General features: G+C 71.2%; 86 protein-coding genes, 2 tRNA genes and 1 pseudogene (2 of these 89 only partly in view). 56 read left to right on the top strand and 33 right to left on the bottom strand.

What is annotated here, in order from left to right:
* Positions 1 to 1,444 carry the 5' portion of a GTPase gene (locus tag OG627_RS23440; RefSeq protein WP_329068156.1) on the bottom strand. The gene continues 713 nt to the left of window position 1, outside the view, so the window shows 1,444 of its 2,157 coding nt (coding positions 1–1,444); its start codon is at positions 1,442 to 1,444; its stop codon lies beyond the left edge, outside the window.
* 5 nt (positions 1,445 to 1,449) lie between these two features.
* Positions 1,450 to 3,048, bottom strand: a complete 1,599-nt coding sequence (locus tag OG627_RS23435) for a dynamin family protein (RefSeq protein ID WP_329072903.1) — start codon at positions 3,046 to 3,048, stop codon at positions 1,450 to 1,452.
* Positions 3,049 to 3,359: 311 nt separating this feature from the next.
* Between OG627_RS23435 and OG627_RS23430 the strand changes: the two genes are divergently transcribed.
* The 15 genes from OG627_RS23430 (at position 3,360) to OG627_RS23360 (ending at position 23,169) form a co-directional block, all read left to right on the top strand.
* Positions 3,360 to 3,432: transfer RNA gene (locus OG627_RS23430), tRNA-Arg, on the top strand.
* Positions 3,433 to 3,767: 335 nt separating this feature from the next.
* Positions 3,768 to 5,057: an ABC transporter substrate-binding protein gene (locus OG627_RS23425; RefSeq protein ID WP_329068154.1), complete on the top strand. Its 1,290-nt coding sequence runs from the start codon at positions 3,768 to 3,770 to the stop codon at positions 5,055 to 5,057.
* A gap of 32 nt (positions 5,058 to 5,089) precedes the next feature.
* Complete coding sequence (locus OG627_RS23420) at positions 5,090 to 6,034, top strand: carbohydrate ABC transporter permease (RefSeq protein WP_329068152.1); 945 nt, start codon at positions 5,090 to 5,092, stop codon at positions 6,032 to 6,034.
* Positions 6,035 to 6,127: 93 nt separating this feature from the next.
* Positions 6,128 to 6,955 (top strand): carbohydrate ABC transporter permease, encoded by an 828-nt coding sequence (locus tag OG627_RS23415; RefSeq protein ID WP_329068150.1) that lies wholly within the window; start codon positions 6,128 to 6,130, stop codon positions 6,953 to 6,955.
* A 71-nt stretch (positions 6,956 to 7,026) separates the two neighbouring features.
* Entirely contained in the window at positions 7,027 to 8,028 is a 1,002-nt protein-coding gene (locus OG627_RS23410) for a LacI family DNA-binding transcriptional regulator (RefSeq protein ID WP_329068148.1), read from the top strand.
* A 96-nt stretch (positions 8,029 to 8,124) separates the two neighbouring features.
* A complete protein-coding gene (locus tag OG627_RS23405) occupies positions 8,125 to 10,059 on the top strand; it encodes a cellulase family glycosylhydrolase (protein WP_329068146.1) in 1,935 nt (644 codons plus the stop codon).
* A 123-nt stretch (positions 10,060 to 10,182) separates the two neighbouring features.
* Positions 10,183 to 12,534 carry a glycoside hydrolase family 3 N-terminal domain-containing protein gene (locus OG627_RS23400; protein WP_329068144.1) on the top strand — a complete coding sequence of 784 codons (2,352 nt, stop codon included), beginning with the start codon at positions 10,183 to 10,185 and terminating at the stop codon, positions 12,532 to 12,534.
* A 363-nt stretch (positions 12,535 to 12,897) separates the two neighbouring features.
* Positions 12,898 to 13,860 carry a hypothetical protein gene (locus tag OG627_RS23395; RefSeq protein WP_329068142.1) on the top strand — a complete coding sequence of 321 codons (963 nt, stop codon included), beginning with the start codon at positions 12,898 to 12,900 and terminating at the stop codon, positions 13,858 to 13,860.
* Between the two features lie 129 nt (positions 13,861 to 13,989).
* Positions 13,990 to 14,961 (top strand): sugar phosphate isomerase/epimerase family protein, encoded by a 972-nt coding sequence (locus OG627_RS23390; RefSeq protein WP_329068140.1) that lies wholly within the window; start codon positions 13,990 to 13,992, stop codon positions 14,959 to 14,961.
* A complete protein-coding gene (locus OG627_RS23385) occupies positions 14,958 to 18,278 on the top strand; it encodes a PQQ-dependent sugar dehydrogenase (protein WP_329068139.1) in 3,321 nt (1,106 codons plus the stop codon). The genes OG627_RS23390 and OG627_RS23385 overlap by 4 nt, the downstream gene beginning before the upstream one ends.
* A gap of 159 nt (positions 18,279 to 18,437) precedes the next feature.
* Complete coding sequence (locus OG627_RS23380) at positions 18,438 to 19,631, top strand: ROK family transcriptional regulator (protein WP_329068137.1); 1,194 nt, start codon at positions 18,438 to 18,440, stop codon at positions 19,629 to 19,631.
* Between the two features lie 93 nt (positions 19,632 to 19,724).
* A complete protein-coding gene (locus OG627_RS23375; RefSeq protein ID WP_329068135.1) occupies positions 19,725 to 20,792 on the top strand; it encodes a lysylphosphatidylglycerol synthase transmembrane domain-containing protein in 1,068 nt (355 codons plus the stop codon).
* Between the two features lie 239 nt (positions 20,793 to 21,031).
* Complete coding sequence (locus tag OG627_RS23370; protein ID WP_329068133.1) at positions 21,032 to 21,685, top strand: fasciclin domain-containing protein; 654 nt, start codon at positions 21,032 to 21,034, stop codon at positions 21,683 to 21,685.
* Between the two features lie 172 nt (positions 21,686 to 21,857).
* Complete coding sequence (locus tag OG627_RS23365) at positions 21,858 to 22,028, top strand: hydrophobic protein (protein WP_329068131.1); 171 nt, start codon at positions 21,858 to 21,860, stop codon at positions 22,026 to 22,028.
* A gap of 358 nt (positions 22,029 to 22,386) precedes the next feature.
* On the top strand, positions 22,387 to 23,169 hold the full coding sequence (locus OG627_RS23360; protein WP_329068129.1) for a helix-turn-helix transcriptional regulator: 783 nt from the start codon (positions 22,387 to 22,389) through the stop codon (positions 23,167 to 23,169).
* 13 nt (positions 23,170 to 23,182) lie between these two features.
* Here the strand turns inward: OG627_RS23360 and OG627_RS23355 are convergent, their stop codons facing one another.
* The 3 genes from OG627_RS23355 to OG627_RS23345 form a co-directional block, all read right to left on the bottom strand.
* Positions 23,183 to 24,040: an ABC transporter permease gene (locus OG627_RS23355; RefSeq protein WP_329068128.1), complete on the bottom strand. Its 858-nt coding sequence runs from the start codon at positions 24,038 to 24,040 to the stop codon at positions 23,183 to 23,185.
* Positions 24,037 to 26,676 carry an alpha/beta fold hydrolase gene (locus OG627_RS23350; RefSeq protein WP_329068126.1) on the bottom strand — a complete coding sequence of 880 codons (2,640 nt, stop codon included), beginning with the start codon at positions 26,674 to 26,676 and terminating at the stop codon, positions 24,037 to 24,039. Before OG627_RS23350 ends, OG627_RS23355 begins: the two co-directional genes overlap by 4 nt.
* A 230-nt stretch (positions 26,677 to 26,906) precedes the next feature.
* Entirely contained in the window at positions 26,907 to 28,142 is a 1,236-nt protein-coding gene (locus tag OG627_RS23345; RefSeq protein WP_329068123.1) for an ROK family transcriptional regulator, read from the bottom strand.
* Positions 28,143 to 28,432: 290 nt separating this feature from the next.
* Here OG627_RS23345 and OG627_RS23340 point away from each other — a divergent pair, with 290 nt between their 5' ends.
* The 5 genes from OG627_RS23340 to OG627_RS23320 all read left to right on the top strand — a co-directional run bounded on the left by OG627_RS23340 (position 28,433) and on the right by OG627_RS23320 (position 35,626).
* Entirely contained in the window at positions 28,433 to 29,806 is a 1,374-nt protein-coding gene (locus tag OG627_RS23340; protein WP_329068121.1) for an extracellular solute-binding protein, read from the top strand.
* A gap of 20 nt (positions 29,807 to 29,826) precedes the next feature.
* Positions 29,827 to 30,795 (top strand): carbohydrate ABC transporter permease, encoded by a 969-nt coding sequence (locus OG627_RS23335; RefSeq protein WP_443073647.1) that lies wholly within the window; start codon positions 29,827 to 29,829, stop codon positions 30,793 to 30,795.
* The gene (locus OG627_RS23330) at positions 30,795 to 31,697 is read left to right on the top strand and encodes a carbohydrate ABC transporter permease (RefSeq protein WP_329068119.1); all 903 of its coding nucleotides are present in this window, start codon (positions 30,795 to 30,797) and stop codon (positions 31,695 to 31,697) included. The genes OG627_RS23335 and OG627_RS23330 overlap by 1 nt, the downstream gene beginning before the upstream one ends.
* Before the next feature lie 96 nt (positions 31,698 to 31,793).
* Positions 31,794 to 34,868: an alpha-mannosidase gene (locus OG627_RS23325; RefSeq protein WP_329068117.1), complete on the top strand. Its 3,075-nt coding sequence runs from the start codon at positions 31,794 to 31,796 to the stop codon at positions 34,866 to 34,868.
* A 224-nt stretch (positions 34,869 to 35,092) separates the two neighbouring features.
* Entirely contained in the window at positions 35,093 to 35,626 is a 534-nt protein-coding gene (locus OG627_RS23320) for a GNAT family N-acetyltransferase (RefSeq protein ID WP_329068116.1), read from the top strand.
* Positions 35,627 to 35,653: 27 nt separating this feature from the next.
* On the opposite strand, the gene OG627_RS23315 is transcribed toward OG627_RS23320, so the two are convergent.
* The gene (locus OG627_RS23315; RefSeq protein WP_329068114.1) at positions 35,654 to 36,253 is read right to left on the bottom strand and encodes a DUF4291 domain-containing protein; all 600 of its coding nucleotides are present in this window, start codon (positions 36,251 to 36,253) and stop codon (positions 35,654 to 35,656) included.
* Between the two features lie 135 nt (positions 36,254 to 36,388).
* The gene (locus OG627_RS23310) at positions 36,389 to 36,799 is read right to left on the bottom strand and encodes an organic hydroperoxide resistance protein (protein ID WP_329068112.1); all 411 of its coding nucleotides are present in this window, start codon (positions 36,797 to 36,799) and stop codon (positions 36,389 to 36,391) included.
* A gap of 113 nt (positions 36,800 to 36,912) precedes the next feature.
* Between OG627_RS23310 and OG627_RS23305 the strand changes: the two genes are divergently transcribed.
* The gene (locus OG627_RS23305) at positions 36,913 to 37,404 is read left to right on the top strand and encodes a MarR family winged helix-turn-helix transcriptional regulator (RefSeq protein WP_329068110.1); all 492 of its coding nucleotides are present in this window, start codon (positions 36,913 to 36,915) and stop codon (positions 37,402 to 37,404) included.
* 93 nt (positions 37,405 to 37,497) lie between these two features.
* Here OG627_RS23305 and OG627_RS23300 read toward each other — a convergent pair whose 3' ends face one another.
* The 7 genes from OG627_RS23300 to iolC all read right to left on the bottom strand — a co-directional run bounded on the left by OG627_RS23300 (position 37,498) and on the right by iolC (position 46,528).
* On the bottom strand, positions 37,498 to 37,686 hold the full coding sequence (locus tag OG627_RS23300; protein WP_329068108.1) for a YegP family protein: 189 nt from the start codon (positions 37,684 to 37,686) through the stop codon (positions 37,498 to 37,500).
* A 140-nt stretch (positions 37,687 to 37,826) separates the two neighbouring features.
* Positions 37,827 to 39,668 (bottom strand): asparagine synthase (glutamine-hydrolyzing), encoded by a 1,842-nt coding sequence (asnB, locus tag OG627_RS23295; RefSeq protein WP_329068106.1) that lies wholly within the window; start codon positions 39,666 to 39,668, stop codon positions 37,827 to 37,829.
* A gap of 390 nt (positions 39,669 to 40,058) precedes the next feature.
* Positions 40,059 to 41,558 carry a CoA-acylating methylmalonate-semialdehyde dehydrogenase gene (gene mmsA, locus OG627_RS23290; protein ID WP_329068105.1) on the bottom strand — a complete coding sequence of 500 codons (1,500 nt, stop codon included), beginning with the start codon at positions 41,556 to 41,558 and terminating at the stop codon, positions 40,059 to 40,061.
* 12 nt (positions 41,559 to 41,570) lie between these two features.
* Complete coding sequence (iolD, locus tag OG627_RS23285; RefSeq protein ID WP_329068103.1) at positions 41,571 to 43,631, bottom strand: 3D-(3,5/4)-trihydroxycyclohexane-1,2-dione acylhydrolase (decyclizing); 2,061 nt, start codon at positions 43,629 to 43,631, stop codon at positions 41,571 to 41,573.
* Positions 43,628 to 44,566: a 5-deoxy-glucuronate isomerase gene (gene iolB / locus OG627_RS23280; protein ID WP_329068101.1), complete on the bottom strand. Its 939-nt coding sequence runs from the start codon at positions 44,564 to 44,566 to the stop codon at positions 43,628 to 43,630. Before iolB ends, iolD begins: the two co-directional genes overlap by 4 nt.
* A 16-nt stretch (positions 44,567 to 44,582) precedes the next feature.
* Entirely contained in the window at positions 44,583 to 45,476 is an 894-nt protein-coding gene (locus OG627_RS23275; RefSeq protein WP_329068098.1) for a Cgl0159 family (beta/alpha)8-fold protein, read from the bottom strand.
* Complete coding sequence (iolC, locus tag OG627_RS23270; protein ID WP_329068096.1) at positions 45,473 to 46,528, bottom strand: 5-dehydro-2-deoxygluconokinase; 1,056 nt, start codon at positions 46,526 to 46,528, stop codon at positions 45,473 to 45,475. The genes OG627_RS23275 and iolC overlap by 4 nt, the downstream gene beginning before the upstream one ends.
* Before the next feature lie 219 nt (positions 46,529 to 46,747).
* Between iolC and OG627_RS23265 the strand changes: the two genes are divergently transcribed.
* Positions 46,748 to 47,659, top strand: a complete 912-nt coding sequence (locus tag OG627_RS23265) for a sugar phosphate isomerase/epimerase family protein (protein WP_329068094.1) — start codon at positions 46,748 to 46,750, stop codon at positions 47,657 to 47,659.
* 155 nt (positions 47,660 to 47,814) lie between these two features.
* Here the strand turns inward: OG627_RS23265 and OG627_RS23260 are convergent, their stop codons facing one another.
* On the bottom strand, positions 47,815 to 50,115 hold the full coding sequence (locus tag OG627_RS23260; RefSeq protein WP_329068093.1) for an MMPL family transporter: 2,301 nt from the start codon (positions 50,113 to 50,115) through the stop codon (positions 47,815 to 47,817).
* Between the two features lie 141 nt (positions 50,116 to 50,256).
* On the opposite strand from OG627_RS23260, the gene OG627_RS23255 reads away from it, so the two are divergent.
* Both OG627_RS23255 and OG627_RS23250 read left to right on the top strand, forming a co-directional pair.
* Positions 50,257 to 50,898, top strand: coding sequence for a TetR/AcrR family transcriptional regulator (locus OG627_RS23255; RefSeq protein ID WP_329068091.1), 642 nt, complete (start codon positions 50,257 to 50,259; stop codon positions 50,896 to 50,898).
* A gap of 208 nt (positions 50,899 to 51,106) precedes the next feature.
* Positions 51,107 to 51,421 (top strand): heavy-metal-associated domain-containing protein, encoded by a 315-nt coding sequence (locus OG627_RS23250; RefSeq protein WP_329068089.1) that lies wholly within the window; start codon positions 51,107 to 51,109, stop codon positions 51,419 to 51,421.
* Positions 51,422 to 51,932: 511 nt separating this feature from the next.
* Here OG627_RS23250 and OG627_RS23245 read toward each other — a convergent pair.
* The 3 genes from OG627_RS23245 to OG627_RS23235 form a co-directional block, all read right to left on the bottom strand.
* Positions 51,933 to 53,231 (bottom strand): citrate synthase, encoded by a 1,299-nt coding sequence (locus OG627_RS23245; RefSeq protein ID WP_329068087.1) that lies wholly within the window; start codon positions 53,229 to 53,231, stop codon positions 51,933 to 51,935.
* 166 nt (positions 53,232 to 53,397) lie between these two features.
* Positions 53,398 to 55,617, bottom strand: coding sequence for an SF1B family DNA helicase RecD2 (recD2, locus tag OG627_RS23240; RefSeq protein WP_329068085.1), 2,220 nt, complete (start codon positions 55,615 to 55,617; stop codon positions 53,398 to 53,400).
* A gap of 234 nt (positions 55,618 to 55,851) precedes the next feature.
* Positions 55,852 to 57,162: an MFS transporter gene (locus OG627_RS23235; protein ID WP_329068083.1), complete on the bottom strand. Its 1,311-nt coding sequence runs from the start codon at positions 57,160 to 57,162 to the stop codon at positions 55,852 to 55,854.
* Positions 57,163 to 57,232: 70 nt separating this feature from the next.
* Here OG627_RS23235 and OG627_RS23230 point away from each other — a divergent pair, with 70 nt between their 5' ends.
* Positions 57,233 to 58,258: a GlxA family transcriptional regulator gene (locus OG627_RS23230; protein WP_329068081.1), complete on the top strand. Its 1,026-nt coding sequence runs from the start codon at positions 57,233 to 57,235 to the stop codon at positions 58,256 to 58,258.
* On the opposite strand, the gene OG627_RS23225 is transcribed toward OG627_RS23230, so the two are convergent.
* The 3 genes from OG627_RS23225 to OG627_RS23215 are packed head-to-tail and all read right to left on the bottom strand — an operon-like array spanning position 58,227 to position 61,371.
* Positions 58,227 to 59,018, bottom strand: a complete 792-nt coding sequence (locus OG627_RS23225) for a sugar phosphate isomerase/epimerase family protein (protein WP_329072899.1) — start codon at positions 59,016 to 59,018, stop codon at positions 58,227 to 58,229. The genes OG627_RS23230 and OG627_RS23225 overlap by 32 nt on opposite strands.
* 41 nt (positions 59,019 to 59,059) lie before the next feature.
* Complete coding sequence (locus tag OG627_RS23220) at positions 59,060 to 60,223, bottom strand: dihydrodipicolinate synthase family protein (protein ID WP_329068079.1); 1,164 nt, start codon at positions 60,221 to 60,223, stop codon at positions 59,060 to 59,062.
* A complete protein-coding gene (locus OG627_RS23215; protein ID WP_329068077.1) occupies positions 60,220 to 61,371 on the bottom strand; it encodes a Gfo/Idh/MocA family protein in 1,152 nt (383 codons plus the stop codon). Before OG627_RS23215 ends, OG627_RS23220 begins: the two co-directional genes overlap by 4 nt.
* 141 nt (positions 61,372 to 61,512) lie before the next feature.
* On the opposite strand from OG627_RS23215, the gene OG627_RS23210 reads away from it, so the two are divergent.
* The 3 genes from OG627_RS23210 (at position 61,513) to OG627_RS23200 (ending at position 64,583) form a co-directional block, all read left to right on the top strand.
* On the top strand, positions 61,513 to 62,595 hold the full coding sequence (locus OG627_RS23210) for a LacI family DNA-binding transcriptional regulator (RefSeq protein ID WP_329068075.1): 1,083 nt from the start codon (positions 61,513 to 61,515) through the stop codon (positions 62,593 to 62,595).
* Between the two features lie 138 nt (positions 62,596 to 62,733).
* Positions 62,734 to 63,795, top strand: a complete 1,062-nt coding sequence (locus OG627_RS23205; RefSeq protein ID WP_329068073.1) for a bifunctional helix-turn-helix transcriptional regulator/GNAT family N-acetyltransferase — start codon at positions 62,734 to 62,736, stop codon at positions 63,793 to 63,795.
* Positions 63,792 to 64,583, top strand: coding sequence for a sugar phosphate isomerase/epimerase family protein (locus tag OG627_RS23200; RefSeq protein ID WP_329068071.1), 792 nt, complete (start codon positions 63,792 to 63,794; stop codon positions 64,581 to 64,583). The genes OG627_RS23205 and OG627_RS23200 overlap by 4 nt, the downstream gene beginning before the upstream one ends.
* A gap of 66 nt (positions 64,584 to 64,649) precedes the next feature.
* Here the strand turns inward: OG627_RS23200 and OG627_RS23195 are convergent, their stop codons facing one another.
* On the bottom strand, positions 64,650 to 65,642 hold the full coding sequence (locus OG627_RS23195) for an EamA family transporter (protein ID WP_329068069.1): 993 nt from the start codon (positions 65,640 to 65,642) through the stop codon (positions 64,650 to 64,652).
* Between the two features lie 143 nt (positions 65,643 to 65,785).
* Between OG627_RS23195 and OG627_RS23190 the strand changes: the two genes are divergently transcribed.
* Both OG627_RS23190 and OG627_RS23185 read left to right on the top strand, forming a co-directional pair.
* Entirely contained in the window at positions 65,786 to 66,700 is a 915-nt protein-coding gene (locus OG627_RS23190) for a LysR family transcriptional regulator (RefSeq protein ID WP_329068067.1), read from the top strand.
* A gap of 167 nt (positions 66,701 to 66,867) precedes the next feature.
* Positions 66,868 to 68,694, top strand: coding sequence for a glycoside hydrolase family 3 protein (locus tag OG627_RS23185; protein ID WP_329068065.1), 1,827 nt, complete (start codon positions 66,868 to 66,870; stop codon positions 68,692 to 68,694).
* Between the two features lie 147 nt (positions 68,695 to 68,841).
* On the opposite strand, the gene OG627_RS23180 is transcribed toward OG627_RS23185, so the two are convergent.
* The 7 genes from OG627_RS23180 to OG627_RS23150 all read right to left on the bottom strand — a co-directional run bounded on the left by OG627_RS23180 (position 68,842) and on the right by OG627_RS23150 (position 80,696).
* Positions 68,842 to 70,284, bottom strand: a complete 1,443-nt coding sequence (locus OG627_RS23180; RefSeq protein ID WP_329068063.1) for a S28 family serine protease — start codon at positions 70,282 to 70,284, stop codon at positions 68,842 to 68,844.
* 147 nt (positions 70,285 to 70,431) lie between these two features.
* The gene (locus OG627_RS23175) at positions 70,432 to 70,764 is read right to left on the bottom strand and encodes a hypothetical protein (RefSeq protein WP_329072897.1); all 333 of its coding nucleotides are present in this window, start codon (positions 70,762 to 70,764) and stop codon (positions 70,432 to 70,434) included.
* A gap of 194 nt (positions 70,765 to 70,958) precedes the next feature.
* A complete protein-coding gene (locus OG627_RS23170; protein ID WP_443073646.1) occupies positions 70,959 to 74,822 on the bottom strand; it encodes an ABC transporter ATP-binding protein in 3,864 nt (1,287 codons plus the stop codon).
* Positions 74,823 to 75,033: 211 nt separating this feature from the next.
* Positions 75,034 to 75,975, bottom strand: coding sequence for a serine hydrolase (locus OG627_RS23165; RefSeq protein ID WP_329068059.1), 942 nt, complete (start codon positions 75,973 to 75,975; stop codon positions 75,034 to 75,036).
* 270 nt (positions 75,976 to 76,245) lie between these two features.
* Positions 76,246 to 77,967: a thiamine pyrophosphate-binding protein gene (locus OG627_RS23160; protein WP_329068057.1), complete on the bottom strand. Its 1,722-nt coding sequence runs from the start codon at positions 77,965 to 77,967 to the stop codon at positions 76,246 to 76,248.
* Complete coding sequence (gene speB / locus OG627_RS23155; protein WP_329068055.1) at positions 77,968 to 78,993, bottom strand: agmatinase; 1,026 nt, start codon at positions 78,991 to 78,993, stop codon at positions 77,968 to 77,970.
* Between the two features lie 200 nt (positions 78,994 to 79,193).
* The gene (locus OG627_RS23150) at positions 79,194 to 80,696 is read right to left on the bottom strand and encodes a sodium:solute symporter (protein ID WP_329068054.1); all 1,503 of its coding nucleotides are present in this window, start codon (positions 80,694 to 80,696) and stop codon (positions 79,194 to 79,196) included.
* 143 nt (positions 80,697 to 80,839) lie between these two features.
* Here OG627_RS23150 and OG627_RS23145 point away from each other — a divergent pair, with 143 nt between their 5' ends.
* From OG627_RS23145 to OG627_RS23130, 4 genes and pseudogenes are all read left to right on the top strand, one after another.
* A complete protein-coding gene (locus tag OG627_RS23145) occupies positions 80,840 to 82,291 on the top strand; it encodes a PucR family transcriptional regulator (RefSeq protein ID WP_329068052.1) in 1,452 nt (483 codons plus the stop codon).
* Between the two features lie 122 nt (positions 82,292 to 82,413).
* Positions 82,414 to 82,710: pseudogene (locus OG627_RS23140) on the top strand (hypothetical protein); the annotation flags it as partial.
* Positions 82,711 to 83,139: 429 nt separating this feature from the next.
* Positions 83,140 to 84,297, top strand: a complete 1,158-nt coding sequence (locus tag OG627_RS23135; protein WP_329068050.1) for an acyl-CoA dehydrogenase family protein — start codon at positions 83,140 to 83,142, stop codon at positions 84,295 to 84,297.
* A gap of 9 nt (positions 84,298 to 84,306) precedes the next feature.
* The gene (locus OG627_RS23130) at positions 84,307 to 85,209 is read left to right on the top strand and encodes an acyl-CoA thioesterase (protein ID WP_329068048.1); all 903 of its coding nucleotides are present in this window, start codon (positions 84,307 to 84,309) and stop codon (positions 85,207 to 85,209) included.
* A 31-nt stretch (positions 85,210 to 85,240) separates the two neighbouring features.
* Here the strand turns inward: OG627_RS23130 and OG627_RS23125 are convergent, their stop codons facing one another.
* Positions 85,241 to 86,020 carry a phosphatase gene (locus OG627_RS23125; RefSeq protein WP_329068046.1) on the bottom strand — a complete coding sequence of 260 codons (780 nt, stop codon included), beginning with the start codon at positions 86,018 to 86,020 and terminating at the stop codon, positions 85,241 to 85,243.
* A 205-nt stretch (positions 86,021 to 86,225) separates the two neighbouring features.
* Here OG627_RS23125 and OG627_RS23120 point away from each other — a divergent pair, with 205 nt between their 5' ends.
* Positions 86,226 to 86,711 (top strand): peroxiredoxin, encoded by a 486-nt coding sequence (locus OG627_RS23120; RefSeq protein WP_329068044.1) that lies wholly within the window; start codon positions 86,226 to 86,228, stop codon positions 86,709 to 86,711.
* A gap of 51 nt (positions 86,712 to 86,762) precedes the next feature.
* Here the strand turns inward: OG627_RS23120 and OG627_RS23115 are convergent, their stop codons facing one another.
* Positions 86,763 to 87,449, bottom strand: a complete 687-nt coding sequence (locus tag OG627_RS23115) for an SACE_7040 family transcriptional regulator (protein ID WP_329068042.1) — start codon at positions 87,447 to 87,449, stop codon at positions 86,763 to 86,765.
* Positions 87,450 to 87,666: 217 nt separating this feature from the next.
* On the opposite strand from OG627_RS23115, the gene OG627_RS23110 reads away from it, so the two are divergent.
* From OG627_RS23110 to glmS, 13 genes are all read left to right on the top strand, one after another.
* Positions 87,667 to 89,283, top strand: coding sequence for a carboxyl transferase domain-containing protein (locus tag OG627_RS23110; RefSeq protein ID WP_329068040.1), 1,617 nt, complete (start codon positions 87,667 to 87,669; stop codon positions 89,281 to 89,283).
* Positions 89,284 to 89,318: 35 nt separating this feature from the next.
* Positions 89,319 to 91,391, top strand: a complete 2,073-nt coding sequence (locus OG627_RS23105) for an acetyl/propionyl/methylcrotonyl-CoA carboxylase subunit alpha (protein WP_329068038.1) — start codon at positions 89,319 to 89,321, stop codon at positions 91,389 to 91,391.
* Positions 91,388 to 92,344 carry a hydroxymethylglutaryl-CoA lyase gene (locus OG627_RS23100; protein ID WP_329068036.1) on the top strand — a complete coding sequence of 319 codons (957 nt, stop codon included), beginning with the start codon at positions 91,388 to 91,390 and terminating at the stop codon, positions 92,342 to 92,344. The genes OG627_RS23105 and OG627_RS23100 overlap by 4 nt, the downstream gene beginning before the upstream one ends.
* Positions 92,345 to 92,352: 8 nt before the next feature.
* Positions 92,353 to 93,528 carry an acyl-CoA dehydrogenase family protein gene (locus OG627_RS23095; RefSeq protein ID WP_329068034.1) on the top strand — a complete coding sequence of 392 codons (1,176 nt, stop codon included), beginning with the start codon at positions 92,353 to 92,355 and terminating at the stop codon, positions 93,526 to 93,528.
* Positions 93,529 to 93,672: 144 nt separating this feature from the next.
* On the top strand, positions 93,673 to 94,515 hold the full coding sequence (locus OG627_RS23090) for an ABC transporter substrate-binding protein (protein WP_329068032.1): 843 nt from the start codon (positions 93,673 to 93,675) through the stop codon (positions 94,513 to 94,515).
* A gap of 4 nt (positions 94,516 to 94,519) precedes the next feature.
* Positions 94,520 to 95,455: a siderophore-interacting protein gene (locus OG627_RS23085; protein ID WP_329068029.1), complete on the top strand. Its 936-nt coding sequence runs from the start codon at positions 94,520 to 94,522 to the stop codon at positions 95,453 to 95,455.
* A gap of 161 nt (positions 95,456 to 95,616) precedes the next feature.
* Positions 95,617 to 97,059 carry a pyridoxal phosphate-dependent decarboxylase family protein gene (locus tag OG627_RS23080; protein WP_329068027.1) on the top strand — a complete coding sequence of 481 codons (1,443 nt, stop codon included), beginning with the start codon at positions 95,617 to 95,619 and terminating at the stop codon, positions 97,057 to 97,059.
* Positions 97,043 to 98,353: a lysine N(6)-hydroxylase/L-ornithine N(5)-oxygenase family protein gene (locus OG627_RS23075; protein WP_329068025.1), complete on the top strand. Its 1,311-nt coding sequence runs from the start codon at positions 97,043 to 97,045 to the stop codon at positions 98,351 to 98,353. Before OG627_RS23080 ends, OG627_RS23075 begins: the two co-directional genes overlap by 17 nt.
* Positions 98,350 to 98,952: a GNAT family N-acetyltransferase gene (locus OG627_RS23070; RefSeq protein ID WP_329068023.1), complete on the top strand. Its 603-nt coding sequence runs from the start codon at positions 98,350 to 98,352 to the stop codon at positions 98,950 to 98,952. The genes OG627_RS23075 and OG627_RS23070 overlap by 4 nt, the downstream gene beginning before the upstream one ends.
* A complete protein-coding gene (locus OG627_RS23065; protein ID WP_329068021.1) occupies positions 98,949 to 100,757 on the top strand; it encodes an IucA/IucC family protein in 1,809 nt (602 codons plus the stop codon). Before OG627_RS23070 ends, OG627_RS23065 begins: the two co-directional genes overlap by 4 nt.
* Before the next feature lie 116 nt (positions 100,758 to 100,873).
* On the top strand, positions 100,874 to 101,764 hold the full coding sequence (locus OG627_RS23060) for a DUF4429 domain-containing protein (protein ID WP_329068019.1): 891 nt from the start codon (positions 100,874 to 100,876) through the stop codon (positions 101,762 to 101,764).
* A gap of 67 nt (positions 101,765 to 101,831) precedes the next feature.
* Positions 101,832 to 102,107: a hypothetical protein gene (locus OG627_RS23055; RefSeq protein WP_329068017.1), complete on the top strand. Its 276-nt coding sequence runs from the start codon at positions 101,832 to 101,834 to the stop codon at positions 102,105 to 102,107.
* A 92-nt stretch (positions 102,108 to 102,199) separates the two neighbouring features.
* On the top strand, positions 102,200 to 104,029 hold the full coding sequence (gene glmS, locus OG627_RS23050; protein WP_329068015.1) for a glutamine--fructose-6-phosphate transaminase (isomerizing): 1,830 nt from the start codon (positions 102,200 to 102,202) through the stop codon (positions 104,027 to 104,029).
* 436 nt (positions 104,030 to 104,465) lie between these two features.
* Here glmS and OG627_RS23045 read toward each other — a convergent pair whose 3' ends face one another.
* Positions 104,466 to 104,987, bottom strand: coding sequence for a universal stress protein (locus OG627_RS23045; RefSeq protein ID WP_329068013.1), 522 nt, complete (start codon positions 104,985 to 104,987; stop codon positions 104,466 to 104,468).
* 1,079 nt (positions 104,988 to 106,066) lie between these two features.
* On the opposite strand from OG627_RS23045, the gene OG627_RS23040 reads away from it, so the two are divergent.
* The 8 genes from OG627_RS23040 to OG627_RS23005 all read left to right on the top strand — a co-directional run bounded on the left by OG627_RS23040 (position 106,067) and on the right by OG627_RS23005 (position 113,868).
* Complete coding sequence (locus OG627_RS23040; protein ID WP_329068012.1) at positions 106,067 to 107,326, top strand: GlxA family transcriptional regulator; 1,260 nt, start codon at positions 106,067 to 106,069, stop codon at positions 107,324 to 107,326.
* Positions 107,327 to 107,336: 10 nt separating this feature from the next.
* Entirely contained in the window at positions 107,337 to 107,939 is a 603-nt protein-coding gene (gene orn, locus OG627_RS23035) for an oligoribonuclease (RefSeq protein ID WP_329068011.1), read from the top strand.
* 114 nt (positions 107,940 to 108,053) lie between these two features.
* Positions 108,054 to 108,126 (top strand) — tRNA-His (locus tag OG627_RS23030).
* 99 nt (positions 108,127 to 108,225) lie between these two features.
* Positions 108,226 to 108,795: a hypothetical protein gene (locus OG627_RS23025; protein ID WP_329068010.1), complete on the top strand. Its 570-nt coding sequence runs from the start codon at positions 108,226 to 108,228 to the stop codon at positions 108,793 to 108,795.
* Between the two features lie 281 nt (positions 108,796 to 109,076).
* Positions 109,077 to 110,414 carry an ABC transporter substrate-binding protein gene (locus OG627_RS23020; RefSeq protein ID WP_329068009.1) on the top strand — a complete coding sequence of 446 codons (1,338 nt, stop codon included), beginning with the start codon at positions 109,077 to 109,079 and terminating at the stop codon, positions 110,412 to 110,414.
* 2 nt (positions 110,415 to 110,416) lie between these two features.
* Positions 110,417 to 111,427 (top strand): carbohydrate ABC transporter permease, encoded by a 1,011-nt coding sequence (locus tag OG627_RS23015; protein ID WP_329068005.1) that lies wholly within the window; start codon positions 110,417 to 110,419, stop codon positions 111,425 to 111,427.
* Between the two features lie 9 nt (positions 111,428 to 111,436).
* Positions 111,437 to 112,381, top strand: a complete 945-nt coding sequence (locus OG627_RS23010; protein WP_329068003.1) for a carbohydrate ABC transporter permease — start codon at positions 111,437 to 111,439, stop codon at positions 112,379 to 112,381.
* Positions 112,382 to 112,458: 77 nt separating this feature from the next.
* Positions 112,459 to 113,868 carry a GH1 family beta-glucosidase gene (locus OG627_RS23005; protein ID WP_329068001.1) on the top strand — a complete coding sequence of 470 codons (1,410 nt, stop codon included), beginning with the start codon at positions 112,459 to 112,461 and terminating at the stop codon, positions 113,866 to 113,868.
* 216 nt (positions 113,869 to 114,084) lie between these two features.
* Here OG627_RS23005 and OG627_RS23000 read toward each other — a convergent pair whose 3' ends face one another.
* Positions 114,085 to 115,343 carry the 3' portion of a sensor histidine kinase gene (locus OG627_RS23000; protein ID WP_329067999.1) on the bottom strand. It continues 274 nt past the right edge of the window, so only the last 1,259 of its 1,533 coding nucleotides appear in the window; its start codon lies off the right edge, out of view; the stop codon is at positions 114,085 to 114,087.

Genomic DNA, 115,343 nt, shown 5'->3' with positions numbered 1-115,343 from the left:
GCTCGCGGGCGCGCTCCCCGAGCCCGGCGCGCCCCTCCGCGACGTAAGCGGACCGCAGCCGCAGGGCAGCGCCGTCCACATCGGCCGACAGCCGCCGCGCCGCCGCGCTCCGGTCCTGTACGAAGTGGCCGAGCAGCTCGCGCAGTTCGCCGACGCCCTGGCCGGTGAGCGCGGAGAGCGCGAGCACCGTGGCCCCGGGCTCGCCGTGTTCGCCGAGGGCCATCCCGTCCTCGTCCAGCAGCCGGCGCAGATCGTCGAGCACCTGGTCGGCGGCGTCGCCGGGGAGCCGGTCGACCTGGTTGAGCACCACGAAGGTGACCTCGGCGTGCCCGGCCAGCGGGCGCAGATAGCGCTCGTGCAGGGCGGCGTCCGCGTACTTCTCGGGGTCGACGACCCAGATGACGGCGTCCACGAGCGCGAGCACGCGGTCCACCTGTTCCCGGTGGCGGACCATCGCCGAGTCGTGGTCGGGCAGATCCACCAGGACCAGACCGTGCAGCTCCTCGTCGCCGTCGCCCCCCGCCAGCGGCCTGCGCCGCAGCCGCCCGGGGATGGCGAGCCGGTCGAGCAGGCCGGCGGCGCCGTCCGACCACATGCAGGCGATGGGGGCGGAGGTGGTGGGCCTGCGCAGCCCGGTCTCCGAGATCGGCACCCCGGCGAGCGCGTTGAACAGCGTCGACTTGCCGCTGCCGGTCGCGCCCGCGATCGCGACGACGGTGTGGCGCGAGGACAGCCGTTGCCGCGCGGACGCCTCGTCCAGCACCCGGCCCGCCTCGGCGAGCACGGCTCCCTCGACCCGGGTCCTGGACAGCCCGACCAGCTCGCCGAGGGCGTCCAGCCGCCTGCGCAGCGCCCCGCCGTAGGCGCTTCCGATGGGCGTGTGCGCCCCGCTCCCGTCGACGCCGTCGACGCCCTCGATCCCGTCGAGGGCGGAGCCGGACGGTGCGGCCGGGGAGCCGTCCCGCGCGCCGGTGAGGCCGTCCACGCCGTCGGGACGGCCTCCGACGGCCGCGGCCGCCCCCGTGGCGTCCGGCAGGGGGACGAGGCCGTCCAGGGCCTCCGGCGCGTCCAGGGCGCCGAGGGTGCTCCGCCCGGCGGCGCGCCGGGCGATGAGCCCGTCGTCCCAGCCGCCGCGGGGGGCCGGGGGCGGGACGGTCTCCCGCGCCTCATCCGTACCGGCTCCACCCTGGGCGGCAGCATCTTGGGCAGCGCCCTCGGAAGCATCGGCTCCGTGAGCCGCCTGGCCCTCCCGGCCCGCTTCAAGACCTTCAGGACTCACGGCACCCTCAGCAGCACCGCTCGCACCAGCCACACCAGACACACCAGACACACCAGCACCAGTCGCATCGCTCACACCGGTCGAATCAACGGTCTCGATCGTCCTGGTCGTCCCGGTCGTCTCGGTCGCCTCGGTCGCCTCGGTCGCCTCAGTCGTCTTGGACACGTCGGTCACCTCTCCTTCTGCAGTAGGGACAGGGCCGCGATCAACTCGGCCTGCGGCTCCGGACTCACCTCAAGGGCGTCGAGGGGCGCGATGCGCCGGTCGCGCTCCCCGTGCAGTACGCGTTCGACGTACGTGGTCACCAGCTCGCCGCCCCGGTCGCGCAGCCGCAGCGCGCTCTGCGCCCCGATCCGCTCCGCGAGCCGCTCCCCCGCGAGCCGGGCGCGCCGGCCGCCGAGCAGCGCGGCCGCGAGGAGCGCGGCCACGGCCTCCGGCTCGGGCGCCGCGCCGCGTTCGAGCTGCCGTACCTCCTCCTCGGCCAGCTCCTCCAGGACGCGGCGCCAGCGGCGTACCGCCATCCCGATCCGTTCCGTCGCCTCCCCGTCCGGCGCGGGCACGGGCAGCGCACCGGCGGCCGGTTCGCGCCGCCAGCTCTCCTCCACCCGCTCGTCGGCGGCGGCCACCGCGCACTGAAGGAGCGCGCCCAGGCTCTCCACCAGCGAGTCGAGCAGTTCCCTGGCCGAGCTGTCGCGCGGATAGCCACGCCACCGGGTGCGGGCGTCGCCGGCCAGCACCGCGCCCCGCTGGAGCTGGCGGCGCACCCGCTCGCCCTCGGCCGCGTACGCGTCCTCCACCGCGCCCGTCAGCCGTACGGCGGCGGCGTACTGCGCGGCCACCGCCCCCGCCAGCTCCGGCATCCGGGCGTTCAGCGAGTCGACCACCCCGGCGGCGGTACGCACCAGGGCCTGCTGCCGGGCGGCCGGATCCTGTACGCGGTGCGCGAGCCAGCCGAGCAGCGGGGCGACGGCCGTGGTGGGCAGCAGTCCGCGTCCGCCGCCGGCCGACTCGGGCAGCTCGGGGATGGTGAACCTCGGTACGTCGCCGAGTCCGGCCCGCGTCAGCAGCGCGCCGTACTGCCGGGAGACCTCGTCGATCACCTGGTGCGGCACCCGGTCGAGCACGGTCACCAGCGACGCGTCGTACTCCTTCGCGGTACGGAGCAGATGCCACGGCACGGCGTCCGCGTACCGCGAGGCGGTGGTCACCATCACCCACACATCGGCCGCGCAGATCAACTCGGCGGCCAGCAGCCGGTTCTCCACCACGAGCGAGTCGATGTCGGGCGCGTCGAGCAGCGCGAGCCCCCGGGGCAGCGATGGGGCGGTGTCGATGCGCAGCGCGTCGCGCTCCAGCGGCTCCGTACCGTCACCGCCGCCCGCCGGGTCGTCCTCCTGGTGCGGCAGCCAGACACGGGTGAGGTCCGGCAGCACCCGCATCCCGGCGAACCAGTGGTGATCATCGGGATGGCACACCAGTACGGGGGTACGTGTAGTGGGGCGCAGCACACCCGCCTCACTGACCCGCCGTCCCACAAGGGAGTTGACCAGCGTGGACTTCCCGGCCCCCGTGGATCCGCCCACCACCACGAGCAGTGGTGCTTCGGGATCCCTGAGCCTCGGCAGCAGATAGTCGTCCAGCTGCGCCAGCAGCTCGGCCCGCGACTGCCGGGCCCGCGGCGCTCCCGCGAGGGGCAGCGGAAGACGCACGGCGGCGACACGGTCGCGGAGTGCGGAAAGTGCGTCGATCAGCTGGGGCCGTACATCCAAGGTCACCACATGTGAAGAATGCCCAACTTTGGAGTCTTTTTGAAGCGTATAGACCCCTCTGCGCGCCGATTACGCTTCGGGACAGACGGGACGAGTGGGGCACAGGCATAACGAGTGCACAACACCCGGTGCGTCGGAGGCCAAAAGCGATGCGTGAATCCCACCTGCCTGCGATTATCGGTTCGCTTCACTGAACCTCCACAACGTGCCACGCACGTGAAGCAACCGGGGCAGGGTGATCGGAGCCCTATCCTTGTCCCGGCAAGGTCACGGAACCCCCTGCGGGCTCCGTGGCACCAAGGCAACCACCGGCCCCCGTAGCTCAGTGGATAGAGCAGGTGCCTTCTAAGCACTTGGCCGCAGGTTCGAGTCCTGCCGGGGGCGCTTTCTACGCGCGTGCACAGCCCTCCCCAGAGGAGGGCTTTCGCATGAGGTCAAGGAACGGTAGCGAAGCCGACGTAGCGACGACGTAAGGACGCACCGCCCGCCATTTCGCGCCGGGGCGCGCCCGCGCGCGGTCCACCGCACACCACTCACTTCGCGCCGGTCACCGCGCGATATTCGGCCACGCCGCCACTCATTCAACCCATTTGCCGGGATTTTCGGCATGCGCAACGGGGGGTTGACCATTCATCGAAGTGCCCCTACTTTTCTCGCAACCCGCTGGTACATCGATTAACCAACACTGGTTGACGTCCTCTGGTTGGAGACATCCCGCTGTGCGCTCATCCCTGAGTCGGCGTGGCTTCCTCGCCGCAGGTTCCGGCATCGCCGCCGCCACCGCCCTGCCCGCCCTGTCCGGCTGCTCCTCCATCGCCGCGGCCGATTCCGATCCCGACACCCTGCTCGTCCACACCCAGCTCGGCACCACCGCGCCCGGCTCGGCCACCTACACCGCCGTGGTGGACCTCTTCGAGAAGGAGAATCCGGGGCTCGGAGTCAAGAACCTCGTCAACGGGGACGACCTCGCCCAGGTGTACGAGACCTCCCGGCTGGCCCGCAAAGAACCCGACGTGGTCATGGTCAATCTGTACGACAAGACGCTGGCCTGGACCGATGTCGGAGCGACGGTCGACGTCAAGGGGTATCTCGACGACTGGGGGCTGCGGAAACGGGTGGTGCCCGCCGCGCTGGAGGCGTGGACCGACGGGAAGGGGCGACTGCGCGCCTTCCCGTACTTCGCCACCAACTGGCCCGTGGCCTTCAACACGACCCTGCTGGACCGGGCCGGGGTGGGCGCTGTGCCGACCACCGGGGACGAACTCATCGGGGCGGCGCGCAAGTTGCGCGCCAAGGGCATCGCCCCCGTCACCGTCGGCGGCAACGACTGGACGGGGCAGAAGCTGCTCGCCCAGATCATCCAGACCTTCCTCACCCAGGAGGAGGCCCAGCAGGTCTACGCGACCGGCGACTTCGGCGGCAGGGGCGCCCGCGAGGGCATCGAGTACTTCGTCTCCCTGCGCGACGCCGGGGTCTTCGCCGACAAGGCGCAGGGGCTCACCTCCGACTCGATGACCACGCAGTACAACACCCAGGCCGCCGCGATGGAGTCCGCGATGTCCTCGGCGCTCGCGAAGGTGCCGGCCGGGGTCGCGGCGCGTACCGAGGTCGGCGGCTGGCCGCTCGCGCCCGGCGCCGCCCACGACAAACCGACGATCATGCGCTCGTTCACGCTCATCGGCTTCTGGATCAGCCCGAACGGCACGAAGAAGCTGCCCGCCGTGGAGAAGTTCCTGCGCTTCATGTACCGGCCCGACGTGGTCTCCCGCTTCATCACCGAGAGCGGCCGGGACATGGCGCTGGTGACGGACACGGTCAGCAAGGACTTCCCGCTGGTGGCCGAGGCGCAGCGGCTCGGCGACAGCGTCGGTCAGGTGCTGCTGCCCGATCTGTACGTACCCCCGGCGGCCTCCCAGCCGCTGATCACGGCGACCAGCACCGCCTTCACCCGGGGAACGAGCGCGGCCTCCGTGCGCTCCGTCCTCGAATCCGCGTACCGCGGGGCCTGAATCCCTCGCCCGAGCCTTTCGAAAGTCATGCCATGACGATGCTCTCGTCCACCCCGGGCGGCACCAAGGCCCACCGGGCACCCACCCGCCCGTCCCCCGCACCCGCCGCCCGCGAACGCCGGAACCGGGGCGGGGTCATCCTCGCCGTCCCGGCGCTGGTCTGGTACCTGGTCTTCATGGTCGGCCCGCTGGTCGCCATCTTCGTCATCGCGGCCCTGCACTGGCCCGGCATGCTCCAGCCGGTCTCCTTCGCCGGCTTCGGCAATGTCCGTACGGTCCTCGCCGACCCGGTCTTCCGGGAGGCCGTGACCAACACGGCCGTCCAGCTGGCCGTCGCGGTGCCCGTGATGATCGTGGGCGCCTACATGCTGGGCTACTACGTCGCGCAGAACCCGCCGGGCCACCGCGCGCTGCGCTATCTCCTCTTCATCCCCGGACTGATCTCGACGCCCGCCAAGGCGATGGTGTTCTACGCGGTCCTCTCCCCGGACGGGCTGTTCAACGGGGCGCTGGAGAAGGTCGGTCTGGGCTCGCTCGCCGACGCCTGGCTGGCCTCGCCCTCCACCGCGCTGCTCTGTCTGATCGTGGTGGACGTGTGGAGCGGCATCGGCTTCACCGCGGTGCTGTTCGCGGCGCGCCTCGGCAGCGTGCCGGACGAGATCGGTGAGGCCGCGCAGCTCGACGGCGCGGGGCACTGGCGCACGATGTGGCGCATCCACTTCCCCGTCATCCGGGACTTCGTGGGCGTCGTGACGATGCTTCAGTTCCTGTGGACACTGTTCGGCTCCGCCCAGAACGTACTGCTGCTCACCCAGGGCGGTCCCGGAAGCTCGTCGACAACGTTGTCCTTCCTCGTCTACCAGAAGGCGTTCATCGCGGCGGACCTCGGCTACAGCCAGACCGTCGGCGTGATCCTCTTCCTGGTCGGGCTGGCCGGTCTGCTCACCATCCGCCGTGTCTTCCGCCAGAACTACTGACCAGCACCCCTGACCAGAACCACCGACCAGAGAAGCCGGCCAGAAATGCCGGCCAGAAATGCCGAACCGATCCGCAGATCCGGAGCCAGTGCCATGAAACTCGGAAAGTCCTGGCTGCCCGCGCACGTCTTCGCGTGGCTGTACGCGGTGCTGCTGGTGGTCCCCCTCTACTACCTGCTGGTCTCGGCGTTCAAGACGAACGACCAGATCTTCGGCAGCCCGTTCGCGCTGCCCACCTCCCCCTCCTTCGGCAACTTCGGCGAGGCGTTCTCCTCCGCCGACCTGGGCCTGGCCGTCGTCAACTCGGCCCTCGTCACGGTGCTCGCGCTGGCCCTGACGCTGGCGCTCGCCATTCCCGCGGCCTTCGCGATCGCCCGCGCGGAAGGTCCGCTGGGCGCGCTGGTGGAGCGGGTGTTCTCGCTCGGGTTCCTGGTGCCGACGTTCGCCGCGCTCTTCCCGACGTTCCTGCTCTCCGCCGCCACGGGGCTGTTCCACACCCGCGCCTTCATGGTGCTGTTCCTCCCCGCCACGGCGATGCCTCTCTCCGTCGTCATCCTCGTCCAGTTCATGCGGACCATCCCGCGCGAGATGGAGGAGGCCGCGCGGCTCGACGGCGCGTCCACGTTCGCGGTGCTGCGGCACATCTACACCCCGATGTGCATGCCGGGCATCGCGACCGTACTGCTGCTGAACTTCCTGACCTTCTGGAACGAGTACCTCTACTCGCTCGTGATCATCGGCCCCGACCCCGCGCAGCGCACGGTGCAGGTGGCGCTGCCCACCCTCAAGTCCCTGACGGGGACCGACTACGGGATCCTGACCGCCGGTACGGTATTGACACTGGTGCCGGTCTGGATCGTCTACACCGTGCTCCAGAAGCGGATGCAGCAGGCTCTCGTCAGTGGCGCGGTGAAAATGTGACCCAGAATCCCCAAAGGGCCCCCCGTCAGCGGGACGCCCCTCCCGCCAGGGAGCGCCCCACGATCAAGGCCGTGGCCGCAGCGGCCGGGGTGTCCACGGCCGCGGTCTCCCAGACGGTCAACGGCACCGGCCGGATCGCCGAGGCGACCCGGCGCCGCGTCCTCGACGCCGCCGCCGAGCTGGGCTGGTCCCCGAGCGCGTCCGCGACGGCGCTGCGCCGGGCCCGCACCCGTACGCTCGCGCTCGTCGTGCGCCGTCCGACCGATGTGCTCGGCGCTGACCCGCACTTCAGCGAACTCATCACCGGTCTGGAGGGCGAACTCGCGCCGCGCGGCTACGGTCTGCTGCTCCATCTCGTCGCGGACATGGCGCAGGAGAGCGCGCTGTACGAACGGCTGGTCGCCGAGGGCCGGATCGACGGGGCCGTGCTGACCGACGCGCGCGCCGACGATCCGCGCCCGCCGCTGCTGCGCGGGCTCGGGCTGCCGGCCGTGCTGCTGAGCGCGCCCGACGACACCTCACCGGTTCCGAACGTGGGGCTCGGGCAGCAGGGCGCCGGGGTCCGCGAAGCCGTCGCGCACCTGCTGGAGCTGGGCCACCGGCGGATCGCCTATGTCACGGGTCCCGCCGAGCTGACGCACACCCGGCTGCGCCGCGCGGCCTTCGAGGACGCGCTCACGGAGGCCGGGGTACGGCCCGTCGCCGTACGGGAGACCGACTTCACCGAGGCGGCCGCGGTCGCCGCCACCGAGGAGCTGCTGGCGCTGCGCGAGCGGCCGACGGCCGTCGTGTACTCCAACGACTCGATGGCCGTGTGCGGGATCGGCACCGCCCAGCGCGCCGGGCTGCGGGTGCCGCACGACCTGTCCGTCATCGGGTACGACAACCTGCCGCTCGGCCGCTGGCTGCACCCCCGGCTGACCACCGTCGACCAGCAGGTGCAGGCCGTCGGCGCCGCCGCCGCGCGCACCCTGCTGGCCGAGTGCGGGGAGGACGTACCGGCGCCGGTCCTGGACGGCCGGCCCCGGCTGGTCGTACGGGAGACCACGGGGCCAGCGCCGGCCGCGTCCTGACCGTCCCTCCCTCCTCCTCACCTCCCCCTCCGCCTCCGCCTCCCCCTCCCCCCACCATCTCGCCCCCGCACACCGACAGAGATTCAGGGACTCGCCATGCGACGCCACAGCGCCCAGCTCACCCACGACTCCGCCGTTCTGCCCTGGCTCGGCGCCAACTTCTGGTCCCGCGGCGGCGGTCCGCTGATGTGGCGGGACTACCAGCCGAAGACGGTCCGCGAGGAGCTGGCCGTCCTGCGCGAACACGGCCTGACGATGACCCGGTCCTTCTTCTACTGGCCGGACTTCCACCCCGAACCGCACCGGATCGACGAGGAGCTGTGCGACCGCTTCCGGGACTTCCTCGACGCCCACACCGAGGCCGGGATGGGCACGATCCCCACCTTCATCGTCGGCCACATGTCCGGGGAGAACTGGGACCCGGCGTGGCGCGGTGGCCGGGATCTGTACGAGGACGTCTGGCTCGTCGGCCGGCAGGCCTGGTTCGTCTCGCAGATGACCCGCCGCTTCAAGGACCATCCCGCCGTCACCGGCTGGCTGATCACCAACGAGATGCCGGGATACGGCCGTATCTACCAGGTCGACCCGCCCTCCTCCGATGTCGTCACCGCCTGGGCGCAGTTCATGTGCGACGCGGTGCGCGCGGCGGGCGGTACGCAGCCGGTGTCGCTGGGCGACGGCGCGTGGGGCATCGAGGTGACCGGCCGGGACAACGGCTTCTCGCTGCGCGACACCGCCGAGTACGTCGACTTCGTCGGACCGCACGTGTACCGCTCGGACACGGACCGGCCGCGCCAGCACTACCGCGCCGCCTTCGAGTGCGAACTCGCCGCCGTCACCGGGCAGCCGGTCGTGCTGGAGGAGTTCGGCCTCTCCACCGACACGGTCTCGGCCGCGAACGCGGGGATCTTCTACCGGCAGACGCTCCACAACTCGCTGCTCGGCGGCGCCACCGGCTGGATCGCCTGGAACAACACGGACTACGACGACCTGTGGGACCGCTCGCCCTACGACCACCATCCCTTCGAGATGCACTTCGGCATCACCGATCACGCCGGACGGCCGAAGGAGCCGCTGCGCGAGCTGGCCGCCTTCGCCGAGGTGCTGGAGCGGGTCGACTTCGCGCGCTGCCGCCGTACCGACGCCGACGCGGCGCTGGTGGTGCCCGCGTTCCTGGAGCGCGGCTACCCCTACAGCCGGCCCGCCGACCGCCCGCTGATCTTCACCTCGCTGCATCAGGGGTACGTGGCCGCGCGCGGCGCCGATCTGCCCGTCGCCCTCGCCCGCGAGGCGGACGGGCTGCCCGACGACGCGTCGCTGTATCTGCTGCCCTCGACCCGGCAGCTGACCACGCGCACCCGGCGCGAGCTGGAGCGGCGGGCGCGGGAGGGCGCGACGGTGTATCTGTCGTTCTGCTCCGGTGAGCACCCGACGACGCGCGGCCCGTGGTTCCACGATCTCGACGGGCTGTTCGGGGTGGAGCTCCAGCTCTCGTACGGGGTGGCCGAGCCCATCGAGGACGATGTGCTGGAGATGACGTTCGCCGAGGACTTCGGGTCCATCGCTGCGGGCGAGACGCTGCGCTTCCCCGTCGCGGGGAACGAGGACAGCCGCGCCTATCTGCCGGTCGTCCCGGACGGGGCGCGGGTCGTCGCCACCGACGCGCACGGCCGTCCGGCGCTGCTGGTGCACGAGACGGGCCGGGGCCGTACGGTCCTCGCCACGTATCCGCTGGAGCACATGGCGGCCCGCACGTCCCGCGTCAACCCGGAGGAGACCCACCGGCTGTACGCGGCGCTCGCGCGGATCGCGGGCGCGGCGCGGCCGGTGACCGTCGACACGCCGTACGTCTCGGCGGACACGCTGGTACGGGAGGACGGGAAGCGGTTCGTCTGGCTGGTGAGCCAGGCGGACGAGGAGCTGACCGTGCGCCCCGAGGCCGACGGCGAACTGCGCGAGCTGCGCGGCGGGGAGCCCGTGGGGGACGTGGTCATCGCCCCGTACGGGGTGCGCGTGCTCGAACTGGGCTGACCGCACGCGTGTCCCGACCCCTGCCGTGACCCGCCGTGACCCGCCGTGACCCCGCCGTGGCCTGCCCCGGTCCGTCCTCGGTGCCCTGCCCCGACCACCGTTCCGTCGAGGGGATCCCTTCCCATGTCCCAGCCCCAGCCCCAGCCCCAGCCCCGGTACCGGGACCCGGCCGCGCCCGTCGCCGACCGGGTGCGCGATCTGCTCTCCCGGATGACGCTCACTGAGAAGGTGGGCCAGGTCAACCAGCGCATGTACGGCTGGGAGGCGTACGAGCGCACGCCCTCCGGCCACCGCCTCACCGAGGCGTTCCGCGCCGAGGTCGCCGCGTACGACGGCATGGGCGCGCTCTACGGGCTCCAGCGGGCCGACCCGTGGTCGGGGGTGACGTGCGGGACGGGTATCGGCGCGGCCGACGGCGCCCGGGTGTCCGACGCGGTGCAGCGGCACGTCGTGGAGCACACCCGGCTCGGCATCCCGGTCCTGATGGTGGAGGAGATGCCGCACGGCCACCAGGCGCTGGACTCCACGGTGCTGCCGGTGAACCTGGCGGTGGGCGCGACCTGGGACCCGGGGCTGTACGAGGAGGCGGCGGCGCTCGCGGCGGCCCAGCTGCGGGCGCGCGGCGGCCATGTGGCGCTGGTGTCCGCGCTGGATCTCGTCCGGGACCCGCGCTGGGGGCGGGCGGAGGAGTGCTTCGGCGAGGATCCGTATCTGGCGGCCCGGTTCACCGAGGCGCTGGTGCGCGGTGCGCAGGGGCCCGGGGACGGGCGCGGGCGCGGGCCCGTGTCGTACGGCGCGGACCGGGCGGCGGTGGTCCTGAAGCACTTCGCGGGCCAGGGCGCCACGGTGGGCGGCCGCAACAGCGCGGCCACCGAACTCGGCCTCCGCGAGCTGCACGAGATCCACCTCCCGGCCGCGCTGGCGGGGGTGCGGGCCGGGGCGGCGGGCGTCATGGCGGCGTACAACGAGTTCGACGGCGTGCCGTGCGCGGCCAATCGTGAGCTGCTGACCGGACTCCTGCGTGAGCGCTGGGGTTTCACCGGTCTGGTGATGGCGGACGGTCAGGCGCTCGACCGGCTGACCCGGCTCGCCGGGGATCCGGTGGCGGCGGGGGCGCTCGCCCTGGAGGCGGGGACGGATCTGAGCCTGTGGGACGACAGCTTTCCCCGGCTGGCCGAGGCCGTGCGGCGCGGGCTGGTGCGCGAGAGCGTGCTGGACGCGGCGGTCGGCCGGGTGCTCGCGCTCAAGTTCCGGCTCGGCCTGTTCGAGCGGCCGTACACCGGCGAGCGGGAAAGTCCGTCCGGGCTGGTGGAGTTGAGTGTGCGGATCGCCCGGGAGTCGGTGGTGCTGCTGCGGCACGACGGGGCCACGCTGCCCCTGACGGAGCGCGCCCGCAAGGTCGCCGTCATCGGCCCGAACGCCGATTCCGTGCCGCAGCAGATCGGCGACTACACCGCGCCCCAGCCCCCGGGGAGCGGGGTCACCGTGCTGGACGGGATCAGGGCGGCGGCGCCGGAGGACGGCGAGGTCGCGTACGCGCGCGGCTGCGAACTCGTCGGCGGTGACCCGTCCGGCATCCCGGCGGCGGTCGCGCTGGCCGCCGCCTCCGATGTGGCGGTGCTGGTGCTGGGCGGGTCGAGCGCGCGGGAGTCCGGTACCCGCTTCGACTCCAACGGCGCTGCGGTCGTCAGCTCCGCCCGTCCGGCGGACATGACCTGCGGGGAGGGTGTCGACCTCGCCGAACTACGGCTCCCCGACGGCCAGTCGGCGCTGCTGAGCGCGGTGGCGGCGACCGGGACGCCGGTCGTCGTGGTGCTGGTGCAGGGCCGCCCGCACGCCGTCGCCGAGGACCTCGCCGCGCGGGCGGGGGCCGTGCTCAGCGCCTGGTATCCGGGGCCCTGGGGCGGGCGCGCGGTCGGCGAGGTGCTCTTCGGCGCCGCCGAACCCGTGGGGCGGCTGCCCGTCTCCGTACCGCGCTCGGCGGCGCAGCTGCCCGTGTTCTACAACGGGAAGGACCACGGCTACCGGGGGTACGCCGACCAGCCGGCCACCGCGCGGCACGCGTTCGGCCACGGGCTGTCCTACACGACGGTCGAGTACGGCGCGCCCCGGCTCTCCCGGTCGTCGGTCGCCGTCTCGGCGTCGGGCGGGATCCCGGAGCTGACCTGCGTGGTGGAGGTCGCCAACACCGGGGCGCGGCCGGTGCGCGAGATGGTGCAGCTGTACGTGCGCCGTGTCCTGGGCGGCTCGTCGTGGCCGCGCGTGCGCGAGCTGCGCGGGTTCGACCGGATCGACCTGGCGCCGGGTGAGCGCGCCGAGGTGTCCTTCACCGTCGGTACGCGGACCCTGGCGTCGGTCACGCGCTCCCTGGAACGGGCCGTGGAACCGGGGACGTTCGAGATCGGGACGGGCCCCTCGTCGGACCGGACGCTCGGGGTGCGGCTGACGGTGGATCCGGAGCCGGGACGGGCCTGACGGGCGGTCTGACGGGCGGCCGGTCCGGCGGTCTGACGGGCGGCCGGTCCGGGGGCCGGTCGGGCCCGTACGCCCGTCCCGCTCTTTTGAGTCGCACGACACATCTTTTGACGGTTCATAAGAAAGTTTACGAGATTCGCACCGAACCTATGGACAGTCCCCATGGGGCGCCCTAGTGTCTCGGCCCATCGGGCAAGTGTTTCGTCGCGGTAACACCACGACCGCCCGGCGGCATCCGTACACCCACCTCTTTGTACGTCTCCCCCCACGGCCGGGCCTCGCGCCCGTGCCAGGCGTTGCGCGTCTACCGGAGTCCCGCCCGCGTGATCCGCGCGGTCGCGGTCGCAGCTGAAGGGAAGCGATATGAAGATCCGTACGTTCATCGCCACCACGTCACTGGCGTCGCTGGTTGTCTCGGGCGGGCTGGTGGCCCTCGCCGGCTCCGCACAGGCCGCGCTCACCACCACCTGCGTGGGTGACGGCGGGGCCGTCACCGTCAACACCGACCTGGTGGTTCCGGCCGGTAAGTCGTGCACCCTGACCGGCACCAAGGTCAAGGGCACCGTGACGGTGGAGGCGGGGGCCGATCTCGTGGCCGCCGGTGCCACGTTCAGCGGGGCGGTCGAGGTGGGCGCCGACGCGTATCTGGACCTCACCGACACCACCGTCAAGGGCGCCCTCAACGCCCGGTCCGCCTTCGGTACGCACCTGGAGGAGACCACCGTCAAGGGCGGGATCAGCGCTCAGCGGGGCTTCGTGTACGCGGTCGACTCGACGCTCGCCGGGGCCGTCAAGGGCGAGTCGGGCGAGCTGTACGTCTCCGGCAGCACCCTCTCCGGCTCCCTCACCGGCGAGAATAACCAGTACACCGACGTGTACGACTCCACCGTCAAGGGCGCCCTCACCGTCAGCGGGAACACCCTCGGCGGCATCCTGTGCGCCAGCGAGGTGTACGGCGACACCGTGTACAAGGCCAACAAGGACACGCTCCAGCTCGGCGGCGAGGGGCTGCTCGGCTCCTGCCGCGGCGCCAGCTATCTGGGCGGCGATCTCGCGGTCACCGGCAACACCGCGAACGCCGTGCTGGACAACACGATCGTCCGGGGCGGGCTCACCGCCACCGGCAACACCCCGGTCCTCAAGGTCGGCGACCTGGCGCGGGTGCGTGGCACCACGACCGGGGAGACGGCGGCGGCCGGGGCCTCGTCCGCCCGCAGCGCCAGGGCCGCCGTCCAGGACCGCGGGAGCGAGCTGGCCGCGAAGGCCGAGGAGCGCGCGGCCGAGGCACGGGCGGACGCCAGCGCCGCCGGCAAGTCCCGCCTGTAGGGCGGCCGTTCCGCAGTCCGGCCCGCACGCCCCCAGCGCCCTGAAGTCATGGAGTCCCGCACTCCCCCGGGCCCTTCGACGGGCCCTCTCCCCCGCACCTCTTCACACCTCATTCCTCAAGGAGTGACCGTGGGTCCTTCGCACAAGTCCTTCGACCGCAGGGACTTCCTGCGGGCCACCGCAGGCACCACCGTGGCGCTCGCCGCCGCCTCGGTCACCGGTGTCGCGGCGGCCACCTCCGCCGCCGCCGCGACCGGCGCGCTGTCCATCCCCAAGGACCGCATCGGCATCCAGCTCTACAGCATCCGCGACAAGGTCAGCGCGCTGGGCTTCGCCGTCGTGCTGACAGAGCTGGCGCGGATCGGCTACCGCGAGATCGAGTTCGCCGGATACACCCAGAACACCTCCATCCTGGGCCGGCAGATCACCCTCCCGGAGATCCGGCGGATCCTCGACGACAACGGGCTCAGCGCGGTGGGCAGCCATGTCGGGATCGGCAATCTGCGCTCCAACCTCCAGGGCGAGCTGGACGCCGCCCAGATCCTCGGCATGCCGCACATCGGTACGGCCAACGCCCCCTCCAACAGCAATACGGTGGCGGGCTATCTCGCCGCCGCCGAGGAGTTCAACACCTGGGGCGCGGCGGCCACCGCCCGCGGCCTCAAGCTCTACCAGCACAACCACGCGGGCGAGTTCGCCTTCGCCACCGACCAGCCGTCCGTGCGGCTGTACGACGTGTTCCTCAAGAACACCGATCCGCGCCACGTGTACCTGGAGCTGGACATCTACTGGGCGTACGTCGGCCAGTACCGCTACCCCGGCTTCGATCCGGCCGCCTACGTCCGTAACCAGCCCTACCGCTACCCGCTGTTCCACATGAAGGACGGCGACACCAACCCGTCCAACGCCAACGGCTACGACATCGTGGAGTTCGGCGCGGGCGACCTGCCGTACGAGAGGTTCATCCGCGACATCGGACCCCGCGCCGCCCACCTCGGCATCTGGGAGCAGGACACGGCGCCCGGCACCCTGCCCGATCCGCCCGGCTCGCTGGGCGCGGCGCAGCGCAGCTACACGGCGCTGAAGGGGCTGCTCGGATGAGGAGACGCAGCCCGGTACGCCGCACCCTGAGACGGCTGATCACCGGAGCCCTCCTGCTGGCGCTGCCCGCGCTGGGCGGAGTGGTCGCCGTCGCGCCCGCCGCGCAGGCCCACGAGGGCCATGAACACGCCCTGGACTGGGCCAATTACGAGAAGGTCACCCTCACCAAGGACACCGGCGAGCCCATCGACCTCGCCGTCCTGCCCGACAGCCGGGTCCTGCACACGGCCCGCAACGGCGATCTGCGGCTGACCGACCCCGGCAGTGGTGTGACGAAGATCGTCAACCACGTCAACGTGTACCAGAACTCCGAGATGGGCCTCCAGACCGTCACCCTGGACCCGGACTTCGCCACCAACAAGTGGGTCTACCTCTACTACTCGCCGCCGCTGAACACCCCGGCCGGCTCGGCTCCGCTCCAGCTGCCCGCCGGGCAGGACGACTCGTACTGGGAGCGCTGGGAGGGGCACGAGAGCCTCACCCGCTTCAAGTGGACGGGCGACGAACTCGACCTGTCCACCGCCCAGGAGATCATCCGGATCCCCTCCAACCGCGGCCAGTGCTGCCATGTCGCCGGTGACGTGGACTTCGACGCTGACGGCAATCTCTACTTGTCGACGGGCGGCAACACCCCGGCGTCCGGGCCCAACGTCAACGGCTACACCCCGATCAACGACGCGCCGACCTACAACCCGGGGCTGGACGAGCGCCGGGGCGCCGGCAACACCAACGACCTGCGCGGCAAGATCCTGCGCATCAAGGTCGGCGAGGACGGGAGCTACTCGGTCCCGGAGGGGAACCTCTTCGCGCCGGGTACCGCCAAGACCCGGCCCGAGATCTTCGTGATGGGTCTGCGCAACCCCTTCCGGATGACGGTCGACCGGGAGACCGGCGCCGTGATGTGGGGCGACTACGGGCCGGACGCCGGTACGGCGGATCCGGACCGGGGGCCGATGGGGTACGTCGAGTGGCAGACCACGACCAAGCCCATGAACAGCGGCTGGCCGTTCTGCGCGGGCGACAACTCGCATCCGTACCGTGACTTCGACTTCGCGACGCTCACCCCGGGTCCGGCCTTCGACTGCGCCGCGCCGGTCAACGACTCGCGCTGGAACACCGGGCTCTCCGAGCTGCCGCCGTCCGTACCGGCGACGCTCTGGTACGGCGACCGCGACACCGACCAGCCCTGGCCCGAGCTGACCGCCTTCCGCGGTCCGGGCGGGCCCGGCGGACAGGCGCCGATGGCGGGTCCCGTCTACCACTACGACGCGGACAATCCCGCTCCGGGCAAGTTCCCCGCCTACTGGGACGGCAAGGCGTTCTTCGGCGAGTTCTCCCAGGACTACGTGGCCGCCTTCACCCTGGCGGGCCCGGACGGTCCGGTGACCAAGCTGGAGAACGTGCTGCCCAACAGCGAGCGGTCCGAGAACGGCATCCCGCCCTGGGACAACCCGATGGACCTGGAGTTCGGCCCGGACGGCGCGCTGTACGTGCTGGACTACGGCGACGGCTTCTTCCGGCAGAACCCCGACGCCGGCCTCTACCGGATCGACTACGCGGAGGGCAACAAGGCGCCCACCGCCGTGATCAAGGCCGATCCGACCTCCGGGCAGGCCCCGCTGACGGTCTCCTTCGACGCCACCGCGTCCACCGATCCGGAGGGCGGCGAACTCACCTATCAGTGGGATCTCGACGGGGACGGCGTCTTCGACGCCACCGGTCCGCGTGCCACCCGCACCTATCCGGACAACGGCCAGTTCCAGGCCCGGCTGAAGGTCACCGACCCGCAGGGCAAGACCGGGCTGACCAGCCGCCAGATCACGGTCGGCAACACCGCGCCGACCGTGGCGATCACCTCGCCGCCCGACGGTGGCTTCTTCAACTGGGGCGACGCCGTACCGTACGGGGTCGACATCGAGGACGCCGAGGACGGCAAGGACGTCGACTGCGCCAAGGTCGCCTGGACCTTCGGCCTGGGCCACAACCAGCACGGCCACCCGGTCAACAGCGGCACCGGCTGCACGGGCGCGGTCGTGACCCCGACCGACGCGGGGCACGGGGACACCGAGAACGTCTTCGGCGTCCTCGGCATCGCCTACACCGACAAGGGCGCGGGCGGCGTGCCGCCGGCCACCGGTGACGCGCAGGTGATCCTCAACCCGGCCCTCATGCAGGCCGAGCACTACGACTCCGAGCAGGGGGTCACGGTCACCGACGACGCCACGGCGTCCGGGCAGCGGAAGGTGACGTCCTTCGACGCCGGGGACTGGATCGCCTACGACCCGGTCTCGTTCGCGGGCATCGACGGGGTGCGGACCCGCGCGAGCGGAGCCGGGACCCTGGCGCTGCGCTGGAACGCGGCGGACGCCGAGCCCTTCGCGACCGTCTCCGTACCGGCGGGCGAGGGATGGCGATCCGTCGACACCACCTTCGACAAGGCCCCTTCGGGGACCGGCGAGCTGTTCGTCACCTCCTCGGGCGGGGTCGAGCTGGACTCCCTGACCTTCCTGGGGCCGGGAGTCGCTGACAGGACGCCGCCGAAGGTGACCGCCACGCTGAACCCGCCACGCCCCAACGGTGACAACGGCTGGTACACCAGCAATGTGACGCTCAACGTCACCGCGACCGACAACGGCACGGTCAGCAGCCGTCAGTACTCGGTCAACGGCGGTACCACCTGGCTGTCGGCCAACTCCGCCGTCAGCCTCGCCGCGGAGGGCGCCACCACCGTCCTCTACCGCGCGACCGACAGCGGCGGCAATGTCTCCGAGACCGGCAGCCTGACGGTACGGATCGACAAATCCGGTCCCGCGGTGACGGTCACCGGACTGGACGAGGACGGCGCGTACGGCGACTCGAAGCGGCCGACGCCGGTGGTCACGGCCACCGACGCGGTCTCCGGAGGCGCCACGGCGACCGCCGCCCTGGACGGCGCGGCGCTCGTCTCCGGCCAGCCCCTGGAACTGTGGCGGCTCCCGCTGGGCGGCCACGAGCTGAAGGTGACGGCGCGCGACCGGGCCGGCAACACCACGGCGAAGACGGTGCGTTTCACCACCCGTACCTCCTTCGACGACCTCGACGCGCTGCTGCCCCGGCTGCGCGCGGACGGTCTGGTGTCGGCGCAGGGCCTTCAGCGCCTGACGCTCCGGCTCGCCCAGGCACGCGAGCACGCCGAGGCCGGGCGGACCAGCCGGGCGGCGGCGGTGCTGGACTCGTTCGCCGAGTCCGCCGGTGAACCGTCGCTGGTGCCGGACCGGGCGGCGGGCGCGGCGCTCGCCCGGGACGCACGGGCCGTGAGGGGGGATCTGACCGGCTGACCTCCCCCAGGTGAAAGGGAGTTGCCGTCCCACGCGCTGGTGGTGGGGCGGCAACTCCATGACCGCCGAACTTTTGGCGGTGACAGCGAAAGTTGCGTACGGTCGCACGGTAAGGGCCTGTTGTCGAATGGGCGTTCCGAGGATCGAGGAAGTGAGCCCATGAGCGTTCCGTACCGCGTCATGAGTCTGCTGCGCGACAACGGCCCGCTGTCCCGCGCCCAGTTGTCCGACCGGCTGGAGATACCGCGGCCGAGGTTACTGGCCGAACTGGACCGCATGGTGGCCGCAGGCAAGGTGCTGGAGGCGGGTCCTGCCGCCTCGCGCGGCGGCCGGCGCTCCACCCTCGTACAGCTGGACCCGGGGCTGCGGTTCGCCGCCGTCGACCTCGGCGCCAGTTCGCTCGACATCGAGATCACCGACGGCGGCCTGGAGCCCGTGGCCTCCTACTCGGAGGCGGCCGACATCCGCTCGGGCCCGGTGGCCGTGCTGGACCGGGTCAGCGAGATCCTCCACAAACTGGCGGCCCAGGGTCACTACACGCGGCTGGACGCCATCGGCATCGGCCTTCCCGGTCCGGTCAGCTTCCGCGACGGCGTGCCCGTCTCCCCGCCGATCATGGTGGGGTGGAACCGCTACCCGGTACGCGACACCCTCGCCAGGGAACACGGCTGCCCGGTGGTCGTCGACAACGACGTCAACGTGATGGCCCTCGGGGAGCGGCACAGCGGGATCGCCAGGACCGTCGACCATCTGCTCTTCGTCAAGATCGGCAGCGGGATCGGCTCGGGCATGCAGCACCACGGCCGTATCTACCGGGGCGCGGAAGGCTGCGCCGGCGACATCGGCCACATACAGATCGAGGCCGACGGCCCCGTCTGCACCTGTGGCAACACCGGCTGTCTGGAGGCTTACTTCGGCGGGGTCGCGCTGGCCAGGGACGCGACCGCCGCCGCGCGCTCCGGGGAGTCGCCCGCGCTGGCCGAGCGGCTGGCCGAACGAGGGGCGCTGACCGCCGTGGACGTCGCGGAGTGCGCCACGGCCGGGGACACCGCCTCCGTCACCCTGATCCGCCGGGGCGGCCACCGGGTCGGACAGGTCCTCGCCACGCTGGTCAGCTTCATGAATCCGTCGATGATCGTGATCGGCGGCGGGCTGGCCGGGCTGGGCTATGTCCTCCTCTCCGAGATCCGCAGCGTCGTCTACAAGCGGTCACTGCCGCTGGCCACCGGCAACCTCCCGATCGTCATGTCCGAACTCGGCCCCCGCGCGGGCGTGGTCGGAGCGGCGCTGCTGGCCAGCGAGCTGAGCTACGGCGGGCAGTCGGTCGCGTCGGGCGCGCCGGGTCACGGCTGACCGCCCGAGCGGCTGAACTCCTCAACTCCTGAGTGCCTGAACGGCTGAGTGCTGAGCGGGTCCGGCGCGCGTGCCGGTCGTATCGTCGGAGGGGTGGTGGGTCGCCCCGGGGGACACGAGGGGGACCTCACGCGCGCGCCGGTGCGGGCGGCGGTACGCCCCTGGTGGTGGGTGGTCGCTGCCGTACTCGTGGCGCTCGCCGTGGCCGTCGCCGTCACCCGGCGTCACGAGCTGGTGTCCGCCGTCCGGCTGATCGGCGAGGTCCGTCCGTACCGCCTGCTGGTGGCCGCCGTCTGCGAGGCGGCCTCCCTGCTCTGTCTCGCGGCGCTCCAGCGGTGGCTGCTGCGCGCCGGAGGCGCCCGGGTACGGCTGCGCGCCATGGCCGCTCTCGTGCTGGCGGGCAACGCCATCGCGGGCGCGCTGCCCGGCGGGGCCGCGTTCGCCGCCGCGTGGGTCTTCCGGCGGCTGCGCCGCAGGGGCGTGGAGCAGGTGCTCGCGGGCGCGGTGCTCGCGGTCGCGGGGACGCTGTCGGCGCTGAGCCTCTTCGTCCTGCTGGTGGCCGGGGTGCTGGTGGCCGGTTCCTCGGGTCCCGCGTCGGGGCTGCGGGGCGCGGTCGTCGCCCTGGCGGTGGCCGCGCTGGTGGTGGCGGGCGTGGCGGTGGGCCTGTCGCGTTTCCCCCGGGTGCGCCGCCGGGCCTGGCGCGGCTGGCGGCGGCTGGGGCTGCGCTCGCGGCGGCTCTGGGACGTCGAGCAGGCGCTGTCCCGGCTGGGCCGCCATGTCCGGGCCACCCGGCCGGGTCCGCGCCCCTGGCTGCGGCCGGCCGCGCTGGCGGTACTCAACTGGGGTTTCGACCTGGCGTGCCTGGTCACGTGCGTGTGGAGTCTGGGGATCGGCGTCCCCTGGCACGGGATCCTCGCGGCCTACGCGCTGACGCAGTTCGCGGGGAGTCTGCGGCTGACGCCCGGCGGACTCGGCGTGGTCGAGACGAGCCTCACGGCCCTGCTGGTGGTGTACGGGCTGAGCACGGAGCAGGCGATCGCCGTCACGCTCCTGTACCGGGTGGTGAGTTACTGGGCGCTCCAGCCGGTCGGCTGGGCGTGCGGGCTGGGGCTGACGCTGGCCGACCGGCGCGGCACGCCGGACAGCGATCACGCCGCATAGTGGTCACGCCGGACAGCGGTCAAATCCTCCCAAGATGCTCAAAACGCCAAGCTATGGCTACTCTTTAGTCGGTGGCTCGATCAGACAACAGGATCGCGATCGTCGCACGCGACAGGCCGGACCGGTGAGCACTCCCCCTCCGGCGCCTCCGGGCCGCCGCTCGACCGGCCCACCCGGCCGCCGTCGACGCCTCCGGGCCCGAGCCGAGGCCCTCCTCCCACAGGAAGAGGAATCGAAACATGAAGCCCAACCGCATCCGCACCACCCTCGTCGCCGCAGCCGTGGCGGCAGCGCTCCCGGTCACCCTGGGGGCCATGGCACCCCAGGCGCTCGCGGCCACGCCGACACCCAGCACGCCGCCCAGCGCCGCCGCCAGCACCTCACCGTCCCCCTCGCCGTCCACCAGCGGGTCGACGGCGCCCGCGCCGTTCGGCCCCGACTGCTCCTCGGTACCGAAGACGGGCAGCGGAAGCCTGAAGGACATGGCGAAGGAGAAGGTGGCCACCGCCGCTTCGCACAACCCGCAACTCGCCACGCTGGTCACCGCCCTGAAGAAGGCCGGACTGACCGACACGCTCGACACGTCCAAGAACATCACCGTGTTCGCACCGACCAACGCGGCGTTCGAGAAGGTACCGAAGGACCAGCTCGCCAAGTTGCTGGCCGACAAGGCCGAGCTGGCCAAGGTCCTGAAGTACCACGTCGTGGACAAGACGGTCACCCCCAACGAGCTGCCGAAGGGGACCTTCAAGACCCTGGAGGGCACCGACCTCACCACCTCGGGCTCCGGCACGACGTTCAAGGTGAACGACACCGCGAACATCACCTGCGGCGACATCAGGACGTCCAACGCCACGGTGTATCTGGTCGACTCGGTACTGATGCCGAAGTAGCCCAGGCCAGGCCCACACCGGACCGGCCCGTCGCCGCCCGCACCGGAATAACTTCCGGCGCGGGCGGCGACTCGTTCCCCGGAAGCGCCCGGAAAAACAGATTGAGACTTATTCGATTTCCGCGCATGGCCCCCATCGCCGGGGGCACACGGCTGCTCGGAGGTTGATAAGAATGGTTCCCCTGATAGTTGTTCTTCTGCTCGCCCTGCTCCTCTTCGGTGTCGGTTTCGCCGTCAAGGCGCTCTGGTGGATCGCCGTGATCGTGCTGGTCATCTGGCTGCTGGGCTTCGTACTGCGCCCCGCCGCCAGTGGCGGAAAGCGTGGCCGGTGGTACCGGTGGTAGAGAGAGCCGGCGAAAAGAGGCGCTGAACAGCGCGCATATCGTAGATGCGATGAGGGCCCGAACGAACATCGTCCGGGCCCTCATCGCGTATCCGATTGGATAAGCATGTCCCGATGCGGATAATTTCCCTGTGGCAAAGGTCTCCCGGCATCCCCCGGACTCACGGCGAACCCGCCACAGCACGCGGCCGACGCGCGCCACCCCCGTGCACACCGGCCCCGCACAGGTCCCGGGGCGCGGAGCCACCGTCACCCTGAACTGCACTTGTCACGGTGAGCGATGGTGTGCGTACATGGAGTGGCGTACGACTCCGAGGGGATGGCGGGGGTGGTCAGCCGTGGGGGAAGTGTCAGGTTCCTTGCTCAACAGGTCGGCGCTGTCGGTGAGCGCGACGCGGGAGGACGTGGTGGACGCGCCGCATCCGCCGGGCCGGCCCATCCGGGGCGTACGGGAGGTGACGGCGGCCCTGACCGCGCTGGTGCGCTCCGCCCGCAGGGAGATGCTGATCTTCGACGATCCGGGCAGCTGCCCGGGGCAGTGTGTGCCGGAGGAGTTCGCCGAGTTCGCGGGCGCGTGCGTGCGGGCGGCCGGTGACCACGTATGGCTCGACAGCGGGCCCGGCACGGCGGCCGGCTCGACAGCGGGCAGGGGCCGGCGGCGCCGCTCCCCCTCGATCGGCGTGCGCAGGATCGTGCCCCGGCACGCGCTGGCCGCGCTCCCGCACTCCGTTCCCCGTCAACTCCCCGGCCGGGCACGGCAGACCGAGTCCATCCCGTTCAAGATGATCCTGGTGGACCGCTGCGTCGCCGCGGTTCCCCTCGATCTCCAACTGCACTACCACGGCCTGTTGTTGATCCGCGATCCCGTGGTCGTGCGGGCTCTGGCGCGCACCCATGAGACCTGGTGGGAGACGGGCGAGGAGCTGCCCACGGCCGGGACCCGCACCCCGGGCGGCCTGTCGGCGCGATTACGGCCCGTGCTGGAAGCCATGGTGGCCGGGCTCACCGACGAGACCGCGGCGACGCGGCTGGGCCTGTCGAGCCGTACGTACAGCCGCCGGGTGGGCGAGGTGCTCACGGCCCTCGGCACGACGAGCCGCTTCCGCGCGGGTGCGGAAGCGGCTCGTCGGGGCTGGATCTGAGCCGGAATACGGCCTACGACACGATGTCCTTGCGGGAGAACCCCCGGAAGGCCAGGGCGAACAGCACCACGGCGTACGTCACCGAGATGGCCGTGCCCTTCAGCATGCCGCCCCACTCCAGCTGCGGCTGGAGGGCGTCCGCCCACGCGAACTGCCAGTGCGCGGGCAGGAAGTCCCGCCAGGAGCCGAGCGCCGTCACGGCGTCCAGGACATTGCCGATGATCGTCAGCCCGACCGCGCCGCCGACCGCGCCCAGCGGGGCGTCGGTCCTGGTCGACAGCCAGAAGGCGAGCGCGGCGGTGACCAGTTGGGAGACGAAGATGAACGCGACGACGAGCGCCAGCCTCGGCAGTGCGTCGGACGCGGCCAGGGAGCCGCCGGTCGGCAGCTCCAGCGGCCCCCACCCGTAAGCGGCGGTACCGGCCGCCAGCCCGACCAGCGGCAGCAGGAGCATCGCCGCCGCGCTCATCCCGAGCGCGACCGCCAACTTGCTCCACAGCAGCCGGTATCGGGGGACGGGAGCGGCGAGGAGATAGCGCAGCGAGGACCAGCTCGCCTCGGAGGCCACCGTGTCCCCGAAGAACAGCGCGACGGGCACCACCAGCAGAAAGCCGGCCGAGACGAACAGGCAGGTGGCCGCGAAGTTGGCGCCGGAGGCCGTGGCGGTGTCCATCAGGGTCACCCGGCCGCTCTCGGAGCCGCCCGGTGTGCCGCCGATGGCGAACGCCACGATCAGCACGAAAGGCAGCGCGGCCAGCATGATCCCCATCGCCAGCGTCCGCCTGCGCCGCAACTGCCGCAGCGCCTCGACCCGGAGCGGCAGGGTGCGCCGGGCCCGGTAGCCGGGGGCCGTTTCGATCAGCGCGCTCATGCGGAGCCTCCGGAGATCAGGGTGAGGAACGCGTCCTCCAGGCGGCGGTGGGGTCCGACCCCGGTGAGCGGGACATCCAGCCGTATCAACTCGGTGACCAGGGTGGTGGTGCTCGCGCCGTCGAGCCGTACGAGCAGCCCGGGGCCGCCGTCCGCGCGGACGGCCGAGCCGATGCCGGGCAGCGCGGCGATCTTCTCGATCACGGGCTCCGGCACCTCCTCGGCGGTGGTGACGAGCAGCGAGTCACCCGATCCGGTGATCTCCTCGACCGGTCCCGCCTGCACGAGCTGACCGCGGCGCATGACCACCAGATGCGTACAGGACTGCTCGACCTCGGAGAGGAGGTGGCTGGAGACGATGACCGTCCTGCCGCCCGCCGCGTAACGGATCATCACATCCCGCATCTCGCGGATCTGCGGCGGGTCGAGACCGTTGGTCGGCTCGTCGAGGATCAGCAGATCCGGCATGCCGAGCATCGCCTGGGCGATGGCGAGGCGCTGCCGCATCCCCTGCGAGTAGGTGCGTACGGCCCGCGCGAGCGCGTCGCCGAGCCCGGCGATCTCCAGCGCCTCCTCGATGCGGGAGTCCTCGGCGGGGCGGCCGGTGGCCTGCCAGTACAGCTCCAGGTTGGCCCGTCCCGACAGATGCGGCAGGAAGCCGGCGCCCTCCACGAACGCGCCGACCCGGGAGAGCACCGGGGCGCCCGGCCTGATGGCGTGGCCGAAGACCCTGATCTCACCGGCGTCCGGGGCGATCAGTCCCATCAGCATGCGCAGGGTGGTGGTCTTCCCGGCGCCGTTCGGACCGAGCAGCCCGAGCACCTGTCCCTTCTCCACCTGGAAGGAGAGATCACGGACCGCGTACCGGTCGGAGGACTTGGCGTACCGCTTCGTCAGACCCTCGATCCGCAGCGGCACACCGGCCAGTTCGGGGTCGGGCGCCGGCGTGCCGCCGCGGCGGCGGGCGGTGAGCAGCAGCCCGGCCGCGATCAGTACGCCGATGGCGGGCAGCCCCCACGTCCACCAGGGCAGCGCCGCGGACCCGCTGGTGAGCGCGGGCACGGTCGGTACGGTCAGCGGTCCTTCGAGGGAGACCTTGTACGTGGCGGGGTCGGCCGGTGAGGCGTAGCCGAGGTCGGTGGCGGCGAGGACGAGCCGCAGCCGGTGTCCGGGGACCAGCTGATGGTCCACGGCGGGCAGGGTCAGCTCCACGGTCCTGCCCTTTTCGGCGCCCTCGACCCTGATGGGTGCGACGAGTTGCGACGGCAGCACGTTCCGGCTGCCGTCGGGGCCGACGTCGTACACCTTGGCGAACAGCACCGCGTCGCCGCCGCTGGAGGTGACGGTGGCGCGGACGGTCGGTGTACCGGTGATGCGCAGCGACCGGTCGAGCGGCGCGGAGTCGAAGGCGGCGTTCTGTCCGGGGAAGTCGAGCGAGAGCCCGACCCCGAACGTGGACAGCTGGGAGAGTCCGCCGCCGACGCCCGGAACGGCGGAGATGGCGGGCGGGCTCGCGCCCGCCGGATTCTCGAAGGTCTTGGTGCCGCCGCTGAGCGGAACGTCGGTGGTGCCGCTCTCCAGACCCGGGTAGCTGTCGCTGCCGGCGCCCCTGATCTGGGCCCTGCCGTCGGTGGAGTCGACGCCTCCGGTCCTGGTGACCCGGAACGCCGGACCGGTGTCCGCGCTCTTGTCGTCCTTGAGATAGCGGTCGAACCAGGAGGAGACCCGGTTCAGCACCCGGCCGCCCTCCATGTCGCCGCCGTCGTGCCCGCCCGCGATCCAGTCGACGTCGACCGGTGCGCCGTTGGCGCGGATCGCCTTCTCCATGGCGTCGGCCTGGCCGAGCGGGAAGAGCGAGTCGGTCTGGCCCTGGAAGATCATCGTGGGCACGTCGATACGGTCGGCAACGGCGGACGGACTGCGCTCCTCCAGCAGGGTGCGGGCGGCCGCGTCCGGGGTGCCGGAGACGGCGACCCGCTGGTACATCGCGCACAGCGCCTTCTCGAAGGTCCCGCAGCCGCCTCCGGTGGAGAAGAAGATCCCGGCCCAGAGCTTCTTGAAGACGTCGTCGGGGAAGAGCGCGTCGGCGAGGTTCCAGTACGTGATCTGCGGGGCGATCGCGTCGACCCGCTTGTCGTACCCGGCGGCGAGCAGCGAGATGGCCCCGCCGTACGAGGCGCCCGTGATCCCGACCCGGGGGTCGCCCTTCGCGTCGAGCTGGACCTCGGGGCGCTTCGCGAGCCAGTCGATCAGCCGGGACACGTCCTTGACCTCGTGGTCCGGGTCGTTGAGCCCGATCCGGCCGGTCGACTTCCCGAAGCCGCGCGCCGACCAGGTCAGCACCGCGTACCCGTCGCGCGCGAGCTTCTCGGCCTGGTCCCGTACGTCGGCCTTGCTGCCGCCGAAGCCGTGCCCGATCAGCACGGCGGGCCGGCGCCCGCCGCCGCCGGAGGTGAAGTACGAGGTGTCGATCCGGGCACCCGGCATCGCCATCACCCGGTCCTCCCGGTGCACGGCGGGCGCGCTGTCCGACGCGACGGCGGTCCAGGTGCCTGCTCCGACCAGCACGGCGACGGCGGCCACCACGGCCGGCCATCGCGCGCGCAGCCAGGACCGGCGGGGGGTTGGGGTCTCCATCCTTGAACCCTAAACGGCCTGGGAAACGAACCGCCGTGCCTCCGGTCGGAACTCGACGGCATCCTTGAGGAGTACGGCCGGCCGACGGCATACAGCAGACGCGGTACGGCTCGGGTGGCCGGACACCCCTTGTCAGGGGGGTGACCCTGACAAGGGGGTACCCACGACAGGAGGGTGGCGCGCACCCGCACCCGTCGGTCACCGCCCCCCGTAGCGGGTGCCCGTCCCGCTCACCCGTCGATCAGCATCCGCCATCCCGGCGCGTAATTCCCGTGCAGGATCAGCGACGCGGCACCCACCGCGCCGACCGTGTCCCCGATCACGCTCCGCTCGATGGCGATGTTCCGCTTGCCATGCCCGACGGAGGTGCTGTTGACGGCCGCGTCGATCTCCTCGCACAGGATGGGTTCGATCCCGCGCAGCGCCTCCCCGCCGAGCACCACGGAACCGACGTCGAGCAGGCTGACCGCGCCCCGGGTGGCCTGGCCGAGGCGCCGGGCGGCGCGGCGTACGGCGTCGGTCGCGGCGGGGTCGCCCGCCCGTACCGCGCGCCGCAGCAGCTTCCAGTCACGGTGCAGGTCGGCCGGGTCGCCGGTGAGGCCGAGGGATACGCCGGTGCCCGCGCCCTGCCGGGCCAGCAGGTCCTCGATGATGGCGGCGGGGTTGCAGTACGGGCCGAGGCAGCCCGTACTGCCGCAGTGGCAGACCCGGTCGCCCGGTTCGACGGACATGTGGCCGAACTCCCCCGCGTTGCCGGAATCGCCGTGCAGCACGGTGTTGTTGAGGACGACTCCGGAGCCGATGCCGGTGCCCAGGTAGATGAAGAAGAAGCTGCCCGCCCGCCGTCTGCCGCCGATCCAGCGCTCACCGATGGCGGCGGCCGTGGCGTCGTTGTCCAGCGCGACCGGCATGCCGGTCGCCTTCCCGAACATCTCCAGCAGGGGCACGTACTCCCAGCCGGGCAGATTGGGCGGGGCGATCACGGCGCCCGCGCGGCCGTCGATCGGGCCGGGGGCGGCGATGCCGGTGCCGAGCAGCCGGGCGGGGTCGATCTCGGCGCGGGCGGTGAGCCGGCGGGCGGCCCGTACCGCCTGGTCGACCACCACCTCCGGGTCGCGGGGGTCGGTGAGCCGGACCCTTCTGCTGATCAGCACCTCCCCGACCAGGTCGACCACGACGACCATGGCCGAGTCGGGGTCCAGATGGATCCCGACGGCGTAGGCGCCGTCGGCGCGCGGGGACAGGAGCGTACGGCGCTTGCCTCCACTGGAGGGGGCGTGCCCGGACTCGGACACGAGACCGGCGTCGAGCAGCCTGCGGACCACATTGGAGACGGTCTGGGCGGTGAGGCCCGTGAGAGGTGCGAGTTCGACCCGGCTGACGGGCCCGCTGGTGCGGATCGCGTCGAGCACGACCGCCTGGTTGTAGTCCCCCACTCGCGGGAGGTTCGTCCCGCCCTGCGTCACGTCGTGTCGCCTCCTCTGCCCTGGCCCGCGAGGGTGGTTCGCTGGTCGGGGCGGTGGGATCCCGGCCGTCGCGCACGGCCTGTCGGCTGTGCGGCGACCGTCCGGCGATCCGGAATCGTGACCGAAGTTTACATGGCCGAAGCGTTGACTTAATCAATCCATTGGATTTAGCTGAGCGTCAGCAGGCCAGGGCAAAAACGCCCGGATAGGGGACCATATCCGCTTTGCGCGGGATGAGCTATTCCCTGCCTCTTCGGGCTTCGATCGGGTTCTTCGTCGGAGGATCTACTGTGCGTACCAGACTTCTCGCAGCCGTCAGCGTCACGGCCGCGATCGCCATCACGGCGGCAGGCTGTGGGACCGGCTCGTCCTCCGGGAGTTCGAGCAAGACGATCAAGGTCGTCTATCAGCAGCAGCTCAACAACAGCAACAAGGTCCAGGCGACCTTCCTGGCCCCCATGGTGAAGCGGTTCGAGAAGGAGAACCCGGGCACCACCGTCAAGCTGGTCCCGGTCACCGCCTCCTCCAACGACTACTACACCAAGCTCCAGCTCATGATGCGCTCGCCCTCGACCGCGCCCGATCTCGTGTACGAGGACACCGCGACGATCAACTCCGACATCGCCAGTGGCTACCTCAAGCCGCTCGACGACTACCTGGACAAGTGGTCGGACTGGTCGCAGTTCGCGGACGCGTCCAAGGCCGCCGTGAAGGCCGCCGACGGCAAGACGTACGGCGTACCGGACAACACGGACACCCGCGGCATCTGGTACAACAAGAAGATCCTCGCGAAGGCCGGGATCTCCGTCCCCTGGCAGCCCAAGACCTGGGCCGACGTCCTCGACGCGGCCAAGAAGATCAAGGCGTCCGACCCCTCGATCACCCCGTTCAACATCTACACGGGCACGGCGGGCGGCGAGCAGTCCACCATGCAGGGCTTCGAGATGCTGCTGTACGGCACGAAGGCCGGCGGTGACGCGCTGTACGACAGCGGACAGAAGAAGTGGGTCGTCGGAAGCCAGGGCTTCAAGGACTCGCTCCAGTTCATCAAGGACGTGTACGGCCAGAAGCTCGGCCCCTCCGTCGAGCAGGCGCTCGGCGCGAACATCGGCGCCGCCGTCGGCACGGAGATGATCCCGGCCGGCAAGCTCGCCATGGACATCGACGGCTCCTGGATGCCGAACAACTGGATCCGCACCGGCAGCAAACCGTGGCCCGAATGGCAGTCCACGATGGCCACCGCCGCGATGCCCACCCAGAACGGGCAGGCCCCCGGCAGGGTGAGCATGTCCGGCGGCTGGGCCTGGTCCGTCCCGTCGAAGGCGTCCAACCCCGATCTCGCCTTCAAGTTCGTCCAGTTCCTGGAGACCAAGGACGCCTCGGCCCGGTGGAACGCCGCGAACGCGACCATCGCCGTACGCAAGGACGTGGCCGACGACCCGACGTACCTGAAGGCGCTGCCGACCAACAAGTTCTTCACCTCACTGGTCGCCGACACCCACTACCGGCCCGCCCTGCCCGCCTACACCCAGGTCTCCACCGCCATCCAGAAGGCCATGGAGTCGGTGACGACCGGTCAGGCGAGCGTGGACCAGGCGGCCTCCACGTTCGACAACGATGTCAAGTCCGCGGTCGGCGCGGACAACACGGTCAAGGGTTCGTAGTGAGCGGCCCCACCACCACCCTGGACGGCGGCGGCCGGAAGCCCGGCGCCGCCGACGCCCCCGGCGATCCGGGCGGCCCCGGCCGCCGGGGCGCCGGGCGCGCAGGCCGCCGTCGCCCCGTATCCCCCGCCACCCAGGGCCTGTTGCGCGGTCTGCCGCTGCTGCCCTCCGCCGTCCTGCTGGCGGTCTTCCTGGCCGGGCCGATCGGGTACTGCGTCTACTACGCGTTCACGAACATGCAGTTGACGGGCTCGTCGGCCACCGACTTCGTCGGCTTCGACAACTTCACCCGGGCCTTCGGCGACCCCGACTTCCTCAACGCCGTATGGCTGACCTTCGTGTTCGTCATCGGCTCCGCCGTCATCGGGCAGAACACGCTCGGGCTGGCGCTCGCCGTGATGATGGAGAAGGCGTCCAAGCCGGTCAGGTCGATCGTCAGCCTGGTCGTCATCGCCGCCTGGGTGCTGCCCGAAGTCGTCGCGGGCTACCTGATGTACGCGTTCTTCTTCCAGCAGGGATCGCTCAACGCGATCCTGGACGCGCTGCACCTGCCGCAGCAGAACTGGCTCTACACCCTGCCGATCCTGGCCGCCTGCTTCGCCAACATCTGGCGCGGTACGGCGTTCTCGATGATGGTCTACTCGGCCGCCCTCAACGACGTGCCCCAGGAGCTGATCGAGGCCGCCGAGATGGACGGCGCCGGTCCCTGGCAGCGGCTGTGGCGGGTCACCCTGCCGGTCATCCGCCGCTCCATCATGACCAACCTGATGCTGATCACCCTCCAGACCCTCTCGGTCTTCGGGCTGATCTACACCATGACCAGGGGCGGCCCCGGCAACAAGAGCCAGACGCTGCCCATCTTCATGTACCAGCAGGCGTTCCAGAACAGCCTGATCGGCTACGGGACCGCCATCGCGCTGGTGCTGCTGCTGGTCGGCGCGCTCTTCTCCACCGTCTACATCCGGCTGCTGAAACTGGAGGAGGACTGATGGCCGCGACCACCACCCCCGCCACCGCCACCGCTCGAAGCGTCCCGACCGCGCCGTCCGCGCGGGGCGGCGCCCGCTCGGGACGCGCCCGCACCAGCCGGATCGGCGTCAACATCGCGCTGCTGCTGATCTCGGTGGTGTACGTCGTCCCGCTGCTCTGGATGCTGCTGGCCTCGGTCAACGCGCACGCCAGCTTCCGGCTCTCGCTGCCCGACCCGTTCACGCTCGACAACTTCGGCAAGATCCTCAACGTCGACACGACCTACCGGCCGATGCTCAACGGGCTGATCCTGTGCGGCGGCGCGACCTTCCTGACCGTGGCGCTGTCGATCCTGGCGGCCTACCCGCTCTCCCGCTACCGCTCGAAGCTGCGCAAGCCGTTCCTCTACACGATCCTGTTCTCGACCGGCCTGCCGATCACGGCGGTCATGATCCCGGTCTACAGCATGTTCGTGCAGGTCAACCTGATCGACTCGATGGCCGGCACCACGCTCTTCCTGGCCGCATCGTCGCTCCCGTTCGGCATCTGGCTGATGAAGAACTTCATGGACGGCGTGCCGATCGTGCTGGAGGAGGCCGCCAGGATCGACGGCGCGGGCTCGATGCAGGTGCTGTGGCGGGTCGTGCTGCCGCTGATGTGGCCGGGCGTCATCGTCGTCACGATCTTCACGTTCATCGGTATGTGGGGGAACTTCTTCGTCCCCTTCATCCTGCTGCTCGACCCGGAGAAGCTGCCGGCCTCGGTCAGCGTCTTCAACTTCCTCAGCGCGCACGACCAGACGCAGTACGGCCAGCTCTCGGCGTTCTCGATCATCTACTCGATCCCCGTCGTGCTGCTCTACCTGCTGCTGGCGCGCAAGCTCGGCGGCGGCTTCGCGCTGGGCGGGGCGCTGAAGGGCTGACGCCCGCGCGCTCCCTCCCCTCCGCTCTCCCCTCGGCTTCCCTCCCCTCTCCGCAGCTGCCCCCGGATTCTGACTTCCTCTTCTGGAGAACCACCCATGCACAACGACCGCGAAGTGATCGAGCAGCGGCTCGACCGCGTGCTGAACCAGCGTCTACGGCCCGCCGTCCACGCCCGTGCCGTCCCTCTTGAGGTCGAGATCTGGAACGTGCCGGGCGAGCCCGTCCCGGTCGCCGAGGGCCTGGCCGCCGAGTTCGGGCCCGCCCGGGTCGGCGACCACTGGGGCCCCGCCTGGTCGACCAGCTGGTTCAAGGTCTCGGGTACGGTCCCGGCCGAGTGGGCCGGGCTGCCCGTGGAGGCCGTACTCGACCTGGGCTTCGGCACGACGGAGCCGGGCTTCTCCACCGAGGGGCTGGTCTACCGGCCCGACGGGACACCGGTGAAGGCGCTCAACCCCCGTAACACCTGGCTGCCCGTGAGCGCGAGCGCCGAGGGCGGCGAGGAGTTCGTACGGTTCATCGAGGCCGCGGCCAACCCGGTCGTCATGCACAGCGGCCCGGGACAGCTGTCGTTCGGCCCGACACCGGTCGGCGGCCGGGCGGCCTGGCTGGGCGAGGAGCACGGCGCGACCCCGGCGGGCGAGCCGCTGTACCGGCTGCGCCGGATGGACCTCGCCGTCTTCGACGCGACGGTCTTCGAACTCGTCCAGGACCTCGATGTCCTCGGCCAGCTGATGCGTGAGCTGCCCACCGACACCCCGCGCCGCTGGCAGCTCCTCAAGGCCGTCGAGCAGGCGCTGGACGCGATCGACCTCCAGGACATCAGCGGCAGCGCCGCCGCCGCGCGCGAGGCGCTCGCCCCGGCCCTGGCCGCGCCCGCCGTCGCGAGCGCGCACCGTATCTCCGCCGTCGGCCACGCCCATATCGACACGGCCTGGCTGTGGCCGCTGCGCGAGACGGTCCGCAAGGTCGCCCGTACGGTCTCCAGCGTCACCCAGCTGATGGACGACCATCCGGAGTTCAAGTTCGTGATGTCCCAGGCCCAGCAGCTGGCCTGGCTGAAGGAACACCGCCCCGAGGTGTACGCGCGGGCCCAGGAGAAGGCGCGGACCGGCCAGTTCCTGCCCACGGGCAGCCTCTGGGTCGAGCCGGACACGAACATCACCGGCGGCGAGGCGCTGGCCCGCCAGTTCGTCCACGGAAAGCGCTTCTACCTCGACGAGTTCGGCGTCGAGACCGAGGAGATGTGGCTGCCGGACACCTTCGGCTACAACGCGGCGCTGCCGCAGCTGATGAAGCTCGCCGGGGTGAAGTGGTTCCTGACCCAGAAGATCTCCTGGAACACCACCAACAAGTTCCCGCACCACACCTTCCGCTGGGAGGGCATCGACGGCACCCGGATCTTCAGCCACTTCCCGCCCGTCGACACGTACAACAGCGATCTGTCCGGCGCCGAGGTCGCGCACAGCGTCAGGAACTTCCAGGACAAGGGCGCCACCAACCGCTCGATGATCCCGTTCGGTTACGGGGACGGCGGCGGCGGTCCCACCCGCGAGATGGTGGCCCGCGCGAACCGTCTCGGCGACCTGGAGGGCTCGGCGCGGATCGCGATCGAGAAGCCGGCGGACTTCTTCACCCAGGCGGAGGCGGACTATCCGGACGCCCCGGTGTGGGTCGGCGAGCTGTACCTGGAGTTCCACCGGGGCACGCTCACCAGCCAGTTGGCGGGCAAGCAGGGCAACCGCCGCAGCGAGCACCTGTTGCGCGAGGCGGAGCTGTGGGCGGCGACGGCGGCGGCGCGGGGCGGTTTCGACTACCCGTACGAGCGGCTGGACCGCATCTGGAAGACCGTCCTGCTGCACCAGTTCCACGACATCCTGCCGGGCACGTCGATCGCCTGGGTGCACCGCGAGGCGGAGGAGACGTACGCCGGGCTCGCCCGCGAGCTGGGCGAGGTGATCGCGGACGCGCAGCGGGCCCTGGCCGGTCCGGCGACGGGCGACGGCCAGGTGGTCTTCAACGCGGCGCCGCACGCGCGCGGCGGCGTACCGGCGCTGGGCGGTACGGTCCGCGCGGCGACGGCAGCGGCGGCCGTCACCCCCGTGGCCGACGGCACGGACCTGATCCTGGACAACGGCCTGGTACGGGTGGTGATCGACGCCCGCGGCCTGATCACCTCGGCGTACGACCTGACGGCGGGCCGCGAGGCGCTGGCCCCGGGCACGACGGCCAACCTCCTCCAGCTGCACCAGGACTTCCCGAACGAGTGGGACGCGTGGGACATCGACGCGTTCTACCGCAACTCCGTCCGCGACCTGACGGAGGCGGAGGAGGTCACGGCGACGGCGGACGGAGTGCGCGTGATCCGCGGCTTCGGCGCGTCCCGGATCTCCCAGACGCTGACGCTGCGCGAGGGCGCGCGCCGGCTCGACATCGACAACGTCATCGACTGGCACGAGAAGGAGAAGCTGCTCAAGGTCGCCTTCCCGCTGGACGTACGGGCCGCGCACTCCACGGCCGAGATCCCGTACGGCCACATCGAGCGCCCGACGCACACCAACACCAGCTGGGACGCGGCGAAGTTCGAGATCTGCGCGCACCGCTTCCTGCACGTCGGCGAGCGCGGCTGGGGCGCGGCGCTGGTCAACGACTCGACGTACGGCCACGACGTCACCCGTGACGTGCGCGCCGACGGCGGTACGACCACCACCGTCCGCCTCTCCCTCCTGCGCGCCCCGCTCTTCCCCGACCCCGACACGGACCAGGGCCGCCACCGGCTGCGCTACGGCTTCGTCATCGGCGCCGAGGTCGCGGACGCGGTACGGGAGGGCTACCACCTCAACCTCCCGGAGCGCGCGGTCCCGGGCTCGGCGGAGGTGGCCCCGCTGGTCGCGCTCGACTCGGAGGCGGTGGTGGTCGAGGCGGTCAAGCTGGCCGACGACCGCTCGGGCGACATCGTGGTCCGCCTCTACGAGTCCCACGGAGCACGCGCCACGGCGACCCTCACCCCGGGCTTCGCCCTGGCGGGCGCGCGGGTCACCGACCTGCTGGAGCGGGAGCTGCCGGACGAGACGGCGGCGGACTTCCGGCCGGGCCCGGAGGCATCGGTCCGCCTCACGCTCCGCCCGTTCCAGATCCTGACCCTGCGCCTGACGCCGGGAACACCTTCCTGACGCGCCGCACCCCTCCGAACCGCCACCGAACCGCCACCGCCCCGCCGCGCGCCGCACCGCGCGACGGGGCGGTGGCAAGGGCGGTGGCAGGGGCAATGGCAGTGCGCCTCCGCGGGCTCGGACCAGCACGCACCACCCGGCCGACGGACCGACCGGACCGACCGGACCGAACCGATCCGCCGCCGATTACCGTCGCGGCCTCCCCCTCGGCCAGGATGGGCCGCATGACCGAGATCCAGACACCCCGCCTCCTCCTCCGCCGCTGGCGCGAGGAGGACCTCGTACCCATGGCCGAGATCCACGCGGACCCGGAGGTCATGCGGTGGATCGACGACGGCTCGGTGCGCGGCCTCGACCGGACGGCGGAGGACATCGAGCGGTGGGAGGAGGAGTGGGACGAGGAGGGCTTCGGCCTCTTCGCCGTCGAACTGCTCGCCTCGGGCGAACTGGCCGGGTTCGCGGGACTCTCCGTACCCGAGTTCCTGCCGGAGGTCCTGCCGGACGTGGAGATCGGCTGGCGCCTCGGCCAACCGTTCTGGGGCCAGGGCTACGCCTCGGAGGCGGCGCACGCGGCACTGGAGTTCGCGCTCCAGGACCGGGGCCTGGAACGGGTGATCAGCATCAGCCGCCCCGGAAACGAAGCGTCCGAGAACGTGATGCGCAAGCTCGGCATGACCCTGGAACGCGACACGGTCCACCCGGTCCACGGCTTCGCCCTGCACGTCCACGCCATCGACCTGACGGAATTCGCGGCCTGAGTCACGGGGCCCGCCCGATCGGCCCGATCAGGCGGGTAACACTCCGGCCGCCACCGCCACCGCCACCGCCGGGTACTCCGTCTCCTCGGGGAGCAGCGCCGCCGCCGCATCCATGTCCCCCTCCCGTACGGCAGCGTGCACCCGGTGCGCGAGCGGTGTCACGTCCCGTACGGACACGGTCCACTCGTCCGCGTACCGCCGCGCCGCCTCGCCCGTCAGGCCCAGTTGGAGCGAGCGGAAGGGCAGCGGATTGAGGTGGAGGTCGCGTTCCGGATCCCACTGCACCCGCGCCGGGGCCTGCCTCAACTCCCGCTTCCAGGAAGCCCGGTCGGCGTGGACCGAGGGCGCGTAGTGGGAGAGGCAGGCGTTCCGCAGCGCCCAGTCGAAGCCGGGGCGGCTGATCTCCACGGCCAGGACGGTCGTCTGGCCTTCCTTGGTGCCCCAGCCGCTGCGGTACATCATCCACAGGAACGAGGGCTTGATCCACGTCATGCGGTCCCGCTTCCACGCGGCGGGGAAGCGGCCGTCGCGGGCGGCGGGGATGCCTATCTCGGGCGGGTAGGCCTGGTAGACGGTGAGGGTGGACCCGGTGTGGAGTGCGCGGATCCGGTGCTTCGGTTCTGACATGGCCCCAGGGTGCTGCCGGCCGTGCCCGTCCGCCAGCGATTAACGGCCCGGCGCTCCCCGTCCGGGGCGCCGGGCCGTCAGTGCGTCACGCCGTCACGCCGTCAGTGCGTCACGCCGTCACGGGCAGCCGGTCGGTCACTCGACCACCAGGTCGACCTGGATGTTGCCGCGCGTCGCCTTCGAGTACGGGCAGACCTGGTGGGCCTGCTTGACGAGGAGGTCGCCGGTCTCGCCCGTGAGCGAGTCCGGCAGCTCCACGCGCAGGGTGACGGCGAGGCCGAAGCTCTCGCCGTCCTTGCCGATGCCGACCTCGGCCGTCACCGAGACCTCGCTGGTGTCGACCTTCGCCTGGCGGCCGACCAGGCCGAGCGCGCTGGCGAAGCACGCGGCGTATCCGGCGGCGAAGAGCTGCTCCGGGTTGGTGCCCTCGCCGTTGCCGCCCAGCGCCGGCGGCATGGCCAGCGGAAGGTCCAGCTGTCCGTCGGAGCTGACGGCCCGTCCCTCGCGGCCGTTGGCAGTGGCCACAGCGGTGTACAGCGCGTCCATCGAAACCATCCCTCTCATCCGGGTCGGGCGGTGTGCTCCGCCGTCATGAAGAATAACATCACACAATTAAATTGTGCGCAACTGAATTGTGTCCGGCGAGCTATCCTGAGTCCATGACCGCCACACCGACGACGCCGCCGTCACCCCCCGACGAGGACTTCCTCCGCCTGGACCAGCAGATCTGCTTCTCCCTGCACGCCGCGTCGCGCGCGTTCGGCGGCGTCTACCGCGTACTCCTCAAGGACCTCGGGCTCACCTACCCCCAGTACCTGGTCATGCTGGTGCTGTGGGAGCGCGGCCCGCTCCCCGTGAAGGACCTGGGCGAGGCGTTGCGGCTCGACTCGGGGACCCTGTCTCCCCTGCTCAAGCGGCTGGAGGCGGCCGGACTGCTGCGCCGCGAGCGCAGCACGCGCGACGAGCGGTCGGTCCACATCCACCTCACGGAGGAGGGCACGGCGCTGCGCGAGCGCGCCCGGTCCGTACCGCGCCGTATCGCGGCGGCCACCGGGTGCGATCTCCAGGAGATCAACGATCTGCGCGCCCGTCTCGACGCGCTCACCCGCAGGCTGGACGAGGCGGACCTCACCTCCTCCGTACCGAGCTGACCCGCCGCTCACGGTGTCGCGCCCGGTCCAGGCGCCGGACCGGGCGCCGGACCGGACGCTGAGCAGCGCGCTCCCTCGGCCGGAGGGGGGCTGCTACTTCCCCGTTTCGAGGTCCTTCACGGGCGCCTCCGACGCGTTCGCCTTCACCGAGGCGATGCCCTTCTCGGCCGACGCCTTGCTGTTGTACGCCTCGCCGACGGCGATGATCTCGCCGTTGCCGGCCTTGAGGCGGAAGCGGTGCTTGCCGGCCTTGTCCTGGTACAGCTCGAAGTGGCCTGCCATTGGGTCATCCCTTTCTCGTACGGACCCCCTGCCATATAAACCACCCGCAGCGAGGGACCGCCTCGATCTGTGGGCCCGTCCGTGGCTCTGCTTCACCCCATTGCCCGCACGCGGGCCACCGCCGGACCGCCGCGCCCGCATCAGGTCAGCGAGATCTCCGGGTCGTACAGGTCCAGCCAGAGCGCGAGGTCCAGCGTGCGTTCCATGCCGCGCCGGGAGGCGGTGCTGTTCTGCGGGGTGTCGCGTTCCGTGACGTGCTTGACCCTGGCCGCGTCCACCAGGTCGAAGACCCGGTGCGAGGGGTCGGCGAGCAGTTCCCTGGTCTGCTCCCGAAGGGCGGCGGCGTACCGGGGGTCCTGTGTCGAGGGGTACGGGCTCTTCTCGCGGTCGTACACCGACTGCGGCAGCACGTCGGCCGTCGCCTCGCGCAGCAGACTCTTCTCCCGGCCGTCGAAGGACTTGACGGACCACGGGGCGTTGTACACGTACTCGACCAGCCGGTGGTCGCAGAACGGCACCCGCACCTCCAGGCCCACCGCCATGCTGGCGCGGTCCTTGCGGTCCAGCAGCACCTGGACGAAGCGGGTCAGGTGGAGGTGGCAGATCTTCCGCATCCCGTACTCGAAGTCGCTCTCGCCGCTCAGCCGCCCGATGCCGGCGACGGCCGCCGCGTAGCTGTCGCGGCGGAAGGCCGGCAGGTCCATCCTCCGGCGCAGCTCCGGGTGCAGCACCCCCACGTCGTCGCCGAAGTGCTCGTCGAAGTGGACGAGCCAGGGGAACGTGTCGGCCTTCCTGGCGGCCTCGTCGAAGAACTGGAAGTAGCCGCCGAAGATCTCGTCCGCCGACTCCCCCGAGAGCGCGACGGTCGAGTGCTCCCGGACCGCCTTGAAGAGCAGGAAGAGGGAGGAGTCCATGTCCCCGAGCCCCATGGGGAGGTCGCGGGCCGTGATCATCCTCCGGCGCACCTCGGGGTCGGCGAGGGCGAGGGAGTCGAGCAGGATGTCCTGGTGCTCCGTGCCCGAGGCGCGTACGACGTCGTGGACGAAGGGGGTGTCGGTGGTGGCGCGGAAGTCGTCGGCGACGAAGTGCTCCGTCCGGCCGACGAAGTCGACGGAGAAGCTGCGTACGGTCTCCCCGGTCCCGGCCAGCTGCCGCGCGGCCAGCGCCGTCATGGCGGAGGAGTCGAGCCCGCCGGACAGCAGGGTGCAGCGCGGCACGTCGGCCACCAGCTGGCGGCGCACGATGTCGTCGAGGAGGGTCCGGACGTGCGCGATCGAGGTGGCCCGGTCGTCCGGGTGGGCCCGGGTCTCCAGGGACCAGTAGACGCGTCGGCGCAGGCCGTCGCGGTCGACGGTGACGACGGTGCCGGGCTCGACCTCGTGCATCCCGTCCCACACCCCGTGGCCGGGCGTTTTGACGAAGGCGAACAGTTCGCGCAGGCCGTCGAGGCGGACGCGGGCACGGGCGAGCGGGTTGGCGAGGATCGCCTTGGGCTCGGAGCCGAACAGCACGCCGTCGGCGGTCCGATAGTAGGAGAATGGCTTGATTCCCATCCGGTCCCGGACCATCACCAGCTTGCGGTGCCGGCCGTCCCAGATCGCGAACGCGTACATCCCGTTCAGCCGTTCGGGCAGCGCCTCGCCCCACTCCAGATAGCCGCGCAGGACGACTTCCGTATCGGAGTCGGTACGGAACCGGTGGCCCCTGCCGGTGAGTTCGCTGCGCAGCTCGGTGAAGTTGTACGTCTCGCCGGAGTAGACGAGCGCGAGGGTGCCCTCGGGGGTGTCGAGCGTCATCGGCTGCCGTCCGCCGGGCAGGTCGATGACGGCGAGCCGGCGGTGGCCGAGCGCGACGGGGCCGTCGGTCCAGGTCCCGCGGTCGTCGGGGCCGCGGCAGGACATCGTCTCCGTCATCGCGTCCAGCGTGTGGGACGCGGATCGCAGGTCGCGGTCGAAGGAGACCCAGCCGGTGATGCCACACATGTGTGTCCTCCTGCTTCCGACCCAGACCGAGCGCAGGTCAGAGGCCATGGACAGGAAATGGATCCACGACAGGACGGGGCAACGGGCCGGATCAGTCGTATCCAGCGTCTATTGAGCGAACGCGCGTCGTACGGCCGCGAGCCACGGTCGCGAGCTGAGGCGGCGCGGTGCGACGTGCGAACGGTCAACGCCCCGATGACGCCGACGGTTACGCGGCCCGCCGATTTCGGCCGACTTCCCGGCGCGGGAACGTGCGTTCCCGCGCGGCCGGACAGCACGGCGGCCCGTACAGCACCAAGTGCCGTACGGGCCGCGGGCGAGGAGGAACGGAGGGCGAGCGGAGGCAGAAAGCCGTCCCCCGGGGATCCCCCGGTGGTCCCCCGGGGGTGCTCAGTGGTTGCGCGGGAAGCCCAGGTCGACCCCGGCGGGCGCGTCGGACGGGTCGGGCCAGCGGGTGGTGACGACCTTGCCCCGGGTGTAGAAGTGCACGCCGTCGTTGCCGTAGATGTGGTGGTCCCCGAAGAGGGAGTCCTTCCAGCCGCCGAAGGAGTGGTAGCCGACGGGGACGGGGATCGGCACGTTCACGCCGACCATGCCGGCCTCGATCTCCAGTTGGAAGCGGCGGGCGGCGCCGCCGTCGCGGGTGAAGATGGCCGTACCGTTGCCGAACGGCGAGGCGTTGATCAGATCGACGCCCTCCTCGTACGTCTCCGTACGGAGCACGCAGAGCACCGGGCCGAAGATCTCGTCGCGGTAGGCGTCGGAGTCGGTGGAGACCTTGTCCAGCAGGGACAGGCCGATCCAGTGGCCGTCCTCGTGGCCCTCGACCGTGTATCCCGTGCCGTCCAGGACGACTTCGGCGCCCTGGGCCGCAGCGCCGGTGACATACCCGGCGACCTTGTCGCGGTGGGCCTTGGTGATGAGCGGGCCCATCTCGGAGGCGGGGTCGCTGCCGGGGCCGATCTTGATCTTCTCCGCGCGCTCGCGGATCTTGGCGACCAGTTCGTCGGCGACGGCGCCGACCGCCACCACCGCCGAGATCGCCATGCAGCGCTCCCCCGCCGAGCCGTACGCCGCCGAGACCGCCGCGTCCGCCGCCGCGTCGAGGTCGGCGTCCGGCAGGACCAGCATGTGGTTCTTGGCGCCGCCGAGGGCCTGCACGCGCTTGCCGTTGGCCGAGGCCGTCGTGTGGATGTAGCGGGCGATCGGCGTGGAGCCGACGAAGGAGACCGCCGCCACGTCCGGGTGCGCGAGCAGCGCGTCCACCGCGACCTTGTCGCCGTGCACGACGTTGAGCACGCCGTCGGGCAGTCCGGCCTCCGACGCCAGCTCCGCCAGCAGGTTGGCCGCCGACGGGTCCTTCTCGCTGGGCTTGAGTACGAAGGTGTTCCCGCACGCGACGGCCAGCGGGAACATCCACATCGGCACCATCGCCGGGAAGTTGAACGGCGTGATGCCGGCGACGACGCCCAGCGGCTGGCGGATCGAGGAGACATCGACCCGGCTGGAGACCTGGGTGGACAGCTCTCCCTTGAGCTGGGTGGTGATCCCGCAGGCCAGCTCGACGATTTCGAGGCCGCGCGCGACCTCGCCCAGCGCGTCCGAGTGCACCTTGCCGTGCTCGGCGGTGATCAGCGCGGCGATGTCGTCACGGCGCGCGTCGAGCAGCGCGCGGTAGCGGAAGAGGACCGCCGTGCGCTGGGCGAGGGACGAGGTGCCCCAGGTCGCGTACGCGGCCTTCGCCGCGGAGACCGCGCTGTCCACCTCCTCGGTGGAGGCGAGGGCGACCTGGGTGGTGACCGCGCCCGTCGCCGGGTCGGTGACCGGCCCCCAGTTGCCCGACGCGCCCTCGACGCTCTTGCCACCGATCCAGTGATTGACGGTCTTCATTCTTCTTCTCCCTCACAGATGGCGGCGACGGGCTGCGGCGAACCGTTCGTACTCCTCGCGGGCCGAGACGGCGGGCGTACGGGTCGCGGTCTCGGCCACGGGAACATCCCACCACGCCTGGGCCGGCGGGACGCCCGACACTGTGTCTGCCGTTTCGGTCTCCACGTAGACACATGTGGGGGCGTCGGAGGCGCGCGCCCGCGTCAGGGCTTCGCGCAGGTCATCGACGGTCCTGGCGCGGATCATCCGCATGCCGAGCGAGGCGGCGTTGGCCGCGAGGTCGACGGGCAGCGGGGCGCCGGTGTACGTGGCGTCGGCGGCGCGGAACCGGTAGGCCGTGCCGAAGCGTTCGGCGCCGACCGACTCGGACAGGCCGCCGATGCTGGCGTAGCCGTGGTTCTGGAGGATCACGACATTGACCGGCAGTCCTTCCTGGACCGCCGTGACGATCTCGGTGGGGTTCATCAGATACGTACCGTCGCCGACGAGCGCCCAGACCGGCCGGTCCGGGGCCGCGAGCTGGACCCCGATGGCCGCCGGGATCTCGTATCCCATGCAGGAGTAGCCGTATTCGACGTGGTACTGGTCGCGCGAGCGGGCCCGCCACAGCTTGTGGAGATCGCCCGGGAGCGATCCGGCGGCGTTGATGAGGATGTCCTCGTCGGTGACGAGTCCGTCGAGGACCCCGAGGACCTGTGCCTGGGTGGGGCGTCCGGAACCCCCGTCGCCGTCCCGGTCCTTCTCCCGATCCTTCTCCCGGTCCTTCTCCCGGTCCTTCTCCCCGTCCCTCTTCCTGCCCTTCTCCTCGTCCGCCGTGCCCTTCTCCGCTCCGGCGAACGCGGCCCGCACGCGCTCTTCCCAACGGGCCTTGCCCTCGCGGAATTCGGCGGTGTAGGCGGGGTCGACACGGTGGCCGGCGAGTCCGGCGGTGAGCTGCTCCAAGGCGGTACGGGCGTCCGCCACCAGAGGGTGGGCGGCGAGTTTGTGGGCGTCGAAGCCGGTGACGTTCAGGTTGAGGAAGCGGACGGCGGGATGCTGGAAGAGCGTGGCGGAGGCGGTCGAGAAGTCGGACCAGCGCGTGCCGACGCCGATCACCAGGTCCGCCGTCCTGGCCAGGTCGTCAGCGGTGGCGGTGCCGGTGTGGCCGATGCCGCCGACATCGGCGGGATGGTCGTGACGCAGGGACCCCTTTCCCGCCTGGGTGGAGGCGACCGGAAGGCCGGTCGCCTCGGCGAACGCGGCCAGCGCCTCCTCGGCCGCGCTGTAGTGGACTCCGCCGCCCGCGACGAGCAGGGGGCGGCGCGCTTCCCGTACCAGCCGTACCGCGTCGGCGAGTTCGTCAGGGTCCGGGGCCTGCCGCCGGACCCGCCAGACCCGCTCGGCGAAGAACTCCTCCGGCCAGTCGTACGCCTCCGCCTGCACGTCCTGCGGCAGGGCGAGGGTGACGGCGCCGGTCTCGGCCGGGTCGCTGAGCACGCGCATCGCGGCCAGCGCGGCCGGGATCAGCGCCTCGGGACGGGTGACGCGGTCGAAGTACGCGGAGACGGGCCGCAGCGCGTCGTTGACGGACACGTCCCCGGCGGAACGCACTTCGAGCTGCTGAAGCACCGGATCGGCGGGGCGGGTGGCGAAGGTGTCACCGGGGAGCAGCAGCACGGGGAGGCGGTTGACGGTGGCGAGCGCGGCGCCGGTGACGAGGTTGGTGGCGCCGGGGCCGATGGAGGTGGTCACGGCGTGGGCGGAGAGCCGGTTGCTCTGGCGGGCGTAGCCGACGGCCGCGTGGACCATGGACTGTTCGTTGCGTCCCTGCAAGTACCGCATGTCGTCGGCGGCCTCCACAAGGGCTTGGCCGATACCCGCCACGTTGCCGTGCCCGAAGATGCCCCAGGTGGCGTTGATCAGCCGCTGTCTGCGGCCGTCGCGCTCGGTGTACTGCCGGGAGAGGAAGCGGATCAGCGCCTGGGCGACGGTGAGGCGGCGCGTGGTCGGGCGGGTGGCCGGGCGGGTGCCCTCGACGGTGGCGGTGCCGGGGCCAGCGGGGTCGGCAGGGCCGGGGCCGGTGTCGGCGGTCATCGCGCGCTCGCCTCCGCTCCGTACAACGGCAGCCTCGGATCGACGGCGAGCGCGGGCCAGGTGTCCCTGATCCAGCCGTGCTCGGGATGGTCCCGGATCAGCCACTCCCGGGACCGCCCGGGGCCCGCCATCACGTTGAGGTAGTACATGTCGCGGCCGGGCGGGGCGATGGACGGGCCGTGCCAGCCGTCCGGGATGAGGACGGTGTCACCCGTACGGACCTCGGCGAGGACGTCCGTGCCGCCGGGGCGGGACGGCGAGACGCGGTGGTAGCCGACGCCGCCGTCCTCGATCTCGAAGTAGTAGATCTCCTCCAGCTCGGACTCGACGCCGGGGTGGTGCTCGTCGTGCTTGTGCGGCGGGTACGAGGACCAGTTGCCGCCGGGGGTCAGCACCTCGACCGCGATGAGCCGGTCGCACTCGAAGACTCCGGCCGCGCCGAAGTTGTTGACCTGCCGGGAGCAGTCGCCCGCGCCCCGCAGCTCGACGGGAACCTCCGGCGCGGGGCCGTAGCGAGCGGGGAGCTTTCGCTCGCACTTCGCTCCTGCCAGGGCGAAACGGCCTCCCGCGCCGGAGGCGATCTGTGCATGGGCGTCGCGCGGTAGATAGGCGAAGTCGGTGACTCCGCCGAAAACGCTTTCCCTGCCCAGCAGTTCAAAGGATTCACCTTGGGTGTGCACCGTGCAACCACCGGTGAGCGGAAGCACGATCCACTCACTGTCCCCCGTGTCCAGCGAGTGGTCGGCACCGGGGGCGAGTTCCAGCACGCGCAGGCTGCTGTGCGACCAGCCGGCCCGTGCGGGGTCGATGTCGAGCGCGTAGGGCCCGGCGGCGGAGGCGCCTGCGGGCACGTACCCCTCGTACGGTTTCCCGTCGTACGGCTTCCCCCCGTACTTCCCCTCGTACGGCTTCTGGTTCTGTCGGTCGGTTGTCATGAGGTCTCCGTACCCTTCAGAGCAGTCCCACTGCCGTGTCGACTGCCCCGGCCACGTCCCCGTCCGCCGGATAGAGCAGTGAGCGGCCCACGACGAGCCCCTGGACGGTGGGCAGCCGCAGCGCCGTGCGCCATTTCTCGTACGCGCCTTCCTGGTCGTCCCCGATCTCGCCGCCCAGCAGGACGGCCGGCAGGGTCGAGGTCTCCATCACCCGCGCCATATCGTCGGGGTCCCGGGTGACGGGAACCTTCAGCCAGGTGTACGCCGAGGTGCCGCCGAGCCCCGAGGCGACGGCGATCGAACGCGTCACGGCCTCCGCGCTCAGGTCGGTACGGAGGCGGCCCTCGACGCGGCGGCACAGGAACGGCTCGACGAAGAGCGGCAGCCGGCGCTCCGCCATGGCGTCGACGGCGCGGGCCGCCGTGTGGAGGGTGTCGAGGGAGCCGGGGTCGTCGTAGTCGATACGGAGCAGCAGTTTGCCCGCGTCGAAGCCGAGCCGGGCGAGGTCTTCGGGGCGGTGTCCGGTGAACCTGTCGTCCAGTTCGAAGGAGGCGCCGGCGAGGCCGCCCCGGTTCATGGAGCCGACGACGACGCGGTCCTCCAGAGCGCCGAGGAGCAGCAGGTCGTCGAGGATGTCGGCGGTGGCCAGGACGCCGTCGACGCCGGGGCGCGACAGGGCCAGGCAGAGCCGCTCCAGCAGGTCGTGACGGTTGGCCATGGCCAGCGGGCTGTCGCCGACGGCGAGGGCGCCGCGCGCCGGGTGGTCGGCGGCGATGATCATCAAACGGCCGGTGGACCCGCCGGTGGAACGCAGCAGGGGCCGCCGGACGCGGCGGGCGGCGGCCTCGGCGACCGCCTCGGGGTGGTGGGCCCGGAGCCGGACCAGCTCGGTCACGTCGACGCGGCTCACCGGAGGCTCCCGGTGTCCTGCTCCGGGACGCGGCCGGCCGCGAGGACTTCGGCGACCTCACTGTCGTACGGCATGGCGGAGGAGCAGGCGAGCCGGCCGGCGACGAGGGCGCCCGCCGCGTTGGCGTACCGCATGAGGCGCTCCAGCTCCCAGCCGGCGAGCAGCCCGTGGCAGAGGGCGCCGCCGAACGCGTCCCCGGCGCCGAGTCCGTTGACGACCTCGACGGGTACGGGCGGCACTTCGGCCCGTGTGCCGTCCCGGTGGAGGGCGAGCACACCCTTGGGGCCCTGTTTGACCACGGCCAGCTCCACCCCGGCGGCCAGCAGCGCCCGCGCGGCGGCTTCGGGGTCGCGCTCGCCGACGGCCACCTCGCACTCGTCCAGGTTTCCGACGGCGACGGTGGCGTGCCGCAGGGCCCGCGCGTACAGCTCGCGCGGGTCGGGGGTGTCAGGACCGGCGCCGGTGGGGGTGGGATCTGTGGGGGGCGATGTACCGGCGGGATCGGCCGTGGGGGCGGGCCGTTCGGGCCAGAACATCGGGCGCCAGTCGAGGTCGAAGACGGTGATCCCGGATTTGGCGCGCGCCTCCAGGGCGGCGAACGTGGCGGAGCGGCTGGGTTCCACGCAGAGGCCGGTACCGGTCATCCAGAAGATCCGGGCCGACCTGATCGCGTCGAAGTCCAGTTCGTGCGGGTGGATCTCCAGGTCGGGGGCCTTGGGCTGCCGGTAGAAGTAGAGCGGGAAGTCGTCCGGGGGAAAGACCTCGCAGAAGGTGACCGGGGTCGGATACCGCTCGACGCCGGTCACCCAGCGGTCGTCGACCTCGAACTCGCCCAGCGCCTGGTGGACGTACTCGCCGAAGGCGTCCTGGCCGGTACGGCTGATGACGGCGGCCCGGCGCCCCAGCCTGGCGGACGCCACGGCGACGTTCGTCGCGGAGCCGCCGAGGAACTTGCCGAAGGTCTCGACCTGGGCCAGCGGCACCCCGATCCGCAAGGGATAGAGGTCGACGCCGATCCGCCCCATGGTGATCACGTCGTACGGCGCAGACATACGTGTCCCTTCGGATTCGACGGCCGGCCCCTGACCCGGACCGGGGTCCGGTACAACCGCGCACGGTCCGGTGCCGACGCCAGTGCCGGTGCTGTTGCCGACGCCAGTGCCAGTGCCGGGCACAACCTTGCTGCTCCCGCCGGAGCCCTGTCAACATTTTGTCCTTACATCCGGACGAAGGCTTGACACTCTTTCCGGACGGCCGGAAAGCTGACCGGTATGACGTCCTCCGTGCCCACGTTGAGCCGTATCCGGGTCGGGTCGGCCCCCGACTCCTGGGGTGTGTGGTTTCCCGACGACCCCCAGCAGGTCCCCTGGCAGCGCTTCCTCGACGAGGTCGCCGAGGCCGGTTACGAGTGGATCGAGCTGGGCCCCTACGGCTATCTGCCGTCCGACCCCGAGCAGTTGCGCGAGGAGACCGCCCGGCGCGGGCTGAAGGTCTCCGCCGGAACGGTCTTCACCGGGCTGCACCACGGGCCCGCCGTCTGGGAGAAGACCTGGGAGCACGTCGCGGACATCGCCGCGCTCACCCGGGCGATGGGCGCGGAGCATCTGGTGGTGATCCCGTCCTTCTGGCGGGACGACAAGAGCGGCGAGGTCCTGGAGGACCGCACGCTCACCGCTGAGCAGTGGCGTGATCTGACGGTCCAGACCGAGCGACTCGGCCGCGAGGTCCGGGACCGGTACGGGCTGGGCATCGTCGTCCACCCGCATGCCGACACCCATATCGACAGCGAGGAGAACGTCAGCCGTTTCCTCGACGCGACCGATCCCGAGCTGGTCTCGCTCTGTCTGGACACCGGGCACTACGCCTACTGCGGCGGCGACAGCGTCAAGCTGATCGAGACCTACGGGGAACGGATCGGCTACCTCCATCTCAAGCAGGTGGACCCGGAGATCCTGGCGGATGTCGTGGCCGACGAGGTGCCGTTCGGACCGGCCGTCGGGCGCGGCGTGATGTGCGAGCCGCCGGCCGGGGTTCCCGCGCTGGAGCCGGTCCTGGCGGCGGCGCAGCGGCTGGACGTGGATCTGTTCGCCATCGTCGAGCAGGACATGTATCCCTGCCCGCCCGACAAGCCGCTGCCCATCGCCACCCGCACCCGCCGCTTCCTGCGCGGCTGCGGCGCGTAACGGCGGCTGCCCTCCACCCGCCGCCCGGACGGGACCGCGCGGGCGGCGCCCCGTACGGTACGGAGCGCTGCCCCGTACCGTACGGCGCCCGTCCCGCGCCTGGTCCGCACTGTCGGACCGGCGTCTTCAGACCCCGGCCGTCGGATCTCCCGTCGTCAGACGCCCGCCCGGTCACGGTCGGAGTCCCGGCCGGAGTCCTGGCCGGAGTCCTGGCCGGAGTCCTGGCCGGAGTCCTGATCCGGTGCGCGGACCGCAGGGTCCTCGTGCCCCTCGGGGGCGGGCTTCGACTCGCCCTCGCTCAGGCCGAACCGGTCGTGGAAGCGGCGCAGCGGCCCCGGCGCCCACCAGGTCGCCTTCCCCGTCAGCTTCATCACGGAGGGGACCAGCAGGCTGCGGACCACCATCGCGTCCATGAGTACGGCCAGGGCGAGTCCGAGGCCCAGCATCTTGGTGTTGGTCACCCGTGAGGTGCCTATCGCCACCATGACGACGGCGAGGATCACTGCGGCGGCGGTGATCAGTCCCCCGGTCTTGCGGACCCCGAAGGCCACCGCGTCCTCGTGGTCGCCGCTTCGCTCGTACTCCTCCTTGATCCGGGAGAGCAGGAAGACCCCGTAGTCCATGGAGAGTCCGAAGGCGACACAGAACATCACGACCGGCACGGTCGTCTCGATGTCTCCGGTGGAGGTGAAGCCGAGCAGTCCGGAGAGGTGGCCGTCCTGGAAGACCCAGACCATGGCGCCGAACATGGCGGTGAGACTCAGCGCGTTGAGCACGACCGCCTGGATCGGTATCAGCACGCTGCCGGTGAGCAGGAAGACCAGCACCAGGGTGACCACCATGATGATGGCCAGCGCCCAGGGCAGCCGGTCGGCGATGGCGCCCTTGGAGTCGACCAGCATGGCGGCGGTGCCGGTCACCGAGGTGTCGAACGGGGCGGGTTCCGCCCGGATGTCCCGGACGAGCTGCTGGGTGTCCGGTCCGACCGCCTCTCCCTTCGGCAGCACGGTGAAGTATCCGTGCGCGCCGGAGGTGACCGGCCCGTCGACCCGGAGCACATCCGGCAGGGCCGCTATCCGGGCGCGGTAGTCGGCGTACTGGGAGTCGGTGGCCGCGCCCTCCGTGAACACTTCCAGTCCGCCGCCGGGGTTGCCGGGGAAGCCGTCCCGGATCTCTTCCTGAACCATCCGGGAGTCGGCGCTCGCGGGAAGCTGCCGGTAGTCGGCGGTGCCGAACCTGGCCCCGAGGAAGGGCAGTCCGAGCAGGACGAGGACGGCGGTCGTGCCGAGGGCGAAGAACGGGGCCCTGCGCATCACGAGTTTGGCCATGCGCCCCCAGCCGGCCCCCTCCTCGACGGACTCGGACGGCTCCGTCGCCGCTGATGTGCGCCGTCCGCGGCGCAGCAGCTGACGCAGGTCCAGGGCGTTGACCCGGGGGCCCAGCAGCATCAGCGCGGCCGGCAGCAGAATCAGGGCGGCCGCCGCGGCCAGCAGGACCACCGCTATCCCGGCGTAGGCGAAGGAGCGCAGGAAGTACTGAGGGAAGACCATCATCGCGGCCAGCGACACCGCCACGGTCAGCGCCGAGAACAGCACCGTGCGCCCGGCGGTGCGCAGCGTGGTCCCCAGGGCGTCCCGCACCTCCGCGCCCCCGGCCAGCTCCTCGCGGAATCTGCGCACGATGAACAGGGCGTAGTCGATGGCCAGTCCGAGTCCGAGGGCCGTGGTGAGGTTCTGCGCGAAGATCGAGACATCGGTGAATTCGGTGAGCCCGCGCAGCACCGCGTTCGTCCCCAGGATGGCGACGATGCCGACGCCCAGGGGCAGCAGGGCGGCGATCGCGCTGCCGAAGACCATCACCAGCAGGACCAGCGTGACCGGCAGAGCGATCATCTCGGCCCGCAGCAGGTCCTCCTGGATGATCTCCTGCATATCGTGCTGGACGGCGATGGGACCGCCGACCGCGACCTCCAGCGACCCTTGTGTGCCGCTGAATTCGGGGGCTATCCGGTCCAGGACCGCCGCAGCGTCCTTCTCGTCGCCCTGGATCCTCGCCGCGATCAGTGCTTCCCGCCCGTCCTCGGCGCGCAGCGCGGGAGCCTTGGTCTGCCAGTAGGACCCGACTCCGGTGATGCCCTTCTCGGCCGCGAGCCGCGCGGTGAGCCGCTCGGCCTCGGCGGCCACGGCGGGGTCGTCGACGCTCCGGCTTCCGCTGTCGACCAGGAGCAGCAGATTGGGCTGGGAGGCGGGGAACTCACGTTCCAGGGCCTGGGTCGCGTAGGTCGACTCGGCGTCCGGATCCGCCCAGCCTCCGCTGCCCATGCGATCGGCGACGCCGCTTCCCGCGAACACGGCGAGAGCCGTGATGACCAGGGTGACCAGCAGGGAAAGCCTCGGGCGCGCGGTGACGAACCGGGTCCAGCCCCCTAGACGTGACCCCGTGTTGACTTCGGACATCGTGCGGTGTCCCCTTCACCGTGACCCGTTGCGCGGGTCGGCCATTGTCATAGAATTGAAAACACGAGCGACCGCTCGCATAACAAGAATGCGAGTGACCACTCGTATTTGTCAACCGATCCAGGAAAGCCGGGGACCGACATGCCGGAGGAGAAGAGCGGCGGCGACACATCGACGGTCAAACCGCGCCGCCGCCAGGCACGCGGTGAGCGCCGGATCGCCCAGCTCCTGGAAGCCGCCGCCAACGTCTTCTGCACCACCGGCTACGCGGCGGCGAGCACCAACTCCATCGCCCGGGAGGCGGGCGTCTCCCCCGGCACGCTCTACCAGTTCTTCCCGAACAAGGAAGCCATCGCCATCGAGCTGGGCGATCACCTCGTCACGCGCTGGCACACCACCTACGGGGAAGCGCTCACGCAGGCCCATCTGGAACTGCCCCTGGGCGAGCTGCTGGACGCGGTCCTCGACCCACTGATCCAGTTCAACCTCGAGAACCCGGCGTTCGCCGTCCTGATGCAGGGCTCCGACATCCCCGGCAAAGTCACGCTGGAGCACGAGAATCTGCACACCTCCGCGCTCGCGCGGGTCGGGGAGATCCTCAGCGGCCATCTCCCCGACGCCGAGGAGGCCGACGTCAGCCGGATCGCGCGGATGACGTTCTCCATCTTCAAGGGCGGACTGAGCCTGATCCTCGCCGCCGGACCCGAGGAGCGGGACGCGTACAGCGCCGAGCTGAAAACGGTCCTGCACCGCTACCTCGACCCGCTCATCGGATGCCCCTGAGGCCCCGGCCGAACAGCGACGGAACAACGGCGGATCGACCAAGAGACTGGCGCGGGACGACGACGGGGCGGACGGACTCCCGGGATTCGATTCCATACCCCCTAGGGGTACAGTCGGGGATGCGTCAGGGAATCACGGCATCCGTACGCCCCTGACGAACCATGGAAGGCGCCCCAAACGCGCCAAAATCCCCGACGAGGAGAACGCCATGACCGCCGAGACGAAGAGCCAGACCGCCGAGGCCGCCGGTTCCTGCTGCTCCCCCACCGGCTCCTGCCACGATGCCGCCACGACCGACGACCGGACGGGCGGGATCACCACGGTCTACCAGGTCACCGGCATGACCTGCGGCCACTGCGAGGGAGCCGTCACCGGCGAGATCTCCGGCATCGAGGGCGTCGTCTCCGTCCAGGCCGTGGCCGCGACCGGCGAGGTGACCGTCGTGTCACAGGCACCGCTGGACGAGGCCGCCGTGCGCGCCGCCGTGGACGAGGCGGGGTACGAGCTGACGGCCCGGTCCTGACCCGACCGCGCGATCCCAGGTCAAGCCCGGCCTACCCCTCCGTTAACCTGGTTACCACCTTGTTCCACCTTCGGTCCTCCACATGACCCACAAGTCCTTCACAAGGAGATCTAGATCACATAGATTGTGGGGTAACCATTAGGCCATCTCGCGTGTCTAAGAGGACGATGCCAGAAGAACGTCTTGGGGGACGTTCGATGGGATCGCAGGGGATGTCTTGGGGGACATCCCAGGCAAGCGATTGGCCGGGGCACGTGCACGGGGAGCTTTGAGCGGCCCTCCCGTACGTACCCCGGTCCGACCGCGCGAGTAGCCGTTCTGGTTACGGCAGACGCCCGGCCCGGATCCCGTGGGGGGAATCCGCTCCGGGGATATGGAAAGCGCCCCGCTCGCCGACCCGTGGGGGGATCGGTGGGCGGGGCGCTTTTCGCCGTCCACGGCGAGGTGCGACCGTACGACGGGGGGCGACCCAGGGCCGGCCGCGCGGAGCGCGACCGGCATCAGCTCGGTGTCAGCGGCCTTCGACCGGCACGAAGTCGCGCAGGACCTCGCCGGTGTAGATCTGGCGCGGGCGGCCGATGCGGGAGCCGGGCTCCTTGATCATCTCGTGCCACTGGGCGATCCAGCCGGGCAGCCGGCCGAGCGCGAACAGCACGGTGAACATCTCGGTCGGGAAGCCCATCGCCCGGTAGATCAGACCGGTGTAGAAGTCCACGTTCGGGTAGAGCTTGCGCTCGACGAAGTAGTCGTCGGCCAGCGCGTGCTCTTCGAGCTTGAGCGCGATGTCGAGCAGCTCGTCGGACTTGCCGAGCGCCGAGAGGACATCGTGCGCCGCCGCCTTGATGATCTTCGCCCGGGGGTCGAAGTTCTTGTAGACGCGGTGCCCGAAGCCCATGAGCTTCACGCCGTCTTCCTTGTTCTTCACCTTGCGGATGAAGGTGTCGACATCGCCGCCGGACGCCTGGATGCCTTCGAGCATCTCCAGCACCGACTGGTTGGCGCCACCGTGCAGCGGGCCCCACAGGGCGCTGATGCCGGCGGAGATCGAGGCGAACATGTTCGCCTGCGAGGAGCCGACCAGCCGCACGGTGGAGGTCGAACAGTTCTGCTCGTGGTCCGCGTGCAGGATGAGCAGCTTGTCGAGCGCGGAGACCACGACCGGGTCCGGCTCGTACTCCTGCGCGGGGACCGAGAAGGTCATCCGCAGGAAGTTCTCCACGTACCCGAGGTCGTTGCGCGGGTAGACGAAGGGGTGGCCGATCGACTTCTTGTACGCGTACGCCGCGATCGTCGGCAGCTTGGCGAGCAGCCGGATCGTGGAGAGATGACGCTGCTTCTCGTCGAACGGGTTGTGACTGTCCTGGTAGAACGTCGAGAGCGCGCTGACCACGGAGGACAGCATCGCCATCGGGTGGGCGTCGCGCGGGAAGCCGTCGTAGAACCGCTTGACGTCCTCGTGCAGCAGCGTGTGCTGGGTGATCTCGTTCTTGAACGTGGCCAGCTCGTCGACCGTCGGCAGCTCGCCGTTGATCAGCAGATACGCCACCTCGACGAAGCTGGAGGACTCCGCCAGCTGCTCGATCGGGTAGCCGCGATAACGCAGGATGCCCTGTTCGCCGTCGAGATAGGTGATCGCGGACTTGTAGGCGGCGGTATTGCCGTAGCCACTGTCCAGAGTCACCAGACCGGTCTGAGAACGGAGCTTCCCGATGTCGAAGCCCGTATCGCCGACGGTGCTGTCGATCACCGGATAGGTGTACTCGCCGTCGCCGTACCGCAGTACTACCGCGTTGTCGCGTTTCTCGCTCACGTCATCCCTCACCGACGTAGTGCCTCTTCTTCGAGGTGCCCTGACTGTCTCTACCATCCCCCATTTGGCTCAGGAGAGTGCACTCGGGGTCGGCCATTAGGCCTTTTGGCGGCACTCAGTGCCGCCAACCTGCTCATCCTGCCCCGTTCGCCCCAGTTGTGGGAAGTCACGGTGCCGAAAGTCCCATGAGCCTGTGGTCGAGAGCCGTGCAGCGCCTACCCGCCGAAACGGTACGTACCGCCTGGCCTATGGCTTTTCTGGAGCCGACCAGGACAACGAGCTTCTTGGCGCGGGTCACCGCCGTGTAGAGCAGGTTGCGCTGGAGCATCATCCAGGCGCCGGTGGTGACCGGGATGACCACGGCCGGGTACTCGCTGCCCTGGGAGCGGTGAATGGTCACGGCGTACGCGTGGGCCAGCTCGTCCAGCTCGTCGAAGTCGTACGGCACCTCCTCGTCCTCGTCCGTCAGCACCGTCAGCCGCTGGTCGTCGGTGTTGAGCGCGGTGACGACACCCACCGTGCCGTTGAAGACCCCGTTCTCCCCCTTCTCATAGTTGTTGCGGATCTGGGTGACCTTGTCGCCGACGCGGAAGACCCGGCCGCCGAGCCGCTTCTCGGGGAGGTCGGGTCTGCCGGGGGTGATGGCCTGCTGGAGCAGCCCGTTGAGCGCGCCCGCGCCGGCCGGCCCCCGGTGCATCGGCGCCAGGACCTGGACGTCACGGCGCGGGTCCAGACCGAATTTGGCGGGAATCCGCCGCGCGGCGACATCGACCGTGACCCGCCCGGCGTCCTCCGTCTCGTCCTCCACGAACAGGAAGAAGTCCGAGAGTCCCTCGGTGAGGGGATGCACCCCGGAGTTGATGCGGTGCGCGTTGGTCACCACCCCGGACTGCTGCGCCTGCCGGAAGATCCGGGTGAGTCTGACCCTCGGCACCGGGCCGCCCTCGGCGAGCAGATCGCGCAGCACCTCGCCCGCCCCGACCGACGGAAGCTGGTCGACGTCCCCGACCAGAAGCAGATGCGCACCCGGTGCCACCGCCTTGACCAGCTTGTTGGCCAGCAGCAGATCCAGCATCGACGCCTCGTCGACCACCACCAGATCGGCGTCCAGCGGCCGGTCCCTGTCGTACGCGGCGTCTCCGCCCGGCCGCAGCTCCAGCAGCCGGTGGACGGTGGACGCCTCCGCTCCGGTCAGCTCGGCCAGCCGCTTGGCCGCCCGCCCGGTGGGGGCCGCCAGGACGACCTTGGCCTTCTTGGCCCGCGCCAGCTCGACGATCGAACGGACCGTGAAGGACTTTCCGCAGCCGGGGCCGCCGGTCAGCACGGCGACCTTCTCGGTGAGCGCGAGCCGCACCGCATCCCGCTGCTCGGGAGCCAGCTCAGCGCCCGTGCGCCCCGCCAGCCAGCTCAGCGCCTTGTCCCAGGCCACGTCCCGGAAGGCCGGCATCCGGTCCTCGCCGGTGCGCAGCAGCCGCAGCACCTGGGCGGAGAGCGACAGCTCCGCCCGATGGAACGGAACCAGGTAGACGGCGGTGACCTGCTCGACTCCGTCCGGTCCCGGGACCTTCTCCTTGACGACCCCCTCGTCCTCGGCCGCCAGCTCGGCGAGGCACTCGATGACCAGACCCATGTCCACCTGGAGCAGCTTGACCGCGTCCGAGATGAGCTGCTCCTCGGGGAGGTAGCAGTGCCCCTGGTCGGTGGATTGCGACAGCGCGTACTGAAGTCCCGCCTTGACGCGCTCCGGACTGTCGTGCGGGATACCTACGGCCTGGGCGATCCGGTCGGCGGTGAGGAATCCGATGCCCCAGACCTCGGCCGCGAGCCGGTACGGCTCGCCCTTGACGACCGAGATCGAGCCGTCCCCGTACTTCTTGTAGATGCGCACGGCGATGGAGGTGGAGACGCCGACTCCCTGGAGGAAGATCATCACTTCTTTGATGGCCTTCTGTTCCTCCCAGGCGGCTCCGATCATTTTGGTCCGCTTGGGGCCGAGACCGGGGACCTCCACGAGCCGCTTCGGCTCGTTCTCGATGATGTCGAGGGTGTCGACGCCGAAGTGGGTGGTGATCCGGTCGGCCATCACCGGACCGATCCCCTTGATGAGCCCCGAGCCGAGGTAGCGGCGGATGCCCTGGATCGTGGCGGGCAGGACCGTGGTGTAGTTCTCCACCGTGAACTGCTTGCCGTACTGGGGATGCGATCCCCAGCGCCCCTCCATGCGCAGCGACTCGCCGGGCTGCGCGCCGAGCAGTGAGCCGACCACGGTGAGGAGATCTCCGCCACGGCCGGTGTCGACCCGGGCGACCGTGTACCCGTTCTCCTCGTTGGCGTAGGTGATGCGCTCAAGGACGGCTTCGAGCACGGCCATCGCTGGATTGGACATGCTCAGACGCTACCGCCCGGCTCCGACATCACGGCGGGCCTGTGGACAACTCCGGCTCCGCACGGGGCGGGTGCGGCGCCGCCCGCGCACTGATCGGGGCCCGGTCCGCCGGACCGGGCCCCGCACGCTCCCCCCTCCAACAGAGCCTTCCAATCCCCCCGGATTCATCCCCCGAAAGCCCTGTTGACGTATACGACTCACGTCACCCCGGAAGGGTTGCACGGTTCCGCAGAGTTATTTTTTTCGTCCGCCGCAGGGGCTCGCGCGGACGGCCGGCGCCATCAGCGCGGCTACCGCGCACAGGGCTCCGGAGCCCACCCACACCGGGTCGTACGTGCCGAAGACGTCCCGTACGAGGCCGCCGAGACCGGCCATCAGACCGGCGCCGATCTGGTGCGCGGCGCTGACCCAGCCGAAGACGATCGCGCTGTCCGCGCCGTAGCGCTCCCGGCAGAGCGCGATGACCGGCGGCACGGTCGCGACGTCGAGCACCCCGAAGAAGACCGCGAACAGCACCAGGGAGGCACCGGCCGTGCCGCTCATCAGCGCGGGCAGCAGCACGAGGGAGAGTCCGCGCAGGACGAAGCAGCCCGCGAGAAGCCGTCTCGGGTCGCACCGGTCGGTCAGCCAGCCGGAACCGACCGTTCCGACGATGTTGAAGACACCGATCAGAGCGAGCAGGGTGGAGGCGGTGGTCGCGGACATGCCGTGGTCGTGCGCGGCCGGTACGAAGTGGCTCCACAGGATGCCGTTGGTGGAGGCGCCGCACACCGCGAAGACCCCGGCGAGCAGCCAGAACGGGGCCGTCCGCGCGGCACCGAGCAGCACGCGTACGGTACGGCGGCCCGCGCCCCGGGGCGGCGCCGGGCGCGGTACGAACTCCGTCCCGCCGTAAGGCTTCAGCCCGGCGTCCGCCGGGTGGTCGCGCAGGAGCAGCAGCGCCAGCGGCAGTACGGCAAGCGCGGCGAGCGCCGCCGTCACCAGGGCCGGGCGCCAGCCGTGCCGTTCGGTGACCCAGGAGAGCACCGGGAGGAAGACGAACTGTCCGAAGACCCCGGCCGCGGTGAGCACACCGGTGACCAGGCCGCGTGCCCGGACGAACCAGCGCTGGCTGACCGTCGCCGCGAACGTCGCCGCCGTCGCGCCGCTGCCGAGGCCGACGAACAGCCCCCAGCAGAGCACGAACTGCCAGGACGCGGTCATGACGGTGGTCAGCAGCGCGCCCGTAGCGACCAGCCCCAGGGCCACCGAAGCGACATGGCGCAGCCCGAACCGGTCCATCAGCGCCGCGGCGAACGGGGCGGTCAGCCCGTACAGCACCATGTTCACGGAGACGGCGACACCCACGGTGGCGCGCGACCAGCCGAATGTGGTGTGGAGGGGGCCGACCAGCACTCCGGACAGGGTGGTGAGCGCGCCGGCCACGACGATCGCGAGCGCGGCGCTGCCGGCGACCCACCAGGCGGGATGCACGCGCGCGTGGGGCGCTTCCCGGGACGCGGTGGGTCGACGGGGTCCGGCCGGTGTCCTCGTGGTGGGGAGCATGTCCCGACCGTGCGGTAACCGCTCCTTCCGATCGAGTTGCCCGATGGCCAGGACGGGCAAGATTCGGGCCATGGCCGCTTTTCCCGCGCACGACCGCGCTCCCGACCGCCACCGTGTCGCCGTTCTCGTCCGCCCCGGTCTGCTCCCGATCGAGCTGGGCATCGTCCACCAGCTGTTCGGCCGGGCCGAGTCCGCCGCGGGCGCACCGCTGTACACGGTCCTGACCTGCACACTCGTCCCGGGTGCCGTCCGGACGGCCGCTGATGTCACCATCAATGTGGAGCACGGGCCCGAGCTGCTGTCCGAGGCGGATACGGTGATCGTGACGGCTTCCGACGAGGACTACACCCCGGCGGACGGCAGGCTGAGCCCGCCGCTCGCCGCCGCGCTGGCCGGGATCCGGGGCGGCGCCCGGCTCGCGTCCATCTGTACCGGCTCGTTCGTCCTGGCGGCGGCCGGGCTGCTCAAGGGACGGCGGGCGACGACGCACTGGAAGTCGTGCGACCGGTTCCGGGAGCTGCATCCCGACGTACGTCTCGATCCCGACGTCCTCTTTACGGAGGACGGCGACATCCTCACCTCCGCGGGCGTCGCCTCCGGGGTCGATCTGTGTCTGCACATGATCCGTTCCGACCACGGGGTGGCGGTCGCGAACGCGGTGGCCCGTACGACGGTCGTACCGCCGCACCGGGACGGCGGCCAGGCCCAGTACATCCGCCGCCCGGTGCCCGAGCCCGCGGTGTCCTCCACGGGCGCGGCCAGGGCCTGGGCGCTGGACCATCTGGAACAGCCGCTGCCACTGCGGGAGCTGGCCGCGCTGGAGTCCATGAGCGTCCGCACGTTCACCCGGCGCTTCCGGGAGGAGGTCGGGCTCTCCCCCGCGCAGTGGCTGATCCGTCAGCGCGTGGAACGCGCCCGCCAACTGCTGGAGGAGAGCGACCTCCCGGTCGACCGCGTGGCCGCCAACGCGGGTTTCGGCACGGTGGTCTCGCTGCGCCACCATCTCCGGACGGTGACGGGGGTGACCCCGACGGCGTACCGGAGGACGTTCGGCGGCCCCGGCCCTACAGCGCGTGGGCGAGATACCGCCGGGTGACCTCCGTGAGCAGTTCGACGCCGTCCCCCGCCCAGAGGTCGTCGTTGAACAGCTCCACCTCGATGGCGCCCGTGTAGCCCGCCGCGTCGACCCGTTCCCGCCAGGCGCGCATGTCGATCGCGCCGTCGCCGATCTGGCCGCGGCCGTTCAGCACCCCGGCCGGAAGCGGGGTGATCCAGTCGGCCAGCTGGAAGGTGAAGATCCGCTCCGCCGCGCGCGCGACGGCCGCGGGGGCCCGGTCGTCCCACCAGATGTGGTAGGTGTCCACGGCCACCCCGACCTGGTCGGCGGGGAAGCGTTCCGCCAGGTCGAGCGCCTGGTCGAGGGTGGAGACCACACAGCGGTCGGACGCGAACATCGGGTGCAGCGGCTCGATCGCCAGCCTGACGCCCTGCCGCGCCCCGTACGGCGCCAGCTCGGCCAACGCGTCCGCGATGCGCTCACGGGCCCCGTGCAGGTCCTTGTCGCCCTCGGGAAGGCCCCCGGAGACCAGCACCAGAGTGTCCGTGCCGAGCGCGGCCGCCTCGTCGATGGCGGCGCGGTTGTCGTCGAGCGCCTCCTTACGGAGGGTGGGATCGACGGCGGTCAGGAACCCGCCCCGGCACAGCGTGGTGACCGTGAGGCCCGCGTCGCGCACGAGCCGGGCCGCGGCCTCGACTCCGTACGCCCGGACGGGTTCGCGCCACAGTCCGACGCCCGGTACGCCGAGGCGTACGCAGGTCTCGGTCAGCTCGGGCAGCGACAGCTGCTTGACGGTCATCTGGTTGATGCTGAAGCGCGTCAGGTCGCCCGCGATATCGGTCACTGGTCGACTCCGTACACGGTGAGCAGGGACGTCATCCGGGTCGTGGCCAGCGCCGGGTCGGGGAACAGGCCGAGGCCGTCGGCCAGTTCGTACGCCCGCGCGAGATGCGGCAGGGAGCGGGCCGACTGGAGGCCGCCGACCATGGTGAAGTGGTCCTGGTGGCCGGCCAGCCAGGCGAGGAACACCACGCCCGTCTTGTAGAAGCGCGTGGGCGTCTTGAAGAGGTGCCGGGACAGCTCGACGGTGGGGTCGAGGAGGGCGCGGAAGCCCTTCGTGTCGCCCGTGTCCAGGACCCGTACGGCTTCGGCCGCCAGCGGCCCCAGCGGGTCGAAGATGCCGAGCAGCGCGTGGCTGAAGCCCTGCTCGTCGCCCGCGATCAGTTCGGGATAGTTGAAGTCATCACCGGTGTAGCAGCGCACGCCCTTCGGCAGCCGCCGGCGCAGCGCGATCTCACGGTCCGCGTCGAGCAGCGAGATCTTGATGCCGTCGACCTTGTCGGGGTGTTCGGAGATGACCTGGAGGAACGTCTCGGTGGCCGCGTCGAGATCCGCGCTGCCCCAGTAACTGTCCAGCGCCGGGTCGAACATCGGGCCGAGCCAGTGCAGAACGACCGGTTCCGAGGACTGCCGCAGCAGGTGGGCGTAGAGGCCGAGGTAGTCGTCCGGGGTCGTCGCGGCGGCGGCGAGGGCGCGGGAGGCCATCAGGATGGCCTGCGAGCCGCTCTCCTCCACGAGGGACAGCTGCTCCTCGTACGCGGCGCGGACGTCGGCCAGGGAGTGCGTTCCCGGGGCCAGCTGGTCGGTGCCCACACCGCAGGCGATCCGGCCGCCGACCGCCTTCGCCTCGGCGGCGGAGCGGCGGATCAGCTCGGCGGCGCCCGCCCAGTCCAGGCCCATCCCGCGCTGCGCGGTGTCCATGGCCTCGGCGACCCCGAGACCGTGCGACCACAGGTGCCTGCGGAAGGCGAGGGTGGCGTCCCAGTCGACGGCGGCGGGCGCGTCAGGGCTGATGTCGGCGTACGGGTCGGCGACCACGTGGGCGGCGGAGAAGACCGTACGGGAGGCGAGCGGCGCACCGCCCGTGCCGAACCGGGCCGGCTCGGCACGGGGGGTGTACGCGCGCGTGCCGCCGCCCGGGGAAGGCAGCCGGAGGGCGGTCACAGCGTCAGCTCCGGCACGTCGAAGCGGCGGCCCTCCACCGAGGAGCGCAGCCCCAGCTCGGCCAGCTGGACGCCGCGCGCGCCCGCGAGAAGGTCCCACTGGTAGGGCTCGTCGAGCACGACATGGCGCAGGAACAGCTCCCACTGCGCCTTGAAGCCGTTGTCGAACTCGGTGTTGTCCGGCACTTCCTGCCACTGGTCGCGGAAGGACTCGGTGACGGGCAGATCGGGGTTCCAGACCGGCTTGGGTGTGGCGCTGCGGTGCTGGACGCGGCAGTTGCGCAGCCCGGCGACGGCGGATCCGTGGGTGCCGTCGACCTGGAACTCGACCAGCTCGTCGCGGTTGACGCGGACGGCCCAGGAGGAGTTGATCTGGGCGACGGCGCCGCCGTCCAGTTCGAAGATCCCGTACGCCGCGTCGTCCGCCGTCGCGGCGTACGGCTTGCCCTGCTCGTCCCAGCGCCGCGGAATGTGCGTGGTGACGTGCGCCTGGACGCTCAGGACCCGCCCGAACAGCTCGTGCAGGACGTACTCCCAGTGCGGGAACATGTCGACGACGATGCCGCCGCCGTCCTCCGAACGGTAGTTCCAGGAGGGGCGCTGCGCGTCCTGCCAGTCGCCCTCGAAGACCCAGTAGCCGAACTCTCCCCGTACGGAGAGGATCTCGCCGAAGAAGCCACCGTCGATGAGGCGCTTGAGCTTGAGCAGGCCCGGCAGGAAGATCTTGTCCTGTACGACGCCGTGCTTGATCCCGGCGGTGCGGGCCAACCGGGCCAGCTGGAGGGCGCCTTCGAGGTCGGTCGCGGTCGGCTTCTCGGTGTAGATGTGCTTTCCGGCGTCGATCGCCTTCTTGATGGCTTCGACGCGGGCCGAGGTGACCTGCGCGTCGAAGTAGATGTCGATCGTGTCGTCCGCCAGGACGGCGTCCAGGTCGGTGGACCATTCGGTCAGACCGTGGCGCTCGGCGATCTCCTTGAGGGCGTGGTCGCGGCGGCCGATGAGGACGGGCTCGGGCCAGAGCACCTCGCCACCGCCGAGATCCACTCCGCCTTGTTCGCGGATCGCGAGGACGGAACGGAGCAGATGCTGCCGGTATCCCATCCGTCCCGTGACGCCGTTCATGGCGATCCGCACTGTCCTTCGTGTCACGAAAATCCCTCCATACAGCCGTAGCAAGCGCTTTCTATTCGGTAAGAAGCTAGCCTGCGACAGCGGCCCGGACAAGTGCCGCGCCGCGATCTCCCTCTCGATCCCACCCGTACCCCCTCGGAACCACCTCGGAGGAAAGCGATGACAGTCACGCTGGCGGATGTGGCGGCCCGCGCCCGGGTCTCACCGGCCACCGTCTCCCGCGTGCTGAACGGGAACTATCCGGTCGCCGCCACCACCCGCGAGCGCGTCCTGCGGGCCGTGGACGAGCTGGACTACGTGCTGAACGGGCCCGCCAGCTCGCTCGCCGCCGCCACCTCCGACCTGGTGGGCGTCCTCGTCAACGACATCGCCGACCCGTTCTTCGGGATCATGGCCGGGGCGGCGCAGACCGAGATCGGCGGGCAGGAGGGGACCGGGCGGGCGGGCGGCGAGAAGCTCGCCGTCGTCTGCAACACGGGCGGATCACCCGAACGTGAACTGACGTATCTGACCCTGCTCCAGCGGCAGCGGGCGGCGGCCGTCGTCCTGACCGGCGGGGCGCTCGAAGACCCGCGGCACATCGCCGCGATGACGGCGAAGCTGGCGAAACTCGCGGACGCGGGGACCCGGGTGGTGCTGTGCGGGCGCCCGCCGCTGCCGGGGAGCGAGGCGATCGTCGCCTCGCTGGCCTTCGACAACCGGGGTGGCGGGCAGCGGCTGACGGAGCATCTGCTCGCGCTGGGGCACCGGACGATCGGCTACGTGGCGGGCCCGGTGGAGCGGACGACGACCCGGCACCGGCTGGAGGGACACCGAGCGGCGCTGCGGGCGGCGGGACTGGACGACGGCGGGACGGGCACGGACGGGCGGGAGTCGCTCACGGTGCATGGTCCGTACAGCCGCCGTTCCGGGTACGAGGCGACGCTGGAGCTGCTGCGGCGGGCGCCGGACCTGACGGCCGTGGTCGCCGCCAACGACACGGTGGCGCTGGGGGCGTGCGCGGCGGTGCGTGACAAGGGGCTGCGCATCCCGGAGGACATCTCGGTGGCGGGCTTCGACGATCTGCCGTTCTCGGTGGACGCGACCCCGGCCCTGACGACCGTACGACTGCCCCTGCACGAGGCGGGGGCGCGGGCCGGCCGGCTGGCGATGGGCACGGAGACCCCGCCGCCGGGCGGGATCGCGACGATCGCGGCGGAGCTGATGGCGCGGGCGTCCACGGCGCCGCCGAGGACCGGCTGAGCCCGGCCGGGCTCGGTTCCGGGGCCGGGGATTTGGCGAGTTGACGCCAAGGGACCGATTTGCCCTTGTCGGGTGTCGGCGGGGCGCCGTAGCGTTGACTCAGTCAAAGGAAAATCCAGGAAGAGGCCGGGGGAGATCATGGCCGTTCAGGAAGTCCGCGCGTTCAACCGCTTCTACACGAATCTCATCGGGGCGCTCGACTACAGCAAGCACCTCTACACGCCGTACACGCTCACCGAGTCGCGGGTGCTGTACGAGCTGGCGCACGCCGCGCGCACGGACGCCGCGGACCTGCGCGCCGAGCTGTCGCTCGACGCCGGATATCTGAGCCGGCTGCTGACCAAGTTCGAGCGGGACGGCCTGGTCGGACGCGCGCCGTCCGAGCAGGACGCACGGCGTCAGCGGATCACGCTGACGCCACAGGGCCGCGAGGCCGCGGCGCTGCTCGACGAGCGGTCGCGGGACGCCGTCGGCTCGCTGCTCGACCGGGTCGAGCCGGCCCGGCGGCCCCAGCTCACGGACGCGATGCGGACCGTGCGCGACCTCCTCGAAGGCGACCAGGCCCCGATGTCCCGGCGCGGCGGGCCGGTGCTGCGGGAGCCGGTGCCGGGCGAGCTGGGCTGGATGGTGCAGCGGCACGGCACGGTGTACGCGGCGGAGTACGGCTGGAACACCGAGTTCGAGGGTCTTGTCGCCCGGATCGTCGCGGACTTCGCACAGCACCACGACCCGCGGCTGGAGCGCGCCTGGATCGCCGAGCTGGACGGCAGACCGGTGGGGTCGGTGATGTGCGTGCGGGACGACGCCACGGGCGCGGACACGGCCCCGGACAGGCGCGCGGACACCGGAGCGGGCGGCGCCACCGGTTCGGAGGCGGAGACGGGTGCTTCGGAGATACGGGGGAAGACGCCCGGCACCGCGCGGCTGCGGCTGCTGCTGGTCGAGCCCGAGGCCAGGGGGCATGGTCTCGGGGAGCGGCTGATCGGGACGGTGGTGGATTTCGCCCGGCAAGCGGGGTACCGGGAGGTGACGTTGTGGACCAATGACGTCCTGACCACAGCCCGTGCCCTCTACGAGCGCGCCGGATTCACCCTCGTCTCCGAGCATCCTCATCACTCCTACGGCGCCGAACTGATAGGCCAGGACTGGCGGCTCCCTCTTCAGGAGCCGGCCGTACCCCAGGAAGGAACAGCACCATGAAGTTCGCCTTCTCCACTCTCGGAGTACCGGGTCTGCCCATACCCGAGGTGGTCGCGCTCGCCGCCGCGAACGGTTTCCAGGGGGTGGAGCTGCGGGCCCATCCGGAGGAGCCCGTGCACCGGGGCCTGGGAAGGCGTGACCGGGCGGCCGTGGTCGACGAGTTCAGGCGCGCCGATGTCGAGATCCTGGGGATAGCCGGGTACCCGCGGGTGGCGAGCGCGGAGGTGGACGAGGAGCAGCTGCGCCAGGAGCTGGACGACTTGCTGTCGTTGGCGCGGGATCTGGGCGCGCCCTACCTCCGGGTCTTCCCGGGCGGCGGTGACCAGCCGGCGGCGGAGGCCGACGCGACGGCCGCGCGGCGGCTGGCAGCGGCGGCGGAGACGGCGGCGGACTCCGGTGTACGGATTCTGCTGGAGACGCACGACTCGCACCGCACGGGCAGGGACGCGGCCCGCGTGGTGGGGTTGGTCGGGCACCAGTGGGTGGGGGCGCTCTGGGATGTGATGCACACCTGGCTGGGCGGCGAGGACCCGGTCACCACGCACTCCGTGCTCGCCCCGCACCTGGGCTATGTCCAGGTGAAGGACATCGCCTCGGCGCAGGACACCACGCCGCTCGCCCTGGGTGCCGGGGTGCTGCCGCTGGGCAAGTGCCTCGCGCTGCTCGACGACGACAGCTGGGTCTGCTGGGAGTACGAGAAGCGCTGGTATCCGCAGGCGGAGGATCTGCCGGGGCTGCTGGCAGCGGGGCGGGTCCATCTGGAGGGGCTGGCCGGCGGGCACGGCTGAGAGAGCGCCGCCCGGGAAGGGCGCCGGTTGGGAGAGCGCCGGTTGGGCGGCGTCTGTCGGCGCCTTTCAGACGGGTCGTCGGGTTCGGAGGGGACGCCGGAGCAGGTCGGCGGGACGGGCGCCGCGCGGGCCTACCGGCGCGGGGGCCGCGGGAGGTGACACATCGAGTGCCGGGACGGATCCGCCGCCGGTGGTGGCGCGCGGACCGCCGCGTGAGAGCGAGGTGAGCGCCACTCCCCCGACCAGCAGCGCCGCCGCGCACCAGCGCGCCGGGCTGATCGACTCACCCAGCAGCAGGGCCGCCGAGGACATCCCGAAGACCGGCACGAGGAGCGAGAAGGGCGCCACGGACGAGGCCGGGTAGCGGCGCAGCAGAAAGCCCCAGACGCCGAAGCCGAAGACGGTCGTGACCCAGGCGACGTACACGATGACACCGGCACCGGTGGCGTCCAGCGCGCGTAGCGCGGCCAGATCGGCGGCCGGGCCCTCGAAGAGCAGCGAGAGGCCGAGCAGCGGCACTACGGGGACGGTCGACACCCACACCATGAAGTTCAGGGAGTCCGCCGGGGACGCCTTGCGGGTGAGCACGTTGGAGACGCCCCAGCACGCCGCGGCGGCGACGACCAGCGCGAAGGCGAGCAGCGGCCCTGAGGCGCCTTCGTCCACCGCAGCGACGGCGATACCGGTGAGCGCGACGCCCATGCCCAGCAGCCGTACCCGCCCCGGCCGCTCACCGAGGAAGAGCGTGGCGAACAGCGCGGTGAAGACTGCCTGGATCTGGAGGACGAGCGACGACAGACCGGCCGGCATGCCCCGGTCCATACCGACGAAGAGCAGCCCGAACTTCGCGACGCCGAGCGCGAGGCCGACCCCCACCACCCACTTCCAGGCGACCTTCGGCCGCCCCACGAAGAAGACGGCGGGCAGCACCGCCACCAGGAAGCGCAGCGCGGAGAAGAGAAGCGGCGGAAAGTGCCCGAGGCCGATCTCGATGACAACGAAGTTCACGCCCCACAGGGCGGCGACCAGAACGGCGAGAGCGATATGTGTCGTGCGCATACGGAGAGCCTCACCGAGCCGAACCATTTAGCACCAGCGCGAATCTCTTCATGGTTGAATTCAGCACCGCTTACGAGTGCGCGAGATCGCCCCTCGATCCCCGCGCTGTCGCGCCCGCACGATCACGAACCCAGGGGGAACCCATGCTCGATCTGGCCCGGCTGCGCGCGCTGCACGCGGTCTCCGTCCACGGTTCCGTCGCGGCCGCCGCCGCCTTCCTCGGCTACACCCCCTCGGCCGTCTCCCAGCAGATCACCAAGTTGGAACGGGAGACGCGCACCACCCTGCTGGAGCGGCGCGGCCGGGGCGTGGCGCTCACCGAGGAGGCGCGCCATCTCGCCGCCACCGCCGAGGAGTTGCTCGCCATCGTGGAGCGCGCCGAGACCACCCTTGAGGAGCGCCGGGGGCAGCCGACCGGGCAGCTCACCGTCGGAGCCTTCGCCTCCTCGGCCCGTGGCCTGCTCCCGGGCGTGCTGGCCGAGCTGGCCGCACTGCACCCCACCCTCGACGTGCGGTTGCGGGAGATCGATCCGCACCTCTCGATCGACCTGGTGGCACGCGGCGCGATCGACCTGGCGGTCGCGCACGACTGGGACATCGCCCCGCTGCCCGCCCCCGAGGGGGTGGAGCAGGCGTTCATCGGTGACGATCTGTGCGACGTACTGGTCCCGGCCGCACACCCGCTGGCGGCGCGGTCCTCGATCAGCAGGCAGGACCTGGGCGGACAGCGCTGGATCTGCCAGCCGCCGGGGACGGTCTGCCACGACTGGCTGGTCCGTACGTTGCGCGCGGCCGGCTGGGAGCCGGACCTCGCCCACCAGGCCGAGGAGTGCCACACCCAGCTGGCGCTGATCGCGGCGGGACTCGGGATCGCCATGATGCCGCGCCTGGGCCGGGGTCCGCTGCCCGAAGGGGTGCGGGCCGTCGCCCTCGATCCGGTGCCGGTGCGGCGGCTGTACGCCCTGTGGCGCACGGGCGCGGCCAGGCGCCCGGCCGTCACCGCGGCCGTGGAAACACTGCGGCGGCACTGGCCGGCGGTCGCGGTCACGTCGGCGTAGACCGCCCGGGGCCGACGTCCCGACGACCGCGCATCCCGCCCGCACCTCGCCCGCACTCCCCCGCACTCCGGCGGCGCGTCCCTTGACTGGTAATTACTTTCCGGATATCCGTAAATCCTGGAAGTTTTCTTCACTTCCCTCGCGCCACATGGCCGGAAGGAGCACCAGTGCACGACCGGACCATCTCCAGACGCACCCTCCTCACCGCGACCGCCGTGGCGGCGGCCGCCGTCTGCGCCACGCCGCTGCCCGCACACGCCCGGCCCGGCCCCAAACCCCCCGGCCGGTACCCAGACCGGCTCCGGCGGCTCGTCTCCCGTATGAGCCTGGAGGAGAAGGTGGGCCAGCTCTTCGTGACGCGGGTGTACGGGCACTCCGCCACCGACCCCGACCGCGCCGACGCCGACACCAACCTCGCCGAGACCGGGGTCCGCACAGCGGCCGAGCTGATCTCCACGTACCACGTCGGCGGCATCATCTACTTCGCCTGGGCGCACAACACCCGTGACCCGCACCAGATCGCCTCGCTCTCCCGGGGCATCCAGCGCGCGGCCATGGCCCAGCGCGTCCCCGTGCCCCTGCTGATCTCCACCGACCAGGAGCACGGCGCCGTCGCCCGGATCGGGAAGCCGGCCACCCTGCTGCCGGGCGCGATGGCGCTCGGCGCGTCGCGCTCGCCCGACGACGCGCGCGAGGCCGCGCGGATCGCCGGGGCGGAGCTGGCCGCCATGGGCGTCAACCAGAACTACGCGCCCGACGCGGACGTCAACGTCAACCCGGCCAACCCCGTCATCGGCGTACGGTCCTTCGGGGCCGATCCGGGGGCCGTGGCCGGTCTGGTCACCGCGCAGATCAAGGGCTACCAGGGCGCGGGAATCGCCACCGCGGCCAAGCACTTCCCGGGCCACGGCGACACGACCGACGACAGCCATTACGCGCTGCCGACCATCCACCACACCCGCGAGCAGTGGACCGCGCTGGACGCCCCGCCGTTCCGGGCCGCGATCGCCGCCGGAGTCAGCTCGATCATGACGGCGCACATCGTCGTCCCCGCGCTCGACCCGAGCGAGGACCCGGCGACGCTCTCGCACCCCATCGTCACCGGCGTCCTGCGTGAACAGCTCGGCTACGACGGCGTGGTGATCACCGACGCGCTCGACATGAAGGGCGTCCGGCAGAAGTACGGTGACGCCCGGGTGCCCGTCCTCGCGCTCAAGGCGGGCGTCGATCAACTGCTCAACCCGCCGGACCTCCGGCTCGCCCGGGACGCCGTGCTGGCCGCCGTCAGGAGCGGCGAGCTGAGCGAGCGGCGGATCGAGGAGTCCGTGCTGCGGATCCTCGCGCTCAAGGACCGGCTGGGGCTGTTCCGCGATCCGTACGTCCCGCGCGGGAGCGTGGACCGTACGGTCGGCGTCCCGGCGCATCTGGCCGCCGCCGACCGGATCGCGGAGGCGACCACCACCCTGCTGGTCAACGAGCGCGGACTGCTGCCCCTGAGCCGGAGCCGGGAGCGGAATCTGCTGGTCGTCGGCGCCGACGCGGCCTCCCCCTCGGGCTCCACCGGGCCGCCGGTCACCGTACTGGCCACCGCCCTGACCGAGTTGGGCTTCACCGTCACCGCGCTGGCCACCGGTACGGCGCCCGACTCGGCGCGGATCGACGCGGCGGTGGCGGGGGCGCGCGGCAAGGACGCGGTGATCGTGGCCACGTACAACGTCTCGGCGACCGGTTCGCAGCGGACGCTGGTGAGCGCGCTGGCCGCGACCGGTGTGCCGGTCGTGACGCTGGCCGTCCGCAACCCCTATGACATCGCCCAGTTGTCCGGGGTCACGGCGTCCCTCGCCGCGTACTCCTGGACGGACGTGGAGGTACGGGCGGCGGCCCGGGTCATCGCGGGCCGGGCCCGGCCTCGGGGCCGGCTGCCGGTTCCGGTACAGCACGCGGACGATCCGGCACGGGTGCTGTACCCGATCGGACACGGGCTGACCTACTGAGGCCGAGACGCTCCGGCAGAACGGCCGGCCGAACAGCCGGCAGAACCGTCAGAACCGTCAGAACCGTCAGAACAGATGACGGTGCCCGCCGTCCGCCCGCTCATGACGAGCGGCGGACGGCGGACGGCGGGCACCCTCACGCACCGGTCACGGCCGCAGCGTGTGCCGCCGGTCCAGCTTCTGCTTGTCCAGCTCGGCGTCGAACTTCGCCAGTGGCTTCGCCTTCGCCTCGTCCTTCCGCACGGCGGCGGGAGCGACACCCGCCCACTCCAGGATCCGGGCCGTCGCCTTCGCCTGCTGCTCGGGGACCAGACCCGCGACATTGGCCCCGTGGTTGGCGCCCGGCGCGACATACACATAGCTGTCGCGCGCGCCGCGGCCCAGCCGGAAGGGCTCGGCACCCCACGGGTCGTTCTGGCCGTACACGAACAGCATCTGGTTCGCCTGGTGGCGTACCCAGTTGTCGATGTCCCGCATCGCCCACGGGTCGAACTTCATCGGGATCTCGCGCGGCACGAAGTTGCGCGGCGACAGGTAGCCGTACCGGCTCAGCTTGCCCAGGTGCGGCAGCTTGATGGTGGGAGAGCCGAGCTGCGTACCGGCCTGGTAGTAGTACGGGGTGTACGTGGCCAGGCTCTGGTCCGTCGGCGCGGAGAAGCCGGAGACCGCGTCGACGATGTCGTAGATCTCCTGGTCGGAGGCGGTACCGGCCGTCGGGATGCTGTCGCAGTCGGAGGCCAGGCCGTACTGCCAGAACGCCCAGACGAAGTCCAGCACCACGGCCTCGTAGGCCTTGTCGAGCGTGCCGATGGTGTTGAAGGTGGCGCCCTCGGCCGCCGCCCACTCCTCGTACTTCTTCTCCAGCGGCTCGCGGCGTACCAGCGCCTCGCGCTGCACGGCGTTGAGCCTGTCGCGGCACTCCTTGGTGCCGACCCGCTCGAAGAACCGGTCGTACGCCGAGTCCTCGTCGTTCACCACGTCGTTGGGCGCGACGTACGCCACCACGCCGTCCATGTCGCGCGGGTAGAAGCGCTCGTAGTAGGTGGCGGTCATGCCGCCCTTGGAGCCGCCGGTGGCGAGCCAGTTCTTGGTGTAGATCTTCTTCAGCGCGGTGAAGACGCGGTGCTGGTCGCTGGCCGCCTGCCAGATGTCCAGCTTCGACCAGTCGGCCGGCTGCGGACGGGACGGGGTGAAGAAGCGGTACTCCAGCGACACCTGGTTGCCGTCGACGATCCGGGTCGGCTCACTGCGGCTGGGGTTGGTGGAGACGTTGTAGCCGCTGGTGAAGAAGACCGTGGGGCGGCTGGTGTCCTTGTGGAGCAGCGTGATGCGCTGCTGGAAGGTGCCCTTGGAGGGGCGCCGGTGGTCGACCGGCTGCGTGTAGTTGAGAACGAAGTAGCGGTAGCCGTCGTACGGCTTCTCCTGAATCAGACTCATCCCCGGGACAGCGAGGATCCGGTCCTTGATATCGGTGGTGTCGGTGGCGGCCTGCTGGTCCGCACTCCGATCGGCGGCGGTGGCCGCACCGGCGGTGGCCACCGTGCCTATGATCAGCACGAGCGACAGCACCCATCTCAGCGCCTTGCGCATTCACGCTCCCTGTGTTCATGACAGACGCCGTGAACCTAACCGGGCGACCAGGGGGACCGCCAGCCCCCAGGGCCGTTGGAGCGCATTTCTCGACAGGTCCCGCCAGAGGTCCCGGCGGAGGTCTCCGCACAGGTATCCGCGCAGGTCTCAGCAGAGTATCCAGCCGGTCGAGGCGGACTTCCCCGACACCGAACCGGTCGCCCGCACACACCGGTTCAGGGCATGCACCGTGACCGGACCCGACTGCCGCGTGTACTTGCCGCTGTCCACCACCGGGTTGCCGCCTCGCGGTTGGAGGCTGATCGACATGGAGCGCTTCTTGCCCGGTTTCGTGGCGACGGTGATCGCGCAGGCGTAGTCACGGCCCTTGTAGATCCGCACTTCGCCGGTGGCGAACGGTACGGTCCGCAGCGGCCGTCCCGAACAGACGGAGGCCGCGCGGGCGGCCGGAGCACCGGGGTCGATCACCAGGGCGCCCATGGCGGTCAGGATCGCGAGAGCGTACGCCAGCGCCCTCTTGCCCACGGACCCCGCCCCGGCCACCACCCCAGCCCAACCGAACAAGGTTCCCCCTTTGGCGATCTTTGCGTACATGCGTACGACGCCTGTGGTCCGGGGATGGTTGCGGTACTCCCCCGCGCGCTACGGCATCCGGCGCCCACACGCCCGCCGTCTCACAGCACCACAGCCGCCGCTTCTTCCTCGCCCTCGCCCTCGCCCTCGCCGATGAAGCTGCGCCACAGCGTGGCGTATCTGCCGTCCAGCGCGAGCAGTTCCTCGTGCGTACCGTCCTCGACGACCCGCCCGTGGTCCATCACGACCACTCGGTCCGCGCGCGCCGCGGTCGTCAGCCGGTGCGCGACGACCAAGGTGGTACGGCGGCCGGCCAGCCGGTCGGTGGCCTGGTTGACCAGCGCCTCGGTCGCCAGGTCCAGCGCCGCCGTCGCCTCGTCGAGCAGCAGTACGTCCGGATCGACCAGCTCGGCTCGGGCCAGGGCGATCAACTGGCGCTGTCCCGCCGAGAGGTTACGGCCGCGCTCGGCGACCTCGTGCAGATAGCCGCCGTCGAGCGTGGCGATCATCTCGTGCGCGCCGACCGTCCGCGCCGCCGCCTCCACCCGCGCGTCGCTCGCCTCGGGACGCCCGTACGCGATGGCGTCCCGGACCGTGCCGGCGAAGAGGTACGGCTCCTGCGGTACGACGCCGAGCCGGTGGCGGTACGCCGCGAGGTCCAGCTCGCGCAGGTCCGTACCGTCCGCCCGCACCCGGCCGCCGGTCGGGTCGTAGTACCGCGCGACCAGTTTGACGAGGGTGGACTTGCCCGCGCCGGTCTCGCCGACGAAGGCGACGGTCTGGCCGGCCTCGATCCGCAGGTCGATCCCGGTGAGCGCCGCCTGTTCCGGCTGCGCAGTCTGCCCTGCCCGCTCTGTCCGCCCTGCCGGTGCCAGCTGTTCCGGCTGCCCGGCGCCCGCGCCCGCTTCGCCCGCTTCGCCCGCGTCACTTCCGTACGCGAAGTGCACGTCCTCGAAGACGATCTCGCCGCGCAGCGAGCGCACGTCCAGCGGCTTCTTCGCCGCACCGGTCGATGTCGGCTCGCGCAGCAGTTCCTGGACGCGGCCGAGCGAGACGGTCGCCTGCTGGTAGCCGTCGAAGACCTGGGAGAGCTGCTGCACGGGCGCGAAGAACAGGTCGATGTAGAGGAGGTAAGCCACCAGCGCGCCGGTCGTCAGCGTGCCCGCCTCCACCCGTCCCGCGCCGACGATCAGCACGGCGGCGGCGGCCACCGAGGACAGCAGCTGGACGAAGGGGAAGTAGACCGAGATCAGCCACTGGCCGCGCACCCGCGCCGTGCGGTAGTGGTCGCTGCGCGCGGCGAAGCGCGCGGCGCCGTCCTTCTCGCGCCGGAACGCCTGGACGATCCGCAGCCCGGAGACGGACTCCTGGAGATCGGCGTTGACCGCGCCGACGCGCTCGCGGGCCAGCTCGTACGCCTGGACGCTCTTGCGGCGGAAGAAGACCGTACCGATGATCAGCACGGGCAGTGTCGCGAAGACGACCAGGGCCAGTTGTACGTCGATGACCACCAGCACCACCAGGATGCCGGCGAAGGTCACGACGGAGACGAACGCGGTGACGAGACCGGTCTGGAGGAACGTCGACAGCGCGTCGATGTCGGTCGTCATCCGCGTCATGATGCGGCCGGTCAGCTCGCGCTCGTAGTAGTCGAGTCCGAGCCGCTGGAGCTGCGCGAAGATCTTGAGCCGCAGCGAGTAGAGGACGCGCTCACCGGTCCGGCCGGTCTTGCGCGTCTCGCCGATCTGCGCGGCCCACTGGACGAGCACGACGAGCAGTCCCAGGGCGGAAGCCGCCCACACCGCGCCGAGCGCGAGGCGCTCCACGCCCTCGTCGATGCCGTGCCGGATGAGGACCGGCAGCAGCAGGCCCATGCCCGCGTCGACGGCGACGAGCGCCAGGCTGACCAGCAGCGGCAGCCCGAAACCGCGCAGCAGCCTGCGCAGCCCGTACGACTCCTCGGCGGCGACCGCGCGTTGCTCGTCGACGCCGGGGGTGTCGGTGGCCGGTGGCAGCGCCTCGACCAGAGCGAGCATTTCGGGGGTGGCTCCGGAAGTGGCGGACCCGGAGGCGGCGGACCCGGAGGCGGCGGATCCAGAAGTGGCGCCGGGTGCGGCGGAGTCGTCGGTGCGTCGCTCGCCGCGACATCGCTCGTCGCGTACCCACAGCGCCGGGGTCACCCCGCGTTCGGCGTCGAACTCCGCGTCTATCTCCTGCTGGAGCGCGCGGGCCTCCGCCGCCGACTCCTCGGCCGCGTCGCCGACCGACGGCGCGGTCAGGACCGGGGTGTGGCCCGGCGAGACGCCGCCCAGCTCGTCCGGTTCGGTCAGCAGCCGCCGGTAGAGGGCGGACCGCTCCTGGAGTTCGTCGTGCGTCCCGATGTCGGCGAGCCGCCCGCCGTCCAGTACGGCGATACGGTCGGCCAGGCCGAGCGTGGAGCGGCGGTGGGCGATGAGCAGGGTCGTACGCCCGGCCATCACCGCGCGCAGGGCGTCGTGGATCTCGTGCTCCACCCGGGAGTCGACGGCGGAGGTCGCGTCGTCCAGCACGAGGAGCCGGGGGTCGGTGAGGATCGCGCGCGCCAGGGCGATGCGCTGGCGCTGCCCGCCGGAGAGTGTGAGGCCGTGCTCACCGACCGAGGTGTCGTACCCGTCGGGCAGGTCGGTGATGAACTCGTGCGCGCGTGCGGCGCGGGTCGCGCGGAAGATCTCCTCCTCGGTGGCGTCCGGCTTTCCGTAGGCGATGTTGGCGCGAACGGTGTCGGAGAAGAGGAAGCTGTCCTCCGGTACGAGTCCGATGGCGGCGCGCAGCGAGTGGAGGGTCAGCTCGCGCACGTCGTGGCCGCCGACGAGGACGGCGCCGCGCGAGACGTCGTAGAAGCGGGGCAGCAGGAGGGAGACGGTGGACTTGCCGCTGCCGGAGGCACCGACGACGGCGACGGTCTCGCCGGGGCTCATCTCCAGCGAGAAGCCGTCGAGCACGGGCCGGCCGTCCTCGTACGCGAACGACACGTCGTCGAACTCGACCGACGCCTCGGCGTCCGCCGGCAGCTCCTTCGTACCGTCCTGGAGGGTGGGCTCGGTGTCGATCAGCTCCAGCACCCGTTCCACTCCGGCGCGCGCCTGCTGGCCGACGGTCAGGACCATGGCGAGCATCCGGACCGGGCCGACGAGCTGGGCCAGATAGGTGGAGAAGGCGACGAAGGTGCCGAGCGTGATCTGTCCCCGGGTCGCCAGCCAGCCGCCGAGCGCCAGCATCGCGACCTGGCCGAGCGCGGGTACGGCCTGGAGTGCCGGGGTGTAGCGGGAGTTGAGCCTGATGGTGCGCAGCCGGGCCGCGAAGAGTTCCCGGCCGGCCGTGCGGAGCTTGCCGGTCTCCTGCTCCTCCTGCCCGAAGCCCTTGACGACCCGGACTCCGGAGACCGCGCCGTCCACGACCCCGGCGACGGCGGCGGCCTGCGCCTGCGCGTACCAGGTGGCGGGGTGCAGCTTGGCGCGGCTGCGGCGGGCGATGAACCAGACGGCGGGGGCGACGGCCAGGGCGACCAGGGTCAGCGGCGGCGAGAGCCACGCCATGATCCCCAGGGAGATCACGAACAGCAGGACGTTGCCGATGGTCATCGGCAACATGAAGAGCAGGCTCTGGATGAGCTGGAGGTCGCTGGTGGCGCGGCCGATGACCTGCCCGGTGGACAGGGTGTCCTGGCGCCGGCCGTCGAGGCGGCCGATCGTCTCGTACATCTGCGTACGGAGGTCGTGCTGTACGTCGAGGGCGAGCCGGCCGCCGTAGTAGCGGCGGACGTAGGCCGCCGCGTAGACGGCGAGGGCGGCGACGACCAGCAGGCCGGTCCAGACGAGGAGGGAGCGGCTGCCGTCCCCGATCACGTCGTCGATGACGACCTTGGTGATCAGCGGTACGAGGGCCATCACCGCCATACCGGCGAGCGAGGAGCCGAGGGCGAGCATCACATTGCGCCGGTATCGCCACGCGTATCCGGTCAGCCGTCGTGCCCAGCCCTCTTCGCCCGCCGCCACTGATGCCTCCTGATCGTCCGGACCGATCGCCCTGATCTGCCGGAAGGCACCAACGCGGGGAGCTGCGGATTTCATCCCTCCGCAACAAATGCCGTCCTCCGGTCCTAGGACCACGGGCCCTGCGGCCCGGACGCGAGGAGGCTTACGCGGCGGGCCGCTCCGGGGTGGCCGGCATGGACTCGTACGTGGCCGACGGCGTGACCTGGACCGTGGTGGCGGTCTTGGCGGCGGTCGGGTCGAGGCCCTTGTGGACCGCCTTGGCGACGGCCTGGATGGTGTTGACGCCGTCGTTCATCGTCTTGTTGTCGTGGGTGAGCACGGAGAGCGTGTAGTCGTGGCCCTTGCCGGTGAACGCGCCGATGCTGTGCACGCGCCAGCCGTGGGTGGAGCGCTGGAGCCAGCCGTTCTTGAGGTGGACCTTGGCGCTGGTGGGGGCGCCGGCCGGGACGCCCCAGCGCTGGGAGGAGACGACCTTGTTCATCCGGTCCAGCATGTAGGCGCGCGACGCGTCGGTCAGGACGGTGTTCTTGGCGGTCACCAGGCCGAGCAGCTGCTTCTCGTCGTCGGCGGTGATCTGGGTCAGCCCCCAGTAGCCGCCGGTCCCGGGGACGGTGCGGGTCATCTTCGCGGCCTTGAGGAAGCCCTTGACCTTGGTGAGGCCCAACTGCTTCCAGAGCGTGCTGGTCGACGTGTTGTCCGACTTCGTGATCATCGCCGTGACGAGGCTCTTCTCACGCGTCGTGAGGGCCCGCTTCGTCTTCTGCGCGTCCCAGAGCAGCGTCGCGAGGACGGTGACCTTGACCACACTCGCCGAGTCGAACTGCTGCGTGGCGCGCAGCGTGCAGCGCGTATTGGTCGTGCGGTCGTGCAGGGAGAGCGCGGTGGTGGCCTTCCGGCCCTTGAGCGCGGCGGTGATGTCCTTGGTCAGCTTGGCGCCGAGTCCCGCCCTGTCCGAGGTGCAGACAACGGCCGGAGCCGCGGCGGCGGCCGGTGCCGCTGCCGCGAACAGCGGTACGAGCACGGCACCGGCGAGGGCAGCCGAGAGCACGCCCCGGGCACGCCGGGGTATTCGCTGGTGAGTCATGAAGGAATCCCGCCCCTGCTACGTCTGCCGCACGAGTACGCCTGCCGCTACGGGCACGGCTTGTGCGCTCCGGCGGCGCACTCGCAGACATGATGCATGGGGAGGGGTAAAAGGTTGTATGGCGCCGAACACAATGCCGGATATGTCACGGAACCTGCCGCTGGACCTGCCCGGTGACAGGTAGAGCGCGGCAGCCCCGGACACCGGTCAGCCGGGACAGCAGAGAGTCGGCCAGGCGTCAGCCGGGGACAGCAGAGGGTCGGCCAGGCGTCAGCCGGGGATCACTCGCCGGTCGGATGTGTCGGAGCCACCGTCCAGATGTGTCGGAGCGAACATCTTGAGCAGGGCGGGAAGCACCACGACCGAGGGTCCGGGCGCCGCCAGCGCCTTGGCGAGATCGTCGCGCAGGCCCTCCGGAGTCGTACGGGCGGCCGGGACGCCGAAGGACTCGGCGAGCGCCACGAAGTCCGGCCGCGACAGCTCGGTGGTCCCGGCTGCGGAGGACTCGCCGAAGGCGTCGGTCATGTACTCGCGCAGGATGCCGTAGCCGCCGTCGTCCACGATCAGCCAGGTGACCGGCAGGTCGTACTGGCGGGCGGTGGCCAGCTCCGCGATCGAGTACATCGCGCCGCCGTCGCCCGAGACGGCGAGGACCGGCTTCGTACGGTCGGCCGCGGCGGCGCCGAGCGCGGCCGGGAAGCCGTAGCCGAGGCCGCCGGCGCCCTGGCCCGAGTGCATCGGCCCCGGCCAGGCCGACCAGGCCCAGTAGGCGAGGATCGTCATGTCCCAGAAGCTGGGGGACGCGGCGGGCAGCGCCTCGCGGACCGAGGCGAGCACCCGCTGCTCCAGCGCGAGGTCCTGGGCCTCGATCCGCTCCCGTACCTTCGCCAGTACCGTACGGACGGACGCGGCGGCGGCCGGGTCGTGCCGCTCCTCGACCGACTCCAGCAGCGCGGAGAGCGCGTTCCGCGCGTCGGCGTGGATGCCGAGGGCGGGGTGGTTGGACTCCAGCTTGCCGAGGTCCGCCTCGATCTGGATCACCCGGCCGCGCGGGCGGAAGGTGTGGTAGTTCGAGGAGAGTTCGCCGAGGCCGGAGCCGACCACCAGCAGGACGTCGGCGTCCTCCAGGAAGTCGGTGGTGTGCCGGTCCTCCAGCCAGGACCGGAGCGACAGCGGGTGTTCCCAGGGGAAGGCGCCCTTGCCGCCGAAGGTGGTGACGACCGGCGCGTCCAGCTTCTCGGCGAGCGCGCGGAGCTTGCCGGACGCGTCGGACCGTACGACCCCGCCGCCCGCGACGATCACCGGACGCGCGGCGTGCGACAGCGCGTGCGCAGCGACGGCGGTCAGTTCGGGGCGGGGCAGCAGCTCGCGCGGGGTGGCGTCCATCGCGGTGACGGGCGGCAGGGAGGTCCCGGCGAGCAGCACGTCCTGCGGGATCTCCACCCAGACCGGCCCGTGCGGGGCGGTGAGCGCGGACTCCCAGGCGGCGGCGATCGCGGACGGGATCTGCGAGGCGGTACGGACCGGGTGGACGGATTTGACGATGTCCCGGAAGGACGCCTGCTGGTCGCGGAGTTCATGCAGGTAGCCGTGGCGTCCGCCACCGAGTCCGGCCACCGGGACCTGGCTCGCGATGGCGAGGACGGGGGCCGAGGCCGCCGCCGACTCCTGGAGCGCGGCGAGGGCGGTGAGCGCGCCGGGACCGGTGGAGAGCAGCAGCGGCGCGACCTCGCCGGTGATCCGGCCGTACGCGTCGGCGGCGAACCCCGCGTTGTTCTCGACGCGCAGGCCGACGTAGTCGAGGGAGGAGCGGCGCAGCGCGTCGAACATGCCGAGCGCGTGCTGTCCCGGCAGCCCGAAGACGGTGGTGGCGCCGAGGCCGTAGAGCGTCTCGACGACGAGATCGCCCCCGTTGCGCCCGGGGGGCGGATTGAGCGCGGCGGCGGTCTGCTCGGGGGTGAGGGGCGGGATGTCGTGGTCGTGGTCGTGCATTTACGCCGCTGTCCTTCCGTCGGCGCTCTCGCGGCCGTCGGCGCTTTCGCGGCCGGCCGCGATCTGGCGGGACATGATCGTCGTCAGCTCGTACGCCGTGTGGGAGGCGGCCACCGAGGTGATCTCCGCGTGATCGTACGCGGGCGCGACCTCCACGACGTCCGCCGAGACGAGGTGGCAGGAGGCCAGCCCCCGCAGGATCTCCAACAGCTCGCGCGAGGTCAGGCCACCGGCCTCGGGGGTGCCGGTGCCGGGCGCGTGCGCCGGGTCCAGCACGTCGATGTCGATGGAGATGTACAGCGGGCGGTCCCCGATGCGCTGCCGCAGTTGGTCGGTCACCTCGTCCACGCCCCGGCGCATGACGTCCGCCGAGGTGACGATCCCGAACCCCATCTTCGCGTCGTCGTCCAGGTCCTGCTTCCCGTACAGCGGACCGCGCGTACCCACGTGGGACAGGGCCTCCGTGTCGAGAACGCCCTCCTCGACGGCCCGGCGGAAGGGGGTGCCGTGGGTGTACTCGGCGCCGAAGTAGGTGTCCCAGGTGTCCAGATGGGCGTCGAAGTGGAGCAGCGCGACCGGTCCGTGCCGCTTCGCGACCGAACGCAGCAGCGGAAGGGCGATCGTGTGATCGCCGCCGAGGGTCATCAGCCGGGCGCCGGTCCCGAGCAGCTCGTCGGCCGCCCCCTCGATGGTGTCGACGGCCTCCCCTATGTGGAACGGGTTCACCGCGACGTCCCCCGCGTCCGCGACCTGCGCGAGCGCGAACGGCGAGGCGTCCTGCGCCGGGTTGTACGGGCGCAGCAGCCGCGACGCCTCCCGGATCGCGTTCCCGCCGAACCGGGCACCGGGCCGGTAGGAGACGCCGGAGTCGAAGGGGACGCCGACGACGGCGACATCGGCGCGGCCCACCTCGTCGAGCCGGGGCAGCCTGGCGAACGTGGCCGGTCCCGCGTATCTGGGGACACGGGACGAATCGACGGGACCGCGCGCGCGGCTCTCGTTGGTGGCGTGTCCGTTGCTGCTCATCGTCGGGCCTCTCCGGGTATCGCTCGTGCGGCTCCGCACTGCGCTGTGGTTCTGCACTGCGCTGTGGTTCTGCACTGCGCTGTGGTTCTGCACTGATTCATGGTTCTGCGCTGATTCTTCTGCACTGCTTTACGGCCTACGCGCCGTTCCGCGCCGTTCCGCGCCGTTCCGCGTCGCTTCGCATCGTTCGGGTCGCTCTGTCAAGAATGGACCAGCCCACTGACAACGGGCGGATCGCTCTCCTCCTCGTCGCCCTCCCCGGCCAGCCGGCGGCGCCACTCGGCGAGCACGGCCTCGTCCGTGGGCTTCGTCGCCAGGCTCACGATCAGATAAGCGGCCAGCGAGGACAGCAGCCCGTAGTAGATGGGCTGGTTGGCGAGAATCCCGTAGCCGGCCATCAGCGCGACGACCGTCACCCCGCCGACGACCACCGCGCAGAGCGCGCCGTACACCGTGCCGCGCTTCCAGAGCAGCCCGCCGAGGATCGGTACGAGCAGCCCGCCGACGAGGAGGTTGTACGCGACGGTCAGCGCCTCGACGACGTTGTTCAGCGCGATGGCGATGACCACGACCCCGATGCCCATGATGAGGATGAAGAGACGGTTGCCCCTGACTTCGTCATGGGCATCGCTCTCTCCCGTCTCGCCCTCCCCCTGTCCCTTCCCCTTCCGCCCGGCGCCCCGCAGCCGCGACCAGATGTCGTTGTTCGCGACGGTCGCGCAGGCGATCAGCGCGCCGGACGAGGTCGACATCACGGCCGCGAGGGCGGCGGCGAGCACCAGCCCCCGTACGCCCATGGGCAGTTCGTCCTTGACGATGGTGGCGAACGCGTCGTCCTGGCTGGCCAGGTTCGGGTAGAGCACCTTCGCGGCCGTCCCGATCACCGCTCCGGCCAGCGCGTACACCAGACAGTAGGTACCGGCGACGGTGCCGCCCCAGCGCGCGACCTTGTCCCCGCGCGCGGTGAACACGCGCTGCCAGATGTCCTGTCCGATCAGCATCCCGAAGGTGTAGATGAGCACATAGGTAAAGATGGTCTCGCCGCCGATGCCGAACGGGGAGAAGTACTCGGTCGGCAGCTTCGCCTTCATCTCGCCGAAGCCGCCCGCCTTGACCACCGCGATGGGCAGCAGGAGCAGCAGTACGCCGATGGTCTTGACGACGAACTGCACCATGTCCGTGAGCGTGATCGACCACATGCCGCCGAGCGTCGAGTACGCCACGACGATCGCCCCGCCCAGGACGATCGCGACGGTCCGGTTCAGGTCGAACAGCACGTCGAAGATCGTGGCGTACGCGATGGTCGAGGTGACCGCGAGCATCAGTGTGTACGCCCACATGACCACGCCCGATATGACGCCCGCCCGGCCGCCGTAGCGCAGATCGAGCATCTCGGAGACGGTGTAGACCTTCAGCCGGGCGATCCGCGCGGAGAAGAACACCGAGAGGGCGAGCAGTCCGAGGCCGATGGTGAAGACCATCCAGGCGCCGGAGAGGCCGTACTTGTAGCCGAGGCCGACCCCGCCGATGGTGGAGGCGCCGCCCAGGACGATCGCCGCCATCGTGCCGGAGTACATCCAGGGCCCGAGACGGCGGCCCGCGACCAGGAAATCGCTCTTGGACTTGGCACGGCGCATGCCCCACCAGCCCATGGCCAGCATGCCCGCCAGATAGACGACGATCACCGCGTAATCGACAGCCATGGGCTTCCTCCGTCTCGTCTCGGCCCGAACCGACGTGCGGGTCGCCCCGCACCGATGTGTGGGTCATGACGGTAGGTGGCCGGAAAGCGGTGCTGAAGTGTACGTTTCATCCAATCTTCTCGCCGATGATGGATGGAATATCCATGCCGGATCCCGTCACGCCCCCGCCCACCCCGCCCGTCCCGCTGGCCGCCCTCCTCGCGGACCAGGGGCTGGGGCTGCGCCCGATCGCCGGTCCCGACGACGCCGGATCGCGGTCCGTGCACTGGGTGCACACCTCGGAGATGGCCGACCCGTACCCGTATCTGCTCGGCGGCGAGCTGCTGCTGACCGCCGGCGTGCAGCTCACCGACGCGTACGCGGACGAGTACGCGGCGCGGGTGGTCGAGGCGGGCGCCGCCGCGCTGGGTTTCGGGGTGACGCCGGTGTACGACACGGTGCCGGCCGCGCTGATCGAGGCGTGCGACCGGCACGGTCTGCCGCTGCTGGAGGTCCCGCCGCGCACCCGGTTCACGGCGGTCGCGCGCGCGGTGTGGCGGCTGATGGCGGAGGCGCGCCACCGCGAGCTGAGCCGGGTGACCGGTGCGCAGCAGGGCCTGGCGGCCGCCGCCGCCCGCCCCGACCCGGTGCCGGCCGTCCTGCGGCAGCTGGCGGTACGGCTGAACGGCCGGGCGGTGCTGTTCGCGCCCGACGGCGCGGAGCTGTACACGACGGGCCGCACCCCGTCGCCCGGCGCGCGCACGGCGCTCGCCCGGCTGGCCCGGGTGGTGCGCGCGAGCCCCGCTCCTCGCAGCGGCCCCACCTCGGCGACCGATGCCGCCGACCGCGCGCACCTCGCCGCCTACGCGCTCGGCGGCGGCCAGGGGCTGGTCCTCGGGGTGGCGGCCGAGACCCGGGAGGCGGGGGACCACACCATCACCGGTGTCGCCGTCGTCCTGCTGTCCCTGCTCACCGCGCCCCACCAGAGCGCGGCGGAGGCCGGCCGCTCGGCGGCGCTCGTACGGCTGCTGCTGGGCGCGCCTCCTGAGGAGGCCGCGCCGCTGCTCGGCCCCGGCCCCTGGACCGTCGTCCACGCGCGCGGCGGCGACACGCCCTTCGCTGCGGGCGCGCTCGCGGCCTCACTGGGGAGCGCGCTGGTCGAAACGGACGGCGATACGGTCCGTGTCCTCACCGACCGCGAGGTCACCGCCAGGACCGGCTGGACCCTGGGCGTCAGCGATCCGGCCGACCCGGTGGACCTCGCCACCGCCGACACCCGCGCGCGGCGCGCGCTGGGCCGCGCCGAAGCGACCCGTACGCCGCTGGTACGCCACCACGAGGCGGGCTTCGCCGGCCTGTTCGCGCCCGCCGAGGCCGCCGCGCACGCCCGCGCACACCTCGCCCCCCTCACCGGCCCCGGCGGCTCCCCCGCGCTGGTCGAGACCCTGCGGACGTGGCTCTCCCTGCACGGCGGCTGGGACCGTACGGCCCACGCCCTGTCCGTCCACCGCAACACGGTCCGCCAACGCATCGCCCGCTGCGCCACCCTGCTGGACGCGGACCTGGACGACGCGGACGTGCGGATGGAGCTGTGGTTCGCGCTGCGCCAGTTGTGACGGTTGGGTGTGACGGCCGGTGTGAGCGACGCTGCCACAGCCCCTCCTCCCGCACCCGGGCCCCACCAGTAGCCTGATGCCTCGTTGTTCAGCGACGGGGGGACTTCATGCCGGACGACTCGATGCGTGACGGAACGGCACTCGCCGAGCGGATAGCCGAGCGGCGGGCAGGGTCGGGGGATCCCCGGTCGCTGGTGGGTGAGTTGCGGCGGGCGCTGGTGTTGGTGCCGCTCGACGGTGGCGGGCTGTGGACGGGCGAGTCGGGCGGGATCCGGTGGATCTTCGGCTTCACGGACGAGGCCGCGCTGGCCAGGTTCGCGAAGGCGCGAGCCGCCGGGCCGACCGGCGACGGTCGCGACACAAGCAGACCGTGGGAGTTCGCGGAGCTGCGCGGGGCCCGGTTGCTGGACGAGACGGTTCGGACACCCCTATCCGTGCCCACGGCTGGAGCCTCCCCGCTGCCCAGGACCGTCCCGTCCGGCTGTACCAATCGACAAGAGCCGCGCGGCCCTGCCCGGGATCCTCGGCAGCCGCCGCCCCCAGCACCAGCCGCCCGGCGATCAGCCGTACCCGCCCGTCGGCCGACGCATCGTCCGTGACCGTGAGCCGGTACGTCCGGCCCCAGGTAGCGGAACAGCCTCTGCCGGGGGAGCCGAACGGCTGATCGCTTCGGCGCGACGACCGCACCAGGGCCCAAGCACCGCTCTGGACACCTGAGCGAACCCCCGGGTAACTTTGACTGAGCAAGCGCTTAGATCCGTGATCTCAGCCATCAATCGAGCAACCCCGACGGCGAGCAACCACCCACGCGAGAGCGGCGGCGGGTTAGCCGCAAAGGAGGCCTTCCAGTGCGCCGTACCGTGTACAACGAGGATCATGAGGCGTTCCGGGAGACCATCCGCGCCTTTATCGAGGCGAAGGTCGTCCCCGTCCACGACGAGTGGTACGCGGCGGGCCAGGCTCCCCGCGACTTCTATTACACCCTCGGTGAGCTGGGCATCTTCGGTATCGAGGTGCCCGAGGAGTACGGCGGCGCCGGCGAGGAGTCCTTCAAGTTCCAGGCGATCCTCTCCGAGGAGACCGCGCGCGCGGGCGTCTCCTTCGGCGGCTCGGGGGTCCATGTGGCGCTCTGCCTGCCCTACCTCAAGGCGTACGCCACCGAGGAGCAGAAGAAGCGCTGGCTGCCGGACTTCGTCAGCGGCCGCACGATGTACGCGATCGCCATGACCGAGCCGGGCACCGGGTCGGACCTGGCCGGGATGAAGACCACCGCGAAGCTCTCCGAGGACGGTACGCACTACGTGCTGAACGGCGCGAAGACGTTCATCACCGGCGGCGTCCACGCGGACCGTGTGATCGTCTGTGCCCGTACCGCGGCGCCGTCCCCCGAGGACCGCCGCTTCGGCATATCGCTGCTGGTCGTGGACACGAAGGCGGAGGGGTACGCGGTCGGGCGCAAGCTCGACAAGCTGGGGCTGCGGACCTCCGACACCGCCGAGCTGTCCTTCACCGACGTCAAGGTCCCGGTCGGGGACCTGCTCGGCGAGGAGAACAAGGGCTTCTCGTACCTCGGCCAGAACCTGCCGCAGGAGCGCCTCGGCATCGCCGTCGGCGCGTACGCGCAGGCCGCGGCGGCGGTCAGGTTCGCGCAGGCGTACGTGAAGGAGCGGACCGTCTTCGGGCAGAGCGTCGCGTCCTTCCAGAACACCAAGTTCGAGCTGGCCGCCTGCAAGGCCGAGGTGGACGCGGCGGAGGCCGTCGTGGACCGTGCGCTGGAGGCACACGACCTGGGCGAGCTGTCGGCAGCCGAGGCCGCCTCGGCGAAGCTGTTCACCACCGAGGTCGCGCACCGCGTCATCGACAAGTGCCTCCAGCTGCACGGCGGCTACGGCTACATGAACGAGTACCCGATCGCCCGGCTGTACGCGGACAACCGGGTCAACCGGATCTACGGCGGCACCAGCGAGGTCATGAAGATGATCATCGCCAAGTCGATGGGGCTGTAAGCACCGGTCATGTCCTCTTCCGACGGTCCCGCCGGCAGTCCCGACGCCCTTGAGGACCTCCTCGATCTGCTCGACCTGGAGCGGATCGAGGAGGACATCTTCCGCGGCCCGAGCCGCTCCGCGGTCGTCCCGCGCGTCTTCGGCGGCCAGGTCGCCGCCCAGGCGATGGTGGCGGCGGGCCGTACGGTCGCCGCCGACCGTACGGCGCACTCCCTGCACGCGTACTTCCTCAGAACGGGCGACCCCGACGCGCCGATCGTCTACACCGTGGACCGGATCAGGGACGGCCGCTCCTTCACCTCGCGCCGGGTCGTCGCGATCCAGCACGGGCAGCCCATCTTCCATCTCTCGGCGTCGTTCCACACGTACGAGGAGGGGCTGGAGCACCAGTCGGAGATGCCGCGGGCGCCGGATCCGGAGACCCTGCCGACGACTGCGGAGACGCTGCCGGGTTACGCCGCCGGGTTCGTCGGCCAGGACGTCGCTGACCGGCTGCTGGAGGCGCGGGCGGCGGTCGATCTGCGCTACGTGGACACGCCGCCCTACGGAAGCGTCGGGACGCCGCGCGAGCCGCGTTCGCAGGTGTGGTTCCGTACGGCCGGGAAGCTGACGGACGATCCCCTGCTGCACATCTGTCTGGCGACCTATGTCTCCGACATGACGCTGCTCGACCCGGTGCTGCTGGCGCACGGCAGGGGCGGATGGGTGACCGGGGACGTGGTGGGCGCGAGTCTGGATCACGCGATGTGGTTCCACCGGCCGTTCCGGGCGGACGAGTGGCTGCTGTACGACCAGACGTCCCCGACGTCCCACGGCGGTCGCGGGCTGGGCCAGGCGCGGATCTTCACGCGGGACGGCGAGCTGGCGATCTCCGTGATCCAGGAGGGCGTGATCCGGGTACCGCGCGACTGAACCGAACAGGGGGCGCGCCGGAGCGCGCGGCTCAGATCAGGCCGGCCTCGTTCAGCAGGTACGCGGTCATCGGGTCGTAGAAGCGGGGGTCCGTCACATGGTCGTCCAGCGGGACCGTCACCTGGAGTGTGCCCTCCGCCTCAGCGAGGAACAGCGCGGGGTCGTTGCAGTCCGCGTAGCCGATGGAGTCGAGCCCGCGCTGGCCCGCGCACCCCGCCCAGCCGTGGTCGGCGACCACCAGGTCGGGACGCGGTCTGCCGTCGCGCTCCAGACCGTCCAGGATCGCCCGCATCGGCTCCGGCGAATGGGTGTGCCAGAGGGTCGCGCCGCGCTCCAGCACCGCGACGTCGGCGAACTGGAAGACCATGCCCTCGTCGGCGGTGAGCCCGCCCGGGATCCGTACGATCTCGCACCCGGCCGCGCGCAGGGCGTCCGCCGTCTGCCGGTGGACATCGAGCAGCCCGCCCGGGTGGCCGGTCGCGAACAGCACGCGCTCCCGGCCCGAGGCGGCCTTCCGCAGCCTGGCGGCCATCCGCTCCAGCGCGTCCACGGTCAGTTCGGGATCGATGGTGTCCTGCCCCGCCCGGTGCTCCGGATCGTCGCTGACCCCGCACCGCTCGGCCATCACGGCGAGCACGTCCTGCTCGTCGGTCCAGCGGTCCCCCAGTTCGAGGCCCAGCCAGTAATGGCGGTCGCCGTTGGCGAGCTTGCGGTAGTGGGAGAGGTTGTTGTCGCGCGGCGTGGCGACGTTTCCCGCGATTCGGGTGCGGACGAGGTGGTCGACGAGGGCGGCGCGGCTGGGTATGGACATGGTGTCCATTGTGCCGTCAGGCGGGCGCGGTGTGCGGGCCGTACCGGCAGCCGCCCGCGGACCCGCCGATCCGCGGGCGGCCCGGCACCGAATACCCGCCGGGGAGTCGCGCGCCGGCTCCCCGTACGTTGCTCGTACGTGCTCGTACGTGCTCGTACGTTCCTTGCGTTCCGCCCTTATGTTCCTCGCAGCTTGGGAGTGACCTGTGGCAGCATCACCCGATCTCGGCCGGCCGGTGGAGGACTTCACCCTGCCGGGCGGTGTCCTCGACGGCGACACCTTCGTACGGCGGGAGTACCGCCTGTCGGAACGGCGCGGACACCCCCTTGTCCTCGCCTTCTACCCCGGCGACGACACCAGCGTCTGCACCAAGCAGCTGTGCTCGTACTCCAGCGGTCTGGAGACCTTCACCGACCTCGGGGCGGAGGTGTGGGGCATCAGCCCGCAGGACGTCGACAGCCATGAGGCGTTCGCCCGTAAGTACGACCTGCGGATTCCGCTGCTCGCCGACACCGACCGGTCCGTGGCGCAGGCGTTCGGGATCGCCGCGCGCGGGATCGGGGTGCGCCGGTCGGTGTTCCTGATCGGTCCTGACGGCGCGCTGCACTGGAAGCATGTGGCGCTGCTCGGCGTGACCTTCCAGCCGGTGGAGACCCTGGCGCGTGAGCTGGCGGGGCTCAAGACCGCCTGAGCCGGAGGCTTTCCTGAGCGGGACGGGCGTCTGATGCCGGCGAGGCCGGTGTCAGACGCCTTCGCCGTCCGCGCGGTCGTTGTCGGCCTCGCGGTGGCCGCCGGCCGCGTGGTGGCCGCCGGCCGCGCCCCCGTCCCCGTCGTCGCCCAGCGCCGCGAACGCGCCGTGCGCGAGGCGGCGCAGCAGGGACTCCGTCGCCGCGCGGCCCGGCGGGCCGCCGCCGTACGGGCCGAGGTGCGGGGTGGAGTTCAGCAGGCCGAAGACGGCGTGGACGGCGCCGCGGGCCCGCGCTTCCGGGACGTGCGGGTACAGCTCCCGTACGACCGTGACCCACAGCTCGACGTACTGCCGCTGGAACTGGCGCACCAGCTTGCGGTCGCTGTCCCGCAGCCGGTCCAGCTCCCGGTCGTGGAGGGTGATCAGCGGGCGGTCGTCGAGGGCGAAGTCGATATGGCCGTCGATCAGCGCGGCGAGCAGAGCCGACGGGTCGCCGTCGGGGCCCGCTTCGCGCACCCGTAGCTTTCCGCCGTCCAGCAGCCGGCTGCTGATGCCGACCAGCAGTTCGGCGAGCATCGCCTCCTTGCCCGCGAAGTGCCGGTACAGCCCGGGACCGCTGATACCGACGGCGGCCCCTATCTCGTCGACCCCGACCCCGTGGAAGCCGCGCTCGGCGAAGAGGCGTGCCGCCTGTTTGAGGATCTGCTCACGGCGGGTCGGCGCCGCGGTCCTGGTGCTCATGAGAAATCATTCTAGACGGCGGGGTTAGCGAGCGTTAACCTGGAGAGACTGAAGTTAACGCTCACTAACTCCCACGTGGGCCGGACCGGGCGGACAGACCGTCGGACTGGGCGCACAGACCGCCGGACCGGGCGGAGGGACCGAAGAGAAACACCGAAGAACCGCAGACCGAAGAACCGAAGACCGTGGAAGAGAAGAAGAAGGGGCGGGGAGAGCGATGCGGCAGGCACCCGTGCTGACGAGCACCGCCGATCCGGCGGCGAGTTCCTGGCGGGCCAACGAGGCGGCCCACGAGGAGCTGGCCGACGCTCTGCGCGCCCGGTTGGCGGCGGCGCGGCTGGGCGGCGGCGAGAAGGCCCGCGCGCGGCACACGGCGCGCGGGAAGCTGCTCCCGCGCGACCGGGTGGACACGCTGCTGGACCCCGGCTCCCCCTTCCTCGAGCTGGCGCCGCTCGCCGCGGAGGGGATGTACGGAGGGGCGGCCCCGGCCGCCGGGGTGATCGCGGGGATCGGCCGGGTCAGCGGCCGGGAGTGCGTGGTGGTCGCCAATGACGCCACGGTCAAGGGGGGCACGTATTACCCGCTGACGGTGAAGAAGCACCTCCGCGCCCAGGAGGTCGCCCTGGAGAACCGGCTCCCGTGCCTGTATCTCGTGGACTCCGGCGGTGCCTTCCTGCCGATGCAGGACGAGGTCTTCCCCGACCGTGACCACTTCGGGCGGATCTTCTACAACCAGGCCAGGATGTCCGGCGCCGGCATCCCGCAGATCGCGGCGGTGCTCGGTTCGTGCACGGCGGGCGGCGCGTACGTCCCGGCGATGAGCGACGAGGCCGTGATCGTGCGCGGCCAGGGGACGATCTTCCTCGGCGGGCCGCCGCTGGTGAAGGCCGCGACGGGCGAGGTCGTCACGGCGGAGGAGCTGGGCGGCGGCGAGGTCCACTCCCGTACGTCGGGGGTCACCGACCACCTCGCGGAGGACGACGCGCACGCGCTGCGGATCGTGCGCACCATCGTCTCCACGCTCCCCGCGCGCGGGGAGCTGCCCTGGTCCGTCGAGCCGGTCGAGGAGCCCAAGGCCGATCCGGCGGGGCTGTACGGGGTGGTGCCGGTCGACTCGCGTACGCCCTACGACGTCCGCGAGGTCATCGCCCGTGTGGTGGACGGCTCGCGGTTCGCCGAGTTCAAGTCCGAGTTCGGTACGACACTGGTCACCGGCTTCGCGCGGATCCACGGCCATCCGGTCGGGATCGTCGCGAACAACGGCATCCTGTTCTCCGAATCGGCCCAGAAGGGCGCGCACTTCATCGAGCTGTGCGACCAGCGCGGGATCCCGCTGCTCTTCCTCCAGAACATCTCCGGCTTCATGGTCGGCCGGGACTACGAGGCGGGCGGCATCGCCAAGCACGGCGCGAAGATGGTCACGGCGGTGGCCTGCGCGCGCGTCCCGAAGCTGACGGTCGTGGTGGGCGGCTCGTACGGGGCGGGCAACTACTCGATGTGCGGCCGGGCCTACTCCCCCCGCTTCCTGTGGATGTGGCCGAACGCCAAGATCTCGGTGATGGGCGGCGAGCAGGCCGCCTCCGTCCTCGCGACCGTCAAGCGCGACCAGATCGAGGGGCGCGGCGAGGAGTGGCCGGCGGCGGACGAGGAGTCCTTCAAGCACCCGATCCGCGCGCAGTACGAGTCCCAGGGCAACGCCTATTACGCGACCGCGCGGCTCTGGGACGACGGGGTGATCGACCCGCTGGAGACCCGGCAGGTGGTGGGTCTGGCCCTGACGGCGTGTGCCAACGCCCCACTGGGCGAGCCGGGCTTCGGCGTCTTCCGGATGTGAGGGCGGCCATGGGAGCGGAAGAGTTGAGGGCGGGAATGTTCGACACGGTTCTGGTCGCCAACCGCGGTGAGATCGCGGTCCGCGTCATCCGCACCCTGCGCGAGCTGGGCGTGCGCTCGGTGGCGGTCTTCAGCGACGCGGACGAGGACGCCCGGCATGTGCGGGAGGCCGACACGGCCGTCCGGATCGGCCCGGCCGCCGCGTCGATGAGCTACCTCTCGATCGACCGGCTGCTGGCGGCTGCGGCCCGCACGGGCGCTGAGGCGGTCCACCCCGGCTACGGCTTCCTCGCGGAGAACGCGGCCTTCGCCAGGGCGTGCGCGGACGCGGGGCTGGTGTTCATCGGGCCACCCGCCTCAGCGATCGAGCTGATGGGGGACAAGATCCGCGCCAAGGAGTCGGTGCGGGCGGCCGGGGTCCCGGTGGTGCCCGGCTCCTCGGGCAGCGGGCTGAGCGACGCCGAGCTGGCGGACGCCGCGGGCGCGATCGGGATGCCGGTGCTGCTGAAGCCGTCTGCGGGCGGCGGCGGCAAGGGCATGCGGCTGGTGCGCTCCGAGTCGGTCCTCGCCGAGGAGATCGCGGCGGCCCGCCGCGAGGCGCGCTCCTCCTTCGGGGACGACACGCTGCTGGTGGAGCGGTGGGTGGACCGCCCGCGCCATATCGAGATCCAGATCCTGGCGGACTCCTTCGGGAACGTGGTGCATCTGGGCGAGCGCGAGTGCTCGCTCCAGCGCCGGCACCAGAAGGTCGTCGAGGAGGCGCCGTCCGTCCTGCTGGACGAGGCGACCCGCGCGGCGATGGGCGAGGCGGCGGTGCGGGCGGCGCGCTCCTGCGGGTACGCGGGCGCGGGGACGGTCGAGTTCATCGTCCCGGGCCGGGACCCCGCGTCGTACTTCTTCATGGAGATGAACACCCGCCTCCAGGTCGAGCACCCCGTCACCGAGCTGATCACCGGCCTGGACCTGGTGGAGTGGCAGCTGCGCGTCGCCGCCGGGGAGAAGCTCCCCTTCGCGCAGGACGACATCACCTTCACCGGCCACGCGGTGGAGGCACGGCTGTGCGCCGAGGATCCGGGCCGGGACTTCCTGCCCTCGGGCGGTACGGTGCTGGCCCTGAGCGAGGCGGGCGGCGAGGGCGTGCGGACGGACTCGGGCCTCGGCGAGGGCACCGAGGTCGGCTCCCGGTACGACCCGATGCTCGCCAAGATCATCGCCCACGGCCCCGACCGGCCCACGGCCCTGCGCCGGCTGCGCGCGGCCCTCGCGGAGACGGTCACCCTGGGCGTCCCGACCAACGCGGGGTTCCTGCGCCGGCTGCTGGCCCACCCGGCGGTGGTCGCGGGCGACCTGGACACGGGGCTGGTCGAGCGCGAGGCGGCGGGGCTGGTGGACGACGCGGTCCCGCCGGAGGTCTACGCGGCGGCGGCGGCGGTCCGCCAGGTGAGGCTGGAGCCGTCCCCGGCCGAGCCGTCCCCGCTCGCCGCCCCGGGCACGGGATGGGTGGACCCCTTCTCCGTACCGAGCGGCTGGCGCCTGGGCGGTGACCCGCATCCCGTGGTGCACCGGCTGCGGATCGCGGGACATGAGCCCGTGGCGCACCGGATGCGGCCGGAGGACCGGTTCCGCGTCGGGCCCGGCCGCGTCACCGTCACCGTGGACGGGGTGACGCACACCTTCCACCGGGCCGGTGACTGGCTCGGCAGAGACGGCGACAGCTGGCACGTCCAGGACCACGACCCCGTCGAGGCGGCGCTGCGCGGAGCGGCCGGAGGAGCGGGGGCCGGTTCGCTGACGGCGCCCATGCCCGGGACCGTCACCGTCGTGAAGGTGGCCGTCGGGGACGAGGTGACGGCCGGTCAGAGCCTGCTGGTCGTGGAGGCGATGAAGATGGAGCACGTCATCTCCGCGCCGGTCGCTGGCACCGTCAGCGAGCTGGACGTCACCCCCGGCTCGACGGTCGCCATGGACCAGGTGCTGGCGGTGGTCACCCCGGCCCCGGTCTCAGAGGCCGCCGCTCCGGTCTCAGAGGCGGCCGGCCCGGCCGCACAAGCCGCCACCCCGGCCGCAGAGGCCGCCACCGCCACCGCGCCCAAGGAGGAGGCGTCATGACCGACGGGCTGCCCATGACCGTTCCCGCGTCCGGGCTGCCTTCCCGGGTCCGTATCCACGAGGTGGGCGCGCGGGACGGCCTCCAGAACGAGAAGGCGACCGTACCGACCGAGGTCAAGGCGGAGTTCATCCACCGGCTCGCGGACGCCGGGCTGACCACCATCGAGGCGACCAGCTTCGTGCATCCCAAGTGGGTGCCCCAACTGGCCGACGCCGAGGACCTCTTCCCGCTCCTCGGTGACCTCGACGGCGTCGAGCTGCCCGTCCTCGTGCCGAACGCGCGCGGACTGGACCGCGCCCTCGCGCTCGGCGCCCGCCGTATCGCGGTGTTCGGCAGCGCCACCGAGTCGTTCGCGCGCGCCAATCTCAACCGGTCCGTGGACGAGTCGCTCGCCATGTTCGCGCCGGTGGTCGCCCGGGCCCGCGCGGAGGGCGTCCACGTCCGGGGCTATCTCTCCATGTGCTTCGGCGATCCCTGGGAGGGCGCGGTCCCCGTCGCCCAGGTGGTGCGGACCGCCAAGTCCCTGCTGGATCTGGGGTGTGACGAGCTGAGCCTCGGCGACACCATCGGCGTCGCCACCCCCGGCCATGTGGCGGCGCTGCTCACCGGGCTGGCCGAGCGGGGCGTGGCGGCCGGGGCGGTCGGAGTGCACTTCCACGACACCTACGGCCAGGCCCTCGCCAACACCCTGGTCGCGCTCCAGCACGGCGTGACCACCGTGGACGCCTCCGCCGGCGGCCTCGGTGGCTGCCCGTACGCGAAGAGCGCCACCGGGAATCTCGCCACCGAGGACCTCGTGTGGATGCTCGACGGCCTCGGTGTCGAAACCGGGGTCGACCTCGGCCGGCTCACCGCCACCAGCGTCTGGCTGGCCGGCCGGCTGGGCCGTCCCAGCCCGTCCCGTACCGTCCGCGCGCTGGCACCGGATCAGGCGCAGTCCCCCGAGGAGTGACCCCCGCCATGTCCCTGGACCACCGGCTCTCCGCCGAACACGAAGAACTGCGCCGCACCGTCGAGGCGTTCGCGCACGATGTGGTCGCGCCCAAGATCGGCGACTACTACGAGCGCCACGAGTTCCCGTACGAGATCGTGCGGGAGATGGGGCGGATGGGGCTGTTCGGGCTGCCGTTCCCCGAGGAGTACGGCGGCATGGGCGGTGACTATCTCGCCCTCGGTATCGCCCTTGAGGAGCTGGCCCGGGTCGACTCCTCGGTGGCGATCACGTTGGAGGCCGGTGTCTCGCTCGGCGCGATGCCGGTGTACCGCTTCGGTACGGAGGAGCAGAAGCGCGCGTGGCTGCCGAGTCTGTGCGCGGGCGAGCAGCTCGGCGCGTTCGGGCTGACCGAGCCCGACTGCGGCTCCGACGCGGGCGGCACCCGCACCACGGCCGTGCGGGACGGCGACGAGTGGGTGATCAACGGCAGCAAGTGCTTCATCACCAACTCCGGTACGGACATCACCGGCCTCGTCACGGTCACGGCCGTCACCGGCCACAAGGCCGCGTCCGGTTCCGCCGGCACCCGTCCGGAGATCTCCGCGATCATCGTGCCGTCCGGCACCCCCGGCTTCACCGTCTCCGCCCCCTACTCCAAGGTCGGCTGGAACGCGTCGGACACCCGTGAGCTGTCGTTCGCGGACGTCCGGGTCCCGCTGACGAATCTGCTCGGCGAGGAGGGGCGCGGGTACGCGCAGTTCCTGCGCATCCTGGACGAGGGCCGGATCGCGATCTCCGCGCTGGCCACCGGTCTCGCCCAGGGGTGCGTGGACGAATCCGTGTCGTACGCGAAGGAGCGGCACGCCTTCGGCCGGCCGATCGGCGCCAACCAGGCCATCCAGTTCAAGATCGCCGACATGGAGACGCGCGCGCACATGGCGCGCATCGGGTGGCGGGACGCCGCCTCCCGGCTCACGCACGGTCAGCCGTTCAAGAAGGAGGCGGCCATCGCGAAGCTCTACTCCTCGACGGTCGCCGTGGACAACGCCCGCGAGGCCACGCAGATCCACGGGGGCTACGGCTTCATGAATGAATATCCCGTGGCCAGGATGTGGCGCGACTCCAAGATCCTGGAGATCGGCGAGGGCACGAGCGAGGTCCAGCGGATGCTGATCGCACGGGAATTGGGCCTGACGGGGTGAGATGACGGACGGGCGTTCCGGCGCCCGTCCGGCGTGCGGCGAGCGGGCCGGTTAAAGGCGCTCTGGGCGATTCAGTGAGGTTAGGCTAACCTGCCTTCGAACTGTCATCGACCGGACATCTGTGCGCCCAGAGAGCTGATCACCATGCGTGAGCCCCGAGTCCCCTCTCTCACCCGCCGCGGACTGCTGGCGGCCGGCGGCGCCGGCCTCGGTGCCGCGCTCGCCGCCTGCGGTGGCGACAGAGGCGCCACGAGCGGCTCGGGCTCGACGAAGGTCACGGGCAGAACCGGCCCGTGGTCGCTCACAGACGACCGGGGCAGGACCGACAAGGCCGACCGCGTCCCCGAGAACATCGTCGCGTTCGTCGGTACGGCCGCCGCGCTGCACGACTACGGAGTCCAGGTCAAAGGCGTGTTCGGCCCGACGAGGACGGCGAACGGCAAGCCCGACGTCCAGGCGGGCGATCTCGACACCTCCAAGGCCAAGATCCTCGGCCTCGCGCCGAGCGTCGCCCTCCGGGCGGCCGGGACCACGCTGCCCAAGGCGATCCAGCGCCACGCGGAACTGGCCGCGCCCCTGGGCGCCGAGCTGAGGACGGCGAAGGTCACGGAGGCGAAGGCGCGCTTCGATTCGGCCGGCCAGGACCTCTTCTATGTCTCCCTCGCCAAGATGTCCGCCGACACCCGCTACTTCGAGCAGCTGGGCGTGCGGTTCGTGCGCCCCAAGGTGGACGCGCAGGGCTTCTTCGAGGATCTGAGCCGGGAGAACGTCGGCAAGTACGACGCCGACATCATCATGATGGACAACCGCTCCTCGGCCCTCCGGCCCCACGCGCTGAAGTCCAGGCCGACCTGGGAGCAGCTGCCCGCCGTCAAGGCCGGGCAGGTCATCGCACGGACCACCGAGCCCATGTTCTCGTACGACAAGTGCGCCCCGATTCTTGACGATCTGGCCCAGGCCATCGAGACCGCGAAGAAGGTCGGCTGACCCCATGACGATCACTGAGACCGCTCCGCCGAAGAGGGCCGCGGCGAAGACCGCCGCCGCCACCGCGACCGCCGAGGTCGCCGCCACCGCCGCGACCGCGCCCGCGTCCGCCGCCACCGCACCGTTCCGCTTCTTCTCCCTCCAGGTCGTCAGGGTGCGGCGGCTCAGTCCGTCCATGGTCCGGATCACCTTCGGCGGCGCGGACCTCGCCGGCTTCGCCGCCGGCGGCCGTGACCAGAGCCTCTCGCTCTTCCTGCCGCATCCGGGCCAGCCCGCGCCCGTCGTCCCGGTCGAGCGGGGCGACGGCTGGTGGGCGGCGTGGCGGGCGCTGCCCGAGGACGTACGGGCCGTGATGCGCTCGTACACCCTGCGCGAGCAGCGCCGGGATCCCGACGAGGCGGACATCGACTTCGCGCTGCACCCCGACGGCGGGCCGGCCTGCCGGTGGGCGGCGCGGGCGTCGGCCGGGGACCGGGTGCTGGTGCTGGGCCCGGCCGTGGCGGACAACACCGCCGTGCGCTTCCGGCCGCCGGCCGACGCCGACTCCGTACTGATCTGGGCGGACGAGACGGCGCTGCCCGCCGCGTCCGCGATCCTGGAGTGGCTGCCCGCCCATCTCACGGCGGATGTCTGGCTGGAGGTGGAGCACAGCGCCGACCGGCGGCCGCTGCGCACCGCCGCCGACGCCCGGATCACCTGGCTGGTGCGGGAGGAGGGCGCGCCCGGCGCGCTGGAGGCCGTACGGGCGGCCCGGCCGCGCGGCAGCAAGCCGTACGCGTGGATCGCCGGGGAGTCGGGCACGGTCAAGGAGTTGCGCCGCCATCTGGTGCGCGAGCGCGAACTCGACCGCAGGCGCGTCACGTTCGTCGGTTACTGGCGGCGCGGGCTGAGCGAGGAGCAGCTGCGGGAGGCGGCCGCGGCGAGCACCGCGGCCGCGTAACAGCCATGTGAAACGGACGTGTCGAGTGCGCGACGAGAGTCACACCGCGGCCGCGTTGAGTAATGAAGTTAGGTTAGGCTAACTTAACTTCCACCTCGCGCTCTCGTCCCTCATCCCTGTCCTGAGAGCGCGACGACACCCCCACATCCGGGAGGACCTTGATGCGTGCGCACCTGCTCAATGACACGACGGCGGAGCGCTACCGGCGCTCCGTCACCGAAGGAGTCGAGCGGGTGGCGGCCCAACTGGCCGCTACGCGAAAGCCGTTCAGTGGAGTGACCCCCGACGCGCTGGCCCCCGTGGTCGACGCCGTCGATCTGGACCGGCCGCTGGGCGACGCCTCGGCGGCGCTGGACGAGCTGGAGCGCGTCTATCTGCGCGACGCGGTCTACTTCCACCACCCCCGCTATCTCGCCCATCTCAACTGCCCCGTGGTCATACCCGCCGTCCTCGGCGAAACGGTCCTCTCGGCCGTCAACTCCTCGCTCGACACCTGGGACCAGAGCGCGGGCGGCACGCTCATCGAGCGCAAACTGATCGACTGGACCACCGCCAGGATCGGCCTCGGCGACAGCGCCGACGGCGTCTTCACCAGCGGCGGCACCCAGTCCAACCTCCAGGCCCTGCTGCTCGCCCGCGAGGAGACCAAGGCCGAGGAGCTGACGAAACTGCGCGTCTTCGCCTCCGAGTGCAGCCACTTCAGCGTCCAGAAGTCGGCCACGCTGCTCGGGCTCGGCCCCGACGCCGTGGTGTCGATCCCCTGCGACCGCGAGAAGCGCATGCAGACCGTCGCCCTCGCCGCCGAGCTGGAGCGCTGCCGCGCCGAGGGGCTGACGCCGATGGCGGTCGTCGCCACCGCCGGCACCACCGACTTCGGCTCCATCGACCCGCTGCCGGAGATCGCCGCGCTCTGCGAGCAGTTCGACACCTGGCTGCACGTCGACGCGGCGTACGGCTGCGGGCTGCTCGCCTCCCCCACCCGGCGCGGGCTGCTCACCGGCATCGAGCACGCCGACTCCGTCACCGTCGACTACCACAAGTCCTTCTTCCAGCCGGTGAGTTCCTCGGCCGTGCTGGTACGGGACGGAGCCACCCTGCGGCACGCCACGTACCACGCGGACTACCTCAACCCGCGCCGGACGATCGAGGAGCGCATCCCCAACCAGGTCGACAAGTCGCTCCAGACCACCCGGCGCTTCGACGCCCTCAAACTGTGGATGACCCTGCGCGTGATGGGCGCGGACGGCATCGGCCAGCTCTTCGACGAGGTCTGCGACCTGGCCGCCGAGGGCTGGCAGCTGCTCGCCGCCGACCCCCGCTACGACGTCGTCGTGGAGCCCAGCCTCTCCACCCTCGTCTTCCGCTACATCCCCGAGCGCATCACCAGCCCCACCGAGATCGACCGGGCCAACCTGCACGCCCGCAAAGCCCTCTTCGCCTCCGGCGAGGCGGTGGTCGCCGGAACCTCCGTCGGCGGCCGTCAGTACCTGAAGTTCACCCTGCTCAACCCCGAGACCACCGTGCGGGACATCGCCGCCGTCCTCGATCTGATCGCCGGCCACGCCGAGCAGTACCTGGGAGAGAACCTTGTCCACGCGTCCTGACCACCGGGAGCCGAACGCGCCCTACGACTTCGTCGGCATCGGACTCGGCCCGTTCAATCTCGGCCTCGCCTGCCTGACCGAGCCCATAGACGAACTCGACGGGGTCTTCCTGGAGTCCAAACCGGACTTCGAATGGCACTCGGGGATGTTCCTCGAAGGCGCCCACCTCCAGACCCCGTTCCTCTCCGACCTGGTCACCCTGGCCGACCCGACCTCGCCGTACTCCTTCCTGAACTACCTCAAGGAGTCCGGGCGGCTGTACTCGTTCTACATCCGCGAGAACTTCTATCCGCTGCGCGTCGAGTACAACGACTACTGCCGCTGGGCCGCCGCGAAACTCTCCAACGTGCGCTTCAACCGGACGGTGACCTCGGTCTCGTACGACGAGAGCGACGAGCTGTACGTGATCACCACCGGGGACGAGACGTACCGCGCCCGGCGTCTCGTGCTGGGCACCGGCACCCCGCCGTACATCCCGGACTCCTGCCGGGACCTCGGCGGCGACTTCCTGCACAACTCCCGCTATGTCCAGGGGAAGGCGGAACTCCAGAAGAAGGACTCCATCACCCTGGTCGGCAGCGGGCAGAGTGCGGCGGAGATCTACTACGACCTGCTCTCCGAGATCGACGTCCACGGCTACCGGCTGAACTGGATCACCCGCTCCGCGCGGTTCTTCCCGCTCGAATACACCAAGCTGACGCTGGAGATGACCTCCCCGGAGTACATCGACTACTTCCACGCGCTGCCGGAGGCCACCCGCTACCGGCTGGAGGCGGGCCAGAAGGGTCTGTTCAAGGGCATCGACTCGGAGCTGATCAACGAGATCTTCGATCTGCTCTACCAGAAGAACCTCAAGGGCCCGGTGCCCACGCGGCTGATCGCCAACACCGCGCTGCACTCGGCCGCGTACACGTCCGAGAGCGGCACGTACACGCTGGGGCTGCGCCAGGAGGAGCAGGAGCGGGACTTCTCGCTCAGCACCCAGGGGCTGGTCCTCGCCACCGGGTACAAGTACGTCACCCCGGAGTTCCTGGCGCCGGTCGCCGACCGGCTGCGCCTCGACGGGCAGGGCCGCTTCGACGTCGCCCGCAACTACAGCATCGACACGACCGGGCGCGGGGTCTTCCTCCAGAACGCCGGCGTGCACACGCACAGCATCACCTCGCCCGACCTGGGCATGGGCCCGTACCGCAACGCGTACATCATCGGTGAGCTGCTGGGACGCGAGTACTACCCGGTGGAGAAGGCCATCGCGTTCCAGGAGTTCTCCGCGCCGGAGGGCGATGTCATATGAGCGAGCCCAGGACCGGGACCGGGACCGAGGAGATCCTGTACGGGCGCACCGACGAGCGGCTGGGCCGCTTCGAGGTACGCGCCGTCGATCCGTTCCGCGACGCGGAGCTGCTGCACAGCTGGGTCACCCACCCCAAGGCGGCCTACTGGCTGATGCAGGACGCCTCGCTGCCCGACGTCGAGCGCGAGTACATGTCGATCGCCGCCGCCGGCAACCACGACGCCTTCATCGGCCTCCACGAGGGCGGGCCCGCCTTCCTCATCGAGCGCTACGACCCGGCGGAGGTGGAGCTGAAGGGGCTGTACGACGCCCAGCCCGGCGACATCGGGATGCACTTCCTCGTCGCACCGGTCGACACCGACCGGCGGCTGCACGGCTTCACCCTGGCCGTGATCACCACGGTGATGGAACTGCTCTTCGACGACCCCTCCGTGGACCGCGTGGTCGTCGAGCCCGATGTACGCAACACCGCCGTGCACGCCCTCAACGAGGCCGTCGGCTTCCGGGTCGTGGAAAAGCTCGCGAAGCCGGAGAAGGAAGCCCTGCTGAGCGTGTGTACGCGTGAGATGTTCCTGGCCGCACGAGGAGTCACCCGATGAGCCGACCGACCCACCCCACCGATGTGACCGGCAGTGTCTCGCATCTGACCCCCGCGCTCTGGGAACAGGCGGGACGGCTGCTGATCCGCAAGGCCCTCGCCGAGTTCTCCCACGAGCGCATCCTGACCCCCGAGCAGCTGGGCGAGGACCGCTACCGGATCCTGAGCGACGACGGCGCGACCGAGTACCGCTTCACCGCGCGCCGGTTCGCCCTCGACCACTGGCAGATCCCCGCCGACTCGATCGAGCGGCGCCGCGCGGAGGCCGAACTCCCGCTGGACGCGCTGGACTTCTTCATCGAGCTGCGCGAGACGCTCGGGCTGTCCGCCGCGATCCTGCCGGTCTATCTGGAGGAGATCTCCTCCACGCTCGCCGGCACGGCGTACAAACTCACCAAGAAGCCGGTGACCTCGGCGGAGCTGGCCACCGCCGGGTTCCAGGAGATCGAGACGGGGATGACCGAGGGCCACCCCTGTTTCGTCGCCAACAACGGACGGCTCGGCTTCGGCGTCGACGAGTACCGCGCGTACGCCCCCGAGACCGCCAGCCCGCTCCGGCTGGTCTGGCTCGCGGCCCGCCGCGACCGCGCCACCTTCACGGCGGGCGCCGGGCTCGACTACGCGTCGCTGATCCGCGAGGAGCTGTCGGCCGGGACCCTGGAGCGGTTCGACACGGTCCTGCGCGGGCAGGGCCTCGATCCGGACGACTTCTTCCTGATCCCGGTGCACCCCTGGCAGTGGTGGAACAAACTGTCCGTGACCTTCGCGGCCGAGCTGGGCCGGCAGTATCTGGTCTGCCTCGGCGAGGGCGACGACAGCTATCTGGCCCAGCAGTCGATCCGTACGTTCTTCAACACGAGCGACCCGGCCAAGCACTACGTCAAAACCGCGCTGTCCGTCCTCAACATGGGCTTCATGCGCGGGCTCTCCGCCGCCTACATGGAGGCCACGCCCGCCATCAACGACTGGCTCGCGGGCCTGATCGAGCGCGACGACGTCCTGCGGGCGGCCCGCTTCTCGATCATCCGGGAGCGGGCGGCCATCGGCTACCACCACCGCCAGTACGAGGCGGCCACCGCCAAGGGCTCCCCGTACCTGAAAATGCTGGCCGCGCTCTGGCGCGAGAGCCCCGTACCGTCGCTCCAGGGGCGTGAGCGGCTCTCCACGATGGCGTCGCTGCTCCACGTCGACCGGGAGGGCGGCTCCTTCGCGGGCGCGCTGATCGCCGAGTCGGGGCTCACGCCGCAGGAGTGGCTGCGCGGCTATCTGGACGCGTACCTCGTGCCGGTGCTGCACTCCTTCTACGCGTACGACCTGGTGTTCATGCCGCACGGCGAGAACGTGATCCTGGTCATCGAGGACGGCGCCGTCCAGCGGGCGATCTTCAAGGACATCGCCGAGGAGATCGCGGTGATGGACCCGGACGCGGTGGTGCCGCCGACGGTCGAGCGCATCCGCGCGGACATCCCCGAGGACATGAAGATCCTCTCGGTCCTCACCGACGTCTTCGACTGCTTCTTCCGCTTCCTGAGCGCGGAGCTGGTCTCGGACGGGGCGCTGTCCGACGAGGAGACCTTCTGGCGGGCGGTCGCCGACTGCGTACGGCGCTACCAGGCGTCCGTACCGCAGCTCGCGGACAAATTCCGGCAGTACGACCTGTTCGCGGGCGAGTTCGCGCTGTCCTGCCTCAACCGGCTCCAGCTGCGCAACAACGAGCAGATGGTCGACATCACGGACCCGGCGGGCGCGCTCCAGCTCGTCGGCACCCTGGACAACCCGATCGCGCGGTTCGCCGACGCGTCGTAGGAGCCGTACGAACGGCACCGAGGGGTACGAACGGCACGAGCCGGGCGGGCGTCGGAAGTTTGGCAGAGCTTCCGATGCCCGCCCTTGTCCGTACCCGGTCCTGGGAGAATCGCCGCATGGCGGAAATCATCCAGAAGGACGGCACCTGGACCTTCGACGGGGACGCGGTCCGCATCGTGCCCGGCCGGGACAGGAACGTGAGCCCACTGCGCGCCACCGTCGGCGAGGTCGCCGTGCCGCTCCAGGCCCTGGCGGGGATCTCCTTCGAGCCGGGACGCACATCCGGACGGCTGCGGCTGCGCCTGCGGGACGGCGCCGACCCGCTGCTCCAGGTCGCGAGCGGGCGGCTGGCGGAGGGCGTGGATCCGTATCAGCTGACCGTGGAGAGCGACCGCACGGGCGTCGCCGAGTATCTGGTGGACGAGGTGCGCAACGCGCTGCTGCTCGACGAGGTGGATCCCGGGCCCGCGGACCGCTATCTGCTGCCGGGACCCTCGTTGCCGATCACGGTGGGCGCGGGCGACGCGACCGTCACCTTCGACGGCGAGCGGATCAAGCTGGAGTGGAACTGGAAGACCGTGGAGTCGAAGTCCTCCGGAGGTCCGCGCACGCTGGCGCTCAGCGACGTGCGCGGGGTGGAGTGGCGGCCGAACGTGGGGCTGGAGAACGGCTTTCTGCGCTTCCTGGTCGCCGGGTCTCCCGCCTCGACACCGCCGAAGTACGACCCGAACGCGGTGGAGCTGTGGGGATTCAAGAAGGATCCGCTGATGGCCCTGGTCGGAGCGGCGGTGGTGGCGCGGCTGCCGCACCCGCGCGCGGCGGAGAGGGCGGAGGCAGCGGGGACGGCGGGGGCGGGAGTGACGACTGGGACGGAAGTGACGGCCGGCGGGGGCGACCATGACGCGCTGCTGCGCAGACTGCGGGAGCTGGGCGAGCTGCATCAGTCGGGGATCCTGACCGCCGAGGAGTTCAGTGCCGCCAAACAGGCCGTACTGAAGAGGCTCTAAGGATGAATCCTGCCCGATTCCGGGCAGGATTCTTGCAAACGTCCGCATCGCCCAGCAATATCAACGGGTGCCCGAACGCCGTCCGTCGTACGACGACCTCATCGACCACCTGGTCCGCTCCACCGCGCTCCAGCGCGGCGAGGCGGCCCGGGTGGTGCTCGACGTGCTGGCGTACTTCGACGAGACGACCGAGGAGTTCGTACGCCGCCGCCACCGCGAGATGCAGTCGGGCGGCGGCACGAACGCGGAGATCTTCGAACGCGTCGCCGCCGAGCTGCCGCACCGCGCCGTGGCACCCCCGGAGCTGTCGCTCCGGCAGCTGCGCCGCATCGTCTACGGCTGAGATCCGCGGCCGAGATCTACGGCCGAGATCTACGGCCGAGATCTACGGCCGAGACCGGGCACAGACCATTCATCAGGAGGGGCAGAGACTGTATGTGCGGAATTGTCGGATACATCGGTAGGCGTGATGTGGCACCGCTGCTGCTGGAGGGACTCCAGCGACTGGAGTACCGCGGATACGACTCCGCGGGCATCGTCATCACCGGCAAGCCGACCGCGGGCAAGGCGGCCACGCTGAAGATGGTCAAGGCCAAGGGCCGCGTCCGCGAGCTGGAGGCCCGTGTCCCCAAGCGCTTCACCGGCACCACCGGCATCGCACACACCCGCTGGGCCACGCACGGCGCCCCGAGCGACGAGAACGCCCATCCGCACATGGACCCCGAGGGCAAGGTCGCCCTCGTCCACAACGGCATCATCGACAACGCCTCCGAGCTGCGCGTGAAGCTGGAGGCGGACGGGGTGGCGTTCCTCTCCGAGACCGACACCGAGGTGGTGACCCATCTCATCGCCCGCTCCCAGGCCCCGACGCTGGAGGAGAAGGTCCGTCAGGCGCTCCAGCTGATCGAGGGCACGTACGGCATCGCCGTCATGCACGCCGACTTCGCGGACCGCATCGTCGTGGCCCGCAACGGCTCCCCGGTGGTGCTCGGCATCGGCGAGAAGGAGATGTTCGTCGCCTCCGACGTGGCGGCGCTGGTCTCCCACACCCGCCAGGTCGTGACGCTGGACGACGGCGAGATGGCCACCCTCAAGGCCGACGACTTCCGTACGTACACGACCGAGGGCTCGACCACCTCGACCACGCCGACCACGGTGGAGTGGGAGGCCGAGTCGTACGACATGGGCGGCCACGACACCTACATGCACAAGGAGATCTCCGAGCAGGCCGACGCCGTGGACCGCGTGCTGCGCGGCCGGATCGACGACCGGTTCTCCACCGTGCACCTGGGCGGGCTCAATCTGGACGCCCGCGAGGCGCGCGGGGTGCGCCGGATCAAGATCCTCGGCTGCGGCACCTCGTACCACGCGGGCCTGATCGGCGCGCAGTTGATCGAGGAGCTGGCCCGGATCCCCGCCGACGCCGAGCCGGCCTCCGAGTTCCGCTACCGCAACCCGGTCGTGGACCCCGACACGCTGTACGTCGCGGTGTCCCAGTCCGGCGAGACGTACGACGTGCTGGCGGCGGTGCAGGAGCTGAAGCGCAAGGGCGCCCGGGTGCTGGGCGTGGTGAACGTCGTCGGCTCGGCGATCGCCCGGGAGACCGACGGCGGGGTGTACGTGCACGCGGGTCCCGAGGTCTGTGTCGTCTCCACCAAGTGCTTCACCAACACGGTCGTCTCGTTCGCGCTGCTGGCGCTGCACCTGGGCCGGATCCGGGACCTGTCGGTCGCGGACGGCAAGCGGATCATCGCGGGGCTGCGCAGGCTGCCCGCCCAGATCGCCGAGATCCTGGAGACGGAGGGCGACATCGAGAAGCTGGCTGCGCAGTACGCGCAGGCCAGTTCGATGATGTTCATCGGGCGGGTGCGCGGGTATCCGGTGGCGCTGGAGGCGTCGCTGAAGCTCAAGGAGATCTCGTACATCCACGCCGAGGCGTACCCGGCCTCGGAGCTGAAGCACGGGCCGCTCGCGCTGATCGAGCCGGCGCTGCCGACGATCGCGATCGTGCCCGACGACGATCTGCTGGAGAAGAACCGGGCGGCGCTGGAGGAGATCAAGGCGCGCAGCGGTCCGATCCTGGCGGTGGCACACCGGCACCAGGAGAAGGCCGACCACACGATCGTCGTACCGAAGAACGAGACGGAGCTGGACCCGATCCTGATGGGCATCCCGCTCCAACTGCTGGCGTACCACACGGCGCTGGCGCTGGGCCGGGACATCGACAAGCCGCGCAACCTCGCGAAGTCCGTGACGGTCGAGTAGCCGCCGGGCCGCTTCCGCTTCCGCTTTTCCGCCCCGTCCACCGGGGTGAGAGCGCCCCCAGCGCGTGCCACCCGTCACACTGGGGGCGCTCTCCGGAAGAGGCCGATGCTTGCCCGAGCACCGGCCCGCGGCTGTCTGGCACCATTTCCGTACCTCTCAGCGGCCGTTATGTACCCTTCACAAGCGCGCAATGCACCTCTACGCGTGAGTAAATTCACCTGTGGGGTAAGGAAGTTGACGCGAACTGGGCGTACCCGGTGGATTCAGGGGCGCGTAGTGGCGTACGGAGCGCGCGCGGCGCGCAGGTCGCTCGGGGGCGGCGCCGGCGCGCGGAAGTGACTCCCGCGCTTCGACCGGCACCGCACCGACGGCTGTTCGGAGTACCGCCGGGGTTACGGAGTACCGCCGGGGTTAAGGGTTACGGAGTACCGCCGGGTTACGGAATGACGACGACCGGCCGCTGCGCGCGCCGCGCGAGCCGGCCCGCCACCGAGCCGAAGATCCGCCCGACAATGCCGTGCGTGGACCCGACGACGATCGCGTCCGCCGAGTACTCCTGCCCGACTTCTTCCAGTTCGTGGCAGATGTCCCCGCCGCGCTCGACCAGGATCCACGGCACCTCGGCGAGGTAGTCGGCGCAGGCCAGCTCCAGGCCGAGCACCTCGGTGCGGTGATCCGGGACGTCCACGAACACGGGGGGCTCACAGCCCGCCCAGACCGTGGTCGGGAGCCGGTTGGCGACATGGACGATGATCAGGCCGGAACCGAGCCGTCTGGCCATGCCGATGGCGTAGGCGAGAGCCCGCTCGCTGGACATCGAGCCGTCGAAGCCGACGACCACTCCGTGCATGAAGGCGGGATCGCAGGATGCGTGGGTCTGTTCCGCCGGCTGTAGATCCGACAGAGGGTCGGCTACCTGCTTGCGGTCTGCGGGTTCTGGGATTTCGTGACCGGCCATGGGTATCTCGGCGAAGGAGGTCCTCGTGGGAAGGATCAACAGGGGGCGGGGCAGGAGCGGCTGTGTCCGGGAATCATCTTCCCAACCCCATACCCCGAAGGGTACGGCGGCACTCCTCTCATGCCCAGAGCCCGGCGCCTCACACGCTGGCGTTCCAGGGAGCATGCACGAGCCCACGCGGGAGCGCAATGGCGGATGCCCCTTACAGCGTTCCGGGCGGAGCGCCCGTAGCGTTCCGCTTCCCGTTGGCCAACGGCCACCTCGCGGCCCCCAGGGAGCCCCCGCGTCCGCACCACCGTCCCCGCCGACCCCGCCGGCCCGCATCCGCCGTACGGTCCGGCGGGGCGCTCCCAGGGCTCACGGGGCACCCTTGGGGCCCCTGGGGGCCCACGGGGCGAACAGGGGCCCCGGAGAGGGTCACGCCCGGCCGGGGGGCCGCGTGCGGCCGTACGCCGGTCCGCGCACACTGCGGCACACCCCCGCGCACACTGCGGCACACCCCCGCGCGCCGGAGGCGCCGCCGCGCGCAAGACACCACGCCGGGTTCCGAGCGTCCAGAAGTCGCCAATCCGGGCGGGCGCGGAGCGTGGATCGCCACGCGATCCGGAGGGCCTCGTACCGGTTCACATGGCGCGGTGGGCCGGGGCGCGTCGCGGCTCGCGCGTACGTGAGGGAGGTGCGCCGGGGGACTCAGGGCGCCACTGAGACATACCCATCACTTTTCAGCCAACTTCGCACTTGAGCAGAACCTTTGGTGAAATGGCCTGCCAACCCCCTTGCCACCAGGGAAGAAAGGACCGCTACCGTCGTCCGCACCCTACGGGGACGGGCCATGCGTGTGAGGCCCACTTCCACTCTCGGCTTCCGAGTGGAACGCTTCGTGATCGAATGCTTCGCGCCAAGTTGCCTTGTCGACATAGCGCCGGTTGGGGAACTTGTCACGCCGGCACCACGGGACACAGTAGATTCGATCATGAGTATCGACGGCTGGGGACCCGTGCAAAACCGAGGGGAATCGTGCAGGAGCGAAAGGCCCGACAAGAACGGGGAGACGCGAACACCGAGGGGGGCTTAGCACCATGAGCCAGGACTCCACTGCCGCACCGGAGTCAGTACGGAAGCTTTCCGGGCGTCGACGCCGGGAAGTCGTCGCCGTGCTGCTCTTCAGCGGCGGCCCCATCTTCGAGAGCTCCATCCCGCTCTCCGTGTTCGGAATCGACCGCCAGGATGCCGGGGTTCCCCGCTACCGCCTGCTCGTCTGCGGCGGGGAGGACGGACCGCTGCGCACCACGGGCGGGCTCGAACTCACCGCGCCGTACGGCCTGGAGGCGATCAGCAGGGCCGGCACCGTGGTCGTACCGGCATGGCGGTCGATCACGTCACCGCCACCGCCGGAGGCACTCGACGCGCTGCGTCGCGCGCATGAGGAAGGCGCAAGGATCGTCGGTCTGTGCACCGGCGCGTTCGTGCTCGCCGCGGCCGGTCTGCTGGACGGCCGCCCGGCCACCACGCACTGGATGTACGCGCCGACGCTCGCCAAGCGCTATCCGTCCGTACACGTGGATCCGAGAGAGCTGTTCGTCGATGACGGCGATGTACTCACGTCCGCCGGCACGGCGGCCGGAATCGATCTGTGCCTGCATATAGTCCGGACGGATCACGGCGCCGAGGCCGCGGGCGCGCTCGCGCGCAGGCTCGTCGTACCGCCCCGGCGCAGCGGCGGTCAGGAGCGCTATCTGGACAGGTCTTTACCAGAGGAAATCGGCTCCGACCCGCTCGCCGAGGTCGTCGCCTGGGCGCTGGAGCATCTGCACGAGCAGTTCGACGTGGAGACGCTGGCCGCCCGCGCGTACATGAGCCGCCGGACCTTCGACCGGCGGTTCAGGTCGCTGACCGGGAGCGCGCCGCTCCAGTGGCTGATCACCCAGCGGGTGCTTCAGGCACAGCGGCTGCTGGAGACCTCCGACTACTCGGTCGACGAGGTCGCGGGCCGCTGCGGCTTCCGTTCCCCGGTGGCGCTGCGCGGCCACTTCCGGCGCCAGCTCGGCTCCTCCCCCGCGGCCTACCGGTCCGCCTACCGGGCCAGGCGCCCGCAGAGCGATCCGATGCCGCCGGGGGTCATGGAGTCGGTCGTACCGGCGCAGTCGTCCCCGCACAACCGGCGGGCGGCTCCATCGGGCGTGCCGGGCCACGGGCAGGGACACGGCGGGGGGCCCGGCCACGGGCCGGGCCACACGTCGGGCCCGGGGGCCGTACCGGACCACACGAAGCCCGGTTCGGACATGTACGCAACAGGTCTGGGCCGTCCGAGTCTGCCCGGCCAGCGGAGCGCACCGTAGGGTAAGGCGCATGAACGATCGAATGGTGTGGATCGACTGCGAGATGACCGGGCTCTCGCTGACGGATGACGCACTCATCGAGGTGGCCGCGCTGGTCACCGACTCGGAGCTGAACGTGCTCGGCGAAGGGGTGGACATCGTGATCCGCCCGCCGGACGCGGCGCTGGAGACCATGCCCGAGGTGGTGCGGCAGATGCACACCACCTCGGGGCTCCTCGACGAGCTGGCGGGCGGCACCACGCTCGCCGCCGCCGAGGAGCAGGTCCTGGCGTACGTACGCGAGCACGTGAAGGAGCCGGGCAAGGCGCCGCTGTGCGGAAACACGGTCGGCACCGACCGCGGCTTCCTGCTGCGCGACATGGCGACGCTGGAGAGCTACCTCCACTACCGCATCGTGGACGTCTCCTCCATCAAGGAGCTGGCCCGCCGCTGGTACCCGCGCGCCTACTTCAACAGCCCCGACAAGAGCGGCAACCACCGCGCCCTGGCCGACATCCGCGAATCCATCGCGGAGCTGCGCTACTACCGCGAAGCGGTCTTCGTACCGCAGCCGGGCCCGGACTCCGACACGGCGAAGCAGATCGCGGCGAAGCACGTACTGCGAGCGGAATAGCCCGGCGCGAGACCGGTGGGAGCGCGGTAGCAGCGCGCTCTTAAGCCTGGTGCGAGCACCCTCAAGGACCCTGTACACTTTTTCTCGGCCGGTCAGGGAAAAAGACCGGGCGTGGTGGGTATAGCTCAGCTGGCAGAGCACCTGGTTGTGGTCCAGGATGTCGCGGGTTCAAGTCCCGTTACTCACCCTTACGAAATCGCCTCCGGGCCCTGGAAAACAGGGCGCGGGGGCGATTTTCTTGCTTGCCCCTACCCCGCGTGCCGCAGGGCCGCCGGAAGGACACGCATTGCGCAGCGCACAGCCCCCGGTGGCTCCCGCACGATTCGTTCTGCGCCGCCGCTCCTGGCCCGTGATGAGCTGGGCCGGGGTCATCCTCCTGTGGGCCATGTACGTGGTCGTGCTCCTGGCGGCACTGGCGCGGGAGGACTACGGAACCGCGTGGTTCTTCGCCTCGGCCCTGTGCGTCAACAGTGCGCTGCTCCGCAGGATCGGCAGCTGCCGTCTGGTGCTGCACACCGGTTTCCTGCTGGTCGAGAACGCGATCAGCACGCACCGCGTTCCCTACAAGGACATACGGGACGTGGAGCTGACCTCCAGCGGCGGAATACGGATCGCCACCTTCCAGGGCGACGAAGTGCGCCCTTTCGCCTTCGGCGGTTCCCTCGTCGACGCCTTCTTCGGAACGAGCGAAAGGGCGGTCGCCGAAATCAGGAAGCGCGTGCCGGGAAGAGCACAAGCACCGCGCGGCGAGCAGGCCGAGTCGGGTCGGCGGCTTCGACACTGCCGGTCCGCGGACCTCTTCCTGATACTCGCCGCGGTCACGGCCGCGGCGGGACTGGTCACGGAAATCCTGTAGGACGCGGGCGCGCCCCCCGTGCGGCCGTCCGTGCCCCCCGCTCAGACCATCCGTAGTCCAACAAACGGATAAACAGTCAGCTCCCGCCGCCCGGTCCCTTGACACCCCTACGGGGACGGGCGACCCTTCAACACATCACACATGGGAGCGCTCCCACCGTACCTGACCCATACATGCCCCGTACGTGGCCCGACCGCGCCGGAACCCCCCTCCCAGCCGCGGACGGCATCCCCAGCAGTTGGCCGGAGGCCGGCGCGCGTCGGTGCACTAGGAGGACGTCCATGCGTACACGTACTCGTTCGTCCCGCCGCGTGGTGGCCCTGGTGGCCGCCGCCGTTCTCGGCGCGGGAACCCTGGCCGGCTGTGCCGGGGACAGTGACGAACCCGCCGGCGGCGCCACGGCCGGCGAGGGCGGCGGTGGCAAGGGCAAGACCACGCTCACGGTGGGGGTCTTCGGCGCCTTCGGGCTGAAGGAGGCCGGGCTCTACGACCAGTACATGAAGCTCCACAAGGACATCGTCATCAAGCAGACGTCCATCGAGCGCAACGAGAACTACTATCCGCAGCTCCTCACCCATCTGGGCTCCGGCAGCGGACTCGCTGACATCCAGGCCGTCGAGGTCTCCAACATCGCCGAGGTCACCGCCACCCAGGCGGACAAGCTGGTCGACCTCGGCAAGGCGCAGGGGGTCCAGAAGGACAGCTTCCTGCCGTGGAAGTGGGCGCAGGCCACCAACCAGGCGGGGAAGACCATCGCGCTCGGCACCGATGTCGGCCCCGAGGGCATCTGCTACCGCAAGGACCTCTTCGCCGCCGCGGGGCTGCCCACCGACCGCGCGAAGGTCGGGGAGCTGTGGGCCGGCGACTGGCAGAAGTACCTGGAGACAGGGAAGAAGTTCAAGGCCGAGGCGCCCAAGGGAACGGCCTTCGTGGACTCGGCGAGCGGAGTGATGGCCGCGATCACCGGCAGTGAGGCCAAGCGCTTCTACGACGAGGACGGCAAGGTCATCTACAAGACCAACCCGGCCGTGAAGCAGGCGTGGAACAGCGCCGCCGCCTTCGCGCAGGGCGGGCTGACGGCCAAGCTCCAGCAGTTCACCCCGTCCTGGGACCAGGGCTTCTCGAACAGCGCCTTCGCCACGATCTCCTGCCCCGCCTGGATGCTCGGCTACATCCAGGACAAGGCCGGGGAGGGCGGCAAGGACAAGTGGGACGTGGCCGCCGCGCCCAAGCCCGGCAACTGGGGCGGCTCCTTCCTCTCCGTCCCCGAGGCCGGCAAGAACAAGGAGGCCGCCGCCGAGCTGGCCGCCTGGCTGACCGCGCCCGAACAGCAGGCGACCCTCTTCGAGAAGCGCGGCAGCTTCCCCAGCGCCGAAGCCGCGTACGCGCTGCCCGCCGTGGAGCGGGCCAAGCACCCGTACTTCGACAACGCGCCCATCGGTGAGATCTTCTCGCAGGCGGCCAAGGGCGTGCCCGTCCAGATCCTCGGCCCGAAGGACGGCATCATCTCCCAGAACCTGGCCGATGTCGGCATGCTCCAGGTCGACCAGAAGGGCACCTCCCCCAAGGACGGCTGGGACAAGGCCGTGAAGGCGATCGACAACGCACTGGACCAGTGACGATGGCCAGTGACGCACCCGCCGCCGCGCCCTCCGACCAGGAGGGCGCGGCCCCGGCCCCGGACGCGGCCCCCGCCGAGGACCGCGCGGCGGAGCGGCGCCGGGAGCGGCGCAGCCGCTGGTACCGCCGGGACGTGCGGTGGAGCCCGTACGCCCTGGTCGCCCCGTTCTTCGTCTTCTTCCTGGCCTTCGGCCTCTTCCCGCTCCTCTACACGGGCTGGGCCTCGCTCCACCGGGTGGAGCTGACCGCGCCCACCGACATGGAGTGGGTGGGGCTGCGGAACTTCTCGCGGCTGCTGAGCGACGAGTTCTTCTGGAACGCGCTGCGCAACACCCTGACCATCGGGGTGATCTCCACCGTGCCGCAGCTCCTGATGGCGCTGGGCATCGCCCATCTGCTCAACTACCGGCTGCGCGGCTCGATGTTCTTCCGGGTCGCCGTCCTCACCCCGTACGCCACCTCGGTGGCCGCGGCGACGCTCGTCTTCGTCCTCCTCTTCGGCCGCGACTACGGGATGATCAACTGGGCGCTGGGGATGGCCGGCATCGACGGGGTCGACTGGCAGAACGGCGCGTGGACCTCGCAGCTCGCCGTGTCCACGATCGTCATCTGGCGCTGGACCGGCTACAACGCGCTGATCTATCTGGCGGCGATGCAGTCGATCCCCGACGATCTCTACGAGTCGGCGGCGCTGGACGGGGCCACGCGCTGGCAGCAGTTCATCCATGTGACCGTGCCGTCGCTGCGGCCCACGATCCTGTTCACGGTCGTGGTCTCGACGATAGGGGCGACCCAGCTGTTCGGTGAGCCGCTGCTGTTCAACGGGGCGGCGGGCGCGACCGGCGGGGCCGATCACCAGTTCCAGACGCTCGGGCTCTATCTCTACGAGCAGGGCTGGGTGAATCTGCACCTGGGCCGGGCCTCGGCCATCGCCTGGACGATGTTCCTGATCCTGCTGGTCATCGGCGCGGTGAACTGGGCCGTCGCCCGCCGTCTGCGCAAGAGTTCGTAGGGGAGAGACATGTCGACGACTTCGCGGACTCTCGACGAGAGCGAACTCGGGAAGGACCTGCCCGCGGAGGGCGGGCCCGGCCCGGCCCGGCCCGGGAAGCTGCGGCCCGGCAGGGGCGGGAAGGGCGCGGGCCGGCAGCTGCACGGCGGGCGCGTCACCTACGCGATCCTGACCCTCTTCAGCGTTGGCTCCCTCTTCCCGCTGGTGTGGACGGCCGTCGCCGCGTCCCGCAACAACACCCGGCTCGCCCAGACACCACCCCCGTTCTGGTTCGGCGGCAATCTCTTCAAGAACCTGGAGATCGCCTGGACCGACGCCAACATGGGTACGGCGCTGCTCAACACGACGATCGTCGCCGGGTCCATCGCCGCCGGTACGGTGCTCTTCTCCACGCTCGCCGGTTTCGCCTTCGCCAAACTGCGCTTCCGGTTCCAGAACCTGCTTCTGCTGCTGGTGATCGGCACGATGATGGTGCCGCCGCAGCTCAGCGTCGTGCCGCTCTACATGCTGGTCGCCGAGTTGTCCTGGACCGATCAGCTCCAGTCCGTCATCCTGCCCACCCTGGTCAGCGCCTTCGGGGTGTTCTTCATGCGCCAGTACCTGATCGGCGCGCTGCCCACCGAGCTGATCGAGGCGGCGCGCGTGGACGGCGCGAGCAGCTGGCGGGTCGTGTGGCACGTCGTCTTCCCCGCCGCGCGGCCCGCGATGGCCGTGCTCGGGATGCTCACCTTCGTGATGGCCTGGAACGACTTCTTCTGGCCCATCATCGCGCTGACCCAGAACGGCAGCCCCACCGTGCAGGTGGCGCTGACCGGGCTCGGCCGCGGCTATATCCCCGACCAGTCGGTGATCATGGCCGGCGCGCTGCTGGGCACACTGCCGCTGCTGATCGCGTTCGTGCTGTTCGGCAGGCACATCGTCGGCGGGATCATGCAGGGCGCCGTCAAGGGCTGAGCGCGGGAGCCCACGCACCCGCGTGCGGGCTCCCACGCACAGCACCCCCCATCCCTACGGTCACTGGGAGCTGCATCATGTCCGACACCTTTCCGCCCGGCTTCCTGTGGGGCACCGCCACAGCCGCCTACCAGATCGAGGGCGCGACCCAGGAGGACGGCCGTACGCCCTCCATCTGGGACACGTTCAGCCATACGCCCGGCAAGACGGAACGGGGCGACACCGGCGACATCGCCGTCGACCACTACCACCGGCGCGCCGAGGACGTACGGCTGATGGCCGGCCTCGGCGTCAACGCGTACCGCTTCTCGGTCTCCTGGCCGCGCGTCCAGCCCACCGGCCGGGGCCCCGCCGTCCAGCGCGGTCTGGACTTCTACCGCGGGCTCGTCGACGATCTGCTGGACCACGGCATCGAGCCCGTCCTCACCCTCTACCACTGGGACCTCCCGCAGGAGCTGGAGGCGGCGGGCGGCTGGCCGGAGCGCGAGACGGCGTACCGCTTCGCGGAGTACGCGCGCTGCGTCGGCGAGGCGCTGGGCGACCGGGTGACGCGCTGGACCACGCTCAACGAGCCCTGGTGCAGCGCCTTCCTGGGGTACGCCTCCGGGGTGCACGCCCCGGGCCGTACGGACCCGGTGGCCGCCCTGCGCGCCGCCCACCACCTCAATCTCGGCCACGGTCTCGCGACAGCGGCGCTGCGCTCGGTGCTCCCGGCGACCGGGCAGGTCTCGGTGAGCCTCAACCCGTCGGCCGTACGGGCCCGTACGCGGTCGGCGGGCGACCTGAACGCGCGCCGCCGGATCGACGCGCTCGCCAACCGGATCTTCACGGGGCCGATACTGGGCGGCGCGTACCCGAAGGACCTCTTCGCGGACACCGCGCGCCTGACCGACTGGTCCTTCGTGCAGAGCGGCGACGAGGCGCTGTGCCGGCAGCCGCTGGACTCGCTGGGCATCAACTACTACCAGCCCGCCGTCGTCTCGGAGGCCACCGACCCCACCGCCGAACGCCACGACGGCCACGGGGCGAGCGACCACTCGCCCTGGCCCGGCGCCGAGTCGGTCGCCTTCCACCAGCCGCCGGGCGAACTGACCGCGATGAACTGGCCGGTGGATCCGAGCGGGCTGTACGACCTGCTCACGCACTACTCCCGCGAGGCGCCGGGGCTGCCGCTGATGGTCACCGAGAACGGCGCGGCGTACGACGACAAGCCGGACGCCGACGGCGTCGTCCACGACCCGGACCGGATCCGCTATCTGCACGGCCATCTGTCGGCGGTGCGGCGGGCGATCGCGGACGGGGCCGATGTGCGCGGCTACTTCCTCTGGTCGCTGATGGACAACTTCGAGTGGGCGTACGGGTACGGCAAGCGCTTCGGCGCGGTCCACGTCGACTACGAGACGCAGCGCCGTACCCCGAAGTCCAGCGCGCGCTGGTACGCGAGGCTGGCGGCCACGGGGGAGCTGCCGGATGCGCCGCTGGACTGACCCGGACGAGGGGGTGCGGGCGGCCGGGACGCGCGTCCCGGCGGGGACCGCGATGCGCGTCCCGGCCGGGTGGGGGGTTGGTTTCCGGCCGGGACGCGCGGCACTGGGACGCTTCGTCCTCGCTCCGCACGTTAGCGCGTCCGGGCGGGGCGAGAGGCTCGTTCCGAGGGGGCTTCGGGGTTCTTAGGGATCGCTTAAGGAGCACATGAGGGCGGGTTAGGGGGCGGGCGTCGGGGGCCCGGCCGGCGGCTGCGCGTCCGCCCGGGACGGTGCCCCGCGCCGGCGGCGGCGCAGCCGGTGGCCCCGGCGCGGTTCGGCCGGGGCGCGCCAGCCGTCGAGGCCGATCCAGACGCGTACCTCGGTGCCGCCGAGCACGGACCGTCCGATGCGTACGTCGCCGCCCGTCGACTCGGCGACCCGGCGGACGATGTCCAGGCCGAGGCCGGTGGAGCCGTCCCGGCCGCCGCTGTTGCCGCGGGCGAGCGCGGCCTTCGGGTCGGCGATGCCGGGGCCCGCGTCGGAGACGAGGACGATCACGGCGTCCTCCCCGTTGTGCACGTCGACCGAGAAGGCCGTGCCTTCGGGGGTGTGGCGGAAGACGTTGCCGAGCAACGCGTCGAGCGCGGCGGCGAGTTCGGTCCGTACGACCGGGATGCGTACGGGGCTGCCGACGCCCGCGAGCCGCACCGTACGGCCCTCGTCCTCGGCCAGCGCCGACCAGAAGTCCATGCGCTCCCGGACGACTTCGGAGACGTCGCAGCCACCGGCGGGTCCGGCCGCGACCGTCTGCGGCTTGGACTCGCGGGCGGTGCGGATGATCGTGTCGACCTCGCGCTCCAGCTGGGCGACGGCCGCCCTGGTCTGGTCGGCGGCCGGTCCCTCGCCCAGCGAGGCGGCGTTGAGGCGGAGCACGGTGAGCGGGGTACGGAGCCGGTGCGAGAGGTCGGCGGCGAGTTCGCGCTCGTTGGCGAGGAGCCCGACGACCTGGTCGGCCATGGAGTTGAACGCGACGGCGGCGGACCGCAGTTCGGCCGGTCCCTCCTCGGGGACCCGCGCGCCGAGCTTTCCCTCGCCGAGGGCGTGCGCGGCGCCCGCGAGGCGCTGCGCCGGCTCGACCACCCGTACGCCGAGCCGGTCGGCGACCGCGACCGAGCCGACGACCAGGGCGAGGCCGACGCCGGCGAGGACCAGCCAGGCGGTGGTGACGCCGTTGGTGACCTCCTCCCGGGGGACGTAGATCTCGACGACCGCGATCCGGCCCGAGCCGAGGGCGGTGGGCTGGAGGAGTACGGAGCCGCCGGGGGCCCCGGCCATGGCGGCGCGCGGGGTGCGCTGGACGGTGCGCAGGTCCTTCTCGGCGGCCCGGCTGGTCCCGATCTCCAGGGCCTCGGTCTCCAGCGCTTCGGTCTCCAGGGCCTCGGTCTCCGGGACTTCGGTGTCCAGGGCCTCCGTCTCCGTGACCTCGGTCTCCCGCG

The sequence above is a fragment of the Streptomyces sp. NBC_01429 genome, assembly GCF_036231945.1.
Taxonomy (GTDB): Bacteria; Actinomycetota; Actinomycetes; order Streptomycetales; family Streptomycetaceae; genus Streptomyces.
This window is presented reverse-complemented; position numbering and strand designations above follow the sequence as displayed.

Excerpts from the sequence above, each read along its gene's own strand:
- OG627_RS23420 (WP_329068152.1), top strand. The coding sequence starts at position 5,090 with ATGACGATGCTCTCGTCCACCCCGGGCGGCACCAAGGCCCACCGGGCA.
- OG627_RS23415 (WP_329068150.1), top strand. The coding sequence starts at position 6,128 with ATGAAACTCGGAAAGTCCTGGCTGCCCGCGCACGTCTTCGCGTGGCTG.
- OG627_RS23405 (WP_329068146.1), top strand. The coding sequence starts at position 8,125 with ATGCGACGCCACAGCGCCCAGCTCACCCACGACTCCGCCGTTCTGCCC.
- OG627_RS23400 (WP_329068144.1), top strand. The coding sequence starts at position 10,183 with ATGTCCCAGCCCCAGCCCCAGCCCCAGCCCCGGTACCGGGACCCGGCC.
- OG627_RS23395 (WP_329068142.1), top strand. The coding sequence starts at position 12,898 with ATGAAGATCCGTACGTTCATCGCCACCACGTCACTGGCGTCGCTGGTT.
- OG627_RS23385 (WP_329068139.1), top strand. The coding sequence starts at position 14,958 with ATGAGGAGACGCAGCCCGGTACGCCGCACCCTGAGACGGCTGATCACC.
- OG627_RS23380 (WP_329068137.1), top strand. The coding sequence starts at position 18,438 with ATGAGCGTTCCGTACCGCGTCATGAGTCTGCTGCGCGACAACGGCCCG.
- OG627_RS23370 (WP_329068133.1), top strand. The coding sequence starts at position 21,032 with ATGAAGCCCAACCGCATCCGCACCACCCTCGTCGCCGCAGCCGTGGCG.
- OG627_RS23365 (WP_329068131.1), top strand. The coding sequence starts at position 21,858 with ATGGTTCCCCTGATAGTTGTTCTTCTGCTCGCCCTGCTCCTCTTCGGT.
- OG627_RS23355 (WP_329068128.1), bottom strand. The coding sequence starts at position 24,040 with ATGAGCGCGCTGATCGAAACGGCCCCCGGCTACCGGGCCCGGCGCACC.
- OG627_RS23350 (WP_329068126.1), bottom strand. The coding sequence starts at position 26,676 with ATGGAGACCCCAACCCCCCGCCGGTCCTGGCTGCGCGCGCGATGGCCG.
- OG627_RS23330 (WP_329068119.1), top strand. The coding sequence starts at position 30,795 with ATGGCCGCGACCACCACCCCCGCCACCGCCACCGCTCGAAGCGTCCCG.
- OG627_RS23325 (WP_329068117.1), top strand. The coding sequence starts at position 31,794 with ATGCACAACGACCGCGAAGTGATCGAGCAGCGGCTCGACCGCGTGCTG.
- OG627_RS23320 (WP_329068116.1), top strand. The coding sequence starts at position 35,093 with ATGACCGAGATCCAGACACCCCGCCTCCTCCTCCGCCGCTGGCGCGAG.
- OG627_RS23315 (WP_329068114.1), bottom strand. The coding sequence starts at position 36,253 with ATGTCAGAACCGAAGCACCGGATCCGCGCACTCCACACCGGGTCCACC.
- OG627_RS23310 (WP_329068112.1), bottom strand. The coding sequence starts at position 36,799 with ATGGACGCGCTGTACACCGCTGTGGCCACTGCCAACGGCCGCGAGGGA.
- OG627_RS23305 (WP_329068110.1), top strand. The coding sequence starts at position 36,913 with ATGACCGCCACACCGACGACGCCGCCGTCACCCCCCGACGAGGACTTC.
- OG627_RS23300 (WP_329068108.1), bottom strand. The coding sequence starts at position 37,686 with ATGGCAGGCCACTTCGAGCTGTACCAGGACAAGGCCGGCAAGCACCGC.
- asnB (WP_329068106.1), bottom strand. The coding sequence starts at position 39,668 with ATGTGTGGCATCACCGGCTGGGTCTCCTTCGACCGCGACCTGCGATCC.
- mmsA (WP_329068105.1), bottom strand. The coding sequence starts at position 41,558 with ATGAAGACCGTCAATCACTGGATCGGTGGCAAGAGCGTCGAGGGCGCG.
- iolD (WP_329068103.1), bottom strand. The coding sequence starts at position 43,631 with ATGACCGCCGACACCGGCCCCGGCCCTGCCGACCCCGCTGGCCCCGGC.
- iolB (WP_329068101.1), bottom strand. The coding sequence starts at position 44,566 with ATGACAACCGACCGACAGAACCAGAAGCCGTACGAGGGGAAGTACGGG.
- iolC (WP_329068096.1), bottom strand. The coding sequence starts at position 46,528 with ATGTCTGCGCCGTACGACGTGATCACCATGGGGCGGATCGGCGTCGAC.
- OG627_RS23265 (WP_329068094.1), top strand. The coding sequence starts at position 46,748 with ATGACGTCCTCCGTGCCCACGTTGAGCCGTATCCGGGTCGGGTCGGCC.
- OG627_RS23260 (WP_329068093.1), bottom strand. The coding sequence starts at position 50,115 with ATGTCCGAAGTCAACACGGGGTCACGTCTAGGGGGCTGGACCCGGTTC.
- OG627_RS23255 (WP_329068091.1), top strand. The coding sequence starts at position 50,257 with ATGCCGGAGGAGAAGAGCGGCGGCGACACATCGACGGTCAAACCGCGC.
- OG627_RS23250 (WP_329068089.1), top strand. The coding sequence starts at position 51,107 with ATGACCGCCGAGACGAAGAGCCAGACCGCCGAGGCCGCCGGTTCCTGC.
- recD2 (WP_329068085.1), bottom strand. The coding sequence starts at position 55,617 with ATGTCCAATCCAGCGATGGCCGTGCTCGAAGCCGTCCTTGAGCGCATC.
- OG627_RS23235 (WP_329068083.1), bottom strand. The coding sequence starts at position 57,162 with ATGCTCCCCACCACGAGGACACCGGCCGGACCCCGTCGACCCACCGCG.
- OG627_RS23230 (WP_329068081.1), top strand. The coding sequence starts at position 57,233 with ATGGCCGCTTTTCCCGCGCACGACCGCGCTCCCGACCGCCACCGTGTC.
- OG627_RS23225 (WP_329072899.1), bottom strand. The coding sequence starts at position 59,018 with ATGACCGTCAAGCAGCTGTCGCTGCCCGAGCTGACCGAGACCTGCGTA.
- OG627_RS23210 (WP_329068075.1), top strand. The coding sequence starts at position 61,513 with ATGACAGTCACGCTGGCGGATGTGGCGGCCCGCGCCCGGGTCTCACCG.
- OG627_RS23205 (WP_329068073.1), top strand. The coding sequence starts at position 62,734 with ATGGCCGTTCAGGAAGTCCGCGCGTTCAACCGCTTCTACACGAATCTC.
- OG627_RS23200 (WP_329068071.1), top strand. The coding sequence starts at position 63,792 with ATGAAGTTCGCCTTCTCCACTCTCGGAGTACCGGGTCTGCCCATACCC.
- OG627_RS23195 (WP_329068069.1), bottom strand. The coding sequence starts at position 65,642 with ATGCGCACGACACATATCGCTCTCGCCGTTCTGGTCGCCGCCCTGTGG.
- OG627_RS23190 (WP_329068067.1), top strand. The coding sequence starts at position 65,786 with ATGCTCGATCTGGCCCGGCTGCGCGCGCTGCACGCGGTCTCCGTCCAC.
- OG627_RS23180 (WP_329068063.1), bottom strand. The coding sequence starts at position 70,284 with ATGCGCAAGGCGCTGAGATGGGTGCTGTCGCTCGTGCTGATCATAGGC.
- OG627_RS23175 (WP_329072897.1), bottom strand. The coding sequence starts at position 70,764 with ATGGGCGCCCTGGTGATCGACCCCGGTGCTCCGGCCGCCCGCGCGGCC.
- OG627_RS23170 (WP_443073646.1), bottom strand. The coding sequence starts at position 74,822 with ATGCTCGCCCTCGGCTCCTCGCTCGCCGGTATGGCGGTGATGGCCCTC.
- OG627_RS23165 (WP_329068059.1), bottom strand. The coding sequence starts at position 75,975 with ATGACTCACCAGCGAATACCCCGGCGTGCCCGGGGCGTGCTCTCGGCT.
- OG627_RS23160 (WP_329068057.1), bottom strand. The coding sequence starts at position 77,967 with ATGCACGACCACGACCACGACATCCCGCCCCTCACCCCCGAGCAGACC.
- speB (WP_329068055.1), bottom strand. The coding sequence starts at position 78,993 with ATGAGCAGCAACGGACACGCCACCAACGAGAGCCGCGCGCGCGGTCCC.
- OG627_RS23150 (WP_329068054.1), bottom strand. The coding sequence starts at position 80,696 with ATGGCTGTCGATTACGCGGTGATCGTCGTCTATCTGGCGGGCATGCTG.
- OG627_RS23145 (WP_329068052.1), top strand. The coding sequence starts at position 80,840 with ATGCCGGATCCCGTCACGCCCCCGCCCACCCCGCCCGTCCCGCTGGCC.
- OG627_RS23130 (WP_329068048.1), top strand. The coding sequence starts at position 84,307 with ATGTCCTCTTCCGACGGTCCCGCCGGCAGTCCCGACGCCCTTGAGGAC.
- OG627_RS23125 (WP_329068046.1), bottom strand. The coding sequence starts at position 86,020 with ATGTCCATACCCAGCCGCGCCGCCCTCGTCGACCACCTCGTCCGCACC.
- OG627_RS23115 (WP_329068042.1), bottom strand. The coding sequence starts at position 87,449 with ATGAGCACCAGGACCGCGGCGCCGACCCGCCGTGAGCAGATCCTCAAA.
- OG627_RS23110 (WP_329068040.1), top strand. The coding sequence starts at position 87,667 with ATGCGGCAGGCACCCGTGCTGACGAGCACCGCCGATCCGGCGGCGAGT.
- OG627_RS23105 (WP_329068038.1), top strand. The coding sequence starts at position 89,319 with ATGTTCGACACGGTTCTGGTCGCCAACCGCGGTGAGATCGCGGTCCGC.
- OG627_RS23100 (WP_329068036.1), top strand. The coding sequence starts at position 91,388 with ATGACCGACGGGCTGCCCATGACCGTTCCCGCGTCCGGGCTGCCTTCC.
- OG627_RS23095 (WP_329068034.1), top strand. The coding sequence starts at position 92,353 with ATGTCCCTGGACCACCGGCTCTCCGCCGAACACGAAGAACTGCGCCGC.
- OG627_RS23090 (WP_329068032.1), top strand. The coding sequence starts at position 93,673 with ATGCGTGAGCCCCGAGTCCCCTCTCTCACCCGCCGCGGACTGCTGGCG.
- OG627_RS23085 (WP_329068029.1), top strand. The coding sequence starts at position 94,520 with ATGACGATCACTGAGACCGCTCCGCCGAAGAGGGCCGCGGCGAAGACC.
- OG627_RS23080 (WP_329068027.1), top strand. The coding sequence starts at position 95,617 with ATGCGTGCGCACCTGCTCAATGACACGACGGCGGAGCGCTACCGGCGC.
- OG627_RS23070 (WP_329068023.1), top strand. The coding sequence starts at position 98,350 with ATGAGCGAGCCCAGGACCGGGACCGGGACCGAGGAGATCCTGTACGGG.
- OG627_RS23065 (WP_329068021.1), top strand. The coding sequence starts at position 98,949 with ATGAGCCGACCGACCCACCCCACCGATGTGACCGGCAGTGTCTCGCAT.
- OG627_RS23060 (WP_329068019.1), top strand. The coding sequence starts at position 100,874 with ATGGCGGAAATCATCCAGAAGGACGGCACCTGGACCTTCGACGGGGAC.
- glmS (WP_329068015.1), top strand. The coding sequence starts at position 102,200 with ATGTGCGGAATTGTCGGATACATCGGTAGGCGTGATGTGGCACCGCTG.
- OG627_RS23045 (WP_329068013.1), bottom strand. The coding sequence starts at position 104,987 with ATGGCCGGTCACGAAATCCCAGAACCCGCAGACCGCAAGCAGGTAGCC.
- OG627_RS23040 (WP_329068012.1), top strand. The coding sequence starts at position 106,067 with ATGAGCCAGGACTCCACTGCCGCACCGGAGTCAGTACGGAAGCTTTCC.
- orn (WP_329068011.1), top strand. The coding sequence starts at position 107,337 with ATGAACGATCGAATGGTGTGGATCGACTGCGAGATGACCGGGCTCTCG.
- OG627_RS23020 (WP_329068009.1), top strand. The coding sequence starts at position 109,077 with ATGCGTACACGTACTCGTTCGTCCCGCCGCGTGGTGGCCCTGGTGGCC.
- OG627_RS23015 (WP_329068005.1), top strand. The coding sequence starts at position 110,417 with ATGGCCAGTGACGCACCCGCCGCCGCGCCCTCCGACCAGGAGGGCGCG.
- OG627_RS23010 (WP_329068003.1), top strand. The coding sequence starts at position 111,437 with ATGTCGACGACTTCGCGGACTCTCGACGAGAGCGAACTCGGGAAGGAC.
- OG627_RS23005 (WP_329068001.1), top strand. The coding sequence starts at position 112,459 with ATGTCCGACACCTTTCCGCCCGGCTTCCTGTGGGGCACCGCCACAGCC.